Here is a 115,343-nt window from a genome sequence, read left to right on the forward strand (position 1 = left end):
ATCAACTAGGATGTATCTAAAACGATCTTGATATTTAGCTAAAACTTCTGGGAATCGTGTTAGTAATTCATTGGTTTTTAATAATAAATCATCAAAATCCATTGCCCCTGCTTTAAAACAGCGGTCTACATATTGTTGGTAGATTTCTCCCATTCTTGGCCTTTTGGCCATAGCATCTGCTTCTTGCAATTCAGGATTATTAAAATATGCTTTTACAGTAATCAAACTGTTTTTGTAATTAGAAATTCGGCCTAAAACCTGTTTAGGTTTATAAACATCTCTGTCTAATTGCATTTCTTTAATAATTGAAGAAATTAATCTAGCTGAATCTTGTGAATCATATATTGTAAAATTAGAAGGATATCCTAAATGATCTGCTTCTGAACGTAGTATTCGGGCAAAAACAGAGTGAAATGTTCCCATCCAAAGGTTTTTTGCCTCCGATGTTCCCACAATATCAGATATCCTATGTTTCATCTCACGAGCCGCTTTATTGGTAAAAGTAAGCGACAAAATATTGAATGCATCAATACCCTGAGCCATCAGATATGCAATTCTAATTGTTAAAACACGAGTTTTCCCTGAACCTGCCCCAGCAATAATAATCATTGGCCCGTCTTTTTTCAAAACAGGCTCTCTCTGTGCTTCATTGAGCTGGTCAATGTATTTTTGCATGAAATTTTTCTCCATAATTGATGCAAAAATAAGAATTAAAGATGTAATAAGCTACTAAGGTTATAAGTTCCTAAGATTTCGTTTGAAAAACGTAATGAGTATTTATGGTACTCAGTTATTAAGAAAGAAACTTAGTTTTTAAGTCACTTAGGTACTTAGAAACTTTACTTATAAAACACATCGTAAGCAAAGCGAATCAATGTTCCAATTACTACAATCAAGAAGAATATTCGAATAAAACCATTTCCTTTATTGATAGCTAATTTAGCACCCAGCCAGCCGCCTAAAGCATTGCTTGCTGCCATTGGCAAAGCTATTGACCAAATAATTTTTCCTTTTATAATGAATAAGCAAATTGATCCAAAATTTGTTGCCAAATTGACCATTTTGGCATTTGCAGAAGCATGTAAAAAATCAAATCCCATTAAAGCTATAAAAGCTACTACAAAAAAGCTCCCTGTCCCTGGGCCAATAAAACCATCATAAAACCCAACAATTACACTAATTAAAACAGCATAGGTTATTTGAGTTTTTGCAGAATGGTCTTTGGCTACTTGCTGTCCAAAATTCTTTTTTGCATAAGTATAAATCAATAATAGTGATAAGACTACTAGTAGCAACGGTTTCATAAAATCATTGCTCACATAAGTTAATAACGTAGAGCCTAAGAATGCCGATGGAACTGCTAAAAACATCATAATGAGTAATAGCTTCCATTGTATAGTTACTTTTTTTAAATATTGAAAAGCCGCAAAAGCAGTTCCGCTAAACGCAGGTAGTTTTAAAGTTCCGATAACTGTAGAAACAGGTAAATTTGGTAATAAGATCAATCCCATCGGAGTTTGGATTAATCCTCCACCTCCTACGATAGCATCTATAAATCCTGCTGCAAAAGCAGCTAAGCAAAGTAAAATTATAATATATTCTTCCAATTATTGTGTAGTGTTTAAGTCAAATTTGAAAGTTGACAAAATTAACCTTCTTAAATAAATATTACAATTAAAATGACGCTGAATTACATTCAAAAAGTATATTTTTGTTTTCTCAAATTTAAAAAATGGACTCAAACAAAATCATTGAAATTATTGCCTATACTTTACCTTCTGTTGTAACTGGAGGTGTTGCTTATTATTTTTTCAAATCATATCTTAGTGATAAACAGAATACTAGAAGATGGTTGCTGCAAAAAGATGCTCAAAAACAAGCTTTGCCTTTGCGTTTACAAGCATATGAGCGTATTACATTGTATTTAGAACGCATTAGCCTAACTAAATTATTAATACGTGTTGCTCCAATATCAAATGATAAAAACGAGTATGAAAATCTAGTTATTGCACAAATTGAGCAAGAATTCGAACATAATTTAACGCAACAAATATATATGTCTGACGAATGCTGGACTATTGTAACTACGGCAAAGAATGCTACAATACAAATGATTCGTAAAGCTAGTATGAGCGATCGCGTTGATAGTGCTGATAAACTACGAGAAGTTATCTTAAATGATCTATTTGATAAGCAATCACCTAGTAGTGCTGCTTTATCGTACATTAAAAATGAAGTGAGCGAAATGTGGTAATTACCTATTATCGCTCATTATTTCAGATTTGTTTTGTGCGTATTCATACCCTTCTTCCCACCATTTTTTCATTTCTTCTTTGTTGAAAATTAATGCATTGTTGGTTAGTTTTGTAGGTGTATAAAACAAGTTTAGTTTTACATTCTTATTTTTTGCAATTAGTTTTCCTATTGCAATATCATGTTTTTCAACTTGGTCTAATGCTATTCGGAATAAATCTATCATTAATGAAAATGGATTTTTACCAATAGCATTTTTAGTTATATTGACTTCTGTTTCAAGGATAACAACATCTATTTCGGTTGCTCCACGATGTATAGCCTCACGAATTGGAACTAAACTTGAGAATCCTCCGTCGCCATATTCAGAATTGTTTTTAGATACCAAACTCATAAACGGAATATAATTACTTGATATCCAAATCCAGTCGCAAAACTCATCATAACTACAATCTTTTATTGATTTGTACTCTGCTTCATTTCTTGATAAATTTGTAACGGTTACAACAACATCAGTTTTGAGTTTTTTTAACTGATTAAATTCGGATATAGAAAAGTGATCTTTGATGTATTTTTGCAATCCTTTGCTTTCTCCAAATGTCCTTTTTCCTTTAAAAAACTGACGGATTACATTAAAGTGGTTTATGGTAACAATATCAATTCCGTCTTTTTCTTTTACTACAAATGGGCTAATATTAAATATTTTACCCATGTTTACATTGGTGTAGATGCCATGGATTTTATGTATGTTCCCAAGGGCTAAATGCGGAATTAGTAAGCTTCCTGTTGATGTACCTAAAAACAAGTCGTATTGACATTTTTTTATCTCTAATAAATATTGTGCAACTCCTCCGGCAAAAGCTCCTTTGCTTCCTCCTCCTGAAATAACCAATGCTCTCATATATGTACTGTAGGTTTTTTTAAGATGAGAAAATAGATAAATGGATAAAGTAAATAGACTAAACTTTGCTATCTGTTTTTTTCCTTCTATTCACTTTACCTTATTTTCTTTTTTCTATAATCTATTCTCTATTTTACTCTTTTAACAAACGTTGTAACTGAAATTGTTCATTCGATGACAAATTAGGTAAAATTCCCTCAAACGAACTACGCATTTCACTATTTTTTAATAGTGTTCGAATACTTTCTCTAGCAAATTTAGAAAATTGCCACATATGATGGGTTGTAGCGTTAACAAGATTTGTTAATACTGCATCATTTGTTAATCGAAAATCAATTAATTTTTCTAATGCATTTTGGCGTGTTGTAGCTTCATACTTAGGGGAAGAATATTCAATTAGTTCGTTTATTAATAACTGTGGCTCTGTAGCGTAATTAGGTGTTGACAACGCTAACGAAAGCCATAATGTTCTTAGGTTGTAATCATTGAAGCCAATCCAATTTTTTGATTTATCTAAATATTCATTGCGATGTGAAGGGAAATTATTCCATAGATAAAACAATGCTATCTCTTGTGTTTGATACGATTTATCATCAAGTAATGCCTCGTATTGTACTCTAAAATCTTCGGGTATCTTGTACAAAGTTGCTGCTACTTCTTGTCGAACTTGTATGTTATTTGTATTTAAAGCTAGTGTAAGTAACTGTTTTTTCGATTCGTATTTTTCAGTCTTCAGTTGATTTACAATTGCTTTCTTAACTGTAAAATAGACATCTGATTGTAAAACTTTTGATAGGAATTCTTCTTTATCGGCTATTGTTTTTTTGTTGTATTTATCTACTTCTAAACGTGTTTGTGTTGCTTTATTTTTGTTTAGTAATTCATTTGCTTGTTGTGTATTAAAGGCTGTTGTTTCAAGCCATACTTTAGAATACTGTTTTAAATCATAATTGGACAGTTTTCTTATTTCATCAAAAAAATCTTCAGTATTTACCGTTTTGAAGGCATACTTTTTTAAGTAATTTTTAATTACTTTTTTAAAGATTTTATCACCTAATGCATCATGCAAAACAAATAATGCCCATGCTCCTTTTTCATAAAAAGTAAGCGAACTTGCTTTGCCATTTAAAACTGGTATTGTATCTGTTCTTGATGCAAATTTAAGTTGCTGTGCTGTTTCGTACAATTTAGAGTAAAAATAGTCTTCTCCGTAAATCTCTTTTTCTGCAAGTAAAGCATAATAGGTAGCAAAACCTTCTTGTAGCCAATGATGAGTACTGCTTTCAGCCGTGATTAAATTTCCAAACCAGTGGTGTGCTAATTCGTGGGCATTAACATTGGTATATTTTCTGTCTTCAAAACCTGTAGAATCAACAACGTATCGTGTAGAAAACAAAGTTGTAGTTGTATTTTCCATACCTGCATATAAAAAGTCACGTGCAGGAGCTTGCCTGTATATTTCCCAAGGATACTTTACTCCTATTTCTTTTTCTAGAAAATCAAATATTTCTTTAGAGTAGCGATAGGTAGGCTCAAAACGGGATATATCATTGTTTTCTATATAATATTCTAAAGGAATTCGTGATTTAGATTTGAGTTTTTTTTCTTCATATTTTCCAATGGCAAGTGCTAATAAATACGAACTCATAGGGTTTTGCATGCGGTATTGCCAAGTAAATGAATTTCCATCTTCGAGCTTGTTTTTCAAAATACCATTTGAGATTACAGTATAGTTTTTGTCGAAAGTAATATCTAAATTAAAAACTACTTTTTCATTTACATCATCAAAGCTTGGAAACCAGTTGCTGGTGTATCTTCCTTGCCCTTGTGTCCAGATTTCAATATCATCTTTACTCTCTGAATTAACAAAATACAAAGCTTGTTTTGGTTGTGCTGAATAATTAAAAGTAAGTGTGTTTTTTCCTTTTTGAAACGGAAAAATTAATTGTAATTGCTTGTTTGTGTTTATAGATATGATTTCATTACCGTTTATCTTTATATCTGTAAACGTCATATTTTGTGCGTCAATTTTGATTGTATCAATAGGTTGAAGCACCTCAAAATCATATTTAACATTTCCTGATAGAGCTTTATCTTTGGTATTAATACTTATCTCTCCAATAACTGTTTTAAAATTGACATATTGGGTTTGTTGTGCGAAGCTGAAAAGGGTAAAGAAAAAGAGAAGGTATTTCATTATTTATTTAATTTGAAACTAAGGTTTTCAAAGTTACAAAGGTTTAATGAACAAATCGAAGTAAATTTGTAAGTTTACTTTTTGAAAATATTTAAACAATTCCATTGAAAAAAATCGCCTTATTTAATTGGAGCAGCGGCAAGGATTCTGCTTTAGCATTATATAAAATACAACAAGCAAAAGAATTCGAAATCAGTTGTTTGCTTACAAGTGTAAACCAACAGTTTCAACGTATTTCTATGCATGGAGTTCGTGTAGATTTATTGGAACAGCAGGCAAAGAGTATTGGATTGCCTCTTGAAATCATGCAAATTCCTGAAATGCCAACGATGGAAGTGTATGAAGAAGTAATGTCTAAAACATTAACTAAGCTTAAAAGTCAAGGTGTTAAATATTCAATATTTGGGGATATTTTCCTTGAAGATTTACGCAAGTACCGTGAAGATAAATTAGTTGACATAGGATTTGAAGCGGTGTTTCCGTTATGGAAGACTCCAACAAAGGATTTGATTCAGGAATTTATTTCATTAGGTTTTAAAACAATTGTCGTTTGTGTTAATGAACGTTTTCTTGATAAGAGTTTTGTTGGGCGTGTAATTGATCAGGATTTTATAAATGATTTGCCAGATAATGTAGATGTGTGTGGAGAAAACGGTGAATTCCATACCTTTACTTACGATGGGCCGATTTTTTCTGAGCCCATTAAATTTGAAGTAGGTGAAATTGTACATCGTAAATATGAAAAACCTAAAACTGAATCTACGAATACTGCTTGTGATTCAAACGGAACAGACGCTTTTGATTATGGTTTTTGGTATTGCGATTTGATATAAGCCAAGATAAATTTTAATTTCAAATAAAAGTTATTCCAGTGATTGTAAAAGAAAAGCCTTTAGAAGTAGAAAAAATTTTATTTTTCTTAAATGAAATTGGAATTGAAGTTATTGAAAAAGAACTAGGTGACACTTTTTTACCTGGCTTGTCTTTAGGATTTAATTGTATTTATGTTGATTATGAAAAATTATTATATCCTGGAGATATTTTGCATGAAGCTGGACATTTAGCAGTAACCCCTGTTGTTGATAGAAAATTAATTGGAACTGATAAGATGTCAAGCGATTGGCCAACTGACGGAGAAGAAATAGGTGCAATTCTTTGGTCATTTGCAGCGTTAAAATATTTGGGATTACCATTAGAATTTGTGTTTCATCCTGATGGATATAAAAATGGTTCTGACTGGTTAGTTTCGAATTTTAATAATGAAGTTTATATTGGTCTGCCCTTTCTGGAATGGTTAGGACTTACTTTAGGGAAAGATCAAGCAGCAAAAGAAGGAAAAGAAGCATTTCCTGTAATGATAAAATGGTTAAGAGAATAAGTTATGGATAAATTAGTACGCTCTATAAAGTTTCCGATTGTTTTTGATGTAGAAAAATTACAAAATGATCTTGGGAAAATCATAAACAAAAACTGGATTGACCATTATAACACCAATGATTATTCTGGTAAATGGAATTCGATTGCATTGATGTCTCAAAATGGTAAATCGGATTCAATTCATGCTTTGCCTGTTACTAACGAAAAACTGGTTGCTACCGAAGTTTTAAATTCATGTGCTTATTTTAAAGAGATTCTTGATGGTTTTTTATTCGAGAAAACAGCAGTACGCTTATTGCAATTGGCTGTAAGTGCAGAAATTAAGCCTCATAGTGATCATTGTTTAGGATATGAAGATGGTTCTTTTAGGCTGCATATTCCGATAATTACCAATAGTGATGTCGAGTTTGTCCTTGATGGTACTCGCTTGATTATGAATGAAGGGGAATGCTGGTATATAGATGCTAACTTTATTCATTCTGTTGCCAATAGAGGAACACAAGATCGAATTCATCTAGTTATTGATGGGGTAAGAAACGAATGGACTGATGCTCTGTTTTATAAAGAAGCTTCTGAAGATCAATTTGTAAAACCTGCTCCTGTAATGAGTGAAGATCAAAAAAAGCTTATGATTGCTGAGTTACGTCTAATGAATACACCAATGGCAAACGAAATGATTAAAAATTTAGAACAATAAAATTTTAATTTAATTAAAGAAATATAAAAGTGTATAGAGCTGATTTTAAAAAATATGGAATGCTGATTTCTTTAATTATTGTAGCATTTTCATTTCAGAGTTGTTTGGTTAGCAGGTGTCAAAGACCTCAAATTATGGGATATATCTATGACGAAAGTACCAATACTCCTATTGCAAATTGTATAGTTGGAGAAAGTACTACTAATGAGTTAGGGTATTTTAATTTAAAAGAAATAAGGTATTCGGAGTTTACTTTTGTTGGGTATGAAGCTCCACCGCTATTTGTTAATGAAGCTATATATAAAGAAGGTTATGAAAAGAAAACTATAGAATTACATAATCCTTTTGGTGGTGGAATAAGAAAAGGTGCTCTTCATAATATGGATACTATTTATCTAAAAAAGACAGCAGTTTTGATTTCTAAATGATTTTAAGTCGAAACATCAACCCAAGTTACAAGTTGCCATTTCCCATCAATTTTTTCAAAATAATAATCTATAAAAATCCCATTATTAAGCCCGCGTTGTTGGATTACAGCTTTGTCTCCTTTTAAAATTAATTGCTGTTTATAATCTCTTTCCTTGGGGTTTTTGTCTAAGTTAATTGTTGTGTATTTCTCTTTAGGAATTACATAGTCAACTAGTTCTAGATCGTCATTGTTGATTTTGACTCTTAATGGAAAAGTAATTCTACTTAGTTGAAATACAGTATCATTGTTAAATAACCTAAAGAAATACTTGAAGTCTTCTTGATGCGTTTTATCCGTTACATTTTTTGGTTTTTCTTCTTCGATTGTAACAATTTTGTTTGGTGCATCGTTTGAAATAATTTTATCTTGGGGTGCAGTTTCTTTTTTGCAACTTACGAGAAGCAATAGTAAAAACACAAAAGATGATTTTAAAATTATTTTCATGCCCCTTCCCTTTCTTCGTAGATTTTTAATAATTGGGTTACAGTATTCCAGTTTCGTATAGTCGCTGTTACGTTTAATTTTTTCTCAATGTATTTTTGGTCAAATCTTGTTTTTCCAGCCCCAACGGCATATTTAATAAATATTCTATTGCCGTCAATGCTTGCTTCGTCTGGCTTAAATTGACTTATTTTTAAATCATTTATGCTTTCGCTTCGCAATGCTATCGAAATAAAAGCAACATATAGTTTTTTAATGTCGGCATCCTTTTCTTTTAAAAAGGGATTGTTTTTAAAACAAGCTTCTAAATCTTCTTTGCTAATAACCACAATTGGCACTTCATGTCCAAAAACTTTGAATATCTCTTGTTTGATTAAAAAACCAACTTTCGACGCATTGTCTTCATCAGTATCTACAAAAACATTTCCTGACTGAATGTAAGTTTGTACATTTTGAAAGCCTATACCTTCAAGTGTTGTTTTTAAAGCTTCCATTTTTATCATGTTATGTCCTGAAACATTGATACCACGAAGTAATGCGAGATGTGTTGTCATTTTTTTAATTTTGTTCAAAGATAAAGATTCAATTATAATAAAAACCTAGGGCTATTTAAAATAGTTACCAGTTACTAATAAGTTTCAATATTGAATTTCCACAAAAATTCGTTCAATTTTATTTGATATTTTTCTTTTGCTTCATTTATGATGCTTTCAGTTTCTTCCTTAGTTAGAATTGGATCGTAACCAAAATTTTCTTTAACCCAGTTTAGGTATTCTTCTCTATTTTCACTTTCCTGATAGTCTTCTTCGTATTTGTAATAATAAATATTCTCATGGTCAACAGAAATTTCGACATCGTAGGTAAGTAATTGAATTAGTTTTGAGGTGTTTTCTGCCACAATATGCACCCCTCCTTCATCACCAAAAACAACAATTGGACAATTATTTAAATCATCATCTATAAGCCAGTATGCATAAGAACTTCCTGTGCCATTTGCTTTTGCAAATTCAATAAATTGATTATAAAATTCTTCGTTTTCTGACCATGTTTTTAATCCAGTTTTATCTATTGAATGCATATAAAAAGACTCAGAATAGAATTGATTACCAAGGTGGTATTCAAATTCAAATAGCTTTATCAAATCATTAGGAATTTTGGACTCACCAAACTGTACTGAAAAATCGTTTAGAGCGTATTTGTTTTCGTCTTGCATGTTTTCATCATAATCTTCAGTTGGAGACTGATTTGTTAATACTTCGAAGGCATTTATTACGGCACATTTTATAGAATAATATTCAATACCTAGTGCAACTTCATTATCTAACCATTGGTATTTTGTGGTTCCGTCTTCATTAAGATATTCTAGTAAAAGTGTTATTTCCTGGGTGTCATTACATAATAATGCGCGCATTCTAATATTAAATCCATTTACAATCTCTGCCGATATCTGGCTGTATTGCATCTCATTATGAATAAAATGGACAAAAATATATTTTGTGCTTTCATATTCAAGGCACAAACTTCCATTTCTTTTTATTTCTTCTTTATCAGATAGTATTTCTATCATATTGATAAACTGATTGCGGAAATTGGTGTATAAATAGCGTTCTGATTTATTATGGTCAATGAGGGAAAGTCTTCGCTTGAAAACGTCTTCATAGTAATTATTTGTCAATAGTTCTGAATCATAATCGACAGAATGTTCAATATATAAATCGTTAACTATATCAGATAATTTATGGGTTGATGGAAAGTAATTTTCTACTATAATAATTGATCCGTCTACATCAGTAAGTTTGCTGCAAATTGATACATCAGGGCGATTTACATTAATTACGGCTTGTACTGCAGTGAAAGTTTCAAAATGCATACGCATATCATCACTGTAAACGAGCCATGCTGTAGTATCTCCTTTTACAAAAAGTTCTCCATGATTGTATTCACCTAAAAGGGAGTCACATTTTAAGCCACCACCTAAATAATGTACACTACCAAATAAAGTAATATTGATAGTAGTAGTTTTTCCTAATACAATTAGAGCAGGTGAATTATCTGTATCCCAAGCACTGATTGATATGTTGGCAGTTAAATTTCCTTTAAAAATGAAGCCTAAAATAAATACATCTCGTTCTTCATTTGTATCATACTTCATCTCAAGCATATCCATTTCTACGTCATTTTCTGCAAGTAAAAAAATGGATTTTTCTTCGTAGTCAGGAAAGCGCCAAGTATCTTCAAAAACATTATAAATTTTTTCACCTTCAAAATCAGTAAGGTTACCAATAATTTCATGTGCTTGATGTCGATTAATTACTTTGAATTCAACACCCTCAAAAAGCATAGTTTCGAAGGGGATTTTGTCTTCTTTCATTATGTTTATATAATTATTTATAAATTTATATTTGAGTTTTAGCGCGAGGCTATTCAAATATATTGAGTAAATTTTATATTAAATCACCTTAAACAAATGTATGATTTATCTTTTTTAAAGTGGTTGAACTTTAATTAAATAAGATAAATAGAATGGGTTTTGTTTATCAATATATCAGTAGCTTTTATAAATCCATTTGGAGTCATAAAAGCTACTGATACTGTTTTTATTTTGCTCGTTCTATTGTTTCAAAATCTAAATCCATTACAGCATTATGATTAAGTATTGCTCCCAAATATTTTGGAGTCATTTTACCGTTATGATCTTTATTGTACATGAAAAACTGCCCAAAATTACCTCCATTTGAGTCTGTAAATTTCTTTACTTTATATTCTTTAGAATCAAATGCATCAGCATTAGGAGAAAGCTTTTCCCATTCAGCTTTAGAAAAACTCATCGGAATCATTTCTTTACTACGAATAACATACATGGTATCTGCATCAATACGTACCAGTTTTACCAATGCACCTTGCAATTGACTATTTTCTTGAGACCATGTTGATTTATAGATATCTCCAGATTGCGGGTTAGTAATTAATGCAGCATACTCCTCCGACTTTTTTTCGATTGATTTGTTATTGATCTTACTGTAGCCTAATGCAATTAAAATAAGTATTGGTAATACAATGCAAAATGACCATGGATATAATAACTGCCACAAGGTTCTTTTATGATTGTTTTTAATATTATTAATCTCGGCTTCTATATTGGCGGAGTATTTTTTCTTTGCAAATACAGATGCATCAGGGTTTTTTAAAACTTCACCGCAATTGGTGCAAACAACTCCTGTTTTGCGCCCCATTCCAAAGAATGGAATAATCATTGAGATATAGCGTATGTACAATGTTAATTCAATACATCCATTTTTATTACATACTGGACAGATTTCTTCAGAAATAATTTTTGAAGTTAAAGGCTTTGTTACAATTTCGTAAACGTAAATCATTTTGTTAATTAATTTAGGGGGTTATTAAATAGCAAATAATTGCTCAATCTTAGTTATTTATATTCTTTGTTTTATCTATCATCTGAAAAATATTTCTCTTTAATTCAGTAAGATCACAATTCAAAAGCCTTGCATTTATCCACAATAAAGCATTATCATTTTCGTAAGAATAGGTTTCTACTTTTTTGCGGTGTTTTTTATTTTGAATTTTATTTATATAAATAGATGGTTGCGAAACAATTATATTTAAGGTGGTTTCGTATTGTTCCTTTGTTTCTACACATCTTGTTATGTCTTCCCAATTTACTATTCCAATCTGAGTGAAATACTTTCCGTAAAAAAGAATTCCTTTGTGATTCAGCGTAATTTGTATTTCATTATAATAGAACAAACGTCCTTCTCTTATTGTGTAAAAGAGCATTCCAATAATGACAAAAGGAGATAAAAAAAGCACTTCCGGATGAAAATTTTGACTATCGTAAAACTGCGTTGTATTATACCATAACATCCAAACCGCAATTAACAAGAGGGATAGAAATAAAGTGAAACGGATTATAATTGTTTTTTTATTTAGGTAAATGTGGTAAGGAAGCCTTTGCATGATTTTTATTTCAACAGTAATTTTCTATATATAACTCTTCATCTCAAATAGTGTTGAGAGAAGAATTTATTATTGAATTAATTAGCTCTTCCTCTAGAGTTTTTCAAAAATAAGTATTTTCTTTCGTATAAAAAACTTACTAAAAGAAACTTTTTTAAGAAATATATTCTTAAAACATTTGAGTTATTGAGTTGTCAATTTGTTTTATGAAATATATAAATGATTCTTTCTTACTATAAATGAATGTATTTAACTTTTTTCAAAACAATTACATTTTCTATTTTCCTAATTAAAATCTATCTTCGCTTTTTATAAATATTGAATCATTTTATTGATTTAGCGATTAACAAAACTTGATAATCTACTAATTCAGCTATCTAAATAACCCAATAATCTAGAATGTCTAATAATCTTCTTCAAACTCCTATCGAATATTTAAAAGGTGTTGGTCCTAATCGGGGCGAATTGCTTCGTAAGGAATTGGGGATTCATAAATATATAGATTTGGTAAACTTTTTTCCGAATCGATATATAGACCGAACACGATATTATAAGATTAATGAATTACAGAATACGGGCTCAGAGGTTCAGATTGTTGGTAAAATCATCAATATAAAAACGGTTGAGTTTGCCAAAAACAAAAAGCGATTAGTAGCTACTTTTGTTGATGACACGGGTCAAATAGATTTAAACTGGTTTCAGGGACACAAATGGATTCGTGAAAGTTTAAAGATCAATGAAGTTTGTGTTATTTTCGGAAAATGTAGTCAGTATGGCAGTCAGTTTAGCATGGCGCATCCTGAGATTGAATTAATGGCTGAGCACGAACAGAGTCTGCGTTCTGCTATGCAGCCTGTTTACCCATCGACAGAAACTTTGACTAACCGAGGTATTTCTAATCGTGTGATTAATAAACTCATGCAGCAGTTATTTCTAGAAACACAAGCCTTGTTTACAGAAACATTACCAGATTATTTAATAAACGAATTAAAACTGATTCCTAAAAGAGCAGCTTTATTCAATATACATTTCCCAAAGAGTAATGATGTTTTGGCGAAAGCTCAATATCGATTAAAATTTGAGGAATTATTTTATATTCAGTTGCAACTGATAACTAAAAACCTAATTAGTAAGCATAAAATCAAAGGGCATCCATTTGTAAAAGTGGGTGAATATTTTAATGTTTTTTATCAAAATCACTTGCCTTTTGAGCTTACAAATGCTCAAAAAAGGGTAATTAAGGAGATTCGTGTTGATATGGGGAGTAATGCCCAGATGAATCGATTGTTGCAAGGAGATGTAGGTTCTGGTAAAACAATTGTTGCTTTTATGAGCATGCTATTGGCGATTGACAATGGTTTTCAGGCTTGTTTGATGGCACCAACAGAAATCTTGGCTAATCAGCATTTTATTGGATTGTCTGAGCTAGCAGCGACATTAAATATCAATATAAAAATTTTAACTGGTTCTACTAAAATTGCTGCTAGAAGAGTAATTTACGAAGAATTAGAAAATGGCAGTTTACACATTTTAATAGGTACTCATGCGTTATTAGAAGACAAGGTTAAGTTTAAAAACTTAGGATTAGCTGTAATTGATGAGCAACATCGTTTTGGTGTGGAACAACGCTCGAAACTGTGGAAAAAGAATGAAATTCCACCTCATGTACTAGTTATGACCGCCACTCCTATTCCAAGGACTTTGGCAATGAGTTTGTATGGTGATCTGGATATTTCTGTGATTGATGAATTGCCTCCGGGGCGTAAGCCTATTCAAACCGTTCATCGTTATGATAGTAATCGCCTTAAAGTTTGGAAGTTTTTGCGTGATGAAATTGCTTTAGGTAGACAAATTTATATTGTATATCCGTTGATTCAAGAGTCTGAAAAAATGGACTTTAAAGATTTAATGGATGGGTACGAGAGTATTTCTCGTGATTTCCCACTACCAACTTATTCGATTTCTATTCTTCATGGAAAAATGAAGCCTGCAGATAAAGATTCTGAAATGAAACGTTTTTCTGAAGGGAAAACCAATATAATGGTTGCTACTACGGTTATTGAAGTTGGTGTAAACGTACCCAATGCGAGTGTAATGATTATAGAAAGTGCGGAACGTTTTGGTTTGTCACAATTGCATCAATTACGTGGGCGTGTTGGTCGTGGAGCTGAACAGAGTTATTGTATATTAATGACTTCGCATAAATTGAGTTCTGACAGTAAAACTCGAATGGAAACGATGGTTCAGACCAATGATGGTTTTGAAATTGCCGAAGTAGATTTAAAACTTCGTGGTCCTGGTGATTTAATGGGAACACAACAAAGCGGTGTATTAAATCTTCAAATAGCCGATATTGTTCGTGACCGTGATATTTTGGCCCTAGCCCGAAATTATGCTTTAATGATTCTTAAAGAGGATGCGCCCCTACAAAAAACAGAAAATGCTATTTTAAAAGCTGTTTTTATTGAGCTAACAAAGAAAAAGAATATCTGGAACTATATAAGTTAATAGGTTCTTGAGTTGCTAAGAATTTGAAGTTTGAAACAAGATTTGAAGGGATAATAGTCTTGTGAATTGTTTTTTATTTTCTCATATTTTTATTTAAATATAAAGCACTGACTTTGATTGAATTAAAAAAATAAAAGCGTTTTTTTCTATTTTTTTTACTTTTACCATTAAACCTTTGTTCATTAATTATGTCTATACTATTAATATTTGTATGTACAAGTGTTAAATAAAAAATAAGACTTATACTTTTAATTACAATAACCTAAATTTGTGAATTAACTTAAAACCAAAATCTATTAATTCTAGTTTTACCCAATATCTTATGAAAATAAAAAACCTTGTTTATGCCTTGCTAATAATCGGAATAGGAGGATTTATCGCCTACCGAATTGTATCCAATAAAAATAAGAATGACGAATCTAAAGGTCAGAATAGTAAAAACAATCCAATTACTGTTTCGGGAGTTGTAGTAGATACTCAAACTTTTGATAATAATTTATCCTTATCTGGATCTATTGAAGCCAATGAACAAGTAGAAATTAGAAGTGAAGTTTCTGGTATTGTTGAAGGTATTTATTTTAGTGAGGGAAGTAATGTCACTAAAGGTCAGGTTCTTTTTAAGGTAAACGATTTAGAGTTAAAAGCACAACTAAAACAAGCTACTACTAAAGAAAGTCTGGCTGCAGAAAATGCTAGAAGAGCTAAATTACTTCTTCAAAAAGAAGCTATTAGTCAGGAAGAATATGATGTTGCTAAAGCTGATTATGCTTCTGCGCAAGCACAAAGCCAATTAATACGTGCACAAATTGCAAAAACAGCTGTAAAAGCTCCGTTTTCTGGAAAAATTGGATTGCGTTCAATTTCTCCGGGTACCTATATCACACCTACAGTTTTGGTTGCAAAGTTGGTTAATACCAGTAAATTAAAAATTACATTCTCAATCCCAGAGAAATACGCTAGCCAAGTAAGAGATAATTCTATTATTACCTTCACTGTTTCGGGGTCAAATACATTATATACTGCTAAAATCTATGCTATTGAGCCAGAGGTTGCTGTTGAAACAAGAACGCTTCAAATTAGAGCTATTGCAGAAAATAAAGATGGTAAATTATTCCCAGGGACATTTGCTGATGTAAAATTACCATTGGATATCATAAAAGATGCGATTGTAGTTCCTACTGAAGCAATTATACCGGTTCAGAATGGTAAAAAGGTTTTTATCTCAAATTTTGGTAAGGCCAAAGAAGTAATGGTAGAAACTGCTACAAGAACAGATGCTTCAATTTTGATTCTTTCTGGTTTAAAAAAGGGCGATACCGTTATAACAAGTGGTGTAATGTCATTAAAAAATGATAATCCAATTAAAGTAAAAGTTAAATTATAAGTTATGAATTTGAAATTATAAGATTTGACACTTTTGTTAAATCTCAAATAATTAAAAAACATAATTCATTCCCCCATTTATAATTCAAAAAAATGAGTTTATCAACTACAAGTATAAGGAGGCCCGTACTAACAATTGTTTTGAATCTAGCAATTGTATTATTTGGTCTTATAGGATATAGTTTTTTAGGTGTAAGAGAATTTCCATCTATCGATCCAGCACAAGTTTCTGTTCGTACGAACTATACAGGAGCAAATTCGGATATTATAGAATCTCAAATTACCGAACCGCTTGAGAAAGCAATTAATGCCATTGACGGAATTCGAAATATTACTTCATCAAGTGTACAAGGAAGTAGTAATATTACCATTGAATTTAATCTTGATAAAAACCTTGAAGAAGCAGCAAATGATGTTCGTGATAAAGTATCACAAGCTGTTCGTAGTTTGCCACAAGATATAGATGCTCCTCCAGTTGTTTCTAAGGCTGATGCTAATGGAGAATCTATAATTTCTATGACGGTTCAAAGTGATACGAGAAGTGCGCTTGAATTGAGTGATTATGCTGAGAATGTTATTTCACAACGATTAGAAACGATTCCGGGAGTAAGTGGTGTTCAAATTTGGGGGCAAAAGCGTTATGCTATGCGTTTGTGGATTGATCCAATAAAATTGGCTGCATACGGATGTACAGTATCTGAAGTTCGTAATGCATTAAATGCTCAAAATGTTGAGCTACCATCTGGAAAGTTAACTGGAGACAATACAGAGTTAACTGTAAAAACGGTTGGAAATTTATCTAAAGCGGAAGAGTTTAATAATATTATTATTCGCTCAGAAGGCGAAAAAATAGTTCGTTTAAGTGATGTTGGAAGAGCTGAATTAGGGCCTGAAAATACAGAAACGAAACTAAGTCAGTCTGGACTTCCTATGATTGGTCTTGCGATTGTACCTATGCCGGGAGCTAATTACCTTGATATTTCTAAAGAGTTTTATAAAAGATATGATGCATTAAAAAAAGATCTACCTAAAGATATTCAACTTAATATTGCAATCGACAGTACTCTTTTTGTTAAGAAATCTGTTTTAGAAGTTGCCGAAACCTTAATGATATCTATTGTTCTGGTTATCTTGATTATCTTTTTGTTTTTTAGAGATTGGGCAATTGCATTCAGACCCTTGATTGATATCCCTGTTTCTTTAATAGCAACATTCTTTATTATGTGGCTCTTTGGATTCTCAATTAATGTACTGACCTTACTGGCAATTGTCTTGGCTACAGGACTTGTGGTTGATGATGGAATTGTGGTAACCGAGAATATCTTTAAGAAAGTTGAAGAAGGAATGTCGCCAATTGAAGCAGCGATTAAAGGATCAAATGAGATTTTCTTTGCTGTAATATCTATTTCGGTAACACTTGCTGCTGTATTTTTACCAGTAATCTTTTTGGAGGGATTCGTAGGACGACTGTTTCGAGAGTTTGGAGTTGTCATTGGTGCGGCTGTATTAATTTCTGCATTTGTTTCTTTGACGTTAACCCCTATGTTGAATGCTTATTTAATGAAAGGTGGCGAACAAAAAAAGTCAAATTTCTATATTAAAACTGAACCTTACTTCGAAAAATTGAATAGTGGATATGCTGAAGCATTAACTCGTTTTATGAAGAAAAAATGGTTGAGCTTCCCTATTATTGCTATTTGTTTTGGATTGATTTATTTGTTTTTTAGCATATTGCCAAAAGAAACAGCTCCTTATGACGATAGAAGTTCGCTTGTATTAAGTGTTACTACTCCTGAAGGATCTTCATACGAATATACAGATCGTTTTATGCAAGAACTTGGGCAGCTGATTGAAGACTCGATTCCAGAGAAAAAAGTGAGCTTAGTAATTACTTCACCGGGATTTGGATCTTCTTCTGTAAATAGCGGAAGGGTTAGAATTGCATTGAGTGAACCAAATGAAAGAACGCGTTCTCAAAAAGAAATTGCTGAAAAACTAACCAAATGGACCAAAAGATATTCTGAAGCAAAAACTTCTGTAACTGAACAGCCTACTATTGCTGTAAACCGTCGTGGAGGATTGCCAATTCAGTATATTATTCAGGCACCTAATTTTCAGAAACTACAAGAAAAGATTCCGTTGTTTATGGATGAAGCCAATAAAAATGATACTTTTTCGGTAACAGACGTAAACTTGAAATTTAATAAGCCAGAAATAAATGTAAGTATCGATCGTGAAAAAGCAGAGAGTTTAGGTATTTCTATTATCGATATTGCACAAACATTACAACTTTCTTTAAGTGGTCAACGTTTTGGTTATTTTATTAAAAACGGTAAGCAATATCAGGTTATAGGACAATTTGATCAAAAAGACCGTTCGAAACCATTGGATTTGACTTCGATGTTTGTAAAAAACAAAAAAGGACAATTAATACAAATGGATAATGTGGTTACGATTGAAGAACAAAGTAACCCACCACAATTGTATCATAACAACAGGTATATGTCGGCTACAGTTTCGGCTGGTTTAGCTCCGGGCAAAAGTATTAGTGATGGTATTGATGCTATGAATGAAATCAAAGCTAAAGTTCTAGATGATTCTTTTACTACAGATTTAGGTGGGGAATCACGAGATTTTGTTGAAAGTAGCTCGAATACCTCATTTGCATTTGGATTGGCTTTATTGTTAATATTCTTGATATTATCTGCTCAATTTGAAAGTTTTATTGATCCGTTTATTATTATTTTGACTGTTCCAATGGCTGTTGCTGGGGCATTATTCTCTCTATGGTTGTTTAATCAAACGTGGAATATCTTTAGTCAGATTGGAACTGTGATGCTGATTGGTTTAGTGACTAAGAACGGTATTCTAATCGTCGAGTTTGCTAATCAATTACGAGAACAAGGAAAGCCAAAATTAGAAGCTATTTTAGAAGCTTCTGAAGCTCGACTTAGACCAATCTTAATGACAAGTTTGGCAATTGCATTAGGTGCTTTACCAATTGCAATGTCGCTTGGTGCTGCTTCTACAAGCCGTATAGGAATGGGAGTTGTTATTGTTGGAGGTACTATTTTCTCTTTAATTCTTACCTTGTTTGTCATTCCAGCGATGTATTTAATGTGGTCTAAAGCCCGTAAGCATTATCCTGAGTTTGATCATATCGAAGAATATGAAAAAGAAAGTAGTAAATAATCTCTCAGAACTTACTTTAAATAAAAAATAGTAACCACGAATCGCTTTTAGATGAAAAATTGATTTGCAGATTCGTGGTAATAAATATAAAAAATGATGTACACTAAAACTCTATTTAAATGCTTGGTTTTGTTTCTTTCTTGTATTGCAACAAGCAATGCTCAGGAGGTTCTTACTATAGAAAATGCAGTGAAAATTGCATTGGATAATAATTTTGAAATAAAAATAGCTTCAAATAATTTAAAGATTAATGAAACTAATGCTACAATAGGAAATGCTGGAATGTTGCCAAAAGTTACCGCTAGTGTTGTAGATAATAATAGCATACAGAACACTTCTCAAACTCGTCAAGACGGAACTTCTACTTCATTGAGTAATGCGAAAAACAACAGCTTAAACTATGGTGTAGGATTAGATTGGACGATATTTGATGGTATGCGAATGTTTGCTCAATTGGACCAGCTTAAAGAACTACAGAAATTAGGAGATGCCGAATTGAGACGTACAATTTTAGTTAAAGTTGGACAGGTTAATTCTACTTACTATGATTTGGTTCAACAACAGCAACAATTAACTGCATTAGATTCAACTATAGTAATTTCTAAGCAAAGATTGACTTTGGCACAAAATAGATTTTCTATTGGTAAAGCTTCAAAATTGGAGGTTTTAAATGCACAAGTAGATTTAAATACAGATCAGGTTTCTTTATTGAGACAGAAAGAATTATATGCAAATACAAAGATTCTATTGAATCAGATTTTGGCAAGAGATTCTAAAATAGACTTTAAAGTTATAGATAAAGTTACTGTAGATAATACTTTGATTTTAGATAACTTACTAGAATTGGCTAAAAAGCAAAACCCACAATTAGAATCACAAATTATAAATATTAGAATTGCTGAATTACAATTAAAACAAGTAAAAGCAAACCGCTACCCTACTGTTAAATTAAACACTGGATATAATTTTTCAGAGAGTCATTCTAGTTTAGGATTTACAAGTGAATCAACGGCTAGAGGATTAAATTATGGATTTAGCGCCTCTCTTAATCTTTTTGATGGTTTTGCTCAACACCGAAATGAAAAGACTTCTAAACTACAAATTGAGAATACTAAATTTGCTTTAGAGCAACAAAATCAAATCTTGAGCACACAATTATCGACTTCTTATCAAACCTATTTAACGAATTTAGAGTTGATTAATTTAGAAGAAAACAATGAAGCAATTGCCAAACAAAACTTAGATATCACTCTCGATAAATTTCGCATAGGAACCATTACAACTCTTGAGTTTAGAACGGCACAGCTTAATCATGTGAATGCAAAAGTACGTTATAGTAATGCGCAGTTTGAAGCTAAATTATCTGAAATTGCTTTAAAAGAATTAGCAGGAAATATTAGTTTTTAGCCTAATTTTGTTTCAAACTAATATCAAATGATATCATACAATACTAAAGACTGGTTTACTTTTATTTTTCACTTCCATAAATCGGATACAGTTAGAAAACTTTTCCCGATCATGATTGCTATAGGAATCTACTCTACAACAGTAGGTTATCTAGAGATTTATTATTTTAAGATTGGGAAAAATGATTACGTTCAGAATATTCCAATTATGCACGGAATGCTAGGATTTGTAATTTCGTTGCTATTAGTATTTCGTACCAATACTGCCTATGATCGTTGGTGGGAAGGAAGAAAACAATGGGGAAGTCTTGTTAACAATAGCCGTAATCTAGCGATTAAACTTTCGGCAATGTTAAAAGATGAAAATGATAGAAAGTTTTTTAGAAAATTTATACCTGTTTATGCTGATGTGCTGCACAAACATCTGAATGATTCTGAAACTAGTAGACAGCTTTTTGAAGATGTTGATTTAGAAATTGACCATCACAAGCACAAGCCTAATCAGGTAAAAAGAATCATGTATCATAAAATGAATGATTTGTATGATTCTAAGAAAATATCGGGTGAACAGCTTATTATTTTGAATGAAGAGTTTAAAGTTTTTACAGATGTTTGTGGTGCTTGTGAGAGAATAAAAAACACCCCTATTCCCTACTCTTACAGTGCATTTATCAAAAAATTTATCTTCTTTTATATAATGACTTTGCCTTTTGGTTACTCTATCAGTCTGGGTTATTATGTTGCTCCTGTTGTTGTTTTTGTTTTTTACGTACTAGCGAGTTTAGAGCTTATTGCAGAGGAAATAGAAGATCCATTTGGTGAGGATGAAAATGATTTACCTACCAAAAAAATAGCTGAAAATATTAAAAAACATGTCGAAGAGCTGATTTAATTTAACGTTAAATCTTCTTTTCATATGGTTATTTTGCTTAAATTTAAGCTTTCGTCTTAAATTTTAAAGCAATGCAGAATCAACGTTTTTTAATCAATCCGCTTCAGTTGTCAAAAGAGAAATCCTTAAAAACTCTTGTTGAAAATAGGACGATTTATAACTTGAATCATTGTGAGTTAAATATTTTCGAAACATACGAATCATCGACATTAGTTCCTTTGAAGTTTGATGATTTGGTTGTTACAAGTATGTTGCGAGGAAAGAAAATAATGCATCTTTTTGACGATCCTGAATTTGAGTATTTACCAGGACAAACGGTTGTTGTTCCTGCAAATGTGGAAATGAAAATTGATTTTCCTGATGCAACAAGAAATAACCCTACACAATGTTTAGCTTTAGCAATCGAGCAATCTAAAATTACCGAGACATTAAATTTCTTAAACGAGAGATATCCTAAAGAGAATGATGTGTATTGGCAATTGAATTATCAAAATTATTTTTTCTACAATAATGTCGATATCGCTGCTACAATCAATAAACTCATTAAGGAATGTATAAGCACATCGACAACCAAAGACATATTGGCTGATTTAACTCTGAAAGAATTGTTGATTCGCATCATACAAACGCAAACTGTAAAAGCTATTGATGAAGGAATGGCAATTCAGGCTAACAATCCAATAAAAGAAGTTACAGAGTTTATCAAGCAGAATTTAAAGGAAAATATGAATTTAAAGAGCTTGAGCGAAAAAGCTTGTATGAGTACTGCTTCCTTCTATCGTTTTTTTAAGAGAGAACTTGGAATGAGTCCAATAGAATATGTTCTGAATGAAAAAATAAAATGCGCCAAGAAATTATTGAAGAATCCTTCGATTCAAATTAATGAGGTTTGCTATTTATCTGGATTTGAAGATGCTAATTATTTCATTAGATTATTCAAAAAGCATGAGGGTATTACCCCTAAGCAATATCAGTTGTTATTTATTAATTAAGTAACTGAGGTTCTGAGGTGTTACGTTTTTTAGTATTCAGTGTTTAGTTATTAGTATTCAGTCTCAGTTTTCAGTTTTCAGCTTTTAGAAACTTAGTAACTTAGTAACTCAGCACCTTAGTAACTCAGAACTTTAGAACCTTAGAAACCTTTGCTTCTTTGAGCCTTTGCTCCTTTGAACCTCCTAAAAACCTACTCAATCACCTTAACTGGCTCTAAGTTTTTCTCTTCTTCTTCAGTGAAAATTCGGTATTCAATTTGGAATGTCTTTTTTAACGGTGTTTCTAAAGAAAATCCGCCAACTCCAAACGCATCTATTACATTGAGTGTAAAATGGGCATGTTTCCAATATTCGAATAAATCTTTGTCTACCCAAAATTCGGTATCTTCAATTGTTCCGATGCAAACGTCTCCTGTTCGCTGATAAAAACCACCTTTTTCAAAACACTGTGGCTGGGTTCCTTCACAGCAACCACCAGCTTGATAAAACATTAATTCACCGTGTTTTTCTTTTAATATTTTTATCAATTCTATTGCTTTTTCTGAAGCATCAATTCTTTTTATCATGATTTCATATTTTAAAAAAAAAAGCAACAAACTCTTATGGTTATAATGAGTTTGTTGCTTTCATGATTTAATTAAGGTTTAGCAATTTCAAGAACTACCCTTCCTTCAATTTGTCCTTTTTTCATTTTGTCAAAGACTTCATTGACATCTTCTAATTTTGCAGGATTGATGGTCGCTTTTACTTTTCCTTCTGTAGCAAATTCTATTGCTTCCTTCATGTCTTTACGTGTACCTACAATTGAACCACGAATTGTTATTCTGTTTAAAACAGTATCAAAAATTGATAAATCAAAATTTCCTGGAGGTAGTCCATTAAGTGCCATTGTACCTTTTCGTCTTAAAGTTTCAAGTCCTTGCTTGAAAGCTATAGGAGAAACGGCTGTAATTAGTGCCCCATGCATTCCACCAACTTCCTTTTTTAAGAACTCTCCAGGATTTTGATTTTTAGCGTTTACAACCAAATCAGCACCAAGTTTTTTTGCTAAATTCAGTTTATCATCGGCAACATCTATTGCTGCAACATGCATTCCCATTGCTTTTGCATATTGTACAGCAACGTGACCTAATCCTCCAATTCCTGAAATAGCAACCCATTCTCCTGGTTTTACCTCGGTTTCTTTAAGTCCTTTGTATACTGTAACTCCAGCACATAGTATTGGTGCCATTTCCATAAAATTCACATTAGATGGTAGGATTCCAACATATCTTGCATCGGCAATTACATATTCAGCAAATCCACCATCTACACTATAACCACCGTTTTGCTGGGTATCACATAAGGTTTCCCAACCGGTAATGCATTGGTCACATCCTCCACAAGCACTATAAAGCCAAGGCACACCTACTGCATCGCCTTCTTTTACATTTTTCACATCCTGTCCTACTGCTGCAACATAACCTACGGCTTCATGTCCTGGAATTAATGGCATTTTAGGTTTTACGGGCCAATCCCCTTCTATGGCGTGTAAATCGGTATGACAAACTCCACTTGCAATAACTTTTACAAGTATTTCGTTTTTACCTGGTCGTTTTACTTCTACTTCTTCAATTTTTAAAAGAGAACCAAATTCTCTTATAACTGCGGCTTTCATTGTTTTTGGCAACATAATCGTATTGATTTATAAGACCAGTGCAATTTACCGGCCTTCGGTTTATATAATTGTTTAAAAGAAGCCTAATTTCTTTTTGTCATAAGAAATCAGCATGTTTTTTGTCTGACGGTATTGTCCTAACATCATTTTGTGGTTTTCACGACCTATTCCTGATTGCTTGTAACCTCCAAACGGTGCGCCCGCAGGATAAGAGTGATATTGATTTATCCAAACACGTCCCGCTTGAATTGCTCTTGGAACTTGATAAATTTCGTGTGCATCACGTGTCCAGACTCCTGCTCCTAATCCGTACATGGTGTCATTTGCAATGGCAATAGCTTCTTCAGTGGTTTTAAAAGTGGTTACCGCTAGAACTGGCCCGAAAATTTCTTCCTGAAAGATCCTCATTTTGTTGTTTCCTTTGAATAATGTAGGTTTGATGTAGTAACCTCCTTCTAAATCTCCACCTAGATTATTCTCTGCACCACCTGTTAGTAATTCGGCACCTTCTTCTTTACCTAATTTTATATACGAAAGAATTTTTTCTTTTTGTACTACCGAAGTCTGTGCTCCTATCATTGTTGTTTTATCCAATGGGTTTCCTGCAATAATCGCTTCAGTTCTTTCTATGACTCTTTTAATGAACTTATCATAGATGTCTTCATGAACTAAAAGTCTTGATGGACAGGTGCAAATTTCTCCTTGATTTAAAGCAAATAAGACAGCTCCTTCAATGGCTTTATCAAAGAAATCATCATCATGATCGGCAATGGATGGGAAGAAGATATTTGGTGATTTTCCACCAAGTTCTAATGTAACTGGGATGATGTTTTCGGTAGCATATTGCATTACCAATCGACCTGTAGTCGTAGAACCAGTAAATGCTGCTTTTGATACTTTTTTATTGGTAACTAAAGGACGTCCAAGTTCAGCACCAAATCCATTAACGATATTTAATACTCCGGGAGGAAGTATATCGCCAATAAGCTCCATTAATACTAATATAGAAATAGGTGTACTTTCAGCAGGTTTTAATACAATTGTATTTCCTGCTGCTAGTGCTGGAGCTATTTTCCAAACTGCCATTAGAATTGGGAAATTCCAAGGAATAATTTGGGCTACCACTCCTAAAGGCTCACTTAGAGCAATTGAAACTGTTTGAGAATCTAATTCTGCGATTGAGCTTTCTTCAGCGCGTATTACACCCGCAAAATACCTGAAATGATCTATTGCCAACGGAATATCAGCTGCCAAAGTTTCTCGTATTGGTTTTCCGTTATCCACTGTTTCTACAGCGGCGATATATTCTAGGTTGTCTTCTATTTTTTGAGCTATCTTATTTAATAGAATACTACGCTCTGTTACGGAGGTTTTTCCCCATGTTTTAAATGCTTCATAAGCTGAGTCTACAGCTAAATCAATATCTTCTTTACCAGAATGTGCTGCTTTTGTAAAGACTTTACCATCTATTGGAGAAACGACATCAAAGTATTCTCCTTTTATTGGTGCTGTAAATTTTCCACCAATGTAATTATCGTATTTTGCCTTAAATTCAGGTCTTTTAGCTAGAGTACTCATAAAATATTTTTTTTGGATTTATTTCAAATTTACTTTCATTCTTTTATAAAGAATAGCACAATTCATTCATCTAATAGCACAAAAAATGCAGATTCTCTTTTATAACTAAATTTTAATACTCTATTAGTAAAATATTACGATAAAAAATAGAGAATATTTAAAACAGATTAATTTGCATTCAATTAAAAAGAGCTGTAAAAAACCAAATAAATTGTTTCCTACTACAATGTGCAATGCCTATATTTGTAAACTTATTCAAGAATAATATTACTCAAATGAAAATATCTTACAACTGGTTAAAACAATTCATTAAAATAGACTGGAAATCTGACGAAACATCTACTTTACTTACTGACTTAGGTCTTGAAGTGGAAGTAGTTGAAAAATACCAATCAATAAAAGGCGGATTAGAAGGCATTGTTGTAGGGCATGTATTAACCTGTGAGCAGCACCCTGATGCTGATCGATTGAAAATTACAACTGTTAATATAGGATTAGAGCAACCTATACAAATTGTATGTGGAGCAGCTAATGTTGCTGCAGGACAAAAAGTTCCTGTTGCTACTATTGGTACTGTTTTATATGATAATACTGGTGCTTCTTTTGTTATTAAAAAAGGAAAAATACGCGGACAAGAAAGCCATGGAATGATTTGTGCTGAAGACGAATTAGGTCTAGGAACGGGTCATGATGGAATTATGGTTCTAGATGAAGCTTTGGTACCAGGAACTCCTGCTTCTGAAGTTTTTAATATTGAAAGTGATGAAGTTTTCGAAATTGGATTAACTCCAAATCGTGCCGATGCAATGAGTCATCTTGGTACTGCGCGTGATTTACGTGCGGGGTTATTGCAAAGAGGTCAAAACGTAGAATTAATTACACCATCTGTAAGTAATTTTAGAGTTGACATGCGAACTTTAAAAATTGATGTAAATGTTGAAGAGCCTTCTTTAGCTCCTAGATATTGTGGTGTTACCATTTCTGGAATTACAATAAGTGAATCTCCAAGCTGGTTACAAAACAGATTAAAAGCAATTGGAATCACTCCTAAGAATAATATTGTAGATATTACTAATTATGTTCTTCATGAATTAGGGCAGCCTTTGCATGCATTTGATGCTAGCAAAATAAATGGAAAAATCATTGTAAAAACTGTTCCAGCTGGAACTAAGTTTGTTACTCTTGATGATGTTGAAAGAACATTGCATCAAGAAGATTTAATGATATGCGATGAGAAAGGCCCATTGTGTATTGCAGGGGTATTTGGAGGTAAAAAATCTGGTGTGACTGAAAGTACTACTTCTATATTCTTAGAAAGTGCATATTTTAATCCGGTTAGCGTTCGTAAATCGGCTAAAAGACACCAATTGAATACAGATGCTTCTTTTAGATTTGAAAGAGGTATTGATCCATCGATTACTGCTTATGCATTAAAACGTGCTGCTTTATTGATTAAAGAAATTGCTGGTGGAGAGATTACTTCTGACATTGTTGAGATCTACCAAAAGAAGATTGAGGATTTCTCTGTTTTTCTAAACTTCTGTCATGTATCAAAAATTATTGGACAAGAGATTCCAAAAGATACAATCAAGAAAATATTAGTATCTCTTGATATTAAAGTTAATAGTGTGTCTGAAGCTGGTTTAGGTTTAACAATTCCTGCTTACCGTGTTGATGTACAACGTGAAATTGATGTTATTGAAGAAATTCTTAGAGTTTATGGATACAACAACATTAATTTTTCTAAAAAATTCAATGCTACAGTTTCTAACTCACCAAGAACAGAGGATTATAAAGTACAAAATAGTATTGCGGCGCAATTAAATTCACAAGGGTATCATGAAATGATGGCCAATTCGTTGACAACTCCTGCGTATGCTAATCTTTCTTCTTCATTAAAAGAAGAGCATAATGTTACGATATTAAATCCGTTGAGTAATGATTTATCAGTAATGCGTCAATCATTATTGTTTTCTGGATTAGAAGCAATTTCATATAACATCAACAGAAAAAACTCAGATTTAAAATTATTTGAATTTGGAAAATCATACCATAAGTTTCTAAATGGATATGAAGAGCATAAACACCTGACTTTGTTTATTACTGGAAACAGAAATAAAGAAACTTGGACTAATGGACAACAAACTACAGATTTCTTTTTATTAAAAGGATATGTAAACGGTGTTCTATCTCGTTTAGGAATTGATAAAATTAATAATATCCCAACACAATCAGATGTGTTTTCTGAAGGGGCTGCTATTGGATACGGACACGATACTTTAGTGGAAATGGGAGTTGTTAAAAAATCTATCTTGAAACACTTCGGAATTAAACAAGATGTTTTTTATGCTGATTTTAATTGGGATTTGATTTTAAAGATAATTACAGGTAAAATAAAATATACTGAAATTCCTAAATATCCTGAAGTACGTAGAGATTTAGCGTTATTGATTGATCAAAATGTAACCTACGATAGTATTTACAATCTTGCTAAACAAACTGAGAAAACGTTGTTAAAAGATGTAAATTTATTTGATGTTTATGAAGGTAAAAACCTTCCTGAAGGTAAGAAATCTTATGCATTGAGTTTTACTATTCAAGACAATACTAAAACGCTTACTGACGCTCAAATTGATAAGATCATGAGTAAATTGCAACAAAATTTCGAAGCTGAACTTGGAGCAACTTTACGTTAAGTAAAAAATATTCTATATAAGAATCCGCTAGAGAATTTAAATATTCTTTAGCGGATTTTTTTTGATCTTTATCTTTGTGGAATCTGTTTTTATTTTAATTATCTAAATAAGGTTGTTGACCACTTTATATGTTTTTATACAATAGATAAGCAAAGGATATATTAAAATAAGGTTCATTATACTCCTATATTCAGTGGTTAATTAGTAATACTAGATTCTGGTATTTTTGTAATGTTTTGATTTACAGAAACAATTAGGTAAACCTATCACGATTAATTTTATTTGCAAAATAAAAGTGATACTTAATTAGAACAATCATTCTAATTAAGTATATTTGCACTATTATGGCACGTAAGAAAGAGTTTGACCCCGTTGAAAAGTTAGAGAGAGCAAGAGATATCTTTTGGGAAAAAGGATATCATATTACTTCTATGGAAGATCTGGTAACTCATATGCAGGTAAATCGCAGAAGTATGTATGATACTTATGGAGACAAGCACAAACTATTTATTGAAAGTTTGCGTAACTATGCTTTAGAAACCTATGAAGAATATAGGTTAGCTGCCCTTGGTGAAAATTCTGCATTAAAAGCGATTAAATTAATTTTGAATAAGGCTATAAAGCGATCATTTGAACAAAATAAGGTTTGTATGATTGTTAAAACCTCCTTTGAGGTTGGTGCTTTAGATTCTGATATTATGGAATTGTTGAAACAATTAAATCTAAAGTTAATCCTCATTTTAGAAGATTTAATTATTAAAGCACAAGAAAATAATGAAGTGAATCGAAATAAAAATGCCAAAGAATCTGCCCAATTTATTGTTGGTTCATTAGCAGGATTATGGCAAATGCAGATTTTGTATAATGACATAGAAATGATCCAACAAATGGCAAAACGTCTTATTGAAAGCCTGGAATAATTTTTTTGGAATATTGTAGAACAATCATTCTATAATTATTCAACTTAATATTGTCTATAATCAAATCTCAGTACTAATTATAGAACGATCGTTCTATATAAGCGTCAAAAATTATAAAACTAAAATAAACAACATTAATTAAAATCAGAAATAATGGAAAAAACGGAATCTAACGAAAAGGAAAAAATTTTGCTTACTTATATTTTGAAGCACCAGCAAGATAAAAACCTTACCTCTATTATTCATATTCTAAACAAAAATTCATTTTGGGAAATTTTTCCTCCAAAGGACGTAGAAATCTTGAGCTGGAATGTTTTAATAGGATTAGGTCATGTAGTTGTTTTACGGTTTTCAGCTTCTAGGCTGCGTGAGGTAAATCTTTCGCTAGAAAAAGGAGCTTGGGGAGCTTTTAATACTGAGGCTTATAGTACTTATGATTATACAGATGCTTTGCAAGAGAAAAAAGAATTCAAGATTAATAATACAATTTAAATAATAAATATGGAATTAGGTTTAAGTATGTTTGGTGATCTACATATTGATCCGATAACAGGAATAAGACAATCAGGAGAGCAACGTTTAAAAGAACTGATTGAAGAAATCAAGCTTGCAGATGAAGTAAAGCTAGATGTGCTAGGTATAGGTGAGCATCATAGAGAAGAATATGCAATATCAAGTCCTGAAATTGTATTAGCAGCGGCAGCAACAGTAACAAAGCAAATAAAATTAAGCAGTTCAGTTACGGTATTAGGGTCATCAGATCCAGTTAAGCTGTATCAAAATTTCGCATTAGTGGATTTAATATCTAATGGTAGGTCAGAATTAATTGCGGGAAGAGGCAGTTTTACAGAATCTTTCCCATTATTTGGATACGATTTAAGTGATTATAATGCTTTGTTTGAAGAAAAATTAGATTTATTGCTTCAGATTAATGATAAAGAAACAATCAATTGGAATGGTCAATTTCGTCCATCTTTAGAAAACCAAAAAATTTTCCCAAGAGCAGTAAAGGATAAGATACCAGTATGGATTGCTGTTGGAGGAACACGAGAATCTGTAGTAAGGGCTGGCCGCTTAGGGTTACCAATTATTTTTGCTGTTATTGCTGGCACACCTTTGTTGCATTTTCAGCCTCTTTTTGAATTATATAGAGAAGTATATGAAAAATCTGGGCATGATATGAATCAATTTCAGGTAGGAATGTTTTCTCATGGTTTATTTGGAGAAAATTCTAAAGCAATAAGCGACTATTATTATCCATTATATGCTGCACAAATGGATAGAATTGGGAGAACGAGAGGATGGGCTCCTTTTCAACGCAATCAGTATGATTTTGGACAATCTAAGGATGGAGCCATGTTTGTGGGAGATGCAGAAGAAACAATCGATAAAATTTTATATGCACGTGAGCTATATGGAATCACTCGCTTCTTTGTACACATGGACGTAGGTGCTCCTTCTCATTCGCATTTGATGAAATCAATAGAAATTTTCGGAACTAAAATAGCCCCAAAAGTTAGAGAGGCATTACACAAAAATTAATATAATAAACAATGAAAAATATAGAAAAAATAAACCTTTGGAATGGTAATATGCCTACAGCTAATGGCTTATCAGGTGAAGAAATTTTAACTCCAAACGAGATTATAAAAATCTCTAATATTAGTGAGGCTGAATTAACAATATATCGCCCTGAAACGGAAATAAATACTGGGATTGCTACAATTATCTGTCCCGGTGGAGGCTATGCTGGATTGGCAATAAATACAGGCTACGATTTTGCAGCTTGGTTAGCTTCTATTGGTATAACTGGTATTGTATTGAAATATAGATTACCCAATGGAAACAAAGAAGTTCCGCTAGATGATGTGCAGAAAGCGATATCCTATGTCCGTAAAAATGCTTTAGAATTAGGAATAGATAAAAATAAAATAGGTGTAACTGGATTTTCTGCAGGAGGGCATCTCGCTGGGCTAGCTTCAACTTTATTTTTGGAAGAAAAAGAAAATAATCGCCCCGATTTTTCTATTCTGTTTTATCCATTGATTACAATGGGAGAAAACACTCATAATGATTCAAATAAAAATCTTTTAGGGAGTAATCCTTCAGCATCAGATATAGAAAGATATTCTTGTGACAAGCAAGTCTGCGCTAATACGCCGCCAGCATTAATTTTTGCTAGTGATGATGACAATGTTGTCGCGCCAATAAATAGTATAATGTATTATAAATCGCTAAAAAAGCATGGTGTTAATGCCTCTTTATACGTATTTCCGCAAGGAGATCATGGTTGGGGGCTTAATGGAGTGGATATGTTTGGAAAAGATTTCAAGTATACAGATGAAGTGAAAGCTTTAATCAAAAAATGGATAAATGAGTTATTTCCATTTGTATAATTTCCAATACAACTCTTTCAGTATTTAAAAATTATCGCTCTCCCCTATTCAATAGTCAAAAGAAAGTATAATACTATGTACTCTAAGAATCATTAAATTTTAATTTAAAAAATCCGCTAAAGAATATTTAAATTCTCGAGCGGATTTTTTTGATTTATATTCTCTAAATAGCTTGTTTTAGCTAGTTAGCAAACTTTTGTAATAACTCTCTACATCTTTCCAGTTATAATAAGGGGCGCTATCTGTTTTAATAGTTGGAACAAGAACTTCTTTTTCGTGAAGAAGGAATTTTACAAGTATATCCTCTGATTTTGGCTTGCGGAAAAATACTATTTGAATATTTCCAGCCATTGGTGCTACTTTAAAATCGCTCCATGCTCCATAGAATTTATCAGTGTCTGAAATACTGTTATAAGTCCCCTCTAAATGAAGAAGCATTGCTAATGGGATTATATTACCATCGTGTGCAAAACGAAGTGTAGCTCCTTTTTCTTTTGATGCTATCATTTTGTTAGCATTTTCTAGAATGTTTTTTAAAGTTGGTTTCTGATTTTCAAACATGATTCCGTTATTGATAGCAGAATTAGCATCATTTACATACAAGCGATAATTAGTACATTGCCATAAATCGAAAAGCTCTTGTTTTTCGAACAAATCATAAAAGCTAACTTTAGTTTCGATATTTTGCATCCCTCCTGCTATAGCAAACAACTTTTTCATGGTTGTTTCTGGGCTCACTTTCTTAATAATAAAATCATTATCAGAAAATAGAGAACTCACTAAGCGATCTGGGTTTGTATGTTTTGTTTCAAATTTTTGAAATTCTTCTTTCCAAGTGTCTTTAGCTGATCTAAAAGCAATAGCTTCTGGTGTGTGGTAGTTTAAGTAACGTTGCCATTTTATGCCTGAATTTCTAGTAATTTGTAAGCTTGGATTAAACTCTTTAATACGCTCACAAAAAGCATCCATGCTTAGAGTCACACGTACTACAGTTGTAGCACTAGCATCTACTTGTGCGTCTTTTGTAAATACCTTTGGATAAAGAGTGTACATACGTTCTGCAATGCCTCTTTGCTCCTGTACTCCTACTGTCGAAAGATCTCCACCTCTAAACTCTACCTCTTGCCAAAGTAACTGTAATCGCTTTAAGACATCCTTTCCTAAATCAGTAAGTGCTCCATTTTTATTAGCATTTTCAAATAAATCCAATATTTCTTTATAATCATTATCACTTATCAAATAACGAGATCCATGACGCCCAAAATGACTGATATAAAATGCTTCGTATCCTTTTGGTGCTGGTGTGTAAGCTACAATGTCTTTGGCAGGATAAGCGTAATAAACACCAGCCGTTTTCTCTGGTGTATCAAACATTTCTTGTTGGGTGGTTTGTGCTAAAATAACAGTCAAATTAGCTAGTGTAAACAATAATGATAAGCGGATTTTTTTCATTTCTATTTAATTTATTGTAAAGCAAATATATTCTAAAGTTTGGATTTTATTTTCACAAAAAGCCCCCAAATAGTGTTTAAGTATTTGGGGGCAATTCAGAATTAACTAAATATTTTCTGTTTTTTTATTCTTTGCTAGTCATTAGCTCTTTTATATATTTCACCGGAGCACTACCATAACTTAAGAACTTTTCATGAAATTGTTTCAAATTAAATTTCGTTCCTTGTTCTTTTTTCAATGATTCTCTAAAATCATAAATTTCAGTATATCCTGTAAAATAAGAACACAATTGTACTTGTGATAATGTTGCACGTTTCCATTTTCCGTCTGCTTCTGCCTGTTGTTGGAAAGCTTCTTTGGTTAATAAAGCTAATGCAGCTTCTTTTGACATGTCTTTCGTATGTACGCTATAATCTAATATAGTGTTACAAATTGTTCTAAGATTCCATTTGTAATACATCAACCACATTTCATCTGAGTTTTTGTATCCACTTTCTAGCATCATTCTTTCAGTATATACAGCCCAACCTTCAATCATCGCACCATTTCCTAAAATAGATTTGATGATACTTGGTGATTGATTGCTATAAACTAATTGTGTATAATGTCCAGGAATTGCCTCATGAATATTAAGGATTTGTAAAATGTAATCGTTGTATTCTCTTAAATAGCTTTCAGCATTTTCAGCTGTCCAACCTGTCATGCTTCCTACGTTATAATAAGTGTTTGCATTTTTGTCATAAGGACCTGGAGCAGATATAGAAGCTCCTGCAACACCTGCCATGTAAGCTGGTTCTTTTCTAACTACAAGAGGTTTAGATGGGTCTATATAAAGTAAATCTTTAGCTTTTACATAAGCAACAAGCTCTGGAATTTGTTTTTCAATTTCTGATTGAAACTTCTCTGGAGTTGTATGTTGCAATGAGATTTTATCAATTACTTGCTTAATTAATTCTAATTTATCTGTTGGTTTTGCAGCCGTTCCATTATATTTTGCCCATAATTTATTAGCAAGGACAAACATTTTTTCATGCAAATCATTTTTTTGATTCACTGCAATCTTATAAATTTCATCAGCAGTATATCCTGATTCAATATCAAAGTTGAATTTTTTAGCATATAATTCAGAACCTAATCTAAAAGAACGAGGTGTTTTATTGTCTAATTTTTTCAACCAATTAGCATAATCTGTAATTGCTTTTACTGAAACATCTGCTTTGTCTGTAATTTCCTTTTTTTCTTCAGCTGATAATTTACTTTTACTTAAAGCAGCTACTAAATCTTCTTTAAATACTGAAATTCCACCTAGGTTTTGATCTATTGCAAGTGCAGTATGTTCTTTGGTTGGATTTTTAATGTTTGATTTAGCTGCTTCATAATAAGCAGGAATCGCATTCATTTTTAAATTGAAATTATGTAGTCTGGTATCTAGAGAATCGTATTTACCATTTAATATTTCTGCAAAAGAGCCAGAAACATTATAATATGAAGGATTCCATTCAGATGATTTAAGTTCATTTATACTAAAAAGAGTGCTTTCTAGCTGATTTTTAATCATATAAAAATCAGTTTTATTATTATCAGAAAGGCCTTCTAATGGATATTGTTTTAATGAATCTAATTGAGAATTAGCAAAAGCTATTTGCTTTTTTTGATTTTCTGCATTTGGAACAACCAAAACGCTATCGTATTTATGGTACCCTTGGCTAGCTGCCCAATCTGGATTTAATTTCCATAAGTCAGTTATAAAACCGTCCTTGTATTTCTCAAATTTTTCATTTGTAGCCTTATCGTCACCTGTTTTAGCGTTTTTATTACAGGAAACCATTAAAGCGACAACAACAATAGGAATAAAAAGTTTTTTCATATTTCTTAATTTATTAAAAGGATAAAGATAAAAAATGATCTTTATGATGTACTATTTTATAATTTTAAATTGACTGCAAAGGGCTTAAATCTATTTACCTCTTTGCGAAAGGAACGCAGATAATACGGATTCGCTAAGGCGAAAACGCGGATTAAAATGAATTTTTATTTATTGTTTTTAAAAACCCGTTTTAATCTGCGTCTTTACTTTTGTAAATCAGTATTATCTGCGCTCCTTTATGGATAGGATACGTAAAGTTTGGAAAGCCTTTGAACCTTTGCTACTTAGTACCTAAGAACCTTTAGTAAGCTAACAAATCAAGAAGTTCTTTCTCAAATCGCCCTTTTGGCAAATATTGATCTTCTATAGCTTTTGTAAAAGGAATTGGAGAGTCTAAACTAGCAACACGCTTTACAGGAGCATCAAGATAACGGAAACAATTTTCCATTATTAATGCCGAAATATCACTGGCAACACCACCAAAAAGCGAATCTTCTTGATAGATAATTACACGCCCTGTTTTCTTAACCGATTCGTAAATTGCTTCGGTGTCTAAAGGTTGCAAGGTTCTTAAATCTAGCAAATCTGCTGATATATTAGGATTCTTATCTAGTGTTTCTAAAGCCCAATGTACTGGCGCTCCAAAAGCAATAATGGTAACATCATTCCCTTTTTTTAATAGAGCAGCTTTTCCTAATGGAATTGTATAATAATCTGTTGGTACATCTTGATAAACACTTCTGTATAATTGTTTGTGTTCAAAGAATAAAACAGGGTTTGGGTCATTGATTGATTCGTTTAATAACCCTTTAGCATCATAAGGAAAAGCAGGGTAAACGACTTTCAAACCTGGAGTTTTTGTAAACCAAGCTTCATTGGTTTGTGAATGAAAAGGTCCAGCTTGAGTACCACCACCACAAGGCATTCGAACGACAACATCGGCTTTTTCTAACCAACGGTAATGTGATTTTGCCAATAAATTTACGATTGGATTGAATCCTGTTGAAACAAAATCAGCAAATTGCATCTCAACTATCGCTTTGTACCCATTTATGGAAAGCCCCATTCCTGCTGAAACTACTGCGCTCTCGCAAATTGGAGTGTTTCGAACCCGGTCTTTACCAAATACTTCAACAAAACCATCTGTTATTTTAAAAGCACCACCATATTCTGCGATGTCTTGTCCCATAATAACCAAATTGGGATGAAGTTGCATTGATAAATTTAAGCTAGACGAAATAGCATCTATAAATCGAATATTTTTTGTTGCCAAGTCTGGCATAATCTCTTTATAGCTGTAAGGTTTGTAGACATCATTTAATTCTTCATCATAAGAAGCTTCAATTTCTGGCTCTTCATTAGCAATAACTAGGCTTTCATCGATATCTTTTTTTATCTCAGCATGTAGTTCCTCATCATATTCAGTGGTTAATACTCCTAGTTCTGTTAAATAGTTTTTGTAATTATTTACAGGATCTTTTATTGCCCACATGTTCATTAAATCTTGTGGAACATATTTAGTACCACTCGCCTCTTCATGCCCGCGCATTCTAAATGTTTTAAACTCCAGTAAAACGGGACGTGGGTTTTCTATCATCGAAAGTTTTAATTCTGTCAAAAGATTATAAACTTCTAAGATGTTATTTCCGTCTATAATATGACTTTCTATACCATAACCCACTCCTTTATCAGCTAGGTTCTCACAACGATATTGCTCATTTGTTGGAGTTGATAGTCCGTAACCGTTATTTTCAATAATAAACATTACAGGTAATTCCCAAACAGCAGCAATATTTAATGCTTCATGAAAATCTCCTTCACTTGTTGCTCCTTCACCTGTAAAAACAGCAGTTACTTTATTGTTCTTTTTTAATTTATTGGCTAAGGCAATTCCGTCAGCAACACCTAATTGTGGTCCTAAATGTGAAATCATTCCTATAATCTTGTATTCTTGTGTTCCGAAGTGGAAACTTCTATCACGACCTTTTGTAAAACCATTGGCTTTTCCTTGCCATTGCGAAAAAAGACGGTATAATGGGATGTCTCTTCCTGTAAAAACACCTAAATTACGGTGCATTGGTAAGATGTATTCATCAGAGTCTAAAGCTGCTGTAACTCCTACAGATATAGCTTCTTGTCCTATTCCTGAAAACCATTTAGATACTTTTCCTTGACGGATTAAGATGAGCATCTTCTCCTCTATTAATCTTGGTTTTAATAATCTTTTGTATAAATCTAATAGTTGTTCGTTGGTGAGTTTTTTTCTGTCAAAAATCATTTTTTGGTTTATTATTTAGTCAATAGAATGTTGTAAAAATATAATAACTTAGTTATATTTTGTTATATAATTATTAATTATTCGCATTTGTTGAAATAAAAATAACAAATTAGTTTTACATTTGCTTAAGATATGGTCTTTTGACCTATTTAGTTATCAATAAATATGTAAAGTATGCAAAACATTCCTAGTGTAGACTTACGTGATTTCCTTTCGGACAACCCGGAACGTAAACAAAAATTTGTAAATGAAATCGGAAATGCATTTGAAAACATTGGCTTCGTAGCCCTAAAAGGTCATTTTTTGGATGATCAATTAGTTAACGAACTTTATGGCGAAATTAGAAAATTTTTCGCATTGCCAATAGATTCTAAACATAATTATGAAATTCCAGGTATTGGAGGTCAGAGAGGTTATGTTTCTTTTGGTACAGAACACGCCAAAGGGAGAAAAGAGGGTGACTTAAAAGAATTCTGGCATTTTGGTCAGTATGTGAGTGAAAACTCAAAGTATGCTTCAGAGTACCCAGAGAATGTTGAAGTAGCTGAGTTACCAAGATTTAATGTTGTTGGTAAAGAAGCGTACCAAATGCTTGAAAAAACAGGTGTTTATGTTCTAAGAGCTTTAGCTCTTCACCTTGGATTAGATGAGTTTTACTTTGACAACTATGCCAAAGACGGAAATTCTATCTTACGTCCTATTCATTACCCACCAATTACATCTGAACCAAAAGATGCAATACGTGCTGCTGCACATGGTGATATTAACCTTATCACTTTATTAATGGGTGCTCAAGGTAAAGGATTGCAAGTTCAAAATCACGATGGAGAATGGATTGATGCCATTGCCGAAGATGATCAACTGGTAATTAATGTTGGTGACATGCTTTCACGTCATACCAATAACAAATTAAAATCAACTATTCACCAAGTAGTTAATCCACCAAGAGAATTATGGGGAACATCTCGTTACTCAATTCCATTTTTTATGCACCCAGTTAGCGATATGCGTTTGGATTGTTTAGAGAATTGTATTGATGCTGAAAATCCTAAAAAATTCGAGGATATTACTGCTGGAGAATATTTATACGAACGTTTGGTAGATTTGGGTTTAATCAAAAAATAATCTTTAAATTTACCTAATCATAAAAAGACATTGAGTTTATACTTAATGTCTTTTTGCTTTATAAAATTTGAATACCATAGCTATAACTTTTTATAATGTTGCTCTTTATCCCTGCGAGATGTAAAACCTGAACGCGGCTGATGCAGATTTTTAAAAGTTTTTGGCATAAGGAGAATAAATAACTCCATGGTATTGGCATTCAAAAGCATAGCATTCAAAATAAAATTACAATATAAATGGACTTACACGACCAACTAAAAAATCTATTTCCAGATCATGAAGTATCTCCTGAGGAAACCGTAGTTCCAGAGGAGCATACGCTTTTTATCCAAAAAGAACCTATGATTTGTAAATACGAAAAGCGAAAAGGAAAAGCCACAACTATAATCGAAGGTTATGAAGGAACTGACGAGGATTTTAAAATTCTTGCCAAAGAAATTAAAACCAAATTAAGTGTTGGTGGTACTTTTAAAGACGATTCTATTATAATACAAGGGGATTACCGCGATAAAATAATGGAAATACTTAAAGCAAAAGGATTTAAAGTAAAACGTGTTGGCGGGTAATTCAGTGTTCAGTCTCAGTTTGCAGTAGCAGTAAATTGATTTTTTCTTTGTGAACCTTGATTTTATAAAGATTTACAATAAAACCTTTGTCCCCTTAACAGTTAATCATATAATTAAATAAAAAAAGACATACTGCTATGTGTTTCTATAATAAACCTTAGAACCTCAGAACCTTTGTGCCTTTGAATCTTAAAAACAAACAAATGATACAATCATCAGAATTAATATTAAATCCAGACGGAAGCGTCTATCATTTAAATCTTCGTCCAGAAAATATAGCACATGACATTATTTTTGTGGGTGATCAAAATCGTGTAGAAAAAATCACGCAGTTTTTTGACAGCATCGAATTTTCTACTCAAAAAAGAGAATTTAAAACACAAACCGGAATCTATAAAGGAAAAAGAATTACAGTAATGTCAACAGGAATCGGTCCTGATAATATCGATATTGTTGTAAACGAATTAGATGCTTTGGTTAATATTGATTTAGAAACTCGTAAACCAAAAGAAAACTTAACTTCTTTAAACATTATAAGAATTGGAACTTCTGGTTCTTTGCAAGCTGATATTCCTGTAGATAGTTTTGTTATGTCAACTTTCGGACTAGGACTTGATAATATGCTTCGCTCTTATTTAATTGACGAAGTTTCAGATGTGGCTATTGAAGAAGCTTTCATTAATCATACTAATTGGGACATTCGTAAAGGTAAACCTTATGTGATTGCTTGTTCTGAGAAATTAGAAAAGCTTATCGAGAGCGATAAAATGCACAAAGGAATTACTGCAACTGCAGGAGGTTTTTATGGCCCACAAGGACGTGTTTTGCGTTTAAATATTCAAGATGAAGAACTAAACTCTAAAATGGATAATTTTGAGTTTAATGACAATAGAATTACAAATCTAGAGATGGAAACGGCTGCTATTTACGGTCTTTCGGCATTGCTAGGACATCATGCATTATCATTGAATGCTATTATTGCCAACCGTGCAACAGGAACTTTCAGTGCAGATCCATACAAAGCAGTAGATGAGCTAATTTCATATACATTAAATAAGATTGTTGGATAACTAGATTTTCAGACTTCTTAGATTAACTGTTTAAGTTTATACTTAAAATCTAAGAAGTCTAACTAGTCTAAAAATTTAAGAAGTCTAATTACCTAAGAAACTTAAAATGAAAACTATAAAAATAGCCGGAGTTCCTGAGCATTTTAATTTGCCATGGCATTTATGTATTGAAAATGGTGAATTTGAAGCTGAGGGAATTGATTTGCAATGGACAGATGTTCCTGAAGGAACTGGCAAAATGTGTCAAATGCTTCGAGACGGCGAAACTGATATCGCTGTTATATTAACCGAAGGAATTGTAAAAGATATTACTGCTGGAAATCCAAGTAAAATTGTGCAAGTATATGTACAATCACCTTTGATTTGGGGAATTCACGTTGCAGCAAAATCGGATTATAAAGCAATTGAAGATTTAGAAGATAAAAAAGTAGCCATTTCACGCTTAGGTTCTGGCTCACAATTAATGGCTTATGTAAATGCTAATAATCAAAGTTGGAAAACGGATAATTTAAAATTTGAAATTGTAAATACTATTGATGGCGCTGTAGAAGCTTTGACTAATGAAACTGCCGATTACTTTATGTGGGAACGCTTCATGACAAAGCCATTGGTTGACAAAGGTATTTTCAGACGTATCACAGACTGCCCTACTCCATGGCCATCATTTGTGATTGCTGTTCGTGACGAAGTATTAAAAAACGATCCAAAAATAATTGCTTCAATTCTTGAAATAATAAATGCAACTACCGAAGATTTTAAGGCTATCCCAAGTATTGACAGAACTTTAGCGGAGTTATTTAAACAAAAGGTTGAAGATATTCAAGAATGGTTAAAATTGACTCAATGGTCACAAAAACCGTTAAATGAAAAAACATTCAATAAAATCCAAAATCAGTTATTTGAACTGGGTATTATTGATAAAAAAAGTACTTTTGTAGAAACAGTAAAATTTCTTTAAAAATTGCTTTTTGGGCATTATGATAAAAAATAGAAAAATTGACTTAAATAAACTTAAAAGTAGCCTTCAGGTAAAATCACCTTGGAACGAGGTTATTATTATGCTATTGAGTTTTTTGATCACTCTTCCTACTTTTATCATATTGCACCAAAATCTAATCGATTTTAATTGGCCTTTTAATTTCGATAGGGTTTTACTCTTTATTTTTGTTCTTGTAGGTTTGTATTTCCTCTTAATGAAATTAAAAACGATTATTATTATATGCATCGTTTTATATCTGTTAATTCTGTTTTACGGAACTGCTTTAGGAAATTATGGTTTTGGCGAAGTTGCCGAAGACTACAATGCCATTATCTACACTATGTCTGATAATCCGTACCCACAAGATATTATTGTTGCCAAACTACTTCCGTTTCCCAATAAATCAAAGATTATTAATGCTATAGAATACCAGAATCCTAAAGTGAGGAATTTTGCTATCATGGCAACAACCAAGCATTTTAAAAACATAAAAGGGTATTCAGATTACAGAACGATAATACAATGTTTTGCTGTTTTTAAAGAAATTAATAGCCGATGGAATTATGTAAATGATCCAAAAGAAGGTGATTATATTGCTACAGCAAGTGAGTCATTAATGTATTTTTCAGGCGATTGTGATGATCATTCTATTTTAATGGCAGCAGCAGTTCGTTCTATTGGAGGTACACCAAGGCTTATTCATACCAAAGGGCATATTTACCCTGAAATATTAATCGGGTCATTACTTGATTTAGAAAAAGTAAACTACTTGGTTAAAAATGTTCTCTTTGTAAAAGAAAGCCATAATAAAACCTTGCATTATCACATCGATGAGCGTGGTCAAGTATGGTTAAATCTTGATTATACAGCAACATATCCGGGTGGGCCTTTCATGTCCGAAGAAATCCTTGGAGCCCTTACCTTAAGATAGTCTTCCTAAACAATTAAAATTTTTCATTTTGTTTCTTTGGAGCAATTTCCAGCTCTTCACTATATCTTTTATTTGTTAAAGAAACAAATAAAAGGATGCCGTTTCTATCTGGGCTATAGATTTATACATCCATTTGCTGCTTTTCTTTTTTTTACATAATTATTTATAAAACAGGTATTTATACTTAGTTTTTTGTAATAGCTTGTTTTTACCTTTGAGTAGGTTATTACGCATTTAGCGTCATAATTGCCCCTAAAAATCGAAAAACATGAAAAAAGAAGTTAGTAGTCCTACTTTACGTTGGACTAGAGATTATTTGTTTGATATTCTAAAAGATTTAGGAATTCAATATATATTTGGTGTTCCCGGAACCAATGAAATTCCATTAATAGACGGAACATCTTATCCTGAAAATGGGGTTAAGTATATCGAATGTTTACATGAAAATATAGCTATTGGAGCAGCAATGGGTTCAGCTAGAATGACAGGCAAACCAGGAGTGCTTATTGTGCACGTAACACCTGGAATTGCACACAGTATAGGCAATCTTTTTAATGCCCATCGTTCGCAAATGCCGTTAGTGATTCTTTGTTGTCAACAACAAAATGAATTGGTTACACAAGAGCCATTATTAGCCTCAAACTTGGTAGATTTAGCTAAGCAATATACCAAATGGGCTCATGAAGTTCGTACAGCCGAAGAGATGCCATTAGTACTGCAAAGAGCATTTAAAGAAGCAATGGCACCACCCAACGGGCCAGTATTTATTTCTATACCATGGGAATTTACAATGGTGGCAATTAAAGAAAATCAAAAAATAAAAGGTGTTACCCGCATTTCTTCACATTTTACAGGTGATGATGAATCGATTAAACAAACAGCCAATTTATTAGCTAATGCCAAGAATCCACTTATAGTTGCTGGAGATGCTGTAGGTTATGCAGATGCTTGGACAGAAATTCAGCAATTAGCTGAGTTAATAGGTGCTCCAGTAGTTTTACAATCTTTTAGCAGTGTGGCTAATTTTCCTAATAATGATTATCATTGGCAAGGAGAATTGCCTGGAAGTCAAGCAGGAGTTCAAGGCGTTTTTAAAGAACATGATGTTGCTTTCTTGATCGGTTTTGGTGCACAAGCACAAGTCGCTGTATTTAAATATTCAGATGGTGCACTTATACCCGAAAATGTAAAGCTCGCCTATCTCACCAACAACACTTGGGACATCGCTAAGAATTTTTATGGTGAAACTGCTATTTTAGGAGATATCAAAGCAACATTACCATTGTTGAACAATCATATCAAACAACAAAAACCAAAAGATGCTGATGCAAGAAATACAAAGCTCAAGGCTTTGGATGCTTCTCGTGCTAAGCAATGGGATGTTTATTATAAAAATGCTATGAATGAGCCTGATATCTGGGCAGTTGTAATAGCAAAAGCATTAAAAGAAGCCATAGAAACCCGTAAGCTAACCAATAACTATGTGTATGTGCATGAGGCGGTATCTGATGGGGCACCTTTTCAATATTATCTCCCTTTGGGAACCAATGGAGCAAAACCTATTAGTTATTATTGCGTAGCAGGAGGCTCTCTAGGATGGTCAATGCCAGCTTCGCTTGGAATTAAACTAGAGAACAAAACAGTACAAGGAATAGGAACCAAACTAGTTATTAATGCTGTTGGTGATGGATCTTCTTTGTTTTATCCACAAACTTGGTGGACGGCTGCACACGAAAAATTACCAATCTTATATATTATTACCAATAATCAAGAATACCATACATTACAATTAGGCCTACAGCAAGTTGTAGCTGCCTATGGAACTGCTCCGGGATATGGGTGGAAACCAAAAACAATGGATCCTGATTATTTGCGATTAGAAAGACCAAAATTGGATTTTGTAAGTCTTGCCAAAGCATTTGGCGGAGAACATGGAGAAATTGTACTTACAGCAGACAAAGTAAAAGAAGCTGTTGAGCGAGGAATAAATCATGTTTTAAGCAAAGAGTCTTCTTATATATTAGATATGCGTATTGCTTCTAATACTCCACCATTAGTAATAAAATCAAACGGCGAAAACTATACCGTTGACAAGCGTTATGCATTGCAACCACCGCTGAATATCTTTTATCAAGATTCATTACTAAATAAATCATTGAAATTAAATAAATCATTTAAAGCAGGTGAACTCGCTGTAGATGAGAATATAGGTTTCAACTTACCCTCTCTTTTTTAAAGAAATAATCGTTGCGGAAGCAGCATAAATATAAAAAAAATGGAAAACGAAAAAATTGATATCGCCATAGTTGGTGGAGGTGTTTCAGGCGTTTATAGCGCATGGAAACTTAAAACAAAATATCCTGATAAAAGGATTGTGCTTTTTGAAGGAGGAGATCATATTGGAGGACGTTTATTATCAGTAATTCCTCCCGGAATTCCAGATATGGTAGCAGAATTAGGTGGAATGCGTATTCTTGAAACCACCCAAAAATTAATTGTACAGCTAATAAAGGATATAAACGAAGTATTATCTGGTGAAGATCAGATAGAGTTATATGATTTTCCAGTAGATCAGCCGCAAAATATAGCTTATTTGCGTGGAGAGCATCTTCGTTTATTCGATTTTACAAATGATCCTGACAAAGTACCCTATAAATTATCTTTTCTTGAAAAAGGAAATACATCAGGTACAATCATTGTAAATGCAATTGAACAAATAGTTCCAGGCATTACAAATACTGATTTAACAGAAGAACAACGTTTAAAAATGTGTCATGAAGCTACTTTTGAAGGAGCTCCTTTATATACATTAGGATTTTGGAACCTACTCTATCGTGTAATTAGCGGTGAAGCCTACCAATTTAGTATCGATTCAGGAGGATATAACTCGACATTGGTCAACTGGAACGCTGCAGATGCAATTCCTTGGTATCTTTCAGATTTTGGTATTAAACCTGTGTATAAAGGGTTTAAAAATGGATTTCAACAGGTTCCTATTTCATTAGCCAACTTCTTTGAAAAAGATAAAGGCGAAATAAGATTAAATGCTAAACTAGAAGGATTTGAGTTTAAAAATAATACATTTGAACTTAGTTTCGATGGTAAAATTATAGAAGCAAAACAGTTAATATTAGCAATGCCACGCCGTTCATTAGATTTATTAACTAATACTTCTCCTAAATTACAAGAAATTCAACCACTTATTGGTAGTGTAACTCCAAGACCATTGTTTAAGGTGTTTACAACCTATTCAAGCCCATGGTGGAGAAATGCTGGATATACCGATTCAGTAGAAGGATATATTCCATTACAATCAGGAAGAACAGTTACTGATTTACCGATACGACAAACCTACTATTGGCCAAAGAACAATGGAGAAGCTTCAGTAAGCGGAGAATCAATGTTATTGGCAAGTTACGATGATGGTTCTAATATTGGTTTTTGGGATGGACTTAGACCCCAACGTAAAAAAGCTTGGAAAAAAGGACTTTCACATTCTGAAATAGCAGATCCTTTTATTGGTGAATATGCAGAAACTGAATCGCTTTTGAATACAGCTTTAAATCAAAGTTGGCATGATTACAAAGCGCCTCGCAAAATGGTAGAAGAATTGAGTCGCCAGTTAAAACAAATTCACGATGTCGATTATACACCTGCTGTTATGAGTGCCTCTTTCCGTGACTGGGGAGAAGATCCTTTTGGGGGTGGCTGGAATAGTTGGAACATTGGCGTAAAAAGCTGGGAAGTAAAAGAAAAAATTGTCCATCCATTAGATAACTGTCCATTGTATATTTGCGGAGAAGCTTATTCGGATGCTCAAGGATGGGTTGAAGGAGCTTTGCAAACGGCAGATATTATGCTTAAAAAATTCATAGCCATAGAGAGTTCTACTTCAGTAAAAAAAGAAGCAATTCTATAAATATAAGTCATTAAATTTCGACTATTTAAAAGCCCAATCTGATATCAGATTGGGCTTTTTTATTCCTAACTATTTGGTCCAGATTGTTACTGTCACATCATAAATTGAAAGCAAAAACTGAAGTAGCCCAATAAATATAACCTATTAATAACTAGTGTATTTATGTTTATAATCTTACGTTTTTCTATTTGTTTGAAACTTATTTTTTTGTAACTTTCATACTTAACCATAAATCAAAACAACCATGAAAAAAACTAGACTATTTATCTTTGGGTTTGCCTTATTGTCATTATTAATAATTTCATGTCAAAAAGATAGAAGCAAACTTATTAACTCTTGGAAAGTAACCAATGTAGAGTCCAAAAAAACGATTTCTGATTCTCTAAAAAATGTAATTATCTCAAAAGGAAATCTTACGTTTACTAAAGATGGAAAGGTGACAGGATTTCTTGATGTTGATTTGAACGGAACCTATGCCTTAAATAAAGGTGGAAAAAGTTTAACTATTAAAGATGAAACGGGTACTCCATATCCTTTTACAAGCACTATAGATAAGGAACAATTAGTATTAGATGGAGAAGATATGACGCTTACTCTTGATAAAATATAATTTCTAAATTGTAAACTAAAATAACAAAAACTCTCTATTTCATTAGGGAGTTTTTGCTTTTACACTTAACAAAACGAGCAATTAAACTAAAATTAGTATCTTTGCTCCTCAAAAATAAAACAGCATTTTATGTGAAAAATAATTTCTTTTAGGCAATTCAGATAGTAGGCTACAAATGGAGTCTGCTTGATTTATTCATTTTAAGAAAGAAATTATGCTCATTCTACAAAACATCACATATATGCATCCCAACAGGGATCTGTTATTTGACAACATTACTTTTACAGTCAATAACAATGAAAAAATAGCCTTAATAGGTAATAATGGTACAGGAAAATCAACCTTGCTTAAAATTATTGCAAGTGAATTAAAACCTTCAAAAGGACAACTAATTAATGGCACTGAACCTTATTATATACCTCAGATATTTGGACAATACAATCACCTTACAATTGCTGAAGCATTACGAATTAATGAAAAACTAACTGCACTTAAAGAAATTCTTGAGGGAAATGTATCCGAGAATAATCTGAACTTACTAAATGATGATTGGTCAATTGAAGAACGTTGCGATACTGCCTTAAAATATTGGCAATTGACTGACTTAGACTTATCGCAAAGAATGGAAACACTAAGCGGTGGACAAAAAACGAAAGTTTTCCTTGCGGGTATTTTTATTCATCAACCAGAATTAATTCTTTTGGATGAACCCAGTAATCATTTAGATACTGCAGCTAGACAAAAATTATATGATTTTATTCATTCAACATCAAGTACATTGATTGTTGTGAGTCATGACAGAAATTTGCTAAATCTTTTAAATACCGTTTTTGAATTAAATAAAGGTGGTGTTAGTGTTTATGGTGGTAATTATATTTTTTATGCTGAACAAAAACGGATTGAAAAGAATGCTTTAAATCAGGATTTGCAGAGCAAAGAAAAAGCTCTGCGAAAAGCAAAAGAAAAAGAACGCGAAACACTAGAACGTCAGCAAAAACTGGATGCAAGAGGCAAAAAGAAGCAGGAAAAAGCTGGAGTTGCCCGAATAATGATTAATACCTTAAGAAATAGCGCTGAAAATAGTACTTCCAAAATAAAAGGAATGCATAGCGAAAAGATAGATGGTATCTCGAAAGAATTACAAGAACTGCGCTCCGTTTTACCTCGTATTGACAAAATGAAGTTTGAGTTTGATAATTCTGATTTACATAATGGTAAAATATTGTTCAATGCTATGGGCATTAACTATAGTTATGGCAATCAATTTCTTTGGTTGGAAAATCTGAATATTAAAATTACAAGTGGCGAGCGCATTGCTTTAAAAGGTTTAAATGGTTCCGGTAAAACTACTTTGATAAAGATAATACTTGGGAATTTAGAACCAAAAGTTGGAACAATATTCCGTTCTGACACAAGATCAGTATATATTGATCAAGATTATTTGCTTATTGATAATGAGCTCTTGGTTTATCAGCAAGCACAGCAGTTTAATGGGGCTGAATTACAAGAGCATGAAGTAAAAATGAGACTCAACCGTTTTTTATTTACCAAAGAAGACTGGGATAAGCCTTGCAACGTACTAAGTGGAGGAGAAAAAATGCGTTTAATACTTTGTTGTCTTACGATTAGTAATCAATCACCTGATATTATTATACTTGATGAGCCAACCAATAACTTAGATATTCAAAATATTGAAATACTAACAACGACAATCAATGAATACAAAGGAACGCTTATTGCTATTTCGCATGACGAATATTTTTTGGAACAAATAAATATTGAACGAGCAATTTTGCTATAAAAACAATCCAATCATATTAAATATTTTATCAAAAAATAATGCCGCCTTTGAGCGGCATTATTTGAATTATATTGAGAATAAAACGAACGATTATCTTCTTTTTGTTTCTCTTTCCTAACTTTTATTTTCAAAAAACGACCATCAATACACCTTGCAATAACTTTAGTTTTGTTTTTAATTCGTTTAAAATTAGCATGTTATATCGTTTTGCTTATTTTTTTTATTCATACATTGTATAGCTATGTATTTTGCTATATATTTGTTTTAATCAACACACCTTTGTTATGAATGAAACTTTTGTTACAAACTGGAAATCACAGGTTAAGAAAGGGACGCTTACTTTTATTATCCTTAACGTTCTTAAAGAAAACGAATTTTACGGTTATGAACTTATCGAACAAATTAAGAAACATACCGAAATAGAAATTGCAGAGGGAACTTTGTATCCGCTAATGAATAGACTAAAAACGGAAAATTTAGTTGATGCAAAATGGGTTGAGCAAGAAACTGGAATTCCTCGAAAATATTATTCTTTGACTCCAATCGGGATAAAGACCCTAAGTCACATGAATGAATATTGGAAAAATTTAGAAAATGCTATTCAAAAAATAATCAAATGAGAACAGAAGAAATAAAATTCAGTCAAGAGGCTTCAAAAAGAATCTATAATGATTATATGAAGCGTATTTTAAAAGTGACCCATACTCTTTCAAAAGCTGACAAACAGGATATTTATATGGAATTTAATAGCCATATTTATGAAGCCATTCAGCACAAAAAAGATGCAAATGAAATAGATACACTATTGGATGTAATAGAAAAACTTGGAGTTCCTGAAGACGTTTTAAAACCTCTTGTTGCTGACAAAAAAATGGAACAGGCAACCAAAACATTCAACCCTATCCATGTATTTAAAGCGCTACTATTAAACTTAACCAATGGGTTTTCTTATATACTCTTCTTCCTGTTATACCTTTTTTTATTTGGTTTTGTGTTTTTAATAGTTGCCAAAATAATAAATCCTACCGAAGTTGGATTCTGGTATAAGGATGGCTCATCTTTCTTTTTAGGAATGAGCAATAAAGCAAACCAAATAGGCTTAACAGAATTATTAGGTAATGCATTTATACCAGTTATGATAGCTTCTATCATACTATTTTACATCTTAATTACATTATTATTAAAATTCAAGAAATCAATCAATACTAACTAAACCACTATGAAAAAAAATCTAATTACCAGTTTGCTTATATTAAGCGTTACAATCTGTTTCTCACAAACATTCAATAATCAAAGAATGGATAGTTTGTTTCAAGCCTTAGAAAAAAACAACAAATTTATGGGGAGCTTGGCGGTTTCTCAAAATGGAAAATTATTATATGCCAAAGCCATAGGTTATTCGGACATTGAAAATGCAAAAAAAGCAGATATCAAAACTAAATACAAAATAGGATCTATTTCCAAAATGTTTACTGCCTCATTGACTTTTAAAGCTATCGAAGAGAATAAACTAACGTTAAATCAAACTCTTGATGTCTATTATCCGCAAATTGAGAATTCAAAGAAAATTACTATTGAGAATTTATTAAATCATAGAAGCGGAATTCATAATTTTACTAATGACGAGTATTGCAGATCTGACGCTTTTAATACAAAACCAAAATCTGAAATAGAAATGATAGAAATTATTTCTAAGTTTAAAAGCGATTTTGAACCTAATAGTAAAGCAGAATACAGCAACTCTAATTATGTGATTTTGAGTTATATTCTTGAGAAAATATACAAAAAACCATATTCAGCAGTTTTAGATTCTAAAATTGTTAAACCATTAGGTTTAAAGAACACCTATTTTGGAGGTCCAATTAAGATTCAAAATGATGAAGCTTATTCTTATCATTTTAATGACAAATGGGAGAAAGCAATAGAAACAGATCCTTCAATACCAATGGGTGCTGGAGCAATTGTATCAAATCCTACTGATCTTACAATTTTCATAGAGCAACTCTTCAAAAATAAGATTGTATCAGAGAAATCTTTAGCTTTAATGAAAACAATAAATCAGAATTTTGGAATGGGAATGTTTCAGTTTCCATCTGCAGAACATAAAAGCTATGGACATACAGGAGGAGTAGATGATTTTAGATCGATTTTGACTTATTATCCTGATGAAAAACTCTCTGTAGCTATTACCTCAAATGGGGTCGTTTACTCTAATAATAGCATACTATTATGTGCGTTAAGCAGCTATTTCAATACACCATTTGTTATACCAACTTTTAAGGTATTAAATTTAGAACCTGAAGTATTGGATTTGTATACAGGACAATATTCAAGTAGTCAAATCCCTATAAAAATTGATATTACCCGTAATGAGAATAAATTATTTGGACAAGCAACAGGTCAAGCAGCATTCCCGTTAGAAGCTACCGAGAAAACTATTTTTAAGTTTGAACAAGCGGGAGTAGTTATTGAGTTTAACGTCGACAAGAAGCAACTGATTTTAAAACAAGGAGGAAAAGAATTTATATTTACAAAATAAAAATAGGCTCCTCTCCTACTTTATTGAGAGCAAACAAAAAATATATCTCTGATTAAAACTATAAATTAAAGCTCCTTAATTTCTTAAGGAGCTTTTTTATGTCTAGAATTCAAATACTTTCAGTCTTTATAGTATTTGAACAAGGGTAATTACCTCCAAAAAAATATTATAAAGCATATTATTTATAGAAAAACACCCTGCTATTAATGATAAAATAGTCATATATTAGCTATAAATAAATGGTTATTTATACCTGAAATTTAGTTTTTTTTTAAAATTTCTATAACACCCATTTATAAAATAGATAAATACTGAAAAAATAATATTATAAAATAAGTAAAAATGACGAACCAAGAAATATTCTTCGCCAAAGGAGATAGCCCAAAAATGATCGAAGCTTTTAAAAATGCACAAGAAACTTTTAAGTTTTTTTGGAGAGAATTATCTTGGGAATCTAGAAGAATTGTTCCTGCATTAACAGTAGCATGTGTGAAGGTTGCATTCTCACAAAATATAAATGAAAATCCAACCATCGAACATATGTGGATTAACGATATTGACTTTGATGGTGAACAAATAAGAGGCGTTTTAATTAACCATCCTAATGAGTTAACAAATATTAAAAATGGAGATGATGTTGCAATTCCTTTAAATCAAATTAGCGATTGGTTATTTGCAATACAAGGCAGCTCACCTAAAGGGCTTTCAAAACTTTTTTCTTCGCCTCAGCCTAAAACTTATGGCGGATTTACGATTCAAGCAATACGCTCTGAGATGACTAATCAGGAAAGAAAAGATCATGATAAAGCTTGGGGATTGGATTTTGGAGATTTTAATGAAGTGCTTCTCGTTAACGAACAAAAAGAAAAACCTGAGAACCTTATAGAACATCCTATGAGTATAAACATGAAGGAAAAATTCCAAGATTTCTTAAATCAGAATCCTAATGAAATCGCGTACCAAGATGAGGATGGATTCTCTTTGTTGCATAGAGAAACAATTGCAGGAAATCTGACTTCTGTAGCCCTTTTATTAGAGTCTGGAGTAAATAAAGACATGAAAACTAACCAAGGTAAAACAGCATTAGATATTGCAAAACAACTAAAATGGGAGCATCTTATCCCTGTACTTAGTAATTAAAAACATTATCATCATCAACTTTAAATGAATAGTAATAACATTTTTGACGAAATATCTAAACTACCACTGAGCTCTAGAAAAGCTTTGGAAGAAAATATTACTTTGGTTCGCTTTCCAAAGGGACACATTTTATTAAAAGCAGGAAAAATTGAGTCAAATATCTATTTCATAAAAAAAGGAATTGTTAGAGCTTATGTAAATCAAAATGATAGTGATGTTACTTTTTGGTTTGGAAAAGAAGGGGAAACTATTCTTTCTATGCGAAGTTATGTTGAGAACCAAAAAGGTTATGAAGATATCGAGCTTTTAGAAGATTGTGATCTGTATGAATTAAAGACGGCTAATCTGCAACGATTGTTTGAAGAAGACATTCATATTGCAAATTGGGGAAGGAAATTTGCAGAAAGAGAACTTATAAAAACAGAAGAGCGATTAATTTCGAGACAATTTAAAGCTGCTTCAGAAAGATATAATGAGCTAATAACCAATAACCCCGATTTGATTAAAAGAGTACAACTAGGACATATTGCCTCTTATTTAGGGATTACACAAGTAAGTTTAAGCCGAATACGAGCGGAGATAAAATAAATTTATTTTTTATCATATGTAAAAAAATTATTGAATTTGCTAAAGGATCTTTGCCATATTAAAATTTAAAAATATGAATTGGATTCTTTTGGTTATTGCAGGTTTATTTGAGGTCGCTTTTGCTTCGTGTTTAGGAAAAGCGAAGGAAGCAACAGGAAATGATGTTTATTTATGGTACGGAGGTTTTCTGGCTTCACTAGTTATAAGCATGTTGCTTCTTATTAAGAGCACTCAAACATTACCTATTGGAACTGCTTATGCTGTATGGACAGGAATTGGAGCCGTAGGAACAGTTTTAGTTGGTATTTTTGTGTTTAAAGACCCTACGAACTTTTGGAGATTGTTCTTTATTGCAACCTTGGTAGGCTCTATCATAGGCTTAAAATCAGTGTCACATTAATGACGCTAACAAATAAAAAAATGCAACTTAATTTAAGAACAATTAAGTTGCATTTACAATATAAAGCCCTCTTCCTACTTCCATTTTTCCTATTTCTAAAAACATTTGTTGTTTTTACTCTCTTTATGTTAATTTTCATTTTTTGTCAGTGTATTCGATACTGCATCCGCATTCCTAAATCTTTTGGCAACTAAACTCCTCTCCTATCTTTAAGATAATTATTTCTTAATTCACCTTGATTCTTCATCATATTTGTAATAAAAATAGTCATATATTAGCCTACGAAAAAGCTTGTTTATGGTAGTAACTCAATGAAAATTTGACTTACGAATACCTTTTCATAGCTGATATAAACTATTATGAAAGGCATAACTACATTTTTATTACTATTAATTGTGAGTTCTTTTTATGGACAAAATTCTGAAAAGAATATATATCCTAAGGAAATTCGAAAAGTTGATTTGAGTACAAAAACCGATAATGAAATAAAACGTCAAACTGTGCTTTTAGAAAAAAGCAAGTTGACAACTGCTGAACAAAAAGAACTGGATGCCTTATTAGAAAAATATGGTGAAGTTGTCGAAAGTATGTGGGATGTTATAGATGGTGGTTGTAGTTGGTATTGTGCTGGTGGGAATTATAAAGTAAGAGCATCTTCATACTTAAACTCCGACAAAAGCACCAATTACGAAGCTAAAAATGCTAACGATCTAAGTTATCAAACAGCTTGGGTTGAAGGAAAGACTGACGAAGGAATTGGTGAATATTTAGAATATTATTTTTTAAATAAAAGCCCCAGAATTACACAAATTATAATTTCGAATGGATATGTCAAATCAGAAAGTGTATGGAAGAATAATAACAGAGTTAAAAAGCTGCGATTAAGCACTAACGGAAAGGTATTTGGTATTCTAAATTTAGAAGATACCAAAAATGATCAAATATTCGAAGTTGGTACTCTTGGGCATAACAAAAATGGAACTGATTTAATTTTAAAAATTGAAATTATTGAAGTTTACAAAGGAGATAAATTTAACGATACTGCTATAACTGAAATCTACTTTAATGGAATTGATGTACACTAAGAAACTACAAATGAGAAAATTATTTATTATGTTATTACTTGTTCTTTTTAATCATAATGCAAAATCACAAGTGCAAAGTGATGTGGTAGGATTTTATAGTTTAAGAGGTGGAAGTCATTACCTAAAACCAGATGGAACTTTTATAATATTAGGCTACGGAACTTTAATAACTGGTAAATGGTCATTGAAGGAACATGGAGAAGTAAGTTTTGTCCCGGATTCTCCTAAAGAGTCATTTCAAGTTTATGGAAGGTATACCCCAGAACTAAAAGAAAACTCAAAATTCATGCTTTCAAATGGATTAAACAAGGAAGAAACATTTATGCACATCGGAAAACTTAATCTTAGTACTTCTAAATTGCAAAGAGTTTACGTAAAAGGGCACAGATGCATTCAATTTCCAGAAGTGTATACTACGAATAAAAAGGCTGATACAATTTCATTTAGTTCATTGCCTTATGAAGCATCGGGAGACAAAGATTATAAACCTACAATTTACAATTTTTATAATACTGAAAAATTTAATGATTTCATTGTGTATTATTTTGCGGATGATCAAAACAAACATCCCTTTTCTTACTATTACAAAGATGGTGGATTATATTACAATAGTCATTTTGGAGAAAAGCAAAATTTAGAAGATGAATTAAATAAATCTGAATTTGCTCAGATTTCAAGGGTCGATTTTGCTCCAAACATTATATTGTCCAGCCCTAAGTATAAAATGTATGAATCTGACACTGAAAGTGAATTTTTTAAATTGAACTATTCGTTGGACGAAAAAAGAAATGCTTACATAAATAAATTAAACTATGTAGCTGGAGAAGAAAATAAAGAAGATTATGATTATAACAATACTAATTTGCTAAATATTTATAAAAAGATAAGCACATTTGATACCATGAAAAGTAGCTTTTTAATTGAAGAAAAGTCAATTTTTAAAGACCATTGTAAAGAATAATTTTTTATAATGCCGGAGGCAACCTAAATCTAATAATACAATCTAAAATCGAGGTGCTTACAAAGATCGTAGTGTTTTTGGTGTAATTCCTCCACAATTTCAATTATATCATCTTCATCTTGGCATAGGCTAAAAAAAGCTTTATCAAGCGTACTACTACTTGTTATTTTTTTAAGTGGAGCTCCATAACCTGAAATGGCACGTGCCCCAGTGATATCAAGAAAGTATTGTGCTTCCTCCTCGCTTAAATCTAATATTTTTGCATTGGCAAAATGTAAAATTTTGCCTTTCATTTTGCCTTCAAAAATTTCGGCGATTTCTTCTAAGCTATAGTAATAATCATTAAGACAAACACTATTTCCTTCGCCTGGCATTACCAAATATATTATTTCATAATCTTTAAAGTTGTGGTCATCGTAAAGTAATGCGTTTAAGCTGTCCTCTAAGCCCTCGATTGTGTCACAAGTTTTATGAATACTCGAAATACCTTGATCAAAAGCTAATTCTTCTAAGTTTTTAATAACTTCTGTAGTCTTGTCTATTTCTACATCGGCAACAGCTTCGAGGCAGAAAATAAATTTATCATAATCCATAAAATTATGTTTTTTGTAGGTAATAAATAATACTACAAAGGTATATTTTATTGCCGAAAATCGAGAAGAGTTTTAAGGAATTAATTCTGTTTTCTAGTTACTCATTATGTATATTTTACTTATGAATGTTGACTAATTTTATGCATTACAGCTAAGTTTTCATTACTTTTATCTCTTAAATATTTTATACCCCCGATAAATTTATGAAGAGAATTACTTTAAACCCAAATTATATTAAATCATCTAATTTATTGTTTATCTCAGCGGGTCTTGGTTTAATTAATTTTTTAATTTTACCTGAAATTCTTTCCTCAAAATCATCTATAGTAGTTGGTTCAATTGCTGTTTTTTTTATTTCAGCAATGGGATTGGCAATTAGATTTGAAATTTCTTGGATTAAATACCTATCATTAATTTTAATCGTTTTTGGAATTAATATAGTGCCACCACTTATAAAAGATGAGTTGATTTCTCATCCTATAAACGGCATTATTACTATAGCACAATCTATAATTCAAATTTATGCTACAATTTTATTATTTAGCAAAAAAAAGAGAAACTAATTGTTTCTCTTTTTTTAAATTTCTTTGCTAGAGCATATAAAATATTTTATTCCAAACTCATCGCTTTTTCTGTCTTTAATAGTTCTATTTCTTGGTTCAATTGGATTGCAGTCAAATCTAGTTCTGATAATTCTTCTATTCCTAATTCTCTATGATTTGGTTTAACAACCTCATTATATAATTTGTATAGTCCTATTAAAACATCTAGTTTGCTAATTATAAGGGGGCTTCCGTCAAAATATTTAGCATCCGTTCCATCTCCATCTGGTGAACAGTGATTTACATTTAAAGAATGTCGCCAATATTCTGCATGATTTTTCCATTCTACTTGATCGACAACTGACGGGTTGCTAAACCAGATATTCCAACTGAGTACATTGCTTTTCTTCAACATATTACCACTTAATATATTAAAAATACCAAGAACAATAGTATTAAATTTATCTACAATTGGTTCACCTGTTAAAAGAGCATCATTAATTTGAACATCTAAATTAGCAAGAGCATAGGCTTTTTCTTCATGTTTTGCGAAATCAGGACTTTGAAATCTATCGCTTTCACCACGTAATAAGGGAAAGTATGGATCTTCAGCATCATCTACTCGCGAGGTTTGTACTTGTATAGCAGTAGCTTTTGTAAGTGGGAACTTAGTTTTGTCTAATGTTTTTAATAGAGCTTTAATAAAAGGATGCGAGTTGTTATCTGGTGAAAACCATATTTTTCCAACGACACCTAAATCGGCAGCCATTTCTTTGGTGGTTTCATTTACCCAGCCTCTTTGTCCCGTAACGGTTACTTCTACGTTTATATTTATTCCGACACTTTTTAGATAAGCCCCTTGCTGTGGGCAAATAATTGAAAATACACGACCCTCGTCTGTATAACCAATTCTTGAAATATTATTTGCAAACATTTGAAAACACCTCGATTTTTGGACTTCTAATTTGGTCAACCAACTAAACTCAGGCCATTCTGCCTTCATTTGACGTTGTAGTTTGTCAATATTTGCCATATTATCTAGTATCGGTAAGGAACTAAGATCTGGTTTTGGATACTTAAATTCGGGATTAGACTCTTCAAATCCACCAATCCATTCATTTTTCTGAAATTCTGATTTTTGACTCATTTTCTTTTAAATTAAATTGTTTATAAATCCTGATTTTAAACTCATCTCATGTAAAAAGAGATTTTTACTATCATATTTTTGTTTGATTTTTAATAAATCCATCAAATAACGTCTCTCATAAAATTTAATTAATAGTTCAATGCGTTGATTATCATTCGCAGGGTCATATTTTGCAGATTTTTCAGATTTTCTTATACAATTGTAATCAGGAAAATTGACAAAGCATCCTTCAGTAAATCCCTTAAGACTCAAGTCCAATCTTAAGCCTTCTACCCAAGTTAAGTATTTATCATCATCTGTATCATAAGGATTTGACCACCAAGCTTGAATTTGGAACATAAAATCTCGATCCTTATAATAAAAAAAGTTATCTCCATCCTTAATCTTGCCTCCCATTCCATGAAGGCTTAAATAACAATTTAGTTTTTTTCCGAATCCGTGATCCTTGTTCATATATTGGAAGATGGCAGCTGTTAAAGCTGCGTAATCTATCCCCTTTTTAGGAAAAAAGGAACTTATTTTATGCGGATGGGGAAGATCACAGGTTGATGTTGGAGCATCTGAATTTCCTCTTTCTTGTGTTTTAATACTATCACTTATAAATACATCGCTACTAATACTATTTTCAATAGATGAAAAATTTTCAATATTTAATATGTCATTTTGAATACTTTTGGTACTTAGTGCACTTTGTTGAAATTTTATATATTCCGTTGGGAAGTCTTTGTCAATAATTGTAGCTATTTGTTTCTTGATTGCTTGGTCATTATCTTTTTTTCCTGCTATCATAATACCAGAAATATATAAACGCATAGTATTTTCACTAGGATATACTCTTGCAAAAGAGGTTATCACATTGGTTGCCTGTGAAGCATTTTTAAACCATTTATTTAGTATGGCTTGGGATGTTGCTTCATTAGTGATTTGAATATGAAATGATACTTTTTTCAAGCCTACTAATGATTGTGTTTTAAAAGTAAAACTAGTAACGACTCCGAAATTTCCTCCTCCTGAGCCTTTTAATGCTTTAAATAAGTCCTTGTGTTCATTTTCTGCGTTTACATCAACTATTTTAAACCCCGTTTTCCCATCTGTTATTACAATTTTAGCGCTTACTAATGAATCACATGTCATACCGTATAATCTAGAGTAAGGCCCCCAGCCTCCTCCTTGTGCCAAACCTCCAATTGCTACAGAATCGCAACCACCACCAGGAATTACTAATTCGTACTTATTAAGTTCATCATATACATCTTTTAGTTTAGTTCCAGATGGGATTACTACCGTTTTTGTTGTTTTATTAATAATCATCTTATTCATTTTCGAAGTATCAATGACTACTACATTATCTGCTGTGCAAGCTCCTTCATGATGATGTCCACCAGAGCGAATTCTAAATAGTTTATTATTTTCTTGACAATACTCCAATACGCATTTGACATCTTCTGCAGATTCACAATATGCAATTTCATCGGGACTTAACTTATTATCATTTAGTAATAAGAGATTCGAAATTTCTCTAGCATCTTCATAACCTTCTGAACCTTTGAGAATTACTGTAACAGAACAATTTTTCATAGTATTAATTTAAATTGATTGAATTAGATAGAAATCAGAGTTCGCCTAGTCATTAACTAGGCATATTTTAATGTTATCCATTTTTCATTTATAAAGTGAAAAAATTTATGATATAGTTTAAAACTTAAACTGTTTAATAAGGCGGAAATGAGTGTTAAAAACAATCCTACTGCCACAAATAGTACACTCAGGTTTAGCCAAAAATTCACACCCAGCATAACAGTTCCGAAAAGCGCTAAATAGAAAGGAAGTAGACCGTTTCTTTTTTTAGATAATCTATAAAGATTAATTAAATTAATAATAGCTAAACCTATGAATACATAAATGAGCCAAGGTTGATGCTTGATAGAAACAATACCACTGATTCCAATTAAATTGAGATATGCCATCCAACACATCGGACACTTAGGAAAAAAGGCAATTAAAATGGGCAGTATTACTGTTGAAATTCGGTTTATTACAGATACCTTTTTCTCTTTTTGAATAGGTTTTTTATCTGTGATTAACTCATTTAAAGCTCCAATTATTAATTTTTCCTCTGCTTGAAACCTAAGGAATGATTTTTCTATTTTGCCTTCAGGATTGATAATGTACACCTCGATTCTGTGAACATTAACATCGTTTCCTTTATAATTTACTCCTATGTTTAAACTTTCAATCAAAGACTCCATGCCAGATGTAACTCTGAACATTCTATTATTTTTATCGAAATGATAGTTTCGATTATTCCCATATGATTTTAATATAGAACTCGTATCGTATAATGGATCATAGGTTATTGCGGCTGTCTGAACAGTACTATACTGATTGTTTCCAATGATTTTCTTTTGAATATTAACCAAGTTGTATATGGTTTGAATGCACTTACGCGGGTTATGACATTTGGTATAAAAAAAAGACAAGACTGTATATTTTCCTTTGAAATAATCATTCCACCCTAATTCATTACCATCTTGATCTTGCAATACAATGCTCCCTAATTCAATTTCTGATTTTGAAGAAAAGAAAGTATCTGCTTGATTATATACTTCAATTGGTATAGTGCAGCAATCATCTAATGAAGGAGTAGCCTTTTCTATAACTTTTATGCACTCTGTTAATAGTGTGTTGTTCTCAGAACTGAGATACTCACTTAGTTGTGTTTCTAAATGATATAAATCTGGCAAAATATACTGTGCTTTCCCGTTTAGCCATTTTAAACTTTCGAAAATTTCTTTTAAGGCAGTTGTATTGTAGTTCTGATTGTAAGGCCCTAGAAAAGAGGAATAGTTGACAATTGCATCTGCTTGCCAAATGTTGTAAATACTTTTGTTCAAAAAAGCTGCTACACCCGAATGTGGCTCTTTAATTCCTCTAACTGCTTTTGCTGAAGCAGCAATTATATAAGGAGAAAATGAGGTTTCTAGCTCTTCTAGGATATATGGTAGTCCTTTTTGAGGCATTCCAATATTGTAGAATGCCTCAATAAGGTAACCACGCATGTGAGATGATGCTATTGAACTTCTATCTTTATAAATAGGATGTCTTTCTGATAAAAGTTCCACCAATAACAAGTTATTAAATTTTTGATCTGTCACTTTAATAGAATCAATCAATAGGATAAAGTCTTCCGTTGATGTAGTACTACCGAGTTCTTTTATTTGTTGATTAATCATTGTGTCAGATTTTTATTTGTTCTTTAGCGCATTATTAAAAAGTGTGTGCAAAGCCCATATTTTGTTTACTGTCTTTTCTTCTTTTGTGTTTTTTAATTTGGCTTCAAGATCTACTAAGAAGTTTGTAGATTCTAATGAGTTCAGGAATATTCTTTTAATTGTTTCGTTTGAAGCAAAGCCCAATAATGTGATTAAAAGATCTAAATACTCCTCCTCTCCTATTTTGTTGAATATAATTGCCTTATTCTTAGTTATAAGGTCGTATATTTTATCATCTTGAATAAATTCATAGTCATAAAGTGCTAATAAATAAATGACTAAATACCTAGAGAACGATTTTGTTTCATACTTATCACTGCCACTATCGTAATACCTAACAGAAACATCAGAAGTTATGTCATTTTCTAATTTTTTAAAATTTAATTCTAGTTGGTGGATTATGTCTCGATTGTCAGCATAGACTAATGGAATAAGTATTGCATCTACTTCTTCAATGTGATCTGCTACAGTAAGTAATTTTTCTAAAGTATTATTTATAGTAGCGGATAATTTAGGTATCTCTGATGAAAATATTTTATTAAGCGTTAACGTATTTAATACAGTACGTAATTCTGGGGCATTATTAGTTGATGCAAATAATTTAGTGGAGTTCTCATTTGTTCTTGAGTTCCTGTTTATTAATTGCTCCATTACTTCTATAAGGTCTTCAACATCTTTTTCTTTATGTAAAATTCGTAGCCCTGAGGTTTTTAAAGCTTGAATCAATTTATTATTGTTTTCAATTTTTGGAGAATAAGCATTTAAAAAAGCCGCTGCATCATCATATTCAAAGCCTAAATAATTGCTGTAATCTATTACACCAAAAGGATCTAAGGCATCTTTTATGATTGGGCTATTGTTTTCAAAGTTTTTATAACAATCGGATTTAGTAAAATTATTTGTTCTTGTACCTGGAGCCTCATAATGGTATTCATTAGGAGTTACTTTTCCATTCCATGGCCATAACTGTGCATTCACATTTTTCCAACTTGGAATCGAAGGATCCTCTTTTTGATTGGGATAATTCTTTTCAGATGACGGATCAAATAACTTATGCATTGTCTGCCATTTCCCCCACATACGTTCTACGTTTGAATGTAAAAAAAAGAAAATTGGGTCTTTTGGTGCTGTGGGAACATAGTTTACATAACCATTATTACTCACATGTGTATATCCATGTGGATCACCTTCTAATACTGTGAATGATTTATCATCTGTGCTAAGCTTCCCGCTTTTATCCTTTATTTGTTTAAAGAGATATTGCTTATTATTATAGGTTTCTGATTCTTTTTGAACAGCATAAAAAGATACTTGTTTTGTTTTTTCATCATATTCATTAAAACCAGCTTGTTCTTTTTGATTGTCAAACCATGACATTCTTCGAATTAATTTTTCACGGTCAATTGACCAAAATTTTAAGGGATTATCAGCATTAAATCGTGCGAAATTTGTAGAGACTCCATTTGTCATAATAGGATTATCTGCTCGGTCAATGATACTTTCTCCCAGAAAATCTGCTTTAAAAATATTAGGAGCTGGTTCATCAAATTTCCAATAATGCAAAGAAACTTTAGGGTCTACAATTTGCAATTGCCTTTCTAAATCAAGAAGATAAAGCCTATGCCAAGGTAAAAACACTTCTGTTCCGTGAGCAATAGATTTTGATCCTTTGACGTGCATTTTAAAAAAGTCTGTTGAATAAATTCCTATTCCTCGGCCTTCTGAATCTGCTTTGTTAACTGTAGATAAGGCATGTAAATAAGCAACTTTAGCATTTTTAGATAATAAGTTTGCGTTTTTTCTAACGCGTATCATTGTTTTTATAGCAGTAATTTCTACTCCATCTTTTATGGCTTTTATTCTAATGTCTAAATCTTCTGGACTAGCTCCATTGAACAATTTTTCAGCTTGAAATTTTCCGCCAATAAAAATGTCTTTATGACTTTCTCCTATTTTAAATTGTATTTCAAATGATTCTTTACCTTTTGTTCCAATAACGTTATTATCATAAAATAATAGTGTTGGAACTCCTAATTTTGATAAATCAATATCTTTTGGAAATTCAAGAACTGTGTCCTTAAGTTGTTCTTGATCAAGGGTTATTTTTTCTGAATTGGAGCTGTCTGAACGCGAAATTCTAAATTTTGTAGGTGTCCATGTGATGTATGCAGCTTCTGGACTTGCATTGTCATTTATACCAATAAACGACAATGCAAAATTTGATTTTTGTGACATTTTAAAATATTTGATTTAGATTTTACTTTTATAATAATTCGATTTATATATCTCGACCTATCATTTGTAGTAAAAGTATTCTAAATTTATATAGTGGTTCTCCGTATTTATACCTGATTTTATTAATAAAGCATCGAAAAATAGCAACTAAATCAATTCTAGTTACTAAAATTATTTACTTCGATAAATAGTAAATAATAAAGCCACTTCATCATGAAGTGGCTTTGCTGTTTTTCTTTGTGGCACAGATTATAAATCTGCGCTATCTGAATTATATTTAATTGATTGTAAGGGAATTAATTTGTAATAGAAAGATCTACTTCTGGATTAGGGATAAAATCTTTTTCAAATTTTGAGATAATTACTGCACCCGCAGCATTACCTATGAAATTGGTAATCGTTCTGGCTTCATTCATGAATTTATCCACACTAAATAAAAGAGCCAATGCTTCTACAGGAAATTTATGTAATGTAGTAAAAGTAATTGTTAAAGCTATAAAACCAGAACCTGGCACTCCTGATGCTACTTTTGAAGTTATCATAATTACCAATATAATAGTTATAATATCCTCTAGAGACAGTGGTATATCAAAAAGCTGAGCAACAAATAATGTACAGACTGGTAAAAATATAGCTGCTCCAGCCAGATTAAAAGAATAGCCAAGTGGTATACATAACCCTACAACAGCTTTGCTACAACCAGCCTTTTCAAGCTTAGCAACAATAAGCGGAAAAGCTGTTCGAGATGATGAAGTACCGAAAACAATCAGTAATTCTTCTTTAATATAGATTAGAAACTTCCAAAGGCTAATTTTATAATACCTAAATATAAGCCCCAAAACTGCAAATATGAAAAAGGCCATAGTGATATAAGTTGTTGCTAATAGTTTGCCTAATGGCAGCAGGCTATCAATGCCAAACTTAGAAACCGCATAAGCCATACCGCCAAAAGCTGCAATTGGAATGAGGTAAAATAGATACATAAGTACTTTATATAAAAAATAAGATACTTTTTGTAGCTTAATGACCAATTGTTCTCTATGTCGTGAAAAACTTAGTGCAATCCCAAATAATATAGCTAGTAATAGTAGTATTAAAGGCCTGTTAAGTATCAAAAAATTAAACCAGTCGTCATTAAATTCTGCATTATTAATCTTTGAAGGAATACCAATGGCAGGAATATGGCTTTTTGCTATTTTACCTGGTTCAATAAAGAGTGCGCTTGCTACACCCAATAAAATAGCCGCTGTTGTAATTACAATAAAATAAGCTATTGCCTTAAAACTTATGCTGCGAACTTTTTTTAAGTTACCTACTCCACTTACTCCTATTACAATAGTTAAAAAAATTACTGGTTGAATAAATGGTTCAATCAAATAGAGAAAACTTGTTCCTAAAAAATCTAATTTAATCCCTTTTTCAGGAAAATAATGCCCTACAACAACCCCTAGCAATAATGCTACAAATACATATGAGGCCAAATTTTTTACGAATTTGCCTGATACAGATGTATTTATAGGTTGTTGGTTTTGCATTATGTAATGTTAAATAATGAACAAAGATATAAAGGTTATTTAAAAAGTAATAAGTCCAATAATAATAGCTGTAATTAGCATAGCGAGAGATGATCCTAATGCCCATTTTATTGTGAATTTTAGATGGTCTGAAAATTCAACTCCAGCTAAACCTACTAAAAGATAAGTAGATGGTACCAATGGACTTAACAAATGAACCCCTTGGCCAATTAACGAAGCTGTTCCTATTTCTAATTTTGTAGCTCCAAGATGAAGACCAGTTTCGGTTATAAGCGGTAATATACCAAAATAATACGCATCATTGCTTAAAAAAAACGTCAATGGAGCACTGGTTACTGCTGTTAGAACAGGAAATAATCTTCCCCAAGTATCTGGCACTACAGATATCATTGATTTCGCCATAGCATCCATCATCCCTGTTCCTGAAAGGATTCCTGTAAATATACCAGCAGCAAAAATCATTGATGCTACCGAAAGAGCATTGCCTGCATGCAATTTAAGAACCTTTTGTTGTTCATCAATTTTTGGATAGTTAATAATAAGACCTATGCAAAAAGCAATCATAAATGAAACAGCAAGTGGAAGAACATCAAACATCATTGTTGCTAAAAGCGTTAGTGTTAAGGCTAAATTAAACCATATAAGTCCTGGTCTTTTTAATTGTCGTTGTACTCCTATTGTTTCTTCATTATCTAAATATGGATTTATAAAATCTGTTTTTGAAATTCTCTTTTTTTCTTTCATTCCAAGCCATACTGAACATAAAAGTACCCAAACAACTCCGCCAATAACTACAGGTATCATAGGCACAAAAAGCTCTGTTGCATCCATTTTAAGTGTAGTCATTGCCCTTGCTGTAGGTCCGCCCCAAGGGAGAATATTCATTACTCCACCACCAAGCATTATAATGCAAGATAGTACCAATGGATTCATTCCTAACTTCTTATATAATGGTAACATTGCAGCTACTACAATCATATAAGTTGTTGCTCCATCTCCATCCAACGATACAAGAACAGTTAGCACAGCTGTACCAAACGCAATTTTTACAGGATCACCTTTTGCAAATTTAAGTATCAGGTTCACTAACGGATCAAACAATCCAGCATCAATCATTATGCTAAAAAAAAGTATTCCAAAAATAAGCATAATGCCTGTAGGCGCAATATTCTTTACACCATCCATAATGATAGGGCCTAAATCTGATGCGAAGCCTCCAAAAAGAGCAAAAATTATTGGTATAAGTATTAGAGCTGTTAACGGAAACAGTCTTTTAGACATGATAAGGTACATAAATACGATAATCATTGTAAAGCCTAAGGTAGTAAGCATGGTAATGTATGTTTTGAAGTTATTAATTTTCTGATTTAGACCAGTCGAAAGAATTTCTAAAACCTAGTAACACATAATTACTAGTGTCTGATGAGTTTAGTTGGTTGACAAAAGAGAATTCTAAAGCTGATTTTTCTCCCAAATTGATTCCAAGACCTGCAGTGATCCTGTTACTATCAAACTGTTCTTCTTTTACAACATTCATACGTATCTCATTTTTAAGTATACCGTATAAAGTATTTTTTTCACTTGCTTTGTTTAAAGGGATTTTAAACGAAATAAGATATCTAAGCCTAACAATGAAATCGTCTGGATTTGTCAAAAACCGTTCTTCTATCCTGTATCGGTGTAGTAAAACCGTTCTACCTATCTTATTTTTAAAAGATACTTGCTGGAAAGGTCTGTTTTCATAACGTATCTTTTTTTCCATGTCACTATTATAGGGTTCTAAAACAAGAAACATGTATCCCATAGCTGGATAGATTTCATTTTCCAGTTTTCTCTCAAGATATGTTGATACTAAAAAAAGCCGCGAATCTTTTACCAAATCATAAGAACGATATTGCGATAAAGCAGTAAAACTGTATTTTTGACTTAATTTTGCCGACATAGTATATTGGAACCATGTGTTAAGATTATCTTTCTGAGCATTACTCTTGACAGAAAATAAGATTAGAAAAAATAGAATTGATATATTTTTTATAGACATTTTGATAATTGTTAAATTTTGACCGAGATAAAAGTATGTGAATGGTATCTGGAAAAAATCTAATTTTCAGTGAACGACATATATAATAAGTGAACTACACAATAAGGCTTGCTAAATAAAATGATATATTCAATTTTAAAGGCTTTTTTTTAAACGGTAAGTAATTTTTATAATAAAAAAGTATGGTTTTACTAATAAATATTCTTATTCTGCTAGCTGCATTCCGACTTCTCTTTGAACAAAAGATTATAAATCGATTAATGACAAAACAGTGGAGTAATCTAATTACATTTCAGCATTTTATCTTTTTTATTATCTATAGTGCAGCCTTAGTAAATAGTACGCTTTATTTTACGACCATGCCTTACGCATTATACAATGTGCTATTTACGATGGTTGTAAACATTATGCTTTATATAGTATGCTATTCGTATCTTGTTGGTACTTATTATCAGACAAATAAATATCCTGAATATATTCTGTATGCTCTGATTTTATTTATATCTACTTCTTTGTTGCGTTTACTAGTTGAACCAAAATTTCATGTTAATCATACAGCTGGCTCAAATGAAAGTCTTTTTTTAATAAGCGTTTATGCATCTCAGAGTATTGTCATCTTAGTGGCTTCATTTTTAGGAATATCAAAACACAAATTTTTAATAGAATATGATTATAAGAATTTAGAATTTAAAAAAAATGAGACTGATCTTAATTTAATGAAATCTAAAATCAATCCTCATTTTTTATTAAACACTCTTAATAACATTTATTCTGGGAGCTATAATCCGCAAAAAAACACTTCGGAAGCCATATTACAATTAAGTCAATTACTACAATATGTAATATATGAAACAGACAAGAATACGATTACTATACAGAAGGAATTTGAAATGATTAAAGCACTTGCTGGTTTGTATCAATTAAAATACAACAATACACTTCCTATAGAATTTGAACTTAATGATGAAGAAATTCAAGAACAATTAGAAATACCTCCATCGATATACTTTGCACTTTTTGAAAATGCATTAAAACATTCTGGTATTGGCAATGAAAATGAGTCGTATATAAAAGTACAATTTTACAAGGATGAAGATTACATTGTTTTTAAACTGACTAATTCTATACCTGATCACAATATAAATACTAATAACCATACTTATAAAGGAATGGGAATGAAAGCATTAAAAAAAATATTGACTATTCAATATGCAGAAAACTACAGACTAGTTGAGGAATTATCAAATAAAACGTATTTTTCTACTCTCAAAATTAAAATATGAAAGAATTACAAACCATAGCTGTTGACGATGAGTATCCTGCACTTGAACTTATTAAAACCTATTGTACTAATCTTAAAGGGATAAACTTATTAAACACATTTAGTAATCCTGAAAATGCAATTTTGTTCCTAAATAAAAATGAGGTTGATTTATTAATCCTTGACATAAATATGCCCAACATAAACGGCATAGAACTTTTAAAAAAGGCTAAAAATAAGCCGCTTTGTATTTTTATAACTGCAGAAGAGCAACATGCTGCTAAGGCTTTTGAACTCGATGTCATTGATTACCTTATAAAGCCTATAAGCTTTGAGCGTTTTGAAAAAGCAATAACCAAAGCAAAAGAATATTACCTTTTTAAACAAACAAAAGATACCGTAGAGGATTTTATCATGTTTAAGTCAGATTATATTATAAATAAGATTAAACTCGATGATATATACTGGGTAGAAGGTTTTGGTGAATATATAAAAATTGTATCCCGATACAAAAAGCACATGGTATTAGAACGGATGACAAAATTTGAAGAATTGCACCGTCATCTCGGATTTATAAGAATCCACAAATCATATCTTATTATAAAAGAACATATAGCTTCTTTTAATTCCCGTACTGTACTATTAAAAAATGGTAAAGAATTACCAATAGGTCGTACGTATAAAAACAACCTCAAATTAAATTAAAGCTTCATTTTAAATAGAAAATAGATGTTAGAATAGCAGCATACATATATTCTCTTTAGATTTTGTTAATAGAGAAGAAATAGAAATCTAATAAGACAACATTTTTTTTGCTTTCACCTGAAGTCTCTTCCTTAAAATCAAATATAATAGCTAGTTGAGTTGCTTTTTTTTAGTAATTAGATTTGAAAACACCTTGATTTTTGACTCCTGATTTAGTAATCCAACTAAACTCAGGCTATTCCATGCGATCATATACGCAGTTTCTGGATTAACAGTTGTTCTTCCTTTTGTCTTTTGGCAAAATAAAACCACCATTTACATTTAGTTGTGCAAAAAACAGTGTCCATATTATGGCGGTACTATGAATTTCCCTATCCCATGGATGAAAAATGTACACTCATAACATTTTACACACATAAGTCATTGGATAACAATAGATTTACTAAAGAAGTAAAACGCTAGCTGGATTTATTTTTGAAAATAAGTTTATTTAAAGTGGAGTTCAGAAACCACTATAAAAACGAGGTGAAATCTGAAAAGCCTTATGAGTAGGAACAAACAAAATAAATTTTAAGTATCATGAAAATACAAGTAAAAAGCAGTAGTCAATATTTAAATATTTTAAACGCAAGTCAGGATAATGGAGCTGTAGCTTGCCAAGGTAATACACCTACAACGGATAATTTCTTATGGGAATTAATACCATCTACAACAGTTGGAGGTTATTTTTTGATTAGGGTAAAAAGTAGTGGTCAATACTTAAATATATTAAATGCAAGTAAAGATAATGGAGCTGTAGCATGTCAGGGTAATACACCTACTACAGATAATTTCTTATGGCAGTTTATTCCTGCTGGTGGAGTTTATTTTAAGCTTCAGGTAAAAAGCAGTGGACAATATCTAAACATATTAAACGCAAGTAAAGATAATGGTGCTCATGCTTGCCAAGGTAATACACCTACTACAGATAATTTCTTATGGAGAATTATTCAATAATTAAGGCTAGTACTTTAATTATGAGTTATTGTATAACTTTCCTAAGTTTATAATTCATTAAAAACTGCTTGAAATTATATTCAAGCAGTTTTTTTATAACTATTTTTGAAGTTGCTTTTCTAAATCTGATTTTTTATTATCTGACTACCAACTTAAAAACTCTAAAAAAATATCTAAGATTTGATTTTCATTTTAGATATAGTTTACAAATTTTGACTATCGTGTTATCTTTAATATTAATTAAAAACCAATAGTCCCTTTTTTAGGAGCATATAACAATTTTAGGTTTTGATAGTTTTTATCAAAATCAGTTTTGGTAATTGCTTCAACAGTCAATAACCATTTTAAATCATTTACCTGAGTTTCATAACTTAAATTAGGGTCTAAGTTTAAATATTTTTCTATTAAATAATTATCACGGTCATTAAATAAAGTCGTTATAAAATCATCAACAATATTTTTATTCGGTTTGTTTTTCAATAGATAAATATAACCGTTATTGTGAGTTCTAATTTTCCATGAATTTTCATTCATTGTGAAGTATATAATCAATAAAATAGTTGCTGTACATGTTGATGCAATCCACATGTTTGGATCAGAGTCTTTTTCATCACGAAAATAATATCCTATTCCTGCGATCCCATAAAATAAAATTGAAATCAATAAAATTATTGAATTACTAGATTTATAGGTCATCTTTTCTTTTGATAAATTTTCAAAAGCAACTATTCCTTCGCTTTCTCCTCCTATATAAGACGTTTTATAATGTAATTTGTTATCAAGAATATTGTACTCTTTTTTTGTAAATAACCTTCTCTGTTTTATTGTTCGCATTGATTATCGAATGAATATTTTCAAATTTGAATTGAAACCAAAGATATTCAATTCAAATTATTTAAATTCCAACTATACAAAAAAGGCGCTAGCATTTTATCGAGAATAATTTTTATTACTTTTCTTAAAATATTACTAGATTTTTAGAAGATAAATAGATATTTTGACTTTTATTATTGTATTACTTTTTAAGAATTTGTAAAGGGAAACCTTTCATCTGTGGGTCTTTTGAAGAGGAATCTAAAAGCTGTAAAATTGTTGGTGAAATTTGGTTGCTGTACAATTGTTCTTTTGATTTAATTTCTCCTTGTGCTTCTACTCCATTTCCAAAAATAACTAACCAAACTTGATTGGCTCCTTTTACATCTGAACCGTGATCTCTCCATTTATCCAAGGGTTCTGTCCCCCTACCATGATCTGTTGAAATAATAAAAATGGTATTGTTTTTATAAAAAGAATCTTTCTGAGTAAAATCCCATAATTGTTTGATTAATGTATCTGTTGCATTTGCTGATTTTAAATAGGCTTCATAGTTCCCATCGTGTGCAAAGTCATCTGTTTCTCCATAAGCGATATAAATCAATTCAGGATGTTCCTTTTTCATATATTCTAACGCATAATTAGATGTAAAAGCATCAAGTCGAACTGAATCCCAAGGTGATGGAACTATTGGTTGTAATTCATTCAGAAAAGCTTCTCTAGGAGTAAGTTTCTTTCCTGTGGCCAATTCAAAACCTGCATTTATAGGCAATTGGGAACGTTCTCTATTAATAATAAATGGGAATACATCCCAACTACCAAAAGCCGCAACCTTTCCTTTGTAAGACGATAGATTATTTACCTTTTCTAGAATAGTAGTGTTTGGATTATTGATTTTGTCATTACTGCTAATTCGTTTATCATCTGCTGCACCAGTTAAAATTTCATTGTATCCAGGATACGAAAACCACATTGTATTGGTTAAGTTCACATTACTTCCTTCATTTCTATTTCCGTGTAATTGTCCCATTTTGGTCACCTCATTCCAGAAAAAAGGCATTAGAACACTTCTTCTTTCTTCAGGTGTGTTTCTCCAAAACTTAGTTTTTAAATCTTTAACATCCTTAACATATTTTTTTTCATTAATAAGGTTTGCATCTGCACCTGTGAATAATTCCTCCCATCGGAAACCATCTAAAGTAATTAACACGATTTTGGGCTTCTTTGAGGTTTCCTTTTGTTGCGCATGCATTCCAAAAAAGGATAATAAAACTATACTTGTAATTGTTACTGTTTTTCTCATTTTTTGATAAATTAAGCTTTAGACTATAATTATTTATTTTATTCTTTTTCCTAGTTATTGTATCCACAAAACAGCATTACCATGTGCTTCTAAGTTAATTCCTTTGCTTAAAGCTTTTATTCTTATGCTGTGAGCACCAGGTATTAAATTAGCTGGTTTTTCTATTCTCCATAGATGCGTACTAATTGTTTCTGGTTTTGGAGATTTAGAAATATTCATACTGTCATATTTTCCTTGGCTTTGTAAATAATATTGCTTTTGGACGTTTGGTGAAACACCATCGTATTTCATCATTTCGATCCAATTTCCTCCATCATAACTAATGTAGGTTTTCGTTGCCTCATCGGCTGCAAATACATTAGCATATATAAAGTTATCATTTAAAACGTTTAGTGTTGTATCCCATTCGTTTATTTTTGGTACTGATATATCTATTTGTTTGCTACTAGGTGCTCCAGAAACTTTATAATCGTATGAATATTTGGTATCATTAATTCCAACTGTCCAGTATCCCTTGGGTGTACCATCATGCATCAATGCAAAAGGAATTTGATCAACATCATGCGGACCTTGCCACCAAGAACCACATACAGCTCCAGCAACTAACTCATGAATGGGCTCTTGCCCTTCTCTATCAAAATATTTATGATATTGAGTATGAGTATGTCCGGCGCTAATCAAAACCTTATTAAAGGGCTTTAATGATGTTATTATCCAATCTTTATCTTCCATTTCTTCTAACGGAATGTGCATAAATATGTTTATCGAGTCATAATTATCTTTCTCCAATTTAATCAAATTTGTTATAAACTCTTTTTGAGTTTCATCAAGGCGACCTACATATTCTTTTTGATTTGTAGGATAAATGTTATTCAGTACCAAGAATAATTGCTTTCCGAATTTAAAAGCATAATATGATGGTCCGAAGATGTCCTCAAAGCTTTTGTCTCTATCATGAAAAGCTTTTTCTTTAAAGTTCAAATCGTGATTTCCAATTGTGTAAAATATTGGAGCTCCTATTAATCCTAAAGTTTCTGATAAAGGTTTAAAAATGGATAAATTATCAAAGGAAAGATCTCCTAGAGGAACTATGAAATCAATTTCTTTGTCCATTAATTCTTCTGTAACTAGCTTTCCAACATGATGAACATCATCCATAACATCTACTTGAGTATCTCCTAATAGAACAACTTTTAGCTCTTTATTTTCTTGATTCGGAAGGAAACCAAAATTATATTTTTGCAATTGCTTTATTTTGTCAAATGGAACATAAAACAATACTCCGTTTTGGTTGTTTCTCTTAGAAATATAGTCCGTTGGTTTAATCACAAAAACAGTATTCCCTTCTATTTTATTAATGGTATAGTTTCCTTTAGAGTCAGTTTTAATAATTTCTTTTCCATTAGAAACCAAAACATTAGGAAGTGTTATTTCATTGTTATCATGAATGCCATTTTCATTAGTGTCAACAAAGACAATTCCCGAAAGTTTGTCTTTTGACTGCCCAAAACAAATCGTATAACTTAACAGTAAAAAAATGCTTGTAACTATTTTATACATAGTAATATTTCTATATAATTAAAATTTATTTTGCACCAAGTAATTCCATTATTTTGCTGTAAATAGCTGTGTTTTGATAAACACCCATAAAGTTTTGTGCTCCTGGTCCATATGCAAAAACGGGAACTGCCACCGACGTATGATCATTGGTACTAAAACTTCCGTGTACATATCCTTTTTCTATACTTCCATCTATTAATGAAAGACCACCTGTTTCATGATCGGCTGTAACGATTAATAGGGTTTCTGGATTTTTATCTACAAATTCCATTGCTTGCCCAACCAAACAGTCAAAATCTAATAATTCGCGAACAACATATTCTACATTGTTACTGTGACCTCCGTAATCAATCTGTGCACCTTCGGCCATGATAAAAAATGGTTGAGAAGTTTTAGAAAAAGTATTCGTTGTTTTAGATAAAGATTTAGCTAGAAAATCGCCTCTCCCATTTTTTACAGAAACTACTGCCGCATCTTCTAGAACTACAAAACGTGGATTGCTAATGGTATCTATAGCACTGAATTTATCCGAAAAGCTATAGCCTTTTTTTATTAATGCTTCCGCTAAGTTTTTACCGTCTTTACGTGATTTAAATTCATTTTGACCTCCCCCAATTAAAATGTCAGTTGGATTTGTTAAAAAATCTTCTGCAATGGCTTCGCTATAACTTCTATCAGACTGATGTCCGTAAAAAGCGGCAGGTGTAGCATCGGTGATATTACCACAAGAAATAAGGGCTGTTTTGTAGTTTCTTTTAGCCAAGATTTGTGTTATCGATTCTAAAGGTTTTCCATTTTCATCAACACCAATAAATCGGTTATTGGTTTTATGCCCAGATGCCATAGCAGTAGCACCAGCAGCGGAATCAGTAATATAACTATCAGAAGCTTTGGTTATCGAAAATCCTTGGGTAGGTATGTTAAACATATTTAGTTTACCCTTATTGGCTGTATAACCTGCATAAATTTGACTCAATCCCATTCCGTCACCAATAAGAAGTATCACATTTTTAGGTCGTTTCTTTTTAGAAAATGCAGAACTGTTTTTTGGCACGTATGTTTCGTGAAATTCTGTATTTTGGTAAAATGCAGTTTTTATATTTTTGATGAATTGTGTTAATGCCGAAGTATTATCTGTTGCAATATAATCTACATGCAAATTCATAAGCGTCATCCAAGTATTCACATTGTCTTGTGTAGACCAGAATCTTATTTTTTTATTCTGATCGTGCACTTTTTTGATTATAGCTTGAATTTTTTCTGAATCGATTTGTGTCAAGACTCCTTTGCCATTCCAGATGGTATGGTCTTTTAAATCTTCGCTAATCATTTCTATACGCGATAATTCTTGTGCTGTATAAGTTTCATTAAGTCTTCCGTCAAAATAAATAAAGGATGGATATTCATTCCATTTTGATGAAGAAGGTCTGTTGCCAGAAATAACTACTTTTAAATTTTTGTTTGAGATTAATTCAGGATATAATTTAAGCTGCTCTACGATTTTTTTTAAAGTTGCTTCTGCATCTGACTTGATGTCAATCATCAATATTAATGGTTTATCACTTTTGTAAGCATTGCTATTTAACTCTTTAAGTTTTAATTGAAGTGGATTAAGATAAAGGCTTCTTAAAGTAGTATTTATATTTATTTCTTTTGAAGTATGAGCAACAAATAAATCATCATTTACTAAAAAAACATCTGCTTCAATTACACCTGTTTCATTGGCATAAGCTTCATAAAAAGGTAATGGGCTTGCATAATCATTATGCGAATGAATATTGGTAGAACTGTATTCCTGTGCCTGTGCTAACAGACAAAAATGAAGGCAAAAAAGGAGGATTATTTTTTTCATGGAAATATATTTTGTTCATTTTTAAAGCTGTAGGTAACTTTAAGAAATGGAAGTGAGTTGTTGTTGTTAAAATATAAACCAGTCTTTCTATTCAAAAAACTGGTTTATTAAGTATATAGAATGTTTTCTTTTTTACAACTGCAAACTCACTTAGAGCTTGCAGCGTAAAAAATTACAAAAACAAATGAAACTACTAATTACCACCCTTTGTTTTGGGTTAATGCTCCTTTACTCACGGCAATTTCATCTGGCGGTATAGGCCAAACATGGTGAATAGTTGGATTAAAACTACGTGCAGGATAAATTACTGTACCATTATAATGGTGCAAAGGTTGTGCATAAGTAGCTTGGGCATCTCCCCAACGTACTAAATCAAAATGACGATCTGTCCATTCTCCAGCTAACTCACAACGTCTTTCTCTTTTTAAATCTACCATAGTTGCTCCTGAAATGCTTTTTAGATCTGCACGATTACGAATCATGTTTATCTCTTTATCTGCATTTTGACCTTTCATTAATTTTGCTTCAGCAAGCATTAATATTACATCAGCATAGCGCAAAAGTGGTACGTTAAGTGCTGTTGAAGGTTTATCTCCATTTGCATTTACATAACGTATATCTACTCCGCCTGAAGTGGTTTTAGGATAACTAAATGGCTCCATGTATTTTTTGAACTGGTATCCTGTTCTATTACTAGAACCTGCTGTATATTTTCCTTCGTTAAAGGTTACTGATTCACCGAAATAGGTGAATTTATCTCCTTTTTGTAAAATGGTTGCGCTGCGTCTTTTATCTGCAGGATCATACGCATCAAATAATTCTTTGGTAGGATAAAAATTTCCCCAACCGTTATAAGCTCCCCATCCTTTATCTTCTAGACAAACTCCTGGAAATATAGAACCTAGAGAAGTATTCTCTGCACTTGATGTAACAGACCAAATATATTCTGAAGACCAATTGTTTTTAATTTTAAATACATCTTCAAAATTAGGCAGCAAAATATGTTTACCACTATTTACAATCATATCTGCATATTTTATGGCATTATCCCAATCTTTTGCATATAAATACGTACGCACTAAATATCCCCAAGCTGCTGTTTTATGAGCACGCCCATAATTATCAGCCGTTAGCTCATTAAAATAAGGTAATAAATCGGCTGCTTTAATTAAATCGGCTGCGATATAAGCGTAATTCTCTGCTACATTTTTTGCACGTGGCACATATACATTTGTAGGATCTACTCTATCTTGAATCGGGATTCCTGCACGATCATCGCCATAGTGATATGCCAATTCTAAATGCATTACTGCGTGATTAAAATAGGCTTCTCCCAACATCATTTTTTTAGTTTTTTCGTCTAAAGGAATGTTTGGAATGTTACGGATAACATCATTACAACGTTTCATAATCTCATAATGGATTCTCCAAATGTCTTTAGTATCTGATTCTGAACCATCAACTATGAAGTTTTTTATACGTTCTGCATTTTGTCTGGGTTTGGTTCCGATATCATCACTGGCATTGTTTAGCCAGAAAAAACCACGTCCATACATATTATCATCAGAGTACAAAGCGTAAATAGCATTGACTCCTGCTTTTGCATCAGCAGGTGTTTTCCAGAAATTTCCAGTCGAAGGTGCTCCTTGTGGTACTAAGTCTAGTTCACTCTCACAAGCTGTTGCGCCTAGCAACATTGTAAAACTCAATAATAAAATATTTATCTTTTTCATTTTATTTGTTTTATTTTTTTAAAAAGTTGCGTTTACTCCTGTCATATAAATTCTTGAAAGTGGGTAACGCCCTAAGTCCATTCCAAAGTTTTTAAGCCCAACTTCTGGGTCCATACCTGAGTATTTGGTAATTGTAAAAAGATTTTGTCCTGAAATAAAGAATCTAAGATTTGCTTTTCCGTTTAACCAACGTTCTTTAACTGTATAACCGATAGAAAGGTTTTTTAATCTTAAAAAAGATGCATCTTCTATATAGAAGTCTGAAATTCTTCCGAAGTTATTGTTGTTGTCTTTTGCAGAAAGTATTGGAATAGTTGACCCTGTATTTTGTGGAGACCAAGCATCTTTGGCATCTGCCAATAAATTATAACCTGGGAAAGAAGCATTCAAGCCCGTGTATTTTACAGCGTTGAAATTGCTATTGCCTACTGCTCCACTTAAAAAGATATTCATATCAAACCCATTATATCTAAAGTTCATGTTTAAACTATAAGTTGTTTTAGGAAATGGACTTCCTAACACTACTCTATCGCTATTATTAATTACACCATCTCCATTCATGTCTTTGAATTTAATATCACCTGCAACTGCATTAGGTTGATAAACCTCTCCTTTTGAATTTACATAAGCTTTTGCTTCTGCATTGCTTTGGAATAATCCGTCTGTTTTATATCCATAAAATGCACCTACTGGGCTTCCGACTTGATAAATATTGGCTAGAGGCAAACTACGTACTCTGCTGACATTAAGTGGTTCTAGTGAAGTTAAATCATCTTTGATTGAAACAATTTTGTTATCTAAAAAAGCCACATTTGCAGTAACATCAAATTTAAAATCTCCACGTGCTTTTTGATACGTAAGACTTCCTTCAATACCTCTATTTTCTACATTACCTGAGTTTACAATACGTCCTAACGGTGTTCCTGATACTCCTGGTAATTGATCACGAACCAACATATCTTTATTTGTTTTCACGTAAGCATCTATAGATCCTGACAAGCTATTGTGAAATAGACTAAAGTCTAATCCTAAGTTGGTTTGTTCTGAACTTTCCCATTTTAAAGCTGGATTTGATAATTCGCTTTCTGAATACCCATAATTAATTATTGGAGTAGATCCTATTAAGGCTGAAGTTTGTGATAATGGAACACTAAATTGGTATGGTCCTAAGTTTCCTAAATTTCCGATTTGTCCCCAACTGGCACGTAGTTTTAAACTGCTTACAATTGGATTAAGGCTTTCCATAAATGCTTCTTCTGAGATTAACCAACCTGCAGATAAGGATGGATACACTTTCCAACGATTCTCTGAAGTAAGTTTTGATGTTCCGTCGCGACGAACAATTCCTGAGAATAAATACTTTTGATTGAAATCATAGTTTAATCTTCCCACATAAGATGAAATAATTTCTTCTGACATTCCTGCTTCTGTTTGCTGAATTAATTTAGCATTAAGCAGATAACGTTGTGATGGATCTTCATTGTCAAAACCTGTACCTGTAATTGTATAAAATTCTCTTTTGGTTTGCTGATAGGTATATCCTGCTAGTGCCTTAAAATTATGCTTTCCAAAAGATTTATCGTATGAAATAGTTTGCTCACTCAATAAGTCTGTTGTTGTAGCTGTAGATTGTGTTAATCTATTGTAATCGAATATTTTACCTGGTTCTGTGATTTTAACCGAAAAATCTTTTGAATTGTTTTGTATTCTGGTGAAACCCCAGTTTGATTTTACTTTTAATCCTTTTGTAATTTCCCATTCGGCATAAGGGTTAATCAAAATTGTAGAAACTGGATTGCGGTTATCCAATCTTTTTAAATAAGCTACTGGATTTATAACATCTCCATACGATCCTATGTATTTCTCTGGAACACCTCCAAAAGAACCAGATCCATCTTCTCTATAAATAGTTGCATTGGGCGGATAAAAGATAGCTCCCAAAATTGCTCCTGTATATGCATTTGTAGTATTAGCACTTTGACCATCTGTTAACGAATAGGTTAAATTTTCTCCTATTGTGAAATTTGGCGCTAGTTTAAAAGAAGAATTTGCTCTTGCTGTATAGCGATTACCGAACGTATTTAATAATATCCCTTCATTTTTACGGTAACTCCCAGAAAGAAAGAAATTAGATTTTTCTGTTTTACCATTTACAGAAATAGATAAATCTTGAACTTGACCTATTTGAAAAATTTCATCCATCCAATCTGTTTTGGTTGTTCTGGCTGTAGGTTCAAATGCAGGATCAAAAGCTGGTATTCTTGGTAATCCCGCGTTATCTGTAGCTGTGTTCATAGCATCTGCATATTCTGCAGCATTTAGTACTTTTAATTTTTTGGCTACATTCTGTAAACCACCTTGATAATTTACATTTACATTAATGCGTTCTGAAGTACCTTTTTTAGAAGTAATTAAAATAACACCTCCAGAAGCTCTTGCTCCATAAATTGCTGCCGATGCGGCGTCTTTCAAAACACTTATCGAAGCAATATCATTAGGATTAATAGTATTTAATGAACCACTGTAAATAATTCCGTCTAAGACAATTAATGGTGTTTCGGCATTTAAAGATCCAATACCACGAATATTTATTGTTGGTTCTCCTGTTGGATCTCCTCCATTATTGATAACTGTAACACCTGCAACTGTACCTTGTAATAATTCGGCTGCTGAATTATAAGTTCTGCTTGATGTTTCTTTCATAGAAACGGCTCCAACAGCTCCTAAAACTTCTCCCTTTTTTACACTACCATATCCCATAACAACAACTTCTTGCAGTTGTTTTACATCTGATACTAGTTTAACACTTAGATTATTAGTTGATTGGTTAATTTTAACTTCTTGTGTGATATAGCCCACATACGAAAAAACAAGTGTTGCTTCGCTTGAATTGATTACCATACTAAAAGCCCCATCAAAATCGGTAGTTGCCGTTGCGTCTGAGTTTTTATCTTTGATTCCTACTCCCGGTAATGGCAGTTTGTCGTCGCTACCATAAACAATTCCCGAAATAGTAATTTTATTTTGACCTACTTCACTACTCTTTTGGTTCTTCTTGATTACAACATTGTTATTTATGATTTCATATTTCAAAAAGAAGCTTGTACAAACTTTGTCAAGCGCCTGCTCTAAGGTTACATTATTAAGTTTTAGGCTAATTTTTTGATTTGTATTTATCTGATTGGCTTCGTACATAAAGTGTACATCTACTTGTTTTTCAATATTTTGAAGAATACTCTTTATATTTTCGTTTTCTACTTTTAGGGTTACTCTTTTATTACTACCAACATTACTCGCTTTTGTCGTTAGTCCGATAAAGAATAAAGCCGTGAGCATAATCAATTGGACTAATACACGCTTCTTAATTCTTTGACAGTTTACGACGTACCGCATTTGTTTTTCGTTCATAATTTTAAGTTTTAGTTGTTTCTGGATTTTAAATTTTCTTGTTTTTTGTGAGCTCTTTTTTGGTATTTTTAATTTGCATAGTGGTATTAGCTGATTTATTCTGTATTAAAAAAGTTACTGTATCTTATAAACTCCCGATTCTAATTTGTAATTAGCATTAATGATATTGCACACTAAGCCAATCACTTGATCTGCAGGAAGTTCTTTGAAGTAGCCACTTATTTTTAGATTATTTAGATTCTTATTTTCAATAGCTATTGCGACATTATAATTGCGATTAATTGTTGCAATAACCTCAGGTAAAGGGGTGTCGTCAAAAACAATTATATTTTTTCGCCATAAGGAAATGGAATTCACCGGAATATCTGTGAATGCTTGCAGACTGCTATTTTTTGATTTAAAAATTACTTTTTGACCAGGTGTTACATAAACATTCTCATCTGTTACAGTCGATTTAACATTTACTTTTCCAGTTAAAACAGCTACTTCTTGTGTGGTTTGTCCCGGATAAGCTTGTACATTAAAACTGGTACCAAATACTTTTGTATCCATTTTATCGGTATGAATTATAAAAGGATGTTTTTTGTCTTTGGCAACATCAAAAAAAGCTTCACCAGTTAAGTAAACTTCACGTGTGTTTCCTTTAAATTTAACAGGGTATTTTAAAAGACTTCCTGCGTTAAGCCATATTTGGGTTCCATCACTCAACGTTATCTTAGTATGTTCTCCTAGTTTTGTAGCATATTGCTTGGTTGCAACTGCTGTTGATGACAGATAAAAAAAACAGGATATTCCAACTAAAAGTAAAAGTGATGCTGCTATGGACCAATTTCTATTATTTAGGAAAACAACATTATTTGTTTTCTTAATTGCTTTGATTTCTTTTTTTAATTTTGAAATGTCAGTTGTGATAATCACTTCATTGTCGAATATTTCATTCGGGTGATTATACCAGTTATCCCACATTTCTTGTCCTTTTAGTGAAGGCTTACCTTCTAAAAAAAGTTTTATATCTTGATCCAAATTTTCAGGCATTATAATTTTTTATAGCTTTAATAATATGTCTTAGGAATTTCAATTTCGGTTAGGTCTCTAAGGTTACCCTTGTGTTAAGAAACAAATAGGCTCCTCAATATTCGAAATTGTAATTAGTTAAACTCTCCTAGATAGGTTCGCATAAACTTTAGCGCATAAGCGATATGATACTTTACCGTTTCGTGAGATACGTTAAGTTCTTCAGCTATCTCTTTGTTGGAATATTGTTTAATACGGCTTAAGATGAAAACCTCTTTGGCTTTCTTGGGGAGTAATGAAGTTGCTTTATCTACGGCTTCTTGAAGTTCATCATGAAAAATAGCATCTTCGGTTGCGTTATTGCTACTGCAATCGGTAGTATTTCGATCCAAAACTTCCTTTATATATTGATCAGTAATGGTGTTTGATTTGATATAATCTAATGTTACGTAACGTACTGAGGTATATATGTACGACGAAAATTTCTTTTGAATTACCAAAGTTTTGCGACGCTCCCATATAGAGGTGAATACTTCCTGAACAATTTCTTCAGAGATAGGGATTGATTTCATTCTTATATATACAAACCGCACAAGCAAATCTCGATATCGAAAATATAATTCATCAAATGTTCTGTCCTTCCCTTGTTTTAATAGCTCTACAAGTTCTTCATCGGTATACTTTTTATACATAACACATCGCTTTTGTATTGACTATCAAATAAATTATGTTTGCTAGAACTGGTATTTTGAATGTTTTTTTGCGATTTATTCCTAACTTAAAAAATGACATATATACAACTATTGGTTTCTTATAATATGTCTTCAAAATTAGAACTGAGGGTAGGTTTGAAAGGTTACGTTTACATTAACAAACCGATCCAATAATAAAACATACTATTAACATTTGGTATCGGATGTTATCTATAAAATAATTGTAGTATTAGAAAATGATAAGGAAGATTGAATAAAATTTATTTAGCAAAGTTTCTAAATCAATTGTAGAAATACTCGTGGATATTTCTTGTGTGCAAGAAAGACAACATTGAATTAAGGGCTCGTTTGAAAAGAGCAAAGCTGAATGAATGAGATGGGTGCAAAAAAAATACACCTAACATAATTTTCATATGTCAGGTGCATTTACACAAATCAATTCTAAGTACTAAATTTTTATTTCATTGTATATGAAGCAGTAACTGTTTCGCAAAGTCTAAAATATCCAAAAGCAAAATCATTAGAGTCATTTGCATTTATAATATTGCCTCTAATGTTTGCCGGTGTTGTAGCAAAAGGATTCCAGTTTGATGCCTCTATAATTAAAGCCATATAGTTAGAAAAGTTTTCAGAAATACCACGGTGTATAATCCCAATGGTCTTTCCAGGCTTCAATTTCTCATCCGAAAATCTTTCACTCATTTCATTTCCATTAGAAAAATCATCATTTGACATTGCATAAGACGGTAATACAAGGAAATCAGTTTTAAAATTTGTCAAATAAAAATTGGCTTGATCAACTGGATCATCATAAAAGAATGCCAATTCAAGCAAATCTGGGCCAGTTAAATTTGGAACATACCTTTGCTCAATTCGGTTAATCGTTGTTACCGAAGTTAATTTTTCAACTGCTATGAAATTTTTACCTTCAGCCTGAACATGTAGTGTATATTCCATATTAAGAACGGGAACAAAATCTGCACATACATACGAACCTGGTGCCGATTCGGTAAACACAAAAGTATCACCATTACTATTTACGATTCTTACCTGTGCCCCAGAAACTTTTGGTGTAGAGGTATTATAATAAGGAGCCATTTTGCTAATCTTTATAATTTGCTCTTTTCCGTCGGTTCCTTTATTCCAAAGAATTTCAGCATCAATAACTATTTTAGCTTCACCAGTTTCTAAGTCAAGAGAAACAACTTCTTCACATGAAGATAACAGTAAAACAAAAAGAAGACTAAATAACACTAGTACTTTATTTTTAAAATTATTTTTTATCAACTTTTTCATACTATTAAAATTTAAAATTATAAGAGATTCCAGGTACTAATCCGTAAATCGATAGTTTTTTGGTCTCATTTATACCTGTTTTGTCATTTGTTGAAAATGTCATTGAGGCTGCGTTTTTTCTGTCGTAAATATTATAGATACTAAATACCCAATAGCTTTGCCATCCCTTCTTCTTATCTGGTTTTGGTGTATAGGTCGCAGCCAAATCTAAGTGATGGTAAGTGGGAAGTCTATTTTCATTTCTCTGCATAAAATTTGGCACATTAATTCCACCAAATTCATAATACCCATTTGCATAGGTTACGGGTTGACCTGATTGTAATGAAAAATTAGCATTAAAAGACCATTTACGATTAAGCTCATAACTAGCAACTACACTTAAATTATGTAATTTGTCATACGATGACAAGTACCATTTACCATTGGCAATTCCTGGTTCTTCTGGCGTTCTTCCAGGTGTTTTTTGCTCTGCTTTCGATAATGTATAAGAAACCCATCCAGTGAATCTGCCTTTATTTTTTCTAAATAATAATTCCATTCCATACGCTCTAGCGTCGCTGTTAAGAATTACTCTCTCAATAAGGTTGTTGGCTACTATGTTTGCTCCATCAATATAATCAATACGATTTTGGATCTTTTTATAGAATAATTCTCCTTCAAAAGAATAATCACGATCCTTAAAATTTGTAAAATATCCTACCGCATATTGATCTACTAATTGTGGCTTTGCATAAGGTCCGCTAGGTGTCCAGATATTCATTGGTAGCGGAAATCTTGAATTAGATAGCATATGAATGTATTGTGACATTCTGTTATAACTTGCTTTTACAGAATTATTATCATTAAAAGCGTATGACAATGCAGCACGTGGTTCGAAATTATTAAAATTACTTATAGTCTCACCGCTTTTATATGAGATCATACCCGTTGGGGTCGCTCTTTGATAAATATTGTATACTGGATTATATACTACTGGTTTTCCATCTTCATAAGTATATACGTTCTCTTTACCCATGCGGTAAAATGAACTATAACGAAGTCCGTAGCGAAGATTTAATTTCTCAGTAATCTGATGCTCGAAATCAATATAGGCTGCAGATTCAAAAGCATATTTTTTATCAAATTGCTGATAATTATATTCTGAGTCAGAACTTGTGGGGCGTATTGTTCCTGGATTAAAATTATAATACATTCCCTCAATTCCGTAGTTTAGCTTAAATTTTTGGGTTATCGATTGATTCCAATTGTACTTTAACCCATATGTTTTAACTGTATTTTCCCAATCAAACCTATCGGTTTTTAAACCAAGGTTAAATTTATATTCACTGTAAAAAGTAGATAAATTTGTATTTAAATTATCTGAGAATCTATGCTTCCAGTTTAAAACCCCCATAGTATTTCCAAAAGAAGTGGTCAAATCCTTATTGAAACTAAAAACATCACTTCCTAAATATCCAGAAAAACTAAGTGTATTATTGGCATTAAATCGATAATTAAGTTTGGCATTGACATCATAAAACTTAATCACATTGGTGTTTCCATCTTCCAATTTAAAAAATAAATGGGCATAAGAGGTACGTCCAGAAATTATAAAAGATCCTTTGTTTTTCTTTATCGGCCCTTGTACCAGAAGCCGACTTGAGATAAGTCCGATTCCTCCATTTACCTTAAATTTTTCAAAATCGCCTACTTGTTGGGTTACATCAAGAACTGATGAAACCCTTCCTCCAAATTTAGACGGAATACCTCCTTTGTATAAATCCAATCCACTGACTATATCTGCATTAAAAATAGAGAAAAAGCCAAGCATATGTGAGTCACCAAATACGGGAGCTCCGTCTAAAAGAATCAAATTCTGATCGGTTGCTCCTCCTCGTACATTAAATCCTGACGAAGCTTCTCCGGCATTTGTAACTCCTGGTAATGTTAATATCGATTTTAAAGGATCTGGCTCACCCATTGCAGATGGAATTCTCTTTATTTCCTCCATAGTAAGTCTATTAACACTCATTTGAGTATTCTTAACATCAACTGCTTTAGAGGTTGTTACAATGACCTGATCTAATTGATTGCTATCAGATTCCATTGAGAAATTAATTACAACATCATCTTCAACGGTAATTTGTTTTTCTTGATTTCGGTAGCCTACATAACTTGATAAAATAGTATAATCCCCTTGTGACAATTCTATCGAAAATTTCCCATTATTATCAGTTATAATACCTGTTTTTAATTCTTTAATATAAACATTAGCACCTATAACAGATTGTTTTTTTTCATCTAAAACCTGTCCTGTTAACTTTATTTTTTTTTTAGTTCCCTTGGACGTTTTGTGTTTCACAAAAATGTTATTCCCTACAATTGAAAATTGAATTGATGAAGTCTTGTTCAATTCAGCGATAAGTTTCTCTATTTCGAGTTTCTTATACGTGTGCTTTTTTGCAAAATATTTTTGACTGGTGTCTATTTGATCTGTAAAAGCAAATTTAAAATCGGACTGACCTTCTATCTGCTTAAACAATTCTTTTAGTGTTGTTGTTTGATCAACTGTTACATTAATTTTTTGGGAGAACATACTCAAACTGAGTAAAAAAAAGCATGCTGAAATTATATGCTTCATAAAATTTTGTATTTTTGAAAATTATTAAATGGGAGAGTTTTTTACTATCCTGACTAAGGGAGGATGTTTAGTTTCGCGGCTAGTGCATCCTTTTCTTTTCTATTGAAAAGTAACTTGCTTTAATTCTTCATTGGTTTCGAAGTTTAGGTTATACATTTCTGACATTAATTGGACAATCGTTTTTAAATCTTCTTTTTTGTTTATTCGTAATGTTATTTTCTTGTTACTATATTCAGTAGGAAGAATCATTTTATAACCGTAATTACTCTTAACATAGGCTATAACGTCACTAATATTTTGATTATCAAAATCTACAAATCGGTTAAAATCTGCCACTAAGACTGTATTATTGTTATACGTGAATTTTTCACCTGGTTTCAGTATCCATTTTCCGTCCTGTCCATTTACATTCATCTGGACACTACCTTCATAAAGCTCTACAACTACTTCTTTTTTATCATTTCCTTTTACAACGAAAGAGGTTCCTAAAACCGTTGTTGTTGTTTCATTACAGAACACTTGAAAAGGATGTTCTTTGTCTTTTTTTACTTTAAAGTATGCCTCACCTTCTACTCCAATCTTTCTATTACTAGCAAAATTATTAGCATATTCAATTTTAGAATAAGCTGCTAATTCTACCTTTGAACTATCTGGTAAGAATACCGTTTTTACTTGAGAAGTTGTATTTTCAATGCTAGTTCCAGCAAATGAAATATTAGTTTGTTGTGATTCTTTGGTTAAATAAATGCCAGTTCCAATAATCAAAAAAATTACTGCCGCCGCCGCCGCATAGTTACGCCACTTAAAAGTTCGTTTCTTTGAAGGGAAAGCTTTAGAATGGAATTCTTCCCATGAAGCTTCTTTTACACTATTGGAATGTTTTATAGGAGTTTCATCCCATATTTTTTTTAATTCTTCATCTAGTTTTTTCTCATCCATGTCTTTGGGGTGTTAAAGTTTTTGGCAATAAAATCCGTTCTTATTAAAAACACGATAAACCATTTCTTTAATATCTCTGTTGGTTTCAATTCTTAGAATATGATCACAATCTTCAATATCAAAATTCATGATACAATCGGAAATAACGAATTGTAGAAGCGCAACGATATATCTCGCTTCTTTCTTTGTTTTAACATCAGTTTTATAAACCTCTATATCCATTTTAATGGTCTCGTTTTTATATATAACAAACGAGAATAGAAAAGTTCCTAATGCTCTTCGATTTTTTTTCGAATAAATTTACTGGCAAGATAAATATGATTGGCAATGGTCTTCTCAGAAAGATCTGTCATCGCCGCAATCTCCTTATAACTAAGGTTTTCCAGTTTGTGTAAAGTAAATATTTTTTGTTGCTGCTCCGGAAGCTGATTTATGTAATTATATAATAATTCTTTTCTTTCTTCAAAATTTCCTGTATCGGGATCTTCATCTGCGATTTCAGATTTAGAAGGATCGAGATGAATTATTTTATTTTCTCTATTTATATGATTAATGATGATGTTCTTGCAGATTGTAAACAATTGTTTGTCAAACAGAATATCTTCATGAAGTAATTCTCTTTTATCATATAATCTTAAAAAACTTTCTTGGACAAAGTCTTCTGGAGTAAGAACTTTAAAGTCAAATCTTTTGGCAATACTTATAAGTCTATCATAATAATTTAAATAAACCTCTTTGAAGGCTGCTTCATTACCTTTTTTTAAACTCAATATAAACTTCCTATTGTCCATAACTTAAATATGATAACTAATCTTAACTATAACAGCTCTAATTATCTTTTGATTCAAAATTCAAAAAAGTAATAAGCTACAAAGAACAGTAATTTAATTATATATATTATGTAGGGTATAAGAAAATTTTTAACAATTGTACGTATGGTACTTCTCTAGTGCCAGATTTATTTTTTTATATCTGATTCAATGCTTTTTGCATTTGGCATATAATTCAAAAAGCCACTTCGTATTGAAGTGGCTTTTAAGATAGATGTAGTGAAAACTACTTATTTTTTTGTTTTAAAAACTTTATAACATATAAAAAGAATCCCCAACCAAATAGGAATTAATTCTACGGATAACTTCATATTAGTAATCCACATGATTGATAAAATACCTAATAGGAATATAAAACAAATATAATTGCTTATTGGATAAAACAGCGAAGGAAACTTAGTCTTTGCATTTTCCTTGTCTTTCGCATCTCTAAATTTTAAATGCGTATAAGAAATCATAACCCAGTTAATAATTAAAGAAGATACTACCAAAGACATCAAAATACTAAAAGCCTCTTCTGGAATTACCTTATTTATTAAAATACAAATAGCTGCAAAGCATGAAGAAATTAAAATTGCATTAATTGGTACTGATTGTTTATTTAACTTCATTAAAAACTTAGGAGCATTACCTTGATCTGCTAAACCATATAACATACGTGAATTGCTGTATACACTACTGTTATATACTGATAAAGCTGCAGTTAATACGATTACATTAAGCACATTAGCAATAAGGCGGGTAAAGAATATTTTTTGACCAAACAACTCGAATTCCATTCCGTTTAAATTTTGGAAAACCATTACAAATGGACTACTATCTGTAGTGATTTGCTGCCAAGGTGACAAAGCAAACAGAATAACCAAAGCACCAACATAAAATATAAGAATTCTATAGATAACCTGATTTGTAGCTTTCGGAATATTTTTTTCTGGATTTTCTGCTTCAGCAGCCGTAATTCCGATTAGTTCTAAACCACCAAAGGAGAACATAATTAGAGCCATTGCCGATAATAAACCTTGAAAACTACCAGTAGTAGTTTTTTCAAAGAGTCCTTTTGGAAAGAAACCACCATCGTTATATAAATTATGAATTGTAGCTTGCTCCCCTCCTGTTCCACTGATTAGCAAGTACGTACCAAAGAGTATCATTGCAATAATGGCAACAACTTTTATGATTGAAAACCAGAATTCAGTTTCTCCATAAACTTTTACAGAAGCAAAATTCAAAGCATTAATAACCAAAAAGAAAAATAAACTGGATGCCCACAGCGGAATTTCAGGCCACCAAAACTGCACATAAACACCAATGGCTGTAAGTTCAGCCATACTAACTAAAATATACAAAATCCAATAATTCCAACCTGATGCAAAACCCGCAAAAGAACCACAATATTTATAGGCAAAATGACTAAAACTTCCTGATACAGGTTCTTCAACAACCATTTCACCAAGTTGCCTCATAATAAAAAAGGCGATAATTCCAGCAACAGCATAACCTAAAATAACTGATGGACCGGCTAATACAGCTGCTGGACCAATACCTAGGAAAAGACCTGTTCCAATTGAGCCACCTAAGGCTATTAATTGAATGTGGCGGTTGCTCAGCCCACGTTTAAGCTGATTTTCTTCTACGTCTTCATGGTTTTTTTTCACAAATTAGATTTTTTAAATGAGTTAAATGTAATTTTAAATGTATAAACGACGAAGATAAGTTAAAAAAGGAATCACACAAAACATGCACAAGCGTAATTTTATATAAATTTTTAACTGCATATATGATGATATTAAAACAAAAAGGATAAGCAGTTATACTTATCCTTTTTTCTAATTGTCAATACCATTTGTAACAAGCTGTGTGAAGTCTCCTGACTTCGTACCCAACCCTATTTGCTACTATAATTTAAAAACTATCACTCTGCGGCACCTTATTTTTACATCACAAATAAAACTACGAATTTTTCGCATTATACACTTTTTAACAGCCCGTTAAATTATAATTTTGGTTGTAGTAGCAGTCAATTGAAACGGGTACAAAGTCGGGCGACTTCGCACAGCAGAGGTGTTTTGGATTATCTAGCGCATAAAAAAACCTCGCCAGTATTTGATTTCTATTCTTTGTCGATGCTCTTTGTCTTCACGAGCGGGACGCTCGCGCCAGCAGGGGCGAAAAAAGATTCAATATCACCACAGGTACATTTACGGCTATTCCGTAATAATATCATTACATGATAAATCAAAAGCCACTCCGTTGTAAATGAAGTGGCTTTTTTGATTTGGACTACCCAAAGGTTGTTTTAATTTTATGCGATATTACTATAAATCATTGGTAATCTGTAAATATTAAATGGAATATTAACCACCAACACATCTGATACATTACTCATCCAATCATTCTTTATAAATTGCTCCAAAAGATTTTGGATTGAATTTTTCAGGCCAAATAGTTTTACCATCATATATTGCCCCATTAAGAATTGCAGTTTCTAATCCAATACAATTCATATTAGCACCCACAAGATTACAATTTGTAAAATCTGTGCGCTCAACTTTCGCTTCGCTAAAATCGCAATTAATAAGACTAGAATCATTAAAAGATGCAAAATAGATAATTGAGCCTTTAAAATTTGAGCTATCCATAATGCACTGACGCATATCTACCGTAATTAAGATTGCATCGTTAAAATTACAATTCTTTACAGTTGCTCCAAAAAGAAAAGCTCCTCTTAAATTTGTATTAATTAAACTACTACCTGTTAAATCGGTATTTTCCAATTTAGCCCTATGGAAATCTAAATTGTCCATATTAATACCTTTCAAGTTTTCAAAGGGTAAGTTTAGAGACTTCCCATCTTCACAATAAATTTTCATTTCAAAATAATTAATGATTACCCCAATCTACCTTTGTTGCGACTGTATTCTGAATAGGAACAACCTTATTCGCTTGACTAGCTGAAATGGAACCAGGAACAGTTGGGGGGGTAGTTCCTACTAATCTTCCAGCAATATATCTATGATTACCATCTACAATAATATCACCAGCTACTTTAATTGGCGGAGGCACTGAGCCATTTTCTAACATTCTTACATATCTTTCAACTGCTGGTATTGATACAGCACCTTGAGCGGTACGCATATTAGAACCTTTTAAAGCTTTAGCAATAGATTCCTCAGTTACTTCAATAGGAATAGTTGCAGCTCTAGGACGAAAACCTAACACAGCCGTTGAAGCAGCCGCAATCAATTTTTGAGGGTCTGACCATTGACTTAACGCTTCACTATAAGACATTGCCAAAGCATTCCCTAATGTTGGGTTTTGCAAATAATTTATTGCATTTTGTCTTGACCACTGAGTAGTAAATCCGTCCAATAAAGAATTCATTTGATTAACAGTTTTCATGCCTAGAAAACTTGCCTTCATATTGTCGTTCCACTCCTGTGAATCAGACATACTTGTTGAAGTATTCTTTATTAATTCTTTAAACTTCTTCAATTGGCTATTAGGAACAACGATAATATCATTACTACCATCATTTGTATCCAATAATGTATTTCCTTTCGTGTCTTTATAAACTGTTTCAAAAGCCTCTCCAGTTAATCCAGTTGGGTCTACAAAAATTATAGGATTATTATGTACATATTGAAATGGTGATTCGCTTTCTGATATTTCTCCCAAAAGGTCAATGTTCATCCATCTACCAATTGCTGGGTCATAATTACGTGCTCCATAATCGTACATATTAAGCCCCAGTTCATCCTGCAATTCTTTTCCGTTGTATTTATACTTATAATTTTGTTGTTTATTATCGGTATTATACCCCTCATGTTTTAATCCAAACGGGTAATAATTATTCTCTTCAAGAATTTCAAGAACGTTTTGAGCATTTTTTTTGTAGCTAAGGCGAACGTTTACTAAATGATCTGTATAATTAAACACATAATTATAACTGTTTGTACCATTTACAGGAGTATTGTTTACATAGCCCTCAGCTGTTGGAAAATATTGCAATACATTAGCTTTATATTGGAACCCTCCCAAATATATGGTTTGCGTTACAGCTCCATTTTCAGTTACTGTTTTCTCTAGTTTTTGCCCTGTTGCATTGTAAATATGGGAAATGTTATTTGCTCAATATTTTCCTCGCGAGTGTAACTACTTTTTTTTAAGAAGGTCCTTTTACATTTTCTTGCTTTGTAAAAATAGTAAAATATATAGATTACATACTCAATTGAAATAAAAAATGACAACTTTTCGTATATTCCTAATTCTGATAGATTTGCTTTTACATTGGGCTTATTTTTTTAGAACGTTTTGATTTAAACTCAGATGAAAGTTAAAAAATCTTCAAATAAAACAAGCGCAGGATTAAAGCGTATTTGGTGTGTTTTGGATTATCTAGCGCATAAAAAAACCTCGCCAGTATTTGACGAGGTTTTCTTTTCTATTCTTTGTCGATGCTCTTTGTCTTCACGAGCGGGACGCTCGCGCCAGCAGGGGAAATTATTAACCACCAACACATCTGATACATTACCCCATTAAATTTATACTATTTTAAATTTAAAATTTTAAATAAGTTATTTTTAGTAATAAAAATACCACTATTACTTTCATAGCTTTTTTCATTAATAAAGTAAGAAATTGTATCAGTCTTTCTAAAAGCTATTATTCTATATTTAGTCGGAAACTTCAAAAAATATGTAGTTTTTTTTGACTTATAAATTGCTTCGTCAAACAAACATATTGTTCTATTATCACTAATTTTTTTAATTAAATTATTATTTTCATAAACGTCTAAATTTAAAATTTTAGACGTTTTGTTTCGGCATGCTAAAGTTGTAATTATTAAAATTAAACAACTAAAAAAATATATCAGTCTCATAGTTTTAATTTTTCAAGCCAATTCAAAGAATTGATTTTTTCGTTATACCTTTGTTGGGCAGTTTTTTTTAACTTCACTTCCTGGATTTCTTATTACTTTAGTTCCAGTAGACTCTTTTAAATCCTTAAATAATCTATATTGTGTTACAATATTAACTTTATTTCCATTTACATCTGTTACTTCTTCTTTCCCCACACCATCTCTAAAAGCTTTTGCAACAAAATCAGTACAATTGTTTTTGATTAAATTGTACATGCTATTTTTTACATTATTCTCTAACTTATCCTTAATTTTCTCGTCATAGCTAGAAGAAGTTTTTACTCTTAAAATTCCATCTATTTCTTGTGGTTTATCTGTAAATGCAGGATTACTATTTTCAATATCTTTCATTGTCATATTTCCCCTTTTATTTACTTTACCACGAACACTTTTATCATAATTTTTTTCACCAATCCCTTCTGCTGGTTCAAAATCATAATAGGTATATGTTCCATCTTCAATATTATTTCCTTTTTTGTCTGTAACATAATTCCCATCCTTATCTTTTTTATAATTACTAATAGCCAAAGCCGCATGGCCTACATCTCCATTTTGAGAAAGCCAAATCAAAAGTATTATATCATTACCATCAGGGTCAATTACATTTACTGGATTATTAATTGTGTAATTATAAGGGGATAAATCAGTATATTTTTCAGACATAGCATCCATATTCATCCAGCGACCAAGAGCTGGGTCATAATTTCTTGCTCCAAAGTCATATAAATTCAACTGAATCCCGCCAATACTCTCGTCTTGCAGTTCCTTGCCGTTGTACTTATACTTATAATTTGGTTGTTTATTGTCGGTATTATATCCCTCATATTTTAAACCAAACGAGTAATAATTATTCTCTTCAAGAATTTCAAGAACGTTTTGAGCATTTTTTTTGTAGCTAAGGCGAATGTTTCCTAAGTGATCCGTATAATTAAATACATAATTTAAGTTATCAACTCCACTTGCAGGTGTATTATTTACGTATCTCTCTGCAGTCGAAAAAAATTGTAAACTATTGTATTTGAAATATGTAAACTTTTTTAAGAAGAAATATACATGAGCTCACGAGCAAGATGCTCGCGCCAGCAGGGGGCTATAGCTAAATGTTGCGCGCAACTGACTTATTTATAAATCTTACCATCACACTCAAAATTAAAACTCAAAACAGTATCTTTTTTATGAATACTGAAAATTAATTCTCCTTTCTTTTTTATGATAGTATCGCCAATTTCGATGTGATCACTATAAAGTGACCACCATTTTCCACTGCGGTTCGAATTACAATCACATCCTTTTTTAGTAATAGGATTAATTCCTCGATAATCAAAGATATTATCAATATCTCTAGGTATTCTTTCAACAATTAAAATACATTCATCAGACCTATAGCTTTCTGCGGATGCATCGCAATTATAAGATGGTCCACAAGAAAAGAAGGATAAACATATACAAAGCAAAAAATTATGTCGCATATTTATATTTTTAAAATAATTTATGGGAATTTGTAACACCATAGTTACCTCCTGTACTTGGCTTAAAATTAAGAAAAAGACTATTTACAGTAACTCCGATAGCGCAGATTTGGAATCTGAGCTCGCAAAGATTATCCTTCAACAAATCTAATAAGATTGCCTCCAAATCATTATTTAATTTGAATAATTTATTACCGAACTAAAATAATAATTTTCTGCCAAAATTACAATCTTGTCTTTTACAGGATTGTTATAACTATAATCTATTTTTTATCTAAAAATCTGTATACACTTTGCGGGCACAGATTCCAAATCTGCACTGTCGGTTTTATTCTAGCACATAAAAAACCTCGCCAATTGACGAGGTTTCCTTTTTTAATCGATTCTCTTTGTGAGCACGGAAAGAATTTCCGCGCGATCGGGTTCTTGGTTTGTTTGCTTATTGTTGTGGGTACGAGTGTGACACTCGCACAAGCTGGGGCATTATCCATCTAATGATCTGAAACACTATCAAAATAATTTTCAACTTCATTATTTAAAACATATTCTATTCTAAATATTTTATAATCAATATTATAATACAAAGAAAATCGATATTTAGAATCAATCGAATCATTATTACCTAATGTTGTTTTAAATTTATTTTTATCGACTTGTTCTATATTACAATAAAAACTTGAATTCGGCCCATAGTAATATAACATCTCCTTTTTAACAGATAATATTAATTTCTGTTCTTCAGACCTTTTCCCTAAATTAAATAACTTTTGAAAATATTCACCATTATTCTTATAAAAAATTATAGAATCGATTTCCTTAGATTCATTACATTTTTTTATAAGCACAAGTTTTGTTTTCATATCATAAACATTATAAAAACAATTTTCTTGTTTATTATATAATTGATAGCTGATATCTTGTTCTCTATGAATAAGAAAAATAGTTAAAATACTGATAACTATTAAACTTAATATTATTAAAAATGTCTTTCTATAGTCCTTCATATTTATGGTTGTTGGTTTCTCGTATCTGTTCGAATATCTTTCTTTTTTTATCCTCTTTTTTTGCAAGCTCATTCCAAAATTCAATATAGTTCTTAACTCCTTCGTGGCTATTATCCAAATCTCTTAAAGCTCTATGATCATCATCTTCAGAAGGTCCATTATCATTTACCTTTTCTACTTCTTTTATACCGCCCTTTCTAAAAGCACTAATTATTTCATCAATTATACCTGAGTTATGTGCAAAAAGCTCGTGTGTGATAGTTTCTAAATCTTCCCCAAAGGTCCAAATAGAAATATTCAATTTTTCATTATTTTCAGTAACGCTTACTGTACCATCTCTAAATGCAGCTCCTTTTATTCCGTTAAATTTTTTATCGTTTCCTTGTAAATCATATTGAATAATATTTAGATTAACATCTGAATACTTACCATTTTTATCAGCTTTGTAACCACTAAAGTTTTGGCCTTTTTTCATAAATTGTGATAGATAATTTCTCCCTGTGGTCGTAGACATTACTTCTTTCATAGTAGAGAGAAGTTTCGGAGTAAAATAACCATATTGATTTATATCATCAAGAGAAGGTTTTTTAAGGTGATGTACAATCCAAGGTAGTATATCTCTTCCATCAGGATCAATATAAAATATTGGATTATTCACAACATACACATATGATCCAATATTATAATATTTTTCTGCTTTAGGATCAATATTCATCCAACTCCCTAATGAAGGATCATAATTTCTAGCTCCATAGTCGTACATGTTAAGCCCCAGCTCGTCTTGTAGCTCTTTTCCGTTGTACTTATACTTATAATTTGGTTGTTTATTATCGGTATTATATCCCTCATGTTTTAAACCAAACGGGTAATAATTATTCTCTTCAAGAATTTCAAGAACGTTTTGAGCATTTTTTTTGTAGCTAAGGCGAACATTACCTAATGATCTGTATAATTAAACACATAATTTAAGTTATCAACTCCACTTGCAGGTGTATTATTTACGTATCTCTCTGCAGTCGAAAAAAAATGTAAACTATTGTATTTGAAATATGTAAACTTTTTTAAGAAGAAATATACATGAGCTCACGAGCAAGATGCTCGCGCCAGCAGGGGGCTATAGCTAAATGTTGCGCGCAACTAACTTATTTATAAATCTTACCATCACACTCAAAATTAAAACTCAAAACAGTATCTTTTTTATGAATACTGAAAATTAATTCTCCTTTCTTTTTTATGATAGTATCACCAATAGCAATATCTTTTTTATAATCTGCCCACCATCTATCACTTCTACTAGAATTACAATCGCATTCTTTTTTAGTTGTTGGATTTATTCCTTTATAATCAAATCTGTCATCAGTATCAGTTGGTATTTCCCGTACAATTAAAAGACATTCGTCTCCTTTTAAATCTTTCGCAGAAGCATCACAATCATATGTAGGTCCGCAAGAATACAAACACAAAGCCAAGCATAATAAAATTATATATTTCATGATTTTTATTTTTTAAATAATTTATAAGTAAATGTAACACGTAGTTACCTTCTATTTTTCATTATCACATCCCTACTTACAACTATATATTTAGGAAAATAATCATCCCTTGAAGTCTCATAACCATTTAAATAAAAGTAATATGAAATAGTCATAATTTCACCTGAAGATTTTTTTTCTTTAGAATTAAGAATATAAAAATCTTTTCTAGATTCATCCTTTTTTACATACTTTTAAAAAAAGCATCAAAATTTAATTGCCCATATTCCATCTCAAGTTCCTTATTAATTTTAAACGATTTATAAGGAATCTTATTAAAAAAACTTTTTTTTACCCTCTTTTTCTCATTTAAAACATTTGATAAAAAAATATTATAATTTTTAAATTCATCTTTATAATGATTGACATAAACATAATTCAGATAATCTGCATTTGTTACAATTATTTCATCATTATCTGACAAAACAAAAAGATTTAAAGTTCCATATCTAGAAGGTATTTCATAGCTTCCTTCTGATAATTTGCTAATATTGCTATCGGATATTATTTCTTTCTTTTTTGTACAAGAAAAAAATAATACTACTATAATTATAAATAAATGTTTCATTTCTATTCTAAATTGAAATCTGTTGCTTTATTTGGTTTTAAATCGAAGTCAATTATATTTTTTTCATTTACAATATCATCTGATTTATAACCAGTCTGATATCCATCACTATAAACTTTCACTTCAATATAAGCTCCTTTCTCAAAATTACATTTATAAAAACCATCTTTACTTGCAATTATAAATATTGAATCCTTACCCGTGTAACTACCATCAGGAGTTTTACCATAGCTCCAGCAAACAATTGAAACTTCAGCATTTCCAATCGGTTTTTTAGATAAACCGTCTTTAATTGTTCCTTGAATTTGAATATTTCCCACATCATTGTAGCAAGATGCAAATATAAAAATGATAATTATAGCTAAGTATTTCATTTATTTTAACAGAGAATATTTTTTTAAATCCTTTTTGTGCTAATGATGTATCCTAATTTATAAATAAATTTATTTTTACTTAAGTTGTATAAATATGTCTTTTGATTTTTTTCATAAAAACCATCAAATCCAAAAAAAATATTTTCTTTCCAACCTTCAAAATATTTATTGGCTAGCTTTTTATTTTTAAAATTTAATAAACCAATATAAATAATAGTGTCATTTGATTTGTCTATAAATCCAGCATACTGTCTATTATACTTTAAGAATTTCTTCTTAACATTTAAAGGTTTCTTAAATTTTACATTAAATTTTGATTTATCTATATTAAAACTATCCAAGACATTAGCTTCGTACTCATAATAATTGTTTAATAAGTGTGTTTCTGTCTTTTTTATATCATCCATTGTTGGTGTATACCCTTTTTTGTAATTAGGCTCTACAAAAGGATATTTTATACTTTTATCAAAAATAACACCTTCTCCATTGTAATAATCTTCAAGTTTAATTACTGTAGAATTCTCAATAATAAATGCTAATAGTAATATTGCTATATATTTCATATTATTAGTATTTAAATGGTAGAATCGCTGTTGTTGCGCATGACTTAATAATATTTAATTTACTTTGACTTTAAAAGAAATAGTATCATTTATAATTGGAGTAACTTTATCATGAAATTTATACTGAACAATAGCTTTAATTGTATTTATTCCCTTTTTTGTTAAAATTTCTTCAACCTCGACCCCAACTGGTATCTTTTCTACAATAGTTCTTTTAACTTTTGAATTATCAACATCAATATTTTCTACTTTGAAACTTCGTGTTGTATTAGGAATTTTAGCCACTAAATACTTATACTTTAAAATATCTCCTACCTTTAAAACTTGTTCAGTCTTAGTATTAAACTCATTTTTATGATTAAATTTATATTGATAGATTTCTAATATAGTATGACCATCAAACCTCTTTGGTCCTTTCTCATCAAAACTAATAATAAATGAAGATTTTCCAAAATCATCATACATAATATAACTTTCGATCATACCATTTCGATCATAGTATGTACCTTCTTCTATAATTTCTGGGTTTTTATGATAAACAATGGATTCAATTTTCCCATTATCATAGTAGTTAATTGTTTTCCCTTTAATATGACCATCTATAAAATTTCCTTCAGATATTTTATTTCCCTGTTCATTAAAGTACATATACTTGCCTTGAAGTATGGTATCTCCATTTTTAATTATAAATTCAATTGAAGTAGTTCTTTTTGTTTTTGGGTCATACTTTTTTAAAACATGTACTTTTTCATCCTTTAAAAAAAAGAATAAAATTATAAAGCCTAATATTATAACTAGTAAAATTGAAACTACTACTTTATATCTATTTTTCATTATTACTTCTTCTTTTGTTGCGTTTCATAAATATCTCTTCTAACCCAAGTGAAGTTTTGATTAACATTATTAGACATTTTGCCTAATACATTATAGAAATCAATATTTTCTAATTTGATAATAGCTTTATTTCCATCACCAAATAAAAGAACAGGAATACCTTCAATATATGATATCCTTAGTATTTTATCCGTCATAATACATTTACTTTTTTAGATAATTAAATCCGTTTTTTTGCATGAAGCAATATTTTTTTTGAAGTAAAAATACTATTTAATTGATTAAAAGATTTTAAGATGTATATTCTATTTTTAATTTATAGCTATTTCAATTTCCCAACCATAAAACCACTTTTCTTTTAAAATAAGTAAACAAAAAAAGAGCCATCATTAGGATGGCTCTTTTTGCATTGAAATTGATCTATTTTAGTTTACTCGTTTTACCGAAAGCTTGTCTAAGCAAAAATAGGCAGCTGTATTCATTCCGTAAATTGGGTGTGAATCTGAAGAATACATTTGGAAAATTAGGTATTTAACTGCTCCTAAATTCTGAAGGTTAGTTGTATTAACATTTTTCCAACCCGTTGGCATCACTAAAGAAGATCCTGTATAATCTGCTAATGAATGTACAATTGGCGCTGAGATGATTCCGTTTTGGTTTACTCCATAAATCAATAATTCAAAACGATCTCCTTGATTAAATGGTTGTGCAAAACCGTCTCCATACAAACAACCATAATAAGGCCATGGATGCATATTTATTTTTAATCCTTTAACGTCATACAATCCTGTGTCTCCAATTTTTACCCAGTTTGAAAAACTAGATTCACTAAAGGTAGTACCAGCTGGATTTTTAGGATCTTGGTAACTTGACCAATACGCTACTATATAAGGATCGCCCGGTGTACCTGGGCTTCCTGGAGTTGTTGTAGAAGATGTACCAAAACCACTTCCTGCCATAGCTCCCCATTGGTTAGGTACCCATCCATTAGATCCTCCAGTTCCTGCACCAGAACCATAATTTGTAATATCATTTACATTTGATACTATAAAACCATCCCAATAATTATAACCAGACGATACTGCAGTATGCGAAAATGTAAAGATATCTACGTTTAATTTTGTATTCGAAACATAGGTGTTTTCCCAATATTTACCGCCTGTTGTTGTGATTCCGTTGGCTAGTAATCCACTAGTAAGATTAAGGGTTGTAGTAGTTCCTATTCCTGGATCTGCAACAATTCTTTTTGTTAAGTTGGTAGAATTTACAGTTGCATTTGCACCACCATTAATTACTTGGTCGTCTTCGCTGCTACAAGACGAAAGTCCTAAAAGCAAACCTACTGTCAAAAAATAAAGTACTTTTTTCATTATATATAAAATTTAGGGTTAATATTCTTTTACTATAAAAATGATTCTTAATTATTTTGTCTTGACAAAATTGATGTCTTCAGCTTTTTCAAAATAATTTGTTAGTGATCCTGATGAACCTAGTTCAACGAATGTTGATACATATACTTTTACAAAATCAATCCCTGCTAAATGGACTTTTTTTCCGTTTGCATCTACAGCCCAGCTAATATCTATTGAAGAATCTTTTATTCCGCCATACCCCCATTCAAAGGTGCCTACATTAAAGTTTATGCCTTCCCCATCACTAATATCTTTTACTGGTATATACAATTTTGTACCTTTAAGCGTATAAGAATTCTCTACCCATTGTGGGTAATAATCAGAATATTTTCCTCTGTTTGTTTTTGTAATGGTACCCGATGTATTCTTGTTATCTGTCCATTTAATATATTCTTTATCAAACTGCCAGTCTGCTGTGCCAGCTACAGGTGTTTTATTTGGATCTGGTTTAAAATAGGTGACTTCGTAGTTTTTAATAGTTGTTGATTTATTGTGTTCACTCCCAGCTATTTCATACCATTCATTTTCGTCTGCCACTCCATTTTTGTTTTTGTCGTACGCAACATAAATACTAACAGGTGATAAATTTGTACTACTAGCCGTATTCATTTTAATTATAAAATCACGTTTACCGTAGGCATTTATTACAGTATGGTCAAAGCCTGCTACAATATAACCTCCAAATGTGCCCAGTGGAACAGCAGATTCGTCTTCAAGATTTAATTTTACCTGTTCTAAAACTTCTGCTTTAGTAGTAAAGGCATAATCATCCATAGTTGGGTATGGAGATGGTAAATAATCAATAATCGATAATGCTTTTGAATTATAAGAAAGTCCAGTTTCGGAAACTGTAACTTTAGTACTGGCTTGCTTTATAACTTTAGCCAATGTTACTGTAAGATCTACATTGTAGTCACCTGCTTTTGGCATTATAAAATTTAAAGTTTTAGTATCGCCAATGATAGAATCTTTAGCAACTCCATCTTTTCCAGATACTTTTACTGTCCATTTGTATTGTGCAACAGTATTATTTGCATTTTCTATAGTTACTTCAGGGTCTATTACAGCTACTTTATATCTAGTTGTTGCAAAACTTGGTTCTAATTTTAAAGCTAAAGAAGCCTCTAAAACGGGTTCAGGTGCAACTGTTTCTGGTTTTGAATCATCATTACTACAGCAATATAAGGCGCTAATAACCACTATACACAAGCTGTATTTTATATACTTATTCATAATTCTTATTCTTTTATTTTTCTTAGATTATATTTCTTTACTATATGAAGATCAGCTGCTCCAGAGAATTTGGTTGCCATTGATGACTGCTGATGACAAAGTCCCATTGGTTCGCTTACACAGTTAACAATTTTTATAAAATTTATACCGGGAAGATTTGCTTTATTTCCGTTTTTGTCTACAGCCCAATCGATATCAATATCTGGATTTACTGCATTGGCATATCCCCATTCTGGAGCATTATAATTCCATAGTGTCGTTTGTCCAGCTCTTGCAGGTTGGAAATTTACATTTAGTTTAAGGCCTTCATAAACAGCTGTATTTTGAGTTGCCCATGATGGATAATACTCTTTTTTACCTTTTGATCTAGGCAAGTAGTAAGTTTCTCCCTGATTATTTTCGCATAATAAGTGCTCACGATCTAAGAAAGGATCATTTGGACCGCTTACAACAACTGGTTTTCCTGCTGCTGGTTTGTTGTAAGTGATTTTAAAATTCTTTATTGTATTCTCTTTAGTATGCTGGCTACCTATTATTTCATACCACTCATCATCATCTGGCTTTCCATTTCCGTTTTTATCGTAGGCAACATATATTAATCCAGGTGCAGGCGGATTGCCTTTGTCGGTTAAATTACCTCCATAGATTCTTAAATCTTTTTCTCCTGCTATGTTAACAACAGTATGGTCAAATCCAACAATAATTGATCCTCCAAAACCTCCTAAGTCGATTGGATAACCTACATTAGTTTCGTTTATTCTCCCTAATGCTATTCTTACAACATCTTCTTTTGTATAACCTGCTTTAAATAAATCATTGGCAAACGCACCCGGAGCAGGATTAAAATCATAAATACTGGTTATGTATGGATTGTAGTTTTTGGTCTCATTAGTAACATTTATGACTGTTTTTTTACTTCCTTTTTTTCCATCTGCCGAAACATTCAATGTTAGTTCGTAGGTACCTGAGTATAGTGCTATGAACCTTAAATCTTTAGTTTTTCCAATTATAGAATCTGTAGTTGCATTGACAGGATTTTTTGTCATCACCCATTCAAAAGTTGGATTGCTTTTAGTAGTTGAACTACTTATATCTAATACACTAAATGTACTTATATCATGTTTTTCTTTAAGTGTAATTTCTGTGGATTGTATATTCCCTTCTTCTGATTTAGCATCATCATCATTGCTGCTACATCCTATAACTAGGAAAGCAATGAATAACAAATGAGTAAAGTTTTTTTTCATGGTTTTGATGTAATAATTTTAATTTAACGTACTATTTAATTTATGGTCTGGTAGGAATGTTTTCACCCAAAAGATGTAAGTCTGTAGCTCCCATTATTTCGGTAGATGTTTCACCAAGCCATCCTGCTTGCTGATTAAGTCCATTGTAAACTTTTACAAAATCAATTCCCGGAAGGTGGATTTTGTTTCCGTTTTTATCTATTGCCCAATCAATATCTATTGCCGAATCGTTATCATTGTTAGGGGCATTATCTGCATATCCGTATAAAAATGCATATTGAACAAAATAGCTTCCTGTTCCGCTTTCGTCAATGGCATTGTCCGGTAGTCTAGTGCCTTTAAAAGTAATTTTATCTTGATCTTTAAGCCATTTTGGCCAGTAGTCTAATGAATGGTTATAAGCATTATTTTGTGCTAAATAACCCGTTTTACCTTGATTGTCTTTCCATAATATGTATTCCATATCTGTAAAAAGCACTGTGCCTGTGCCTCCACCCGGAACTGGCACTTTGTTGGGATCAGGTCTGTAATAAGTGATTTCATAATTTTTGATGGTTTTTTCCATTTTATGCCCACCACCTTCTATCTCGTACCATTCATCATCTGGAAGTCCATTTTTGTTTTTGTCGTACGACACCATTATAACTCCTGCTTCACTGCTTCCGCCACGCATGGTTTGATTTGGATTGGGATTTGCCTCTGCCCAAAAAGCATTGCCTAAAACTCTAAAATCACGTTTGCCTTTTACATTAGCAATAGTATGATCAAACCCAAAAACAATATAACCTCCAAATGCCCCAAGCGAAATTAGATCTCCATTTTTCTTCGCTAGATAACTGTTGGCTCTAGTTAAAATTTTATCATAGCTTTCGCCATCATTGGCTATTGGTAAATCGTTTATGAATTGCCCAGGAGCTGGTTTAAAATCAAATACTTTGGCTATAAAGGTTTTGTATTCTTTCGCTTCTTTGCTTACAAATACTTTAACCTTTTGTGTTTGCGTAGCTCCTTTATCATTTATAACTACTGCCAGTTCGTAAATTCCAATTTCTGTTGCTACAAATAAGGCTTCTTTTGCAGAAGTATTTGCTAGAGAATAATTATCTGATGCAGCTGTTGTTACACTCCAACTATATGTTGCATCGGCGCTTACCGTACTGTTTGTTGTTACAGCTACTATGGTGGCTCTTTGAGCATTAAACTCGTTGTTTCCAATATTACCTGTTGGAGGATTTTTATCATCAGAACTTTCGTCACTGCTAGAACAATTAGTCACTAGAACTCCTATAAATAAAAGCAATAGCATTCTAAAGTGTTTTGTTATTTTATTATTCATGGTATTGTTATTTTATTTTTTGGTTATAAAAGCAATATGTGCCGGAATATTTCCCGCAGTAGTCTTCCATTTTAATTTTCCTTCAGGAGTAAAACAGTAGATGTAACCTGTTACGACATAATTTTGCGCATCGGTTATATATATTTCTTTTGTTTCAGGATTTACTTGTAGCCCATAAGGAATCATTATTTGCTTGTCTGTACCGTCTGTGATTATCTTATCGCTAATTATTTTTTTTGTTTTTGTATCTAATATTCCATAGCTCACCTTATTGCTATTGGTGAGGTAGCTCCAAGACACACTGTAGTAATAGAGTAAATCATCTACTAGGCACATTCCTAAAACCGGAATATCTAGTTGTTGTTTCTTCTCATCTGTTTTTGTGTCTATTACAAAAAGGTTTGATGGTGTATTGTAATAATCGCCTCTAGAGCTAACATAAATATCACCTCTACTGTCTATTTGCATACTATAGAGATTGATGCCTACATCTATTTTTTTTATTTCAGTAAAAGTTTCAAGGTCGATTACAGATACAGTTCTGTCGTAATTAGGCACTCTATATCCACCTGAATTTGCAACATATAATTTCCCGTTATGCACCACCATTTGTTCAGGCTGATACCCAACGTTTACTTTTCGTTTGATTTCCAATGATGTTGTGTCAATCTCGGCTACAAAGCCTATCTCCGCATTTGGATTAATAGCTACAGGGCCTGAGTATGAACTTACGTATGCCTTGTTTTTATAGAAAGTTATATAACGACAATTGGGAATGTCAATTTTTTTTATGCGCTTTGTAGTCCATTTATCTACTACTTCAACCTTATTAGAGCAATTGATTACAGCATAAACCTTATTGCCATATATTTTTATATCGTTACCTACATCGCCTAGCTCTTTTACAACTGTTGGGTTACGTTCAGAATAAACATCGGTTGTATAATTTCCAGTTCGGTAATTAAACACATCAATGCTTGCTCTGTTCATTCCCATATTACCCTCATTAAGAAGGTAAAAACCTTCTATATTGCCATCGCTTCTTGGAGCAGCAACACTTTTGTCTGAGGACAGAAAAATAACTTCATCTTCTCTACAAGAAACAAAGGCAAGAGCTATAAATAAGCCTAATACTAATTTTGTTGTTATCTTTTTCATAGCTCAATACTGATTATAAATTTTAGTGTACGACCCGGCATAGGATAATTGTATATAACCTCATACTGCTGATTGAATACATTGTTCACTTCAATAGTTCCCTTTATCAAATAATTAGTGAGTGCAAAAGATTTTTGCATCGATAAATCATGAGTGTACCAAGGTTGTACTTCATTAACCTTAATATTGTTTACATTTCCATTGTATCGTTTTCCTACATAGATAAAACTGTAGTTAAAATTCCAAGATTCATAACTAGCATTTAGTATTCCAGATCCGCTATGCCATGGTGTATAAGGTATTTGGTCTCCATAAGAAGAAGTTTCTAATCCTAAAAACTTTGTGTAATCTCTGCTTTCTGAATATGTATAGGTCAGATTGGTAGACAGGTTTAATTTATTAATATGCATTCCCATATTAATTACAGATTCAATACCATGTCCTTTAACTTGTCCCATATTTGTCATCATCCAACGAAACAGATTTCCTGTTGGAGCTGCTACTATTTTATCTTTGGTATTGGTATAATAAGCGTCTGCCTGAATCGAAAATCGATCGAAGAAACCTTTGCCAGTAGGTAAATTATAAGTAAATCCTACATCATATTGGTTCATATACTCTGGTCTTAGCGTACTAGAACCAACCATAGTATAATACAAATCATTAAATGTTGGCATTCTAAAAATGCGTTTTGCAAATGCTCTTAAATTAAAATCATAATCCTTAAAAGGAGTATAACCAATAAATAATGCTGGAGTAAGTTCTTTTTTGTCTGGCGCTTTTGCATTATAACGTACTTCTTCCTGAACATAAGTGCCTACTACACTACCTAAAGCCTTAAAGCGTCCAAGTCTGAGCGAACTTGCTAATGAAAATAATCCGGTGTAACGTTGCGGAAATGAAAACTGGGTTTGTATTCCTCTCCTTGTTGCGTCTAGCTTGTTGTATTGAAAATCTGTGGATAGAGAAACATCCCATGTAGGCAATATACTGTACATATTTACTGCTGAGAAGTATATTTCTTTTTGATAATAGCTATCATCAGATTGTGCTCCCTCGGTTACTATTTCTCCTAATATGTTTGTCGTATCTCTAGCTACATAATGCGTGTAATCATCAGCATATTTTGCCTTTGCCTGAAATTTATACCTTTTTGTAAAATCCTTTACTATCGAGGCTTGCGCAAAGAAGTTTTTGTCATATTGTCTAAATCCATCAGAAAACTTATTCTCTACAATAGCTCCTGGTGCTCCCCTATCTGAATCATAATAATAAACTTTGGCGTCCCAAGAGCCGTTATTTATCTTTCCAAAAATACCTGATTCAATTCTTAGTGCTGCTATATCACTATTGTGTCTGGTAGCTGTGGTATCATAGGCAACAGTACCATCTTGATTGTCTCTTTTATATCTAAATTTATATTGACCATTGGATTTTATGTACTCTGAGCTTACACTCATGCTTATTTTGTCACTTAGCTTTTGCTCCCATCTAAAAGAAGGATTGTTGTAGTTTATAGACATCGTTTTATAGCGTACTAATAAATGTGTCTTTTTATTATCATCAAAAACAGGTCGTTTTGTTTTTAAATAAATTGCTGAGGCCGCTGCGAAGTCTTTTGCCGACTGGAAAATTTCACTTTTTTGACCGTTATACATCGTAAGCGATTCCATGTCATCTAAGGAGTATTTACCTAGATCGGTAACTCCATTCTGAGCGTTACCCAACTGTATTCCGTCATAAAAAACACCTACATGATGCGTACCCATATTACGTACATCGACTGTTTTAAGACCTCCAAGTCCTCCGTAATCTTTAATTTGGGTTCCAGCAAAATAGCGAAGTGCATCTGCAACATTGTGACTGGCTAAGTTTTCTAGTAATTTTCCTGAAAGGCTTTGTACTGGAATTACTTCTTGGAAAGGTTTTCCTTTTAGAATTACTTCTTTTAAAGGGCGTATACTATCATTAGATGCTTGAGAATAAAGCACAAATGGAGCAAATAACGTAAAAATGAATAAAAGACTTTTTTTTGTATTATACATCACTAAATAAATTATAAAAACTTACTGAGGTATAATCATCAAGAAGCATAAGAAAAAAAGCCCATTATAAAATAATAGGGTGATTTCTTGTTCTTCAACTTTGTTCCTCGAAAGTTTTAAACTATGTGATTTTGGCAGGTCTCCTGACTTATTCCATCTTTAAACAACCTTCCCATTTGCTAAAACAAACAGTGGCATTAGTAACGTTTAAAGACTTATATAGAACTTACAGTAGCGGGCCTGTTCAGGATTTACACCTGATTCCCTTTTAACTATTTTATCTTAATTTTAAGAAAAAAATAGACCAAAATTTTAGGTAAAGATATAACTATACTTCATAAAAAATAATTGTTATCTAATAAAATTATAATTTTTGTAATAAAATCATAAAGAATAATGTGATATGTATAAATTACCAAAGCCAGATATTCAATGCGTTTTTTAACAAAAAAAGCCAATAAATAAATGCTTAAAATTAGGCCTGAAATGAGATAATAAAAAATAATAATTGGACATATTGGATTGTAGAATTTCATCTACAAACAGAAGTTATAACCCAAGTCAATTTAAGTAAGATATTACGCAACTTAGTCATAAAACGCACACTGTCTGAATCTTTCATTAGGAATTGCCTATATTTTTTAATACTTTTGCACCCTTTTTTTACACAATCTAACATTACAATGGCATATTCAAACAATGATTTAATCCGCTTTTTAGAAGCACAAAACCACCTTTATCTTACCGCTCTTTCTGAAATTAAAAAAGGGAAAAAAGAGACGAACTGGATGTGGTTTATCTTTCCTCAAATTGCGGGATTAGGAACTAGTGATACTGCCAAATTTTATGCTATTACAGATTTAAAAGAAGCAACAGAATTTATTGCACATCCTATTTTAGGAAAACACCTTATCGAGATTTCGGAATTGATATTGACTTTCAAAATGAAATCTGCTGAATCAATTCTAGGAGAATTAGAAGCGCGAAAATTACGCTCATCGATGACACTTTTTACTTTGGTAGAAAACAGTAATCCAATTTTCCAAGAAGTATTGGATGCCTTCTTTTCAGGAGAGCAAGATCCACTTACCTTGTCCATTATTAATTCAATTATAACGGCGTCTATTGAAACAACTGTGTTGTCATAGTACAACATTACAATAGATTATTTACTCAAAAAAGACACTACGTCGTATTTGCAATCGCAAATCTGTAGTGTCTTTTTAGTTTTATGAATTATCCTTTAAAATATGGTGTTTAGTATACCTTAAAAACAACATAATTTATAATTTTTCAGTACCAAAATAGTTTTCAAATAATGCTAATTGATTTGATAATGCTTTACTCCAATAATTAGTATCGTGTCCTCCGCGAGATTCAATATAAAGATGTTCTACTTTTTGATTGTTCAAGAGTTTATGAAAATCTCTGTTCATCTCAATCATTTGCTCATCTTCAGTGCCGCAATCCAGAATATAATACTGATTTGATTTTTGCATTTGTTCAATTTTATTGAATGCAAAATATTCTTTTGGCAAACTTTTAAACTCTCCCAAAACTTTATCTACTTGATAATTATGAAAATTTTCACCAAAACGATTAAAATCTAGTGCTCCACACGTACTGCCTACAATCGAAAAACTATTTTGATAAGTAACACCAATAGTTGTTGCTCCATATCCTCCCATGCTCCAACCTAAAATTCCTCTAAATTTTCGATCCTTGATTGTTGGATAATTAGCGTCAATATATTCAACTAGCTCTTTTCCAATAAAGGTTTGATATTGTGACGTTTTATTGATTGGACTATCTACATACCAGCTATTAAAATTACCAGTTGGTAATACATAAATAGTTTGATATTTTTCTGATTTACTAACAAGATCGGGAATATCTTTTTTATAAGTTCTATCAGGGTTTCCGCTATAACCATGCAATAAATAAACGGTTTTATAGGATACTCCTTTTTTGAGTTTAGGAGTAATAATAACTGTCTCAATCTCTTTATCCATTTTAGTACTATATACTTTTTTATGAATAATATCCTGAGCAGAAATAGTTAATGATAATGCAAGTAATAACGCTGTTGTAAGTAATGTTTTCATTTCTTTGTTTTTATTGAAAGACAAAGAAATGAAGTAAAAAAAACAAAAACATTTACATATGTTGATGCCATAAAAAAACTTACGCGCATGCAATTTGAGCAGGTTACTGCAATGCGTATATTACAAAATCATAAATAACAAAGAATACTATGTAGCGCTCTTTTATGCTTTAATCTATATTAATGCTTTGCTTTAACTCCAAAGGGACAACGTTTTATCAAATAGTTAATTGTAGCATGATAGGCATCGAATCCAGTTCCAAAAGAATTTCTTGATTCTGAATATAAATTAGCTCCTTTATCGTTATAAATATTTAGATTGATTTTGGTGTCATAATTAATCATAGTAGTAGCATTGTTAGAGTTGTATGCTGAACCAGATGATTTAGTAGTTTCTTTTCTCCCCTCTTTATTCTGTGTTTCTTTATCATTATAACTTGTAACACCACTTCCATAAGATGAAGTTCCTTTATTTGTTACGTTAGCAATTCCGTATAATACATTTTCAACACCTAATAACGCTGCCATTTCTGTTGGGCTAATAGATTTTAAATTGGCATGTGTGATATTATTTTTTGCCAATAAACTATTTGTTGTAATTGGATCCTGTAATTCTAAACCAGAAGTATTCTCTTTAACAGACAGATAACTTTCTGCCTGTAGTTGCTCTGCCATAGAATTAGCATTAAGAGAAGGGTCATTTGTTATGAATTCATAAGGCAATATGGCTATTTTACCTTTTCTGCCTGTTGCTGGAACTTGTGATGAAGCAATACTAGAATTTCCTCCTTTATTGATTACTTCTGTTCTGCCACTTGCAAATACAATTACATTTATTTCTGATTTTTTAAACTCATATTCAAGTGCTTCGCCTTTGTATACAAATTTAATAGCGTCATCTTTTACCGATACAACTTTACCTTCTTTTTTCTCACCGTTTAGCATAACTACAGTATCGACTTTATCCTGAGCAGATACAGTAATTACACTACATAATAGAATTACAAAAAAGACAATGTTCTTTAAAACAGATTTTTTCATTTTTTTAAGATTAAAATTTAAGAACTATACTTCAATTAATATTAATCTAACAAGACTCTCCAACAAGACAATAGTCACGCTTGTAATTGTTTTAAAATGGTGTTATTTGTACATAAATTGATAGCATAAAATTAAAAGTTTTTTTATTTAAATCCTACATAAAACTAGTATTTATATAGGATGAACAGTGGCTTTAGCTACCAAATTACCAATTGAAAATTATTCTATTTTTTTGATTATATACTAAACGGATAATCAGTATACCCTCTTTCTGTACCACCGCCAAATAAGGTGTGATTGTCTGATATTTCATTTAGAGAAGTGTTTAATTTCACTCTTTTAGGATAATCTGGATTGGTTAGAAATTTTCTTCCAAAACCAACTAAATCAACCAAATTGTTTTCTATTAATTTTTCTCCCGATTGTGGTGTTTTATTACCAGTTGCGATGATAGTGTTCTTAAATTTAGTTCGAAGTTCTTTTCTAAAGTCATCTGAAATTTGGGGTGCATCATCCCAGTCGGCTTCACAAAGATGAATATATGCAATATCTAATTTATTCAATTCTTCTGAAGCTAACATGATAGTGTCCAATATCTCAGGATCATTCATATCCTTAAAACTTATAAAAGGAGAAAGTCTAACTCCTGTCTTTTCATTCCCAATTGCCTCTACTACTGCTTTAGAAATCTCAATTAACAACCTAATTCGATTCTCTTTAGAACCTCCATATTCATCAGTTCTCTTATTGCTGTTGCTTCTCAAAAATTGATCTATTAAATACCCATTTGCTCCATGAATTTCTACACCATCAAAGCCTGCAGCAATAGCATTTTTAGCACCTTGAGCAAATTCTTTAATTACATTTTCTATATCTGTTTTGTCCATTTCCTTAGGTTCATCCACAGGTATGAAAGTAGCATCTCCATTTGGTGCACCGTCAAAAATATAGACATGGGTATTTTGTGCTTTCAATGCCGAAGGCGCAATAGGCTGCAGTCCATTAACCTTAGAACTACTCACCCTGCCTACATGCCATAATTGAAGAAATATTTTACCTCCTTTTTTATGTACAGCAGCAGTTGTTAATTTCCAACCGTCAATTTGTTCTTGACTGTAAATTCCTGGTGTTTTTGCATAGCCCATTCCTTGTATTGAAACCTGTGTTGCTTCGGTAATTATTAAACCTGCCATACTTCTTTGTGCGTAATACTCCGCCATTAATGCATTGGGAACATTTCCGGGTTGTGTAGTTCTAGAACGAGTCATTGGTGCCATCAGAAAGCGATTCTGCAATGTAATTCCTTCTAAATCATATTCTTTAAATAATTCTTGATAATCCATTTTCTTATTTTTTAAAATTTTATAGCAATCTTTCCAATTGTTTTACCTGATTCCAAAAGCTGATGCGCTTTTTTTAAATTGTCAGCCGATAAACCAATAAGTGTATCGTTTAGAGTTGTTTTGAGGATTCCGTTGTCTAATAAATCGGCAATTTTGTTTAAAATATTATGTTGCTCTTGCATATCATCAGTTTGAAACATTGAACGAGTATACATTAATTCCCATGAGAATGAAGCACTTTTGTTCTTTAGTTTATTCAAAACTACTGGATTACTATTACCTGTAATAGAGGCAATATGCCCTTGTGGTTTAATAAGTTCTACCATTATATCCCAATATGAATTTGTATCAACAAAATCTAAAATAAAATCAACATATTGGAAGCCTAATTCTCTAACCGATGAAATTAAGTTTTTGTGATCAACCACATAATCTGCTCCTTGTTTTTTGCACCATGCAATAGTCTCAGGACGGGATGCCGTAGCAATAACAGTTAAACCTGCTACTTTTTTTGCCAATTGAATTGCAATAGAACCTACTCCTCCTGCTCCACCAATTATTAAAACCGATTTGCCTTTATCCTTTTCAGGACTTATGCGAATACGATCAAACAATATCTCCCAAGCTGTTAAACCGGTTAATGGCATAACGGCAGCTTCTTCGTCATTAAGAGACTTTGGCTTTCTACCTACAATACGCTCATCTATAACTTGATACTCGGCATTGCTGCCCTGCTTAGTAATATCACCAGCATAATACACTTCTTCGCCTACTTTAAACAAGCTCACATTATCACCAATGGCTTCTACTACGCCTACAGCATCCCAACCAATAATTTTTGGTGTATCTAAAGGGGAATCGACAGCGCTATTCTGACGAATTTTAAAATCTACTGGATTTACAGAAATTGCATTAATTTTTACCAATAATTCATTTGCATCAGGTATTGGTTTTAAAGATTCAAATTCAATAAAACTATCTTGTTCCGTTATTGGTAGTGACTTTTTAAATCCTATTGCTTTCATAAGTTTATAGTTTTAATTATTATATTTTTCTTCTGGGTTATCAATTGGTGTTTTTGGATCGTTTTGAACCATCTTTGCTATATCATCCTTTCTCATAAACACAACTCCTTTTTTAGTTTTTGTATATTGAATAAAAGTATCCATTGCTTTTACCATTGCAGGAGTCCCTCCTATTCTGTCATGAAAACTAATAGACATCATTCTTCTTTTGGTAGCGCCCTCCTCATAAAGTTGATCAAATTCCATTTTTAATTGTGCCAAAAATTGATCAGGACTCCAATGTTTTCCTTCTACATTTACGATATCATTATTACGAAGTGTATAGGGCATTACTACAAAATTTTTACCGTTCACTTTAGTAATAAAAGGCTCGTCACGACTTAAATCGTCAATATGATATAAAAACCCAAGCTCTTGCAATACCTTTAAAGTATTTGGGCTTCTGCGCAACCAGTTTGCATTATATCCAACTCCTCTTTTACCTGTAATAGATTCTACAGTATCAATTCCTTTTTTTACAAATGCCAATTCGTCTTTATAACTCATATTCCATTGATTACTCCAAGACAAACCGTGAGCAGCTATTTCATGACCTCCAGCAGCAATTGCTTTTGCTAATTCGGGATACTTCACTGCAGCTTCTCCCACAACATGCGAAGTAACCTTTATATTGTATTTTTTCCATAAATCCAGCATTCTGTAAATACCTTCATTTGCTCCATAACGAAACCAGCTTTCTGCAGCCAAATCTGGTTGCCCTTTTGGCAAAGGATTACCCGAAAATGGGCTTTCAGCACCTTCTGGCTGTCCTCCGGTTTCAAATTGCATAGACACCGAAATTACTAATTGAGCACCATTAGGCCAATTCTTAGTTGTATTTTCTTTTTTAGTTTGCGCACTAGATAAAACAGCAAACAACATACTAACTGACAGTACCATTATTCTTAACAAAGTTGAATTCATTTTTTTAGGTTTAAAATTTTTAACAAAGTTACAATGGTTCCCTATTTATATTTTTGTAAAAAATCATTGAATTATTGTAAATTTCAATCAATAGGATTATTTTGTTTTTGGTAGTTCATCTCTTGTGTTATTTGAATAAAAAAGAACCTAAAAGACAAGTGAATTTAAACACAAAATACTGGTTTAAAACTATTTAGTTTGTAAAAACAAAAAAAGCACACAGTAGTATTCTAAAAATAACTGTGTGCCTTCTGTACCTAAATTGATATTTGAGAATGACTTATTGGATAATCATTTTTTAATTAACCAAACAAAGCCGTTCCTGAACTCATTCGCTCTATTAATCCCATACAAAGCGAACAAGTGAACAATGTAATTATGATTGCGATAAAACCAAAAACAAACAACATTTTTTTTGTGGCTTTTTGCACTGATTTGTGTTCATCGGTACTTGAAACATATTCATAGATGATTTTAAAGTTTTTATAGATTGTAATTCCCGTAAGAGCCATACCTAAAAAAATTATAGCAGCTATAATTGTCATAATGTGAAATCGGAGTTGATTACTATGAATAAAAACATCGCTCAGAGTAATTAAACCTAACGTAAACAAAGCTATTATAGCAGCATAAACAGAAATCTTGAAAAATGTAGACATGTTTTTAGGTGTTAATTTGTAAAAATACTTTTTTATTGTTTAAAACGATAAATATAATAAGGAGGCTTACCTTCGTCTGTAGCTCCTGTAAAAGCTGGAGAACTATCCAGTTGGTTTACCGAAATATACATCCAGTCATTTGGACCTTGGTAAACATTATCTGGCCATACTATTTTTTCATTATCCTGTATAATGTTAGTCAACTTGCCTGTAGCGTCCAGTTTTGTAATTGCATGTTCTTGTAAATTGGTAAAATAATGGTTTCCTTTAGAATCAGTAATTGCACCATCACTAAAAGGCTTGTTTCCAATCTTTCGTATTGAGCCTCCAATTACACTATCATTTTTACCTTCTCTTAAAAGTTTAGCTGGCAAACTATACCATGATGAACCATTCATTGCGCCAAAGAATATTGTTTCCCTATCACTTGAAAGCGTAATTGGATCAATAGCAACACGAGCAGGCTTACCTCCAAAATGTATCACTTTACCTTTTATAATCATATCTTTATCCTCAGCTTGCAAAGACGCATGTCCGCTAAATCGACGCACTTTTTTAGTTTTTAGATTAAGTACAATTATACCCGGATTGGCAATATCTGCTAAGTATGCAAAATTATTCTTTTCATCGATTGCTACATCTTGAGCAAAAGTTCCTTTTGGAGCAACTGAAGCAGGTAATTCAATTTTTTGAGATACCGTATTTTTATTAATATCAAAAGCCCAAAGTCTCGTTTTCCCGAGTTCTAATCCCATATCTGCAACCCAAAGCTGATTATTTTTATCAAAAATCAATCCCAACATAGCATCAAAAGTAGCGTCACTTGCTTTTTTGCCATTTTTCTGATAAGCAGCAGAAGGATA

At 31.8% G+C, this 115,343-nt stretch carries 100 protein-coding genes and 1 riboswitch (2 of these 101 running past the window's edge); of the genes, 38 read left to right on the top strand and 62 right to left on the bottom strand.

What is annotated here, in order from left to right; translation table 11 throughout:
* Together LNQ49_RS00525 and LNQ49_RS00530 are read right to left on the bottom strand one after the other, a co-directional pair.
* A protein-coding gene (locus LNQ49_RS00525; protein WP_229991303.1) for an ATP-dependent helicase crosses the window boundary here: on the bottom strand, window positions 1–675 show its 5' end (the start). The gene continues 1,659 nt to the left of window position 1, outside the view; the window shows 675 of its 2,334 coding nt (coding positions 1–675); its start codon is at window positions 673–675; its stop codon lies off the left edge, out of view.
* A 164-nt stretch (window positions 676–839) separates the two neighbouring features.
* Entirely contained in the window at window positions 840–1,607 is a 768-nt protein-coding gene (locus tag LNQ49_RS00530) for a sulfite exporter TauE/SafE family protein (RefSeq protein WP_229986844.1), read from the bottom strand.
* 125 nt (window positions 1,608–1,732) lie between these two features.
* On the opposite strand from LNQ49_RS00530, the gene LNQ49_RS00535 reads away from it, so the two are divergent.
* Window positions 1,733–2,254 carry a DUF7935 family protein gene (locus LNQ49_RS00535; protein ID WP_229986845.1) on the top strand — a complete coding sequence of 174 codons (522 nt, stop codon included), beginning with the start codon at window positions 1,733–1,735 and terminating at the stop codon, window positions 2,252–2,254.
* On the opposite strand, the gene LNQ49_RS00540 is transcribed toward LNQ49_RS00535, so the two are convergent.
* Window positions 2,255–3,154 (bottom strand): patatin-like phospholipase family protein, encoded by a 900-nt coding sequence (locus LNQ49_RS00540; protein WP_129538490.1) that lies wholly within the window; start codon window positions 3,152–3,154, stop codon window positions 2,255–2,257.
* Window positions 3,155–3,287: 133 nt separating this feature from the next.
* The gene (locus tag LNQ49_RS00545) at window positions 3,288–5,351 is read right to left on the bottom strand and encodes a M1 family metallopeptidase (protein ID WP_229986846.1); all 2,064 of its coding nucleotides are present in this window, start codon (window positions 5,349–5,351) and stop codon (window positions 3,288–3,290) included.
* Between the two features lie 104 nt (window positions 5,352–5,455).
* Between LNQ49_RS00545 and LNQ49_RS00550 the strand changes: the two genes are divergently transcribed.
* The 4 genes from LNQ49_RS00550 to LNQ49_RS00565 all read left to right on the top strand — a co-directional run bounded on the left by LNQ49_RS00550 (window position 5,456) and on the right by LNQ49_RS00565 (window position 7,853).
* On the top strand, window positions 5,456–6,184 hold the full coding sequence (locus tag LNQ49_RS00550) for a Dph6-related ATP pyrophosphatase (protein WP_229986847.1): 729 nt from the start codon (window positions 5,456–5,458) through the stop codon (window positions 6,182–6,184).
* Between the two features lie 38 nt (window positions 6,185–6,222).
* Window positions 6,223–6,729, top strand: a complete 507-nt coding sequence (locus tag LNQ49_RS00555) for a hypothetical protein (RefSeq protein ID WP_229986848.1) — start codon at window positions 6,223–6,225, stop codon at window positions 6,727–6,729.
* Window positions 6,730–6,732: 3 nt separating this feature from the next.
* Window positions 6,733–7,425, top strand: coding sequence for an aspartyl/asparaginyl beta-hydroxylase domain-containing protein (locus tag LNQ49_RS00560; RefSeq protein WP_229986849.1), 693 nt, complete (start codon window positions 6,733–6,735; stop codon window positions 7,423–7,425).
* Between the two features lie 134 nt (window positions 7,426–7,559).
* Window positions 7,560–7,853: a carboxypeptidase-like regulatory domain-containing protein gene (locus LNQ49_RS00565; protein WP_229986850.1), complete on the top strand. Its 294-nt coding sequence runs from the start codon at window positions 7,560–7,562 to the stop codon at window positions 7,851–7,853.
* A 2-nt stretch (window positions 7,854–7,855) separates the two neighbouring features.
* On the opposite strand, the gene LNQ49_RS00570 is transcribed toward LNQ49_RS00565, so the two are convergent.
* From LNQ49_RS00570 to LNQ49_RS00590, 5 genes are all read right to left on the bottom strand, one after another.
* Entirely contained in the window at window positions 7,856–8,338 is a 483-nt protein-coding gene (locus tag LNQ49_RS00570) for a DUF4348 domain-containing protein (protein WP_229986851.1), read from the bottom strand.
* A complete protein-coding gene (locus LNQ49_RS00575; protein WP_229986852.1) occupies window positions 8,335–8,889 on the bottom strand; it encodes a DUF1697 domain-containing protein in 555 nt (184 codons plus the stop codon). The genes LNQ49_RS00570 and LNQ49_RS00575 overlap by 4 nt, the downstream gene beginning before the upstream one ends.
* 74 nt (window positions 8,890–8,963) lie before the next feature.
* A complete protein-coding gene (locus LNQ49_RS00580) occupies window positions 8,964–10,706 on the bottom strand; it encodes a hypothetical protein (RefSeq protein ID WP_229986853.1) in 1,743 nt (580 codons plus the stop codon).
* A 226-nt stretch (window positions 10,707–10,932) separates the two neighbouring features.
* Entirely contained in the window at window positions 10,933–11,712 is a 780-nt protein-coding gene (locus LNQ49_RS00585; protein ID WP_229986854.1) for a hypothetical protein, read from the bottom strand.
* 49 nt (window positions 11,713–11,761) lie between these two features.
* Complete coding sequence (locus LNQ49_RS00590) at window positions 11,762–12,313, bottom strand: STM3941 family protein (RefSeq protein WP_305070213.1); 552 nt, start codon at window positions 12,311–12,313, stop codon at window positions 11,762–11,764.
* 399 nt (window positions 12,314–12,712) lie between these two features.
* On the opposite strand from LNQ49_RS00590, the gene recG reads away from it, so the two are divergent.
* The 6 genes from recG (at window position 12,713) to LNQ49_RS00620 (ending at window position 22,686) form a co-directional block, all read left to right on the top strand.
* Window positions 12,713–14,821, top strand: coding sequence for an ATP-dependent DNA helicase RecG (gene recG / locus LNQ49_RS00595; RefSeq protein ID WP_229986856.1), 2,109 nt, complete (start codon window positions 12,713–12,715; stop codon window positions 14,819–14,821).
* Window positions 14,822–15,143: 322 nt separating this feature from the next.
* The gene (locus tag LNQ49_RS00600) at window positions 15,144–16,205 is read left to right on the top strand and encodes an efflux RND transporter periplasmic adaptor subunit (RefSeq protein ID WP_229986857.1); all 1,062 of its coding nucleotides are present in this window, start codon (window positions 15,144–15,146) and stop codon (window positions 16,203–16,205) included.
* 92 nt (window positions 16,206–16,297) lie between these two features.
* Window positions 16,298–19,396, top strand: coding sequence for an efflux RND transporter permease subunit (locus LNQ49_RS00605; protein WP_229986858.1), 3,099 nt, complete (start codon window positions 16,298–16,300; stop codon window positions 19,394–19,396).
* A gap of 96 nt (window positions 19,397–19,492) precedes the next feature.
* Window positions 19,493–20,803: a TolC family protein gene (locus LNQ49_RS00610; protein ID WP_229991304.1), complete on the top strand. Its 1,311-nt coding sequence runs from the start codon at window positions 19,493–19,495 to the stop codon at window positions 20,801–20,803.
* Window positions 20,804–20,830: 27 nt separating this feature from the next.
* A complete protein-coding gene (locus LNQ49_RS00615; protein WP_229986859.1) occupies window positions 20,831–21,694 on the top strand; it encodes a bestrophin family protein in 864 nt (287 codons plus the stop codon).
* 71 nt (window positions 21,695–21,765) lie between these two features.
* Window positions 21,766–22,686, top strand: coding sequence for an AraC family transcriptional regulator (locus tag LNQ49_RS00620; RefSeq protein WP_229986860.1), 921 nt, complete (start codon window positions 21,766–21,768; stop codon window positions 22,684–22,686).
* 191 nt (window positions 22,687–22,877) lie between these two features.
* Here the strand turns inward: LNQ49_RS00620 and LNQ49_RS00625 are convergent, their stop codons facing one another.
* The 3 genes from LNQ49_RS00625 to LNQ49_RS00635 all read right to left on the bottom strand — a co-directional run bounded on the left by LNQ49_RS00625 (window position 22,878) and on the right by LNQ49_RS00635 (window position 25,921).
* The gene (locus LNQ49_RS00625; protein ID WP_229986861.1) at window positions 22,878–23,252 is read right to left on the bottom strand and encodes a DUF779 domain-containing protein; all 375 of its coding nucleotides are present in this window, start codon (window positions 23,250–23,252) and stop codon (window positions 22,878–22,880) included.
* A gap of 71 nt (window positions 23,253–23,323) precedes the next feature.
* A complete protein-coding gene (gene adhP / locus LNQ49_RS00630; protein ID WP_229986862.1) occupies window positions 23,324–24,343 on the bottom strand; it encodes an alcohol dehydrogenase AdhP in 1,020 nt (339 codons plus the stop codon).
* A 72-nt stretch (window positions 24,344–24,415) separates the two neighbouring features.
* Window positions 24,416–25,921: an aldehyde dehydrogenase family protein gene (locus LNQ49_RS00635; RefSeq protein WP_229986863.1), complete on the bottom strand. Its 1,506-nt coding sequence runs from the start codon at window positions 25,919–25,921 to the stop codon at window positions 24,416–24,418.
* A 275-nt stretch (window positions 25,922–26,196) separates the two neighbouring features.
* On the opposite strand from LNQ49_RS00635, the gene pheT reads away from it, so the two are divergent.
* The 5 genes from pheT to LNQ49_RS00660 all read left to right on the top strand — a co-directional run bounded on the left by pheT (window position 26,197) and on the right by LNQ49_RS00660 (window position 31,933).
* A complete protein-coding gene (pheT, locus tag LNQ49_RS00640) occupies window positions 26,197–28,617 on the top strand; it encodes a phenylalanine--tRNA ligase subunit beta (RefSeq protein WP_229986864.1) in 2,421 nt (806 codons plus the stop codon).
* 344 nt (window positions 28,618–28,961) lie between these two features.
* On the top strand, window positions 28,962–29,537 hold the full coding sequence (locus tag LNQ49_RS00645) for a TetR/AcrR family transcriptional regulator (RefSeq protein ID WP_229986865.1): 576 nt from the start codon (window positions 28,962–28,964) through the stop codon (window positions 29,535–29,537).
* A gap of 153 nt (window positions 29,538–29,690) precedes the next feature.
* Window positions 29,691–30,029: a hypothetical protein gene (locus LNQ49_RS00650; RefSeq protein ID WP_229986866.1), complete on the top strand. Its 339-nt coding sequence runs from the start codon at window positions 29,691–29,693 to the stop codon at window positions 30,027–30,029.
* Window positions 30,030–30,038: 9 nt separating this feature from the next.
* On the top strand, window positions 30,039–31,079 hold the full coding sequence (locus LNQ49_RS00655) for an LLM class flavin-dependent oxidoreductase (protein WP_229986867.1): 1,041 nt from the start codon (window positions 30,039–30,041) through the stop codon (window positions 31,077–31,079).
* A gap of 11 nt (window positions 31,080–31,090) precedes the next feature.
* Window positions 31,091–31,933: an alpha/beta hydrolase gene (locus LNQ49_RS00660; protein ID WP_229986868.1), complete on the top strand. Its 843-nt coding sequence runs from the start codon at window positions 31,091–31,093 to the stop codon at window positions 31,931–31,933.
* 177 nt (window positions 31,934–32,110) lie between these two features.
* On the opposite strand, the gene LNQ49_RS00665 is transcribed toward LNQ49_RS00660, so the two are convergent.
* From LNQ49_RS00665 to LNQ49_RS00675, 3 genes are all read right to left on the bottom strand, one after another.
* Complete coding sequence (locus LNQ49_RS00665; protein WP_229986869.1) at window positions 32,111–33,385, bottom strand: histidine-type phosphatase; 1,275 nt, start codon at window positions 33,383–33,385, stop codon at window positions 32,111–32,113.
* Window positions 33,386–33,509: 124 nt separating this feature from the next.
* Window positions 33,510–35,252, bottom strand: a complete 1,743-nt coding sequence (locus tag LNQ49_RS00670) for a DUF885 domain-containing protein (RefSeq protein ID WP_229986870.1) — start codon at window positions 35,250–35,252, stop codon at window positions 33,510–33,512.
* 301 nt (window positions 35,253–35,553) lie between these two features.
* Complete coding sequence (locus tag LNQ49_RS00675; RefSeq protein ID WP_229986871.1) at window positions 35,554–37,530, bottom strand: alpha-ketoacid dehydrogenase subunit alpha/beta; 1,977 nt, start codon at window positions 37,528–37,530, stop codon at window positions 35,554–35,556.
* A 174-nt stretch (window positions 37,531–37,704) separates the two neighbouring features.
* Here LNQ49_RS00675 and LNQ49_RS00680 point away from each other — a divergent pair, with 174 nt between their 5' ends.
* The 17 genes from LNQ49_RS00680 (at window position 37,705) to LNQ49_RS00760 (ending at window position 55,244) form a co-directional block, all read left to right on the top strand.
* Window positions 37,705–38,655: an isopenicillin N synthase family dioxygenase gene (locus tag LNQ49_RS00680; protein WP_229986872.1), complete on the top strand. Its 951-nt coding sequence runs from the start codon at window positions 37,705–37,707 to the stop codon at window positions 38,653–38,655.
* A gap of 236 nt (window positions 38,656–38,891) precedes the next feature.
* Entirely contained in the window at window positions 38,892–39,221 is a 330-nt protein-coding gene (locus LNQ49_RS00685) for a translation initiation factor (protein WP_229986873.1), read from the top strand.
* 203 nt (window positions 39,222–39,424) lie between these two features.
* Window positions 39,425–40,291 (top strand): nucleoside phosphorylase, encoded by an 867-nt coding sequence (locus LNQ49_RS00690; RefSeq protein WP_229986874.1) that lies wholly within the window; start codon window positions 39,425–39,427, stop codon window positions 40,289–40,291.
* 106 nt (window positions 40,292–40,397) lie between these two features.
* Entirely contained in the window at window positions 40,398–41,249 is an 852-nt protein-coding gene (locus LNQ49_RS00695; protein ID WP_229986875.1) for a substrate-binding domain-containing protein, read from the top strand.
* 19 nt (window positions 41,250–41,268) lie between these two features.
* Window positions 41,269–42,201 (top strand): transglutaminase-like domain-containing protein, encoded by a 933-nt coding sequence (locus LNQ49_RS00700; RefSeq protein ID WP_229986876.1) that lies wholly within the window; start codon window positions 41,269–41,271, stop codon window positions 42,199–42,201.
* 268 nt (window positions 42,202–42,469) lie between these two features.
* A complete protein-coding gene (locus LNQ49_RS00705; RefSeq protein ID WP_229986877.1) occupies window positions 42,470–44,437 on the top strand; it encodes a thiamine pyrophosphate-binding protein in 1,968 nt (655 codons plus the stop codon).
* 39 nt (window positions 44,438–44,476) lie between these two features.
* The gene (locus LNQ49_RS00710) at window positions 44,477–46,120 is read left to right on the top strand and encodes a flavin monoamine oxidase family protein (protein WP_229986878.1); all 1,644 of its coding nucleotides are present in this window, start codon (window positions 44,477–44,479) and stop codon (window positions 46,118–46,120) included.
* A 244-nt stretch (window positions 46,121–46,364) separates the two neighbouring features.
* A complete protein-coding gene (locus tag LNQ49_RS00715) occupies window positions 46,365–46,730 on the top strand; it encodes an META domain-containing protein (protein ID WP_229986879.1) in 366 nt (121 codons plus the stop codon).
* Between the two features lie 214 nt (window positions 46,731–46,944).
* A complete protein-coding gene (gene abc-f / locus LNQ49_RS00720; RefSeq protein WP_229986880.1) occupies window positions 46,945–48,531 on the top strand; it encodes a ribosomal protection-like ABC-F family protein in 1,587 nt (528 codons plus the stop codon).
* Window positions 48,532–48,815: 284 nt separating this feature from the next.
* On the top strand, window positions 48,816–49,151 hold the full coding sequence (locus tag LNQ49_RS00725) for a PadR family transcriptional regulator (RefSeq protein ID WP_229986881.1): 336 nt from the start codon (window positions 48,816–48,818) through the stop codon (window positions 49,149–49,151).
* Window positions 49,148–49,744 (top strand): DUF1700 domain-containing protein, encoded by a 597-nt coding sequence (locus LNQ49_RS00730; RefSeq protein WP_229986882.1) that lies wholly within the window; start codon window positions 49,148–49,150, stop codon window positions 49,742–49,744. The genes LNQ49_RS00725 and LNQ49_RS00730 overlap by 4 nt, the downstream gene beginning before the upstream one ends.
* A 6-nt stretch (window positions 49,745–49,750) precedes the next feature.
* Window positions 49,751–51,070, top strand: a complete 1,320-nt coding sequence (locus LNQ49_RS00735) for a serine hydrolase domain-containing protein (RefSeq protein ID WP_229986883.1) — start codon at window positions 49,751–49,753, stop codon at window positions 51,068–51,070.
* A gap of 342 nt (window positions 51,071–51,412) precedes the next feature.
* Window positions 51,413–52,210, top strand: a complete 798-nt coding sequence (locus LNQ49_RS00740) for a DUF2314 domain-containing protein (RefSeq protein ID WP_229986884.1) — start codon at window positions 51,413–51,415, stop codon at window positions 52,208–52,210.
* A 24-nt stretch (window positions 52,211–52,234) separates the two neighbouring features.
* On the top strand, window positions 52,235–52,798 hold the full coding sequence (locus LNQ49_RS00745) for a Crp/Fnr family transcriptional regulator (protein WP_229986885.1): 564 nt from the start codon (window positions 52,235–52,237) through the stop codon (window positions 52,796–52,798).
* 73 nt (window positions 52,799–52,871) lie between these two features.
* Window positions 52,872–53,198 (top strand): DMT family transporter, encoded by a 327-nt coding sequence (locus LNQ49_RS00750; protein ID WP_229986886.1) that lies wholly within the window; start codon window positions 52,872–52,874, stop codon window positions 53,196–53,198.
* 359 nt (window positions 53,199–53,557) lie between these two features.
* On the top strand, window positions 53,558–54,283 hold the full coding sequence (locus LNQ49_RS00755; protein WP_229986887.1) for an NADase-type glycan-binding domain-containing protein: 726 nt from the start codon (window positions 53,558–53,560) through the stop codon (window positions 54,281–54,283).
* Between the two features lie 10 nt (window positions 54,284–54,293).
* Window positions 54,294–55,244 (top strand): hypothetical protein, encoded by a 951-nt coding sequence (locus LNQ49_RS00760; protein WP_229986888.1) that lies wholly within the window; start codon window positions 54,294–54,296, stop codon window positions 55,242–55,244.
* Window positions 55,245–55,273: 29 nt separating this feature from the next.
* Here the strand turns inward: LNQ49_RS00760 and LNQ49_RS00765 are convergent, their stop codons facing one another.
* Entirely contained in the window at window positions 55,274–55,837 is a 564-nt protein-coding gene (locus tag LNQ49_RS00765) for a DUF6642 family protein (protein WP_229986889.1), read from the bottom strand.
* Between the two features lie 203 nt (window positions 55,838–56,040).
* Here LNQ49_RS00765 and LNQ49_RS00770 point away from each other — a divergent pair, with 203 nt between their 5' ends.
* Window positions 56,041–56,400 carry a hypothetical protein gene (locus tag LNQ49_RS00770; protein WP_229986890.1) on the top strand — a complete coding sequence of 120 codons (360 nt, stop codon included), beginning with the start codon at window positions 56,041–56,043 and terminating at the stop codon, window positions 56,398–56,400.
* 46 nt (window positions 56,401–56,446) lie between these two features.
* Here the strand turns inward: LNQ49_RS00770 and LNQ49_RS00775 are convergent, their stop codons facing one another.
* The 7 genes from LNQ49_RS00775 to LNQ49_RS00805 form a co-directional block, all read right to left on the bottom strand.
* Window positions 56,447–57,526 carry a hypothetical protein gene (locus LNQ49_RS00775; RefSeq protein ID WP_229986891.1) on the bottom strand — a complete coding sequence of 360 codons (1,080 nt, stop codon included), beginning with the start codon at window positions 57,524–57,526 and terminating at the stop codon, window positions 56,447–56,449.
* A 6-nt stretch (window positions 57,527–57,532) separates the two neighbouring features.
* Window positions 57,533–59,104, bottom strand: a complete 1,572-nt coding sequence (locus tag LNQ49_RS00780) for an FAD-binding oxidoreductase (protein WP_229986892.1) — start codon at window positions 59,102–59,104, stop codon at window positions 57,533–57,535.
* A 56-nt stretch (window positions 59,105–59,160) separates the two neighbouring features.
* Window positions 59,161–60,759 carry an SCO family protein gene (locus tag LNQ49_RS00785; RefSeq protein ID WP_229986893.1) on the bottom strand — a complete coding sequence of 533 codons (1,599 nt, stop codon included), beginning with the start codon at window positions 60,757–60,759 and terminating at the stop codon, window positions 59,161–59,163.
* Between the two features lie 12 nt (window positions 60,760–60,771).
* A complete protein-coding gene (locus LNQ49_RS00790) occupies window positions 60,772–63,033 on the bottom strand; it encodes a tyrosinase family protein (protein WP_229986894.1) in 2,262 nt (753 codons plus the stop codon).
* Window positions 63,034–63,329: 296 nt separating this feature from the next.
* Window positions 63,330–64,568 carry a cation:dicarboxylate symporter family transporter gene (locus tag LNQ49_RS00795; RefSeq protein ID WP_229986895.1) on the bottom strand — a complete coding sequence of 413 codons (1,239 nt, stop codon included), beginning with the start codon at window positions 64,566–64,568 and terminating at the stop codon, window positions 63,330–63,332.
* A gap of 39 nt (window positions 64,569–64,607) precedes the next feature.
* The gene (locus LNQ49_RS00800; protein WP_229986896.1) at window positions 64,608–65,900 is read right to left on the bottom strand and encodes a CitMHS family transporter; all 1,293 of its coding nucleotides are present in this window, start codon (window positions 65,898–65,900) and stop codon (window positions 64,608–64,610) included.
* A 22-nt stretch (window positions 65,901–65,922) separates the two neighbouring features.
* A complete protein-coding gene (locus tag LNQ49_RS00805) occupies window positions 65,923–66,609 on the bottom strand; it encodes a DUF2490 domain-containing protein (protein WP_229986897.1) in 687 nt (228 codons plus the stop codon).
* A gap of 182 nt (window positions 66,610–66,791) precedes the next feature.
* Between LNQ49_RS00805 and LNQ49_RS00810 the strand changes: the two genes are divergently transcribed.
* The 3 genes from LNQ49_RS00810 to LNQ49_RS00820 all read left to right on the top strand — a co-directional run bounded on the left by LNQ49_RS00810 (window position 66,792) and on the right by LNQ49_RS00820 (window position 69,571).
* Window positions 66,792–67,892, top strand: a complete 1,101-nt coding sequence (locus LNQ49_RS00810) for a sensor histidine kinase (RefSeq protein ID WP_229986898.1) — start codon at window positions 66,792–66,794, stop codon at window positions 67,890–67,892.
* Window positions 67,889–68,575 carry a LytR/AlgR family response regulator transcription factor gene (locus LNQ49_RS00815; RefSeq protein ID WP_229986899.1) on the top strand — a complete coding sequence of 229 codons (687 nt, stop codon included), beginning with the start codon at window positions 67,889–67,891 and terminating at the stop codon, window positions 68,573–68,575. The genes LNQ49_RS00810 and LNQ49_RS00815 overlap by 4 nt, the downstream gene beginning before the upstream one ends.
* A 579-nt stretch (window positions 68,576–69,154) precedes the next feature.
* On the top strand, window positions 69,155–69,571 hold the full coding sequence (locus LNQ49_RS00820) for an RICIN domain-containing protein (RefSeq protein WP_229986900.1): 417 nt from the start codon (window positions 69,155–69,157) through the stop codon (window positions 69,569–69,571).
* A gap of 240 nt (window positions 69,572–69,811) precedes the next feature.
* On the opposite strand, the gene LNQ49_RS00825 is transcribed toward LNQ49_RS00820, so the two are convergent.
* From LNQ49_RS00825 to LNQ49_RS00980, 32 genes are all read right to left on the bottom strand, one after another.
* Window positions 69,812–70,405 carry a hypothetical protein gene (locus tag LNQ49_RS00825; protein ID WP_229986901.1) on the bottom strand — a complete coding sequence of 198 codons (594 nt, stop codon included), beginning with the start codon at window positions 70,403–70,405 and terminating at the stop codon, window positions 69,812–69,814.
* A 181-nt stretch (window positions 70,406–70,586) separates the two neighbouring features.
* Window positions 70,587–71,687 carry a sulfatase-like hydrolase/transferase gene (locus LNQ49_RS00830; protein WP_229986902.1) on the bottom strand — a complete coding sequence of 367 codons (1,101 nt, stop codon included), beginning with the start codon at window positions 71,685–71,687 and terminating at the stop codon, window positions 70,587–70,589.
* Between the two features lie 54 nt (window positions 71,688–71,741).
* Window positions 71,742–73,247 (bottom strand): calcineurin-like phosphoesterase C-terminal domain-containing protein, encoded by a 1,506-nt coding sequence (locus LNQ49_RS00835; RefSeq protein WP_229986903.1) that lies wholly within the window; start codon window positions 73,245–73,247, stop codon window positions 71,742–71,744.
* Window positions 73,248–73,272: 25 nt separating this feature from the next.
* Window positions 73,273–75,099 carry an alkaline phosphatase gene (locus tag LNQ49_RS00840; protein WP_229986904.1) on the bottom strand — a complete coding sequence of 609 codons (1,827 nt, stop codon included), beginning with the start codon at window positions 75,097–75,099 and terminating at the stop codon, window positions 73,273–73,275.
* Window positions 75,100–75,296: 197 nt separating this feature from the next.
* Window positions 75,297–76,832, bottom strand: a complete 1,536-nt coding sequence (locus LNQ49_RS00845; protein ID WP_229986905.1) for a RagB/SusD family nutrient uptake outer membrane protein — start codon at window positions 76,830–76,832, stop codon at window positions 75,297–75,299.
* Between the two features lie 18 nt (window positions 76,833–76,850).
* On the bottom strand, window positions 76,851–80,240 hold the full coding sequence (locus LNQ49_RS00850; RefSeq protein ID WP_229986906.1) for a TonB-dependent receptor: 3,390 nt from the start codon (window positions 80,238–80,240) through the stop codon (window positions 76,851–76,853).
* A gap of 114 nt (window positions 80,241–80,354) precedes the next feature.
* The gene (locus LNQ49_RS00855; RefSeq protein WP_229986907.1) at window positions 80,355–81,275 is read right to left on the bottom strand and encodes a FecR family protein; all 921 of its coding nucleotides are present in this window, start codon (window positions 81,273–81,275) and stop codon (window positions 80,355–80,357) included.
* A 113-nt stretch (window positions 81,276–81,388) separates the two neighbouring features.
* Window positions 81,389–81,946 carry an RNA polymerase sigma-70 factor gene (locus LNQ49_RS00860; RefSeq protein WP_229986908.1) on the bottom strand — a complete coding sequence of 186 codons (558 nt, stop codon included), beginning with the start codon at window positions 81,944–81,946 and terminating at the stop codon, window positions 81,389–81,391.
* A gap of 477 nt (window positions 81,947–82,423) precedes the next feature.
* Window positions 82,424–83,263 carry a DUF4249 family protein gene (locus LNQ49_RS00865; protein ID WP_229986909.1) on the bottom strand — a complete coding sequence of 280 codons (840 nt, stop codon included), beginning with the start codon at window positions 83,261–83,263 and terminating at the stop codon, window positions 82,424–82,426.
* 4 nt (window positions 83,264–83,267) lie between these two features.
* A complete protein-coding gene (locus LNQ49_RS00870) occupies window positions 83,268–85,883 on the bottom strand; it encodes a TonB-dependent receptor (protein WP_229986910.1) in 2,616 nt (871 codons plus the stop codon).
* Window positions 85,884–85,982: 99 nt separating this feature from the next.
* Window positions 85,983–86,822: a FecR family protein gene (locus tag LNQ49_RS00875; RefSeq protein ID WP_229986911.1), complete on the bottom strand. Its 840-nt coding sequence runs from the start codon at window positions 86,820–86,822 to the stop codon at window positions 85,983–85,985.
* A 12-nt stretch (window positions 86,823–86,834) separates the two neighbouring features.
* Entirely contained in the window at window positions 86,835–87,044 is a 210-nt protein-coding gene (locus LNQ49_RS00880; protein WP_229986912.1) for a hypothetical protein, read from the bottom strand.
* A 47-nt stretch (window positions 87,045–87,091) separates the two neighbouring features.
* Window positions 87,092–87,613, bottom strand: coding sequence for an RNA polymerase sigma factor (locus tag LNQ49_RS00885; RefSeq protein WP_229986913.1), 522 nt, complete (start codon window positions 87,611–87,613; stop codon window positions 87,092–87,094).
* 269 nt (window positions 87,614–87,882) lie between these two features.
* Window positions 87,883–89,307, bottom strand: a complete 1,425-nt coding sequence (locus tag LNQ49_RS00890; protein ID WP_229986914.1) for an amino acid permease — start codon at window positions 89,305–89,307, stop codon at window positions 87,883–87,885.
* Between the two features lie 735 nt (window positions 89,308–90,042).
* The gene (locus LNQ49_RS00895; RefSeq protein WP_229986915.1) at window positions 90,043–90,522 is read right to left on the bottom strand and encodes a pentapeptide repeat-containing protein; all 480 of its coding nucleotides are present in this window, start codon (window positions 90,520–90,522) and stop codon (window positions 90,043–90,045) included.
* A gap of 10 nt (window positions 90,523–90,532) precedes the next feature.
* Complete coding sequence (locus LNQ49_RS00900) at window positions 90,533–91,660, bottom strand: RHS repeat domain-containing protein (protein ID WP_229986916.1); 1,128 nt, start codon at window positions 91,658–91,660, stop codon at window positions 90,533–90,535.
* Between the two features lie 913 nt (window positions 91,661–92,573).
* Window positions 92,574–93,476 carry an RHS repeat domain-containing protein gene (locus LNQ49_RS00905; RefSeq protein WP_346432479.1) on the bottom strand — a complete coding sequence of 301 codons (903 nt, stop codon included), beginning with the start codon at window positions 93,474–93,476 and terminating at the stop codon, window positions 92,574–92,576.
* Between the two features lie 212 nt (window positions 93,477–93,688).
* A complete protein-coding gene (locus LNQ49_RS00910) occupies window positions 93,689–94,039 on the bottom strand; it encodes a hypothetical protein (protein ID WP_229986917.1) in 351 nt (116 codons plus the stop codon).
* A gap of 491 nt (window positions 94,040–94,530) precedes the next feature.
* Window positions 94,531–95,043: a hypothetical protein gene (locus LNQ49_RS00915; RefSeq protein WP_229986918.1), complete on the bottom strand. Its 513-nt coding sequence runs from the start codon at window positions 95,041–95,043 to the stop codon at window positions 94,531–94,533.
* Window positions 95,030–95,932, bottom strand: coding sequence for an RHS repeat domain-containing protein (locus tag LNQ49_RS23285; protein WP_346432480.1), 903 nt, complete (start codon window positions 95,930–95,932; stop codon window positions 95,030–95,032). The genes LNQ49_RS00915 and LNQ49_RS23285 overlap by 14 nt, the downstream gene beginning before the upstream one ends.
* A 253-nt stretch (window positions 95,933–96,185) precedes the next feature.
* Window positions 96,186–96,536: a hypothetical protein gene (locus LNQ49_RS00925; protein WP_229986919.1), complete on the bottom strand. Its 351-nt coding sequence runs from the start codon at window positions 96,534–96,536 to the stop codon at window positions 96,186–96,188.
* 223 nt (window positions 96,537–96,759) lie between these two features.
* Window positions 96,760–97,143 carry a hypothetical protein gene (locus LNQ49_RS00930; RefSeq protein WP_229986920.1) on the bottom strand — a complete coding sequence of 128 codons (384 nt, stop codon included), beginning with the start codon at window positions 97,141–97,143 and terminating at the stop codon, window positions 96,760–96,762.
* 2 nt (window positions 97,144–97,145) lie between these two features.
* Complete coding sequence (locus LNQ49_RS00935) at window positions 97,146–97,517, bottom strand: hypothetical protein (protein ID WP_229986921.1); 372 nt, start codon at window positions 97,515–97,517, stop codon at window positions 97,146–97,148.
* Between the two features lie 23 nt (window positions 97,518–97,540).
* On the bottom strand, window positions 97,541–98,080 hold the full coding sequence (locus tag LNQ49_RS00940; protein ID WP_229986922.1) for a hypothetical protein: 540 nt from the start codon (window positions 98,078–98,080) through the stop codon (window positions 97,541–97,543).
* Window positions 98,081–98,134: 54 nt separating this feature from the next.
* A complete protein-coding gene (locus LNQ49_RS00945) occupies window positions 98,135–98,914 on the bottom strand; it encodes a toxin-antitoxin system YwqK family antitoxin (RefSeq protein WP_229986923.1) in 780 nt (259 codons plus the stop codon).
* A 2-nt stretch (window positions 98,915–98,916) separates the two neighbouring features.
* Window positions 98,917–99,111 carry a hypothetical protein gene (locus tag LNQ49_RS00950; protein WP_229986924.1) on the bottom strand — a complete coding sequence of 65 codons (195 nt, stop codon included), beginning with the start codon at window positions 99,109–99,111 and terminating at the stop codon, window positions 98,917–98,919.
* A gap of 228 nt (window positions 99,112–99,339) precedes the next feature.
* Window positions 99,340–100,284, bottom strand: coding sequence for a DUF4465 domain-containing protein (locus LNQ49_RS00955; protein ID WP_229986925.1), 945 nt, complete (start codon window positions 100,282–100,284; stop codon window positions 99,340–99,342).
* A gap of 51 nt (window positions 100,285–100,335) precedes the next feature.
* Window positions 100,336–101,559, bottom strand: coding sequence for a hypothetical protein (locus tag LNQ49_RS00960; RefSeq protein WP_229986926.1), 1,224 nt, complete (start codon window positions 101,557–101,559; stop codon window positions 100,336–100,338).
* A 5-nt stretch (window positions 101,560–101,564) separates the two neighbouring features.
* Window positions 101,565–102,806 (bottom strand): hypothetical protein, encoded by a 1,242-nt coding sequence (locus LNQ49_RS00965; RefSeq protein WP_229986927.1) that lies wholly within the window; start codon window positions 102,804–102,806, stop codon window positions 101,565–101,567.
* Window positions 102,807–102,846: 40 nt separating this feature from the next.
* Window positions 102,847–104,142 (bottom strand): cell surface protein, encoded by a 1,296-nt coding sequence (locus LNQ49_RS00970; RefSeq protein ID WP_229986928.1) that lies wholly within the window; start codon window positions 104,140–104,142, stop codon window positions 102,847–102,849.
* A 12-nt stretch (window positions 104,143–104,154) separates the two neighbouring features.
* Window positions 104,155–105,300 carry a beta-propeller fold lactonase family protein gene (locus LNQ49_RS00975; RefSeq protein WP_229986929.1) on the bottom strand — a complete coding sequence of 382 codons (1,146 nt, stop codon included), beginning with the start codon at window positions 105,298–105,300 and terminating at the stop codon, window positions 104,155–104,157.
* Window positions 105,297–107,345 (bottom strand): TonB-dependent receptor, encoded by a 2,049-nt coding sequence (locus LNQ49_RS00980; protein WP_229986930.1) that lies wholly within the window; start codon window positions 107,343–107,345, stop codon window positions 105,297–105,299. The genes LNQ49_RS00975 and LNQ49_RS00980 overlap by 4 nt, the downstream gene beginning before the upstream one ends.
* 116 nt (window positions 107,346–107,461) lie before the next feature.
* A riboswitch (cobalamin riboswitch) is annotated at window positions 107,462–107,669 on the bottom strand.
* Window positions 107,670–108,028: 359 nt separating this feature from the next.
* On the opposite strand from LNQ49_RS00980, the gene LNQ49_RS00985 reads away from it, so the two are divergent.
* Entirely contained in the window at window positions 108,029–108,493 is a 465-nt protein-coding gene (locus tag LNQ49_RS00985) for a DUF1810 domain-containing protein (protein ID WP_229986931.1), read from the top strand.
* 135 nt (window positions 108,494–108,628) lie between these two features.
* Here the strand turns inward: LNQ49_RS00985 and LNQ49_RS00990 are convergent, their stop codons facing one another.
* From LNQ49_RS00990 to LNQ49_RS01020, 7 genes are all read right to left on the bottom strand, one after another.
* Window positions 108,629–109,450: an alpha/beta hydrolase gene (locus tag LNQ49_RS00990; RefSeq protein WP_229986932.1), complete on the bottom strand. Its 822-nt coding sequence runs from the start codon at window positions 109,448–109,450 to the stop codon at window positions 108,629–108,631.
* A gap of 179 nt (window positions 109,451–109,629) precedes the next feature.
* Entirely contained in the window at window positions 109,630–110,490 is an 861-nt protein-coding gene (locus LNQ49_RS00995; protein WP_229986933.1) for a hypothetical protein, read from the bottom strand.
* Window positions 110,491–110,726: 236 nt separating this feature from the next.
* The gene (locus tag LNQ49_RS01000) at window positions 110,727–111,833 is read right to left on the bottom strand and encodes an alkene reductase (protein WP_229986934.1); all 1,107 of its coding nucleotides are present in this window, start codon (window positions 111,831–111,833) and stop codon (window positions 110,727–110,729) included.
* 11 nt (window positions 111,834–111,844) lie between these two features.
* Window positions 111,845–112,858 carry a zinc-binding alcohol dehydrogenase family protein gene (locus tag LNQ49_RS01005; protein ID WP_229986935.1) on the bottom strand — a complete coding sequence of 338 codons (1,014 nt, stop codon included), beginning with the start codon at window positions 112,856–112,858 and terminating at the stop codon, window positions 111,845–111,847.
* Window positions 112,859–112,870: 12 nt separating this feature from the next.
* A complete protein-coding gene (locus tag LNQ49_RS01010) occupies window positions 112,871–113,821 on the bottom strand; it encodes a polysaccharide deacetylase family protein (protein WP_229986936.1) in 951 nt (316 codons plus the stop codon).
* A gap of 302 nt (window positions 113,822–114,123) precedes the next feature.
* A complete protein-coding gene (locus tag LNQ49_RS01015) occupies window positions 114,124–114,480 on the bottom strand; it encodes a hypothetical protein (protein WP_229986937.1) in 357 nt (118 codons plus the stop codon).
* Window positions 114,481–114,512: 32 nt separating this feature from the next.
* Window positions 114,513–115,343, bottom strand: the 3' portion of a protein-coding gene (locus tag LNQ49_RS01020; RefSeq protein WP_229986938.1) for an L-dopachrome tautomerase-related protein. It continues 378 nt past the right edge of the window; only the last 831 of its 1,209 coding nucleotides appear in the window; its start codon lies off the right edge, out of view; the stop codon is at window positions 114,513–114,515.

The sequence above is a fragment of the Flavobacterium pisciphilum genome (assembly GCF_020905345.1).
Lineage (GTDB): Bacteria > Bacteroidota > Bacteroidia > Flavobacteriales > Flavobacteriaceae > Flavobacterium > Flavobacterium pisciphilum.

Bases quoted from the DNA above. Each gene is read 5' to 3' on its own strand.
- LNQ49_RS00665 (WP_229986869.1), bottom strand. From the start codon at position 33,385: ATGAAAAAAATCCGCTTATCATTATTGTTTACACTAGCTAATTTGACT.
- LNQ49_RS00825 (WP_229986901.1), bottom strand. From the start codon at position 70,405: ATGCGAACAATAAAACAGAGAAGGTTATTTACAAAAAAAGAGTACAAT.
- LNQ49_RS00810 (WP_229986898.1), top strand. From the start codon at position 66,792: ATGGTTTTACTAATAAATATTCTTATTCTGCTAGCTGCATTCCGACTT.
- LNQ49_RS00610 (WP_229991304.1), top strand. From the start codon at position 19,493: ATGTACACTAAAACTCTATTTAAATGCTTGGTTTTGTTTCTTTCTTGT.
- LNQ49_RS00855 (WP_229986907.1), bottom strand. From the start codon at position 81,275: ATGCCTGAAAATTTGGATCAAGATATAAAACTTTTTTTAGAAGGTAAG.
- LNQ49_RS00910 (WP_229986917.1), bottom strand. From the start codon at position 94,039: ATGCGACATAATTTTTTGCTTTGTATATGTTTATCCTTCTTTTCTTGT.
- LNQ49_RS00860 (WP_229986908.1), bottom strand. From the start codon at position 81,946: ATGTATAAAAAGTATACCGATGAAGAACTTGTAGAGCTATTAAAACAA.
- LNQ49_RS00930 (WP_229986920.1), bottom strand. From the start codon at position 97,143: ATGAAACATTTATTTATAATTATAGTAGTATTATTTTTTTCTTGTACA.
- LNQ49_RS00770 (WP_229986890.1), top strand. From the start codon at position 56,041: ATGAAGAGAATTACTTTAAACCCAAATTATATTAAATCATCTAATTTA.
- LNQ49_RS00965 (WP_229986927.1), bottom strand. From the start codon at position 102,806: ATGAAAAAAAACTTTACTCATTTGTTATTCATTGCTTTCCTAGTTATA.
- LNQ49_RS00680 (WP_229986872.1), top strand. From the start codon at position 37,705: ATGCAAAACATTCCTAGTGTAGACTTACGTGATTTCCTTTCGGACAAC.
- LNQ49_RS00585 (WP_229986854.1), bottom strand. From the start codon at position 11,712: ATGATTTACGTTTACGAAATTGTAACAAAGCCTTTAACTTCAAAAATT.
- LNQ49_RS00695 (WP_229986875.1), top strand. From the start codon at position 40,398: ATGAAAACTATAAAAATAGCCGGAGTTCCTGAGCATTTTAATTTGCCA.
- LNQ49_RS00940 (WP_229986922.1), bottom strand. From the start codon at position 98,080: ATGAAATATATAGCAATATTACTATTAGCATTTATTATTGAGAATTCT.
- LNQ49_RS00875 (WP_229986911.1), bottom strand. From the start codon at position 86,822: ATGGATGAGAAAAAACTAGATGAAGAATTAAAAAAAATATGGGATGAA.
- LNQ49_RS00705 (WP_229986877.1), top strand. From the start codon at position 42,470: ATGAAAAAAGAAGTTAGTAGTCCTACTTTACGTTGGACTAGAGATTAT.
- LNQ49_RS00970 (WP_229986928.1), bottom strand. From the start codon at position 104,142: ATGAATAATAAAATAACAAAACACTTTAGAATGCTATTGCTTTTATTT.
- LNQ49_RS00780 (WP_229986892.1), bottom strand. From the start codon at position 59,104: ATGAAAAATTGTTCTGTTACAGTAATTCTCAAAGGTTCAGAAGGTTAT.
- LNQ49_RS00570 (WP_229986851.1), bottom strand. From the start codon at position 8,338: ATGAAAATAATTTTAAAATCATCTTTTGTGTTTTTACTATTGCTTCTC.
- LNQ49_RS00850 (WP_229986906.1), bottom strand. From the start codon at position 80,240: ATGAACGAAAAACAAATGCGGTACGTCGTAAACTGTCAAAGAATTAAG.
- LNQ49_RS00650 (WP_229986866.1), top strand. From the start codon at position 29,691: ATGGAAAAAACGGAATCTAACGAAAAGGAAAAAATTTTGCTTACTTAT.
- LNQ49_RS01015 (WP_229986937.1), bottom strand. From the start codon at position 114,480: ATGTCTACATTTTTCAAGATTTCTGTTTATGCTGCTATAATAGCTTTG.
- LNQ49_RS00865 (WP_229986909.1), bottom strand. From the start codon at position 83,263: ATGAAAAAGTTGATAAAAAATAATTTTAAAAATAAAGTACTAGTGTTA.
- LNQ49_RS00730 (WP_229986882.1), top strand. From the start codon at position 49,148: ATGAGAACAGAAGAAATAAAATTCAGTCAAGAGGCTTCAAAAAGAATC.
- LNQ49_RS00535 (WP_229986845.1), top strand. From the start codon at position 1,733: ATGGACTCAAACAAAATCATTGAAATTATTGCCTATACTTTACCTTCT.
- LNQ49_RS00960 (WP_229986926.1), bottom strand. From the start codon at position 101,559: ATGAATAAGTATATAAAATACAGCTTGTGTATAGTGGTTATTAGCGCC.
- LNQ49_RS00655 (WP_229986867.1), top strand. From the start codon at position 30,039: ATGGAATTAGGTTTAAGTATGTTTGGTGATCTACATATTGATCCGATA.
- LNQ49_RS00545 (WP_229986846.1), bottom strand. From the start codon at position 5,351: ATGAAATACCTTCTCTTTTTCTTTACCCTTTTCAGCTTCGCACAACAA.
- LNQ49_RS00885 (WP_229986913.1), bottom strand. From the start codon at position 87,613: ATGGACAATAGGAAGTTTATATTGAGTTTAAAAAAAGGTAATGAAGCA.
- LNQ49_RS00675 (WP_229986871.1), bottom strand. From the start codon at position 37,530: ATGATTTTTGACAGAAAAAAACTCACCAACGAACAACTATTAGATTTA.
- LNQ49_RS00625 (WP_229986861.1), bottom strand. From the start codon at position 23,252: ATGATAAAAAGAATTGATGCTTCAGAAAAAGCAATAGAATTGATAAAA.
- LNQ49_RS00945 (WP_229986923.1), bottom strand. From the start codon at position 98,914: ATGAAAAATAGATATAAAGTAGTAGTTTCAATTTTACTAGTTATAATA.
- LNQ49_RS00980 (WP_229986930.1), bottom strand. From the start codon at position 107,345: ATGTATAATACAAAAAAAAGTCTTTTATTCATTTTTACGTTATTTGCT.
- LNQ49_RS00645 (WP_229986865.1), top strand. From the start codon at position 28,962: ATGGCACGTAAGAAAGAGTTTGACCCCGTTGAAAAGTTAGAGAGAGCA.
- LNQ49_RS00795 (WP_229986895.1), bottom strand. From the start codon at position 64,568: ATGCAAAACCAACAACCTATAAATACATCTGTATCAGGCAAATTCGTA.
- LNQ49_RS00620 (WP_229986860.1), top strand. From the start codon at position 21,766: ATGCAGAATCAACGTTTTTTAATCAATCCGCTTCAGTTGTCAAAAGAG.
- LNQ49_RS00700 (WP_229986876.1), top strand. From the start codon at position 41,269: ATGATAAAAAATAGAAAAATTGACTTAAATAAACTTAAAAGTAGCCTT.
- LNQ49_RS00950 (WP_229986924.1), bottom strand. From the start codon at position 99,111: ATGACGGATAAAATACTAAGGATATCATATATTGAAGGTATTCCTGTT.
- LNQ49_RS00880 (WP_229986912.1), bottom strand. From the start codon at position 87,044: ATGGATATAGAGGTTTATAAAACTGATGTTAAAACAAAGAAAGAAGCG.
- LNQ49_RS00735 (WP_229986883.1), top strand. From the start codon at position 49,751: ATGAAAAAAAATCTAATTACCAGTTTGCTTATATTAAGCGTTACAATC.
- LNQ49_RS00725 (WP_229986881.1), top strand. From the start codon at position 48,816: ATGAATGAAACTTTTGTTACAAACTGGAAATCACAGGTTAAGAAAGGG.
- LNQ49_RS00790 (WP_229986894.1), bottom strand. From the start codon at position 63,033: ATGTCACAAAAATCAAATTTTGCATTGTCGTTTATTGGTATAAATGAC.
- recG (WP_229986856.1), top strand. From the start codon at position 12,713: ATGTCTAATAATCTTCTTCAAACTCCTATCGAATATTTAAAAGGTGTT.
- LNQ49_RS00710 (WP_229986878.1), top strand. From the start codon at position 44,477: ATGGAAAACGAAAAAATTGATATCGCCATAGTTGGTGGAGGTGTTTCA.
- LNQ49_RS00955 (WP_229986925.1), bottom strand. From the start codon at position 100,284: ATGAAAAAAGTACTTTATTTTTTGACAGTAGGTTTGCTTTTAGGACTT.
- LNQ49_RS00605 (WP_229986858.1), top strand. From the start codon at position 16,298: ATGAGTTTATCAACTACAAGTATAAGGAGGCCCGTACTAACAATTGTT.
- LNQ49_RS00835 (WP_229986903.1), bottom strand. From the start codon at position 73,247: ATGTATAAAATAGTTACAAGCATTTTTTTACTGTTAAGTTATACGATT.
- LNQ49_RS00985 (WP_229986931.1), top strand. From the start codon at position 108,029: ATGGCATATTCAAACAATGATTTAATCCGCTTTTTAGAAGCACAAAAC.
- LNQ49_RS00690 (WP_229986874.1), top strand. From the start codon at position 39,425: ATGATACAATCATCAGAATTAATATTAAATCCAGACGGAAGCGTCTAT.
- LNQ49_RS00740 (WP_229986884.1), top strand. From the start codon at position 51,413: ATGACGAACCAAGAAATATTCTTCGCCAAAGGAGATAGCCCAAAAATG.
- LNQ49_RS00755 (WP_229986887.1), top strand. From the start codon at position 53,558: ATGAAAGGCATAACTACATTTTTATTACTATTAATTGTGAGTTCTTTT.
- LNQ49_RS00820 (WP_229986900.1), top strand. From the start codon at position 69,155: ATGAAAATACAAGTAAAAAGCAGTAGTCAATATTTAAATATTTTAAAC.
- LNQ49_RS00600 (WP_229986857.1), top strand. From the start codon at position 15,144: ATGAAAATAAAAAACCTTGTTTATGCCTTGCTAATAATCGGAATAGGA.
- LNQ49_RS01000 (WP_229986934.1), bottom strand. From the start codon at position 111,833: ATGGATTATCAAGAATTATTTAAAGAATATGATTTAGAAGGAATTACA.
- LNQ49_RS00750 (WP_229986886.1), top strand. From the start codon at position 52,872: ATGAATTGGATTCTTTTGGTTATTGCAGGTTTATTTGAGGTCGCTTTT.
- LNQ49_RS00560 (WP_229986849.1), top strand. From the start codon at position 6,733: ATGGATAAATTAGTACGCTCTATAAAGTTTCCGATTGTTTTTGATGTA.
- LNQ49_RS00805 (WP_229986897.1), bottom strand. From the start codon at position 66,609: ATGTCTATAAAAAATATATCAATTCTATTTTTTCTAATCTTATTTTCT.
- LNQ49_RS00845 (WP_229986905.1), bottom strand. From the start codon at position 76,832: ATGAAAAAGATAAATATTTTATTATTGAGTTTTACAATGTTGCTAGGC.
- LNQ49_RS00590 (WP_305070213.1), bottom strand. From the start codon at position 12,313: ATGCAAAGGCTTCCTTACCACATTTACCTAAATAAAAAAACAATTATA.
- LNQ49_RS00990 (WP_229986932.1), bottom strand. From the start codon at position 109,450: ATGAAAACATTACTTACAACAGCGTTATTACTTGCATTATCATTAACT.
- LNQ49_RS00915 (WP_229986918.1), bottom strand. From the start codon at position 95,043: ATGAAGGACTATAGAAAGACATTTTTAATAATATTAAGTTTAATAGTT.
- LNQ49_RS00975 (WP_229986929.1), bottom strand. From the start codon at position 105,300: ATGAAAAAGATAACAACAAAATTAGTATTAGGCTTATTTATAGCTCTT.
- LNQ49_RS00715 (WP_229986879.1), top strand. From the start codon at position 46,365: ATGAAAAAAACTAGACTATTTATCTTTGGGTTTGCCTTATTGTCATTA.
- LNQ49_RS00575 (WP_229986852.1), bottom strand. From the start codon at position 8,889: ATGACAACACATCTCGCATTACTTCGTGGTATCAATGTTTCAGGACAT.
- LNQ49_RS00765 (WP_229986889.1), bottom strand. From the start codon at position 55,837: ATGGATTATGATAAATTTATTTTCTGCCTCGAAGCTGTTGCCGATGTA.
- LNQ49_RS00830 (WP_229986902.1), bottom strand. From the start codon at position 71,687: ATGAGAAAAACAGTAACAATTACAAGTATAGTTTTATTATCCTTTTTT.
- LNQ49_RS01005 (WP_229986935.1), bottom strand. From the start codon at position 112,858: ATGAAAGCAATAGGATTTAAAAAGTCACTACCAATAACGGAACAAGAT.
- LNQ49_RS00870 (WP_229986910.1), bottom strand. From the start codon at position 85,883: ATGAAGCATATAATTTCAGCATGCTTTTTTTTACTCAGTTTGAGTATG.
- LNQ49_RS00775 (WP_229986891.1), bottom strand. From the start codon at position 57,526: ATGAGTCAAAAATCAGAATTTCAGAAAAATGAATGGATTGGTGGATTT.
- LNQ49_RS00635 (WP_229986863.1), bottom strand. From the start codon at position 25,921: ATGAGTACTCTAGCTAAAAGACCTGAATTTAAGGCAAAATACGATAAT.
- LNQ49_RS00935 (WP_229986921.1), bottom strand. From the start codon at position 97,517: ATGAAATACTTAGCTATAATTATCATTTTTATATTTGCATCTTGCTAC.
- LNQ49_RS00540 (WP_129538490.1), bottom strand. From the start codon at position 3,154: ATGAGAGCATTGGTTATTTCAGGAGGAGGAAGCAAAGGAGCTTTTGCC.
- LNQ49_RS00800 (WP_229986896.1), bottom strand. From the start codon at position 65,900: ATGCTTACTACCTTAGGCTTTACAATGATTATCGTATTTATGTACCTT.
- LNQ49_RS00840 (WP_229986904.1), bottom strand. From the start codon at position 75,099: ATGAAAAAAATAATCCTCCTTTTTTGCCTTCATTTTTGTCTGTTAGCA.
- adhP (WP_229986862.1), bottom strand. From the start codon at position 24,343: ATGAAAGCCGCAGTTATAAGAGAATTTGGTTCTCTTTTAAAAATTGAA.
- LNQ49_RS00785 (WP_229986893.1), bottom strand. From the start codon at position 60,759: ATGATTAATCAACAAATAAAAGAACTCGGTAGTACTACATCAACGGAA.
- LNQ49_RS00685 (WP_229986873.1), top strand. From the start codon at position 38,892: ATGGACTTACACGACCAACTAAAAAATCTATTTCCAGATCATGAAGTA.
- LNQ49_RS00760 (WP_229986888.1), top strand. From the start codon at position 54,294: ATGAGAAAATTATTTATTATGTTATTACTTGTTCTTTTTAATCATAAT.
- LNQ49_RS00670 (WP_229986870.1), bottom strand. From the start codon at position 35,252: ATGAAAAAACTTTTTATTCCTATTGTTGTTGTCGCTTTAATGGTTTCC.
- LNQ49_RS00660 (WP_229986868.1), top strand. From the start codon at position 31,091: ATGAAAAATATAGAAAAAATAAACCTTTGGAATGGTAATATGCCTACA.
- LNQ49_RS00615 (WP_229986859.1), top strand. From the start codon at position 20,831: ATGATATCATACAATACTAAAGACTGGTTTACTTTTATTTTTCACTTC.
- LNQ49_RS00995 (WP_229986933.1), bottom strand. From the start codon at position 110,490: ATGAAAAAATCTGTTTTAAAGAACATTGTCTTTTTTGTAATTCTATTA.
- abc-f (WP_229986880.1), top strand. From the start codon at position 46,945: ATGCTCATTCTACAAAACATCACATATATGCATCCCAACAGGGATCTG.
- LNQ49_RS00815 (WP_229986899.1), top strand. From the start codon at position 67,889: ATGAAAGAATTACAAACCATAGCTGTTGACGATGAGTATCCTGCACTT.
- LNQ49_RS00895 (WP_229986915.1), bottom strand. From the start codon at position 90,522: ATGAAAATTTATTGTGAAGATGGGAAGTCTCTAAACTTACCCTTTGAA.
- pheT (WP_229986864.1), top strand. From the start codon at position 26,197: ATGAAAATATCTTACAACTGGTTAAAACAATTCATTAAAATAGACTGG.
- LNQ49_RS01010 (WP_229986936.1), bottom strand. From the start codon at position 113,821: ATGAATTCAACTTTGTTAAGAATAATGGTACTGTCAGTTAGTATGTTG.
- LNQ49_RS00925 (WP_229986919.1), bottom strand. From the start codon at position 96,536: ATGAAATATATAATTTTATTATGCTTGGCTTTGTGTTTGTATTCTTGC.
- LNQ49_RS00745 (WP_229986885.1), top strand. From the start codon at position 52,235: ATGAATAGTAATAACATTTTTGACGAAATATCTAAACTACCACTGAGC.
- LNQ49_RS00565 (WP_229986850.1), top strand. From the start codon at position 7,560: ATGGGATATATCTATGACGAAAGTACCAATACTCCTATTGCAAATTGT.
- LNQ49_RS00580 (WP_229986853.1), bottom strand. From the start codon at position 10,706: ATGAAAGAAGACAAAATCCCCTTCGAAACTATGCTTTTTGAGGGTGTT.